Genomic DNA, 112,073 nt, shown 5'->3' with positions numbered 1-112,073 from the left:
CGTACATGCACTACGGCGTCGTGGACTCGGCCAACGAGTTGGTCCACTACGTCGACGTCCCACTTCCCGGTCCGCGCTTGCCGCACGACATGGCCTTCACGGAGAACTACGCGATCCTCAACGACTGCCCCTTGTTCTGGGATCCGGTTCTGCTGGAGAAGGGCGCGCACGTCGCGAATTTCCATCCCGATATCCCGCTGCGTCTCGGAGTCGTCCCACGCCGCGGAAATACCTCTGACATCAAGTGGTTCGAAGCCGATCCGACCTATGTCCTGCACTTCGTGAACGCCTACGAAGAGGGCGACGAGATTGTTCTGGACGGTTTCTACCAGGGTGATCCGGAACCGTCGGACAACGGTATGGGCAATCAGTGGGAGCGCGCCTTCCGTTTCCTCGCTCTCGATCGTATGCAGACCCGGCTTCACCGCTGGCGTTTGAACCTGGTCACCGGAGCCACGCGTGAAGAGCAACTCAGTGACTCGATCACCGAATTCGGCATGATGAACGGGAATTTCGCGGGCGAGAAGTACCGATACGCCTATGCGGCTTCGGGTAAACCGTCGTGGTTCCTGTTCGACGGCTTGGTCAAACACGATCTGCTGACGGGCAACGAGGAACGATTCTCCTTCGGTGACGGTGTGTACGGCAGCGAGACTTCGATGGCGCCGCGCGTGGGTGGTACCGCCGAAGACGACGGCTATCTCATCACGTTGACCACTGACATGAACGAGGATGCGTCCTTCTGCTTGATCTTCGACGCTGCCCGCGTCGGAGACGGACCGTTGTGTAAACTTCGCCTTCCCGAACGAATTTCGAGTGGTACGCACTCGACGTGGGCTCCGGGTGCCGAGCTCCGACGCTGGCAGAGTGCCGACACCGCCGCCGAAGCGGTCGGACTGTGACGGGCACGCACGACGCGGGCACGTGGGAGATCCTGCGACAGGTGGTGATCGGTGCACGAGACGTGGACAAGACCGGTCACCAATTGCGCGAAGCATTGAATCTGGCACCAGGATTCGCGGATCCACTGCTCGAAGACATCGGTTTGGCCGACGAGACCTTGGCCGTCGGGCCGCAGGCATTTCTCGAGATCGTCGCGCCGCTCGACGAGAAGGTCTCGCTGGCGAGATGGATCCGCAAGGGCGGAGGGGAGGGCGGCTATGCACTCTCGATCCAGGTTTCGAACATCGAGCCCTATCTGGAACGTGCAGCTGCGGCCGATGTTCGGACGGTGGCAGATCTCGAGGCCTACGGTCACCGGATCGTCCAACTTCATCCCGGTGATCTCGGACTGCTCGTAGAACTCGACGAGATTCCCGACGCCGACGAGTGGTTCTGGGATGAGACGGAGAAGGAGGTTTCCCTCGATCCCTGGGTCGACGACATCCTCGGCGTCGACGTGTCCTCGCCCGATCCGGCCAGGACGGCGACGCTGTGGGCCGAAGTGTTCGGAAAGAAACCGGTCTCGGCGCAACCACTCTCGATCAGGCTGGGATCACGCGTCGTGTCGTTCGTTCCGGGGGAGCGGTCGATGCTCACTGCAATCGATCTGGCGGCGTCGAGCGGCGCGTCTGCCGTCGAGCCCGGGCTGAGTGTCGGCGGCGTGGAGTTCCGGATTCACCCACGCTGAGCGTGCTTCACATCGAACGACAGAATTCGGGGCCGATCGCTCGAAGCGACCGGCCCCGAATTCGTGTCATGGACTCAAGCGAAGTCCTGTCGCAAACGAGTCTTGAGCAGCTTCCCGCTAGCGTTGCGTGGCAGCTCCTCGATGAACCGAACTGCACTGGGGCACTTGAAGTGAGCCAGTCGCTCGCGTGACCACTCGATGATCTCCGCTTCGGTTGCATCCGAATCAGCAGCTCGAACGACCACGGCAAGGGGAGTCTCACCCCACCGATCGGAGTGAACGCCGACTACCGCGACCTCGCGGATGCCGGGGTGCCCGGAGAGAACACTCTCCACCTCGGCCGGATAGACGTTCTCACCGCCGGAGACGATCATGTCCTTGAGGCGGTCGTGGAGGTAGAGATAGCCGTCCTCGTCGAACGATCCGCCGTCTCCGGTGCGAAGCCAGTCACCGTCCAACATGGTGGCCGCAGTGGCTGCTTCGTTACGCCAGTAACGCTTCATGACGTGAGCGCCGCCGATGACGACCTCGCCGCGGTTACCGACCGGGACGTCTTCCAGCGTCACGGGATCGACTATGCGGATGGGCACTCCGAACATCGGCTGCCCGACGGACTTCAACCGATGCGCGGTCGACTCGTCGGTCGCCCGATGATCTTCCGGGGTCAGCATGGTGACGCCGCCGGTCGACTCGGTGAGTCCGTATGCCTGCAGGAAACTACACCCGAAGACCTCGGTCGCGTCTTGCAACAGGGGCAGTGGCATCGGCGCGGCTCCGTAGACCAGGAACTGCAGGGCACTCCAATCTGCCTCGCGCACAGCCGGAAGGGAGGTCAGGACGCTGATCACCGCGGGAACGGCGACCGCATGCGTGACTTTGTACTCCTGCATCAGCGCGACGAGTTCGAGAGGTCCGGCGATGGTCTCGAGCAGTAGAGCGCCACCGCCGAGCGTGGTGACCAGGGCGAGACCCAGTCCGGCCACATGGAAGAACGGAACCGGGCACATAGCCACGGAGTCGGTGTCGAGATCGAGCAGGTGATACATGGTGGCGAGGGCGCGGCCGAGGTTGGCGCCGGTGAGTTCGATTCCCTTGGGGTGACCGGTGGTTCCCGACGAGTAGAAGATCAGCGCTGTGTCGTCGGGGCGGCGCGACGACCCCGGATCGTCGTCGCCGACACCGGAAAGCCAGTCGTTCCACGAGATCGAGTTTCCGGAACCGTCCACCGTGACGACGGTACGGACGCTACCGACCGCCGCGGCGACGTCGGAGAGGCCCTCATCGCCTGCTCCGAGTACGACGACGGTCGGCTCGCTGTTGCTCAGGATGTAGTCGACCTCGCCCGGTGCCAGCCGATTGTTGACGGCCGTCAGGATCGAGCCCATCTTCGAAGATCCGTACAGGACGGAGAGGAAAGACGGTGCATTGGCCCCGATGTACGCCACCCGGTCGCCGGGTCGAACACCATCGCGCAGAAGTGCATTCGCGACACGATTTGTTTCGATGTCGAGTTCACGGAAACTGGTACGCCCGTCATCGGAGATGACGGCGGTGCTCTCCGGACTGGCAATCGCCCGGCTGCGCAGCAAGTCTTCCAGATTCTGCACGGGGCGACCGTCGGGCAGGAGCGCGTTCACGGAAGGTTCACGGACAGCAGGTTCACGGGTGGCAGGTTCACGGGTGGCAGTCGAACCTACGGCCGTCGGCTGAGTTGTCATGCTGAATGCTCCAATCTGAAGGGGGCAAAGACAGGGGGTTCGAAAATGCCGACGGGAGCAGCGAGTACATGCTCGACGGCGCGTAGTGCCGGGCCTGCAGTGATGAACTGACCGGCTGTTGTGCGACTGTTCGGATCTTGTGGTTCGACCAGGTTGACGGTCATCACGATCTCGGGTTTGCCGAAGAGGTGGACTTCCCATTGGTCCCGTCCCGCGTATTCGTCGCGATCAGGTTCCATGGTCCAGATGATGGCGAGGGTGAGGAACTGCTTTCCGTCGACCATTGCGTGCCAGCGCCATTCGGTGGTTCCGACGGTTCCCGCGGCGATGCGTCCGGCGGCGACGTCGAGATCCGTACGTGCCGGAACGACCCTGTGATCGGACACGACCTCGTCGTAGGTGACGCCCAGGCGCTCGCACATGAACGCGATGGTCTCGAGGTACAGCGACGCATACAGCGAGGGCAACGGCCCGGTTCCGTCCAGTTCCTCCGGGGGCGAACCCATTCCCATGACGGTGAACGCGAAGTCGGGGTCAGGCATGCCGCGAGCGTCGAGCACCTCGTCGATCGTAATTCGGTCGAGTTCGATCGATGTTCCCGTCAGCGCCAACGCCAATCGCTCGCCGATGACACCTGGGCTCACGCCGACCCCGTAGAGCGTCGAATCGCCTTCCTTGCATGCTTGGGCGAACATGTGCTCGCGTTCGGTGCCGTGTGCGCGGGGGAAGTGCTGCCCGGCCGTCGTGATCACGTTGATCCCGGCGCGAAGCAGACGGCACAGATCGTCGTCGTGGCGTTCGTACGGAATCTGCAAACGCGGACTGTGGATGAGAACCTGTGGGCGCGAGCGGATGATCTCGTCCACGTCGCGTGTAGCGATCACCCCCGTCGGTGCTCGTCTGGCGATGTCACCGGCGTCTCGACCCGCCTTGGCGTCGCTGTACACGTACAGGCCGACCAACTCGAGGTCGGGACGATCGATGATTCCGCGTAGCGCTGTCTTGCCGATGGCACCGGTCGCCCACTGGGCAACACGAATCGGATCGCTCATGATCGAGTGGTCAGTTCGCCGGCGAAGAGGAGCTTGCCCAGACCGCGTTCGTACCGAATCGGGTCGCGTGCCAGACGCGCACGGGCATCGATTGCCATGAAATCTGTGTCGCACGTCCACTCACCGCGTTGCGTGGCGGCGAGTCCGGTCGCGGCGATGTCCAGAGGATTTTCCTTGTGGCCCTGAACATGTGACGCCATGCGGGTATCGACGCTGCCGACGATCAACGACGTGACGGTGATGCCGTGCGGTTCGAGTTCGGCGCGAGCGATGCCGCCGAGCGACAGAGCAGCCGCCTTGGCCGGTGAATAGCCACCCATGAAGGCGGTCGGAGCGATTGCGGCCACCGACAGGACGTTGACTATCGATCCTCCGCCGCGGGCGGCGAGTACCGGCGCGAAGGCGCGGATCATCGTCAGAGGCCCGAAGTAGTTGACCTCCATCTCGGCTCGCGCAGCCGCTTGGTCGTCGGCCTCGATCAACCGATTCCCGGTGAACAGTCCGGCATTGTTGACGACCACTGTGGTGTCACCGCACGCCCTGGCCGCTGCATCGACGAGTCCTGGATCGGTCACGTCGAGTTCGACGATGTGTGCTCCGGTGGATCGCAGCTCGGCGGGCGCCTCGTCGGGATTTCTCACCCCTGCATAAATTTTGGCGGCACCCATCGACTTCGCCTGTTGGACGAAGGCCAAGCCGAGCCCTCGATTGGCGCCGGTGACGAGGACAGTCGCGCCCTCTATCGGCGTTCCGCGAAACCTTGTCATGAGTGCTCCTGTGTCTGCCGTGTGTAGATGAGGTCGTCGGGAAATTTCTTGCTCTTCTTCAAAGACGTTTCAGGCGCGAGCATCCCGAAGATCCAGCCTTCGGCTGTGGCCATGTCGTGGTTCCAGTCCCACCGCAGTGCGCGGTGGCGGATTCCCCACCTGCCGTCCTCGTAGCCGAAGCGGTCGATCAGGCGCGCCGCGGTGAGTGTGTCGGCTATGCCGTCCGAGTGCTTGATTCGCGCGAAGGCAAGCACGTAGGACTCGACGTGTGCTGTGGCCCCGTCGAGTTCGATCAGGACGTTGGTCATTGCGTGGGTCGTCAGTGACCGTGGGTGAGTGATGGCCCCGGCGATGTGGTCGATGTAGTCGTCGGCGGTGCCGGTGAAGACACCCCCGTGGTCTTCGGTTGCGCCGGGTAGATAACACCGCCTGGCGTCCTCGACGTCTCCGCGATCGGCAGCTCGGAGGAAACGAGCCAGAACCTCGTAGATTTCCTGCTTGGCGACGAGAGCGTCGACCCGGCTGTAGTCCCTGACGTCTGGGCCCCCGCCGCTGTCGACTGCGTGAATGTTGTTGGACCTCACGATGATGTCCCTTCTCGGCTCCGGATCGGGGGCCGCACGTTGACGGAGTGCCTCTGTTTACTGTAGTAATCTCTATCACACTGTTAATTGAAGTGTCACGAGGAGGTGAAACCAATGCTTGGAAACACACCACCCGCACAACCTGCGAATGACCCGGTCGTACTCACGCTCTCCGATGTATCGATCGAATTCGGCGGAGTCACGGCTCTCGACGACGTCGGCTTCGACGTCCACGCCGGCCAGATCTGCGGACTCATCGGGCCGAACGGCGCTGGTAAGACCACGCTGTTCAACTGCATCACAAGGATTTACGAACCGAGTCGCGGTGTCATCACCTGGCAAGGAACCGACCTCTTGGGATTGCGGCCCTATGCATTGGCATCTGCAGGGATCGCTCGGACCTTCCAGAATCTCGCACTGTTCAGCGGCATGAGCGTCTTCGACAACACCATGGTCGGCGGATCGTCTCGGGGCCGCTTCGGACTGGCGAGCGGGCTTCTCGGCTGGCCTCCAGCGCGCGCCCGAGTCCGAGAACTGCGAGAGAAGGCCTGGTACCTGCTCGAACGCCTCGAACTCGTCGACGTCGCGAACGCGCCGGCAGCAGGCCTTCCGTTCGGAACACTCAAGCGCGTCGAACTGGCACGAGCATTGATGTCCGAGCCTTCGCTGCTTCTGCTCGACGAGCCCGCCGGCGGGCTCACACACAGCGAAGTCAAGGAGTTGGGAGAACTGATCGTCTCGCTCCGCGACGACTTCGGCTTCGGAGCGCTTCTGGTCGAACACCACATGGGATTGGTGCTGGGTATCTCCGATCACGTTGTCGCACTGAACTTCGGCCACAAGATCGCTGAAGGTACTCCGGCGGAGATCCAGCAGAACGACGCCGTGATCAATGCTTATCTGGGGCGAGCGGCATGAGCCTGCTGAGCGTCGATGATCTGCATGCCGGTTACGGGCGAGGCAATGTACTGCACGGGGTGTCGCTCGACGTGGAACCCGGCGGGGTCGCTGTTGTTCTCGGCGCGAACGGTGCCGGCAAGACCACCATGATGCGCGCGCTTGCCGGATTGATTCCGCACCAGGGAACGATCACCTTCAACGGTTCGCCGCTCGGATCCAAACCTGAACGCGCCGTGGCCGCCGGCGTCAGCCTTGTCCCACAGGGCCGTGGAACTCTCGGTCAACTGTCGGTACGTGACAACCTGCTCGTCGGCGCTGCGCTTCGCAACGACAAGGCGGAGATCGAGGCCGACATCGAGCGGTGGTGTGAGACATTTCCGGTGCTCGCGAGGAGGTCCACACAGTTGGCAGGTTCGCTGTCAGGCGGTGAACAGCAGATGCTCGCGGTCGCGCGGGCATTGATGAGCCGTCCCACCCTTCTTTTGTGCGACGAACCGAGCCTGGGTCTGGCGCCCATCGTCATCGCCGAATTGTTCGACACGCTCGGTGCGATCAACCGGAGCGACGGAACTGCACTGCTGATCGTGGAACAGAATGCCGATCTCGCGATGAAACTCGCGTCGAAGGTCTTCCTGCTCGACGTAGGCACCATCGTCGCTGCCGGCACGCCCGAGGAATTTCGTTCGGACGACGTCGTGCGCAGCGCCTATCTCGGGTACCAGGAGTAAACGGTGACACTCTTTCTCGAACGACTCATCTCCGGATTGACCAACGGCTCGATCTACGCAATTCTCGCGCTGGCACTCGTGGTGGTGTTCCGTGCCACCGGCACGATCAACTTCGCTCAGGGCGAGTTGGCCCTGTTCACAACCTTCGTGGCGTGGTGGCTCACAACGATGTCCTGGCCGATCTGGGCCGCGATCGGAGCGGCTCTCGCTCTCGGCTTCCTGCTCGGGGCGTTGATGGAGCGTCTGCTCATCCGGCCGGTTCAACGTAGAAGTGACATGGCAGTGCTGATAGTGGCACTGGGATTGTTCACCGGGCTCAACTCGTTGGCCGGAATGCTGTGGGGGAGCGAAACGAAGATCATGCCGAGCCCGTTTCCCAACGGTCCCACCGACTACATCTCGGTGGGCGGCGCGCGCGTGTACGGCGACGCACTGGGCGTACTGGTTGCGCTCGTTGTCCTACTTGTGTTGATGTCCTTGCTCTTTCGCAAGACGAGAGTCGGTCTGCACATGCGTGCCGTCGCGGACAATGCCGAATCTGCCACTCTCGCCGGAGTTCCGACCAGCCGGATACTCGCAATCGGCTGGGGTGTTGCGGCAGCGATCGGCGCACTGGCCGGTGTCCTGGTCACTCCGCTCTCGCCGCAACAACTCGGCCTCACGACCATGTTCCCGATCTTCATCGCAGCATCTGCGGCAGCGCTGTTCGGCGGTCTGGACAGTCTTGTCGGCGCAGTTGTGGGTGGGTTGACGATCGGTGTTCTGGAATCGATGCTCAGCGGCTACATTTCGGTCATCGGCGGTTCGCTGCAGCAGACATCCGCGCTACTGATCATCGTGGTGATCCTCTTCGTCAGACCCAATGGACTGTTCGGTACCAAGAAACTGGAGCGGGTATGACGACGCTTGCCGAGAGAAATGAACCCGCGGTCGCCGAAAAGGCAGTCAGGCAGCCGCGTGTGGTAGTTGCCGGATCGACGTCGTACCGGATACTCCAACTGGTTCTGCTGGTGGCTGCCGTCTGTGCCCTGCTCCTCGTGTCGCAGAGCGCGCCGTTTCGCGTAGGGCAGTTCACGAGTGTCTTCATCATCGCGATTGCCATCGCCGGACTGAATATCGTCAGCGGGTACACCGGACTTCTGTCGATCGGCCATTCTGCCTTCTTCGGCCTCGGCGCGTACACGACCGGCGTTCTGATCGTCGATCGCGGATACTCGCCGTTGACCACAATCCCGATGGCAGTCGTATTGTGTTTCGTACTAGGACTTCTCGTCGGGCTTCCCTCCTTGCGGATCAAAGGGCTGTATCTGGCTCTCGTTACCCTCGCCGTCGCTGTGGCGTTTCCCGAAGTGATCCGCAAGACCGGGGATCTCACCGGTGGCGCGGCCGGCATGGTCGTTCGTGCGAATCTTCTGGTCCCGCCGAAATGGACGGGTTTGACCCGCGCGGACACCTATCTCTGGATCTTCTGGGTTTCGGTAGTGACGCTGGCAGTGGTCATGCTCCTGATCCGCAATCTCGTCAAGAGTCGATTCGGTCTGGCAATGGTTGCGGTGCGCGACAACGAGATTGCGGCGAGTGCAAACGGCATCAACGTCGCGCGGGTCAAGATTCTCGCTTTCGGACTTTCCGGCGCGATCACCGGTCTGGCAGGTTCGCTGTTCACGATGTACATCGGCGCGCTCTCACCCGAGTCCTTTTCGTTGATGAAGTCGATCGAGTTCATCACCGGACTGGTGTTGGGCGGAATCGCAACGCAATTCGGCCCGATCGTCGGGGCGACGGCAGTGGTGTTCCTGCCGTACTACACCGGAAGCGTCACCGACGGCCCCGTGTCGGGAGTGGTGTTCGGCGCGGTGCTGATCGCGATCGTGTTCTTGATGCCGGACGGAATCGTCGGCCGGATCAACAGTGTTCTCCGACGGTTTGTCCTCGTGGTTCCCGCAGATCATCCCAAGTATCGCGAAGGTGAACCCCGCACCTGAGCGCCGTCTCCCTCGCCCACTCTCGTTTCTCTCAACTCACAGCAAGGAACTGGACGATATGAAAAGGCAGACCACGATTCCCGCAGTCATCGCCGCTGCGGCACTACTCCTTTCGGCCTGCGGAGGTAACTCCGACGCAGAGAGCAACACGTCGACCTCGGCCGGAGCAGTATCGGTCGACGACTGCAGCGATCCCAGTGGTGCCGCGGCGCCGATCACCGACAAACTCACGGTGGGGTGGAGTGGTCCGACGTCCGGCCCGCTCGCCGACGCGGTCGGCAACGTGATCGAAGGAATGCGAGCACGGTTCGAGGTCGAGAACGCGGCCGGCGGCGTCGGCGGCGTCAAGCTCGACGTCGTGGTCAAGGACGATGCCTTCTCCCCGGAGCGCGCCAAAGCCAATGTCGGAGAGTTCATTCAGAAGGACAAGGTCGACGTTCTGGGCACGTTCGGAGCAGGCCAGTTGAACGCCATCGCGGACGACCAGACCACTGCCTGTGTTCCACTGCTCTTCGCGCAGGCAGGCATGCCCGAGTTCCGGGTGATCGAAGACTTTCCGTGGACCACGGAGTATCTACCGGATCCGGGCGTCGAGATGGAGGTAGTGGTCGAAAGCCTGAAGAAGAAGTATCCGAGCGGCGCCAAGGTTGCCTTGGCCACGAACCAGACCGAGTCCGGACAAGGGATCGCCAACGGCTTCAAGTCCGCGATCGAAGGAACGAACTTCGAGATCGCAGCCGAAGAGGCGCTGACCGACCCCAAGACGGCGGCATCGACCCTCAAAGCCAGTGGCGCCGAGGTATTGGTGCTGGCCGGTGTCACCACCGATTGCCTCGCGATCACCCAGGCGATCGGACGTGTCGGATGGAAGCCCGACACCGTGATTCAACCGTCGAACTGCGTCGACGGTGCGACGCTGTATGCGCCCGCAGGTGATGCTGCCGACGGGCAGCAGGTGATGGTGTGGCTCAAGGATCCCAACAACGCCCTCTACAAGGATGACGCGGCGGTACGTGACTACCTGGCCGGTGCGGCTGCTCACGGTGCCGATTCCCCGACCAACAGCTACACCGTGAACGGCTGGGCCATCGGTGACCTGTTGGTGGACAACTTCACTCGGGCCTCTGAGTCATCCGACGGACTCTCACGCGCCAGCATCATGAGTGCCGCACGAACGCAGGACTACCACCCGCCGATGTTCATCGACGGAATCAAATTCACGATGACCGCGGACCATGCATTGGGAATCCTGGCATTCCAGCCGTTCGAGTGGAACGCCGCTACCCAGGCGTTCGAGAAGCAAGGCGACGTGATCGACATTTCCGGCCGTTACGAGAACTGAAACGAGTACGCGAATGAACAAGGCACACAGGGGATTGCACCCTCGCGTCAAGGTGGACGAATACACCTCGAAGGGGTGGTGGTCCGACGAGACGATCGATCAGGTGTTCCGGGCGCAGGTGCGGGTACGCGGTGACGAACTTGCCGTGGTTGATCCGGCGAACCGGAGCGAGTTGTCCGGCGGAGATCCGCGACGCCTCAGTTGGAACCAACTGGAGAGCGAAGTCATCGCGCTCGCTGCCGGCTTCTCCGAGGTGGGTTTGGGCCGGGGAGATGTTCTGGGCGTGCAGATGCCCAATACCGTCGAATTGGTCGAGGTCTACCTTGCAGCGTGGTCTCTGGGGATCGTGGTCTCGCCATTGCCCATGCAGTACCGCGAACGTGAAGTGGAAGGAATGGCAAACCAGGCGGCGTTTGCAGCATTTGTCACCGTACCCAGTTTTGGTGACAGACTCCCTGCTACGGAGATCGCTGCAATCAGATCCCGGATTCCCTCTCTGAGATCGGTGTTCGCCTACGCTCCCGCATCCGAGCTTCCGGCCCAGTTGCCGGCCGGTGTCGTGGGGCTGAGTCCTCGGGCGGCCACCGAAACACAGCGCAGTGAATTGGATGTCCGAATCACCGAAGATCCCAACGACCCCAACGATGCGATGACGATCTGTTGGACCTCCGGGACCGAAAGCGAACCGAAGGGGGTCCCACGTTCGCACTACGAGTGGCTGGCCATCTGCTGGGCCACGATCGACGCTCCCGACATCGGTGTCGGCGACGTCTTGCTGAACCCGTTCCCGATGGTCAACATGGCCGGAATCAACGGAATGTTCCTGCCGTGGCTCCGCACGGGATGTGTACTGGTACAGCACCACCCGTTCGATCTTCGAGTTTTCCTCGGGCAGATCGAGGCCGAGCGCGTGACGTACACGGTAGCGCCGCCTGCGCTGTTGTGGATGCTGCTCGCCGACGAGTCGATGCTCGCGGCGGTCGACCTGTCGAGCTTGACTCGGATCGGTTCGGGTTCGGTGCCACTGCAACCTCCGATGGTCCGGGGATGGCAGGAGCGATACGGAATCGGAGTCATCAACTTCTTCGGATCCAACGAAGGCATCAGTCTGCTCTCCTCGCCTGCGGACATGCCGGATCCGGACGACCGCGCACGGTACTTCCCCCGCTTCGGTGTCGAGAACTTTCGCTGGAGCACCAGAATCTCCGACTGGATGGACGTGCGCTTGGTCGACGTGGTCACCGGCGAGGACATCACCGAAGTCGGGCACCCGGGTGAGTTGCGAATCAGCGGACCGACGGTCTTTGCCGGCTATCTCGGCGATCGGCCGTCTCCGTTCGACGAACGCGGATTCCTCTGCACCGGAGACATCTTCGAGATTGCCGGTGATCACGGGCAGTTTCTCCGCTACCTGGACCGGGGGAAGGACCTCGTGATCCGCGGCGGAATGAACATCGCCCCAGCCGAACTGGAGGGATTGATCGCCGAGCATCCGGCCGTTGCGGATGTGGCCGTCATCGGCGACCCCGACGAAGTACTCGGTGAGCGCGTCGCAGCAGTGGTCACGCTGCGGCCCGAGACGGAACTCGAGCTGGACGCTCTGGTCGCGTTCCTGAAGGACAAGCGCATTGCGTCGTACAAACTTCCCGAGCGGCTGGAGATTCGGAAAGAACTGCCGCGCAATTCGACCGGAAAGATCCTCAAGCGTGAGCTTCGACAGAAGAGTGTGGCATGAGTGTGATGAACGACAGTGACAAGCTTGCGTTGGCGCGTGAGATGTTCCAGGCGTGGGACGTCATGGACTGGACACGCGTCGTCGACTTGTTCGCCGAGGACGGTGTGCTCCACAGCGTCATGCAGGAACCTCTTGTCGGCAAGGAGGCCGTTGCGGGCCGAATTGCGTTACTGGCAAGCAAGTGTGAACGGATCACACTGAAGATCGAGTCTCTCGGCGTGATCGACGGAAGGGTATTTGTGCAGCGAGTGGACGACTTCCACTTCGACGGTACCCATGGCGTCGTTCCTGTTGTCGGAATCCTCAGCATGGCAGACGGACGGATCACCGAGTGGCTCGAGTACTACGACCGTCCGACACTGTTGGAGGGAATGGGTCTTGTCTCCGACTTCGAGTAGAGGTTTGCCGACCATCGACATCTCCCTGGGGTTGTGGCAGGACCGTCCGCCGCAGGAGGTGACCGCTACTGCACGCCTCGCCGACAGACTCGGGTTCGGCCGAGTGTGGGTGGGGGAGATGGCGACGTACGACGCCTTTGCTCTGGCGACGTCAGTCGGCACCGGATTCGAGCACTCCGAACTAGTGGTCGGCCCGCTCGCGGTGACGGTTCGTGATCCGGCGATGATCGCGATCGGGGCGGCGTCGGTATCCGACCTGACCGGGCGTGACGTATCGATCGCGTTGGGTACTTCCAGCACTGTCGTGGTCGAGAAATGGCATGGGCGAAGCAGATCCGGGGCGGCACGTGCACTTGCGGAGTCCGCCCGCGGTGTGCGAGCGCTGATGAACGGTGAGCGGGGCGAAGTCGCCGGAACGGTGATGCGGACCAGCGGATATCGGCTGCGACTTCAGCCGCCAGGTGGGCGGCTGATCGTTGCGGCATTCGGAGACAAGGCTCTTCGGGCCGCCGTGGAGTTGGGTGACGAACTGGTGCTCAATCTGGTCAGCCCGGAGCAAGCGGGGCGCCTGATCACACGGTGCAAGGAAATCGCTGCCGAGTTGGAAACCGGCATGCCTTTCGTGTCGGTGTGGGCACCGGCTGCCGTCGCCGAGAATGGACCGTCACAGGTGTCGATCGATCAACTTCGACGCGGGCTCGTACCGTATCTGGCTGCTCCGGGGTACTCGGACATGTTCGTCCGCGCGGGCTTCGCTGATGTGATCGAGGCAGCCAGGGCCGGGGCCGCGCCGCGCGAGCTCTTGAGCCAGGTCTCGGACGCGATGGTGGCAACGGTGGGAATCGTCGGGACTCCGGCCGATGCCCGCGAGCAACTCGAGGCGTACCGAGCGGCGGGAGTGGACTCCGTCGTGGCCGTGCCTTCATCCACTGATTCGGATCCTGCCGGCAAAGTGACCATGGAACTTCTTGCGGAGATGGCATGACGGACCCCCGACGAACTTACTCTCAGGTAAGTTCGTCGGGGGTATGTCTAACCGAAGGAGTAGCCGTGAGTGATCGCGTTCGTGTCGAGGTAGTGCAGTCGGTGGCGTACGTGACGCTCAGCCGACCGGAGAAACTCAACGGTCTCGATCTGGACATGCTCGACGCCCTGGTGGACGCCGCTCGAACTATCGAAGCTGATCGTTCGATCCGGGGCGTGATTCTTCAAGGCGCGGGTGACGCGTTCTCGGCCGGGTTGGACTTCGCCTCTGCGGGTAAGCAACCGAGGCGCATGGCGAAGGCCTTCGCGAAATTTCCCGGTCAGAAGACCAACCTCTTTCAACGCGCGTGCTGGGTGTGGCGCGAATTGCCCGTGCCGGTCATCGCGGTCGTTCACGGGCACTGCTTCGGTGGGGGACTGCAATTGGCGCTCGCCGCAGACTTTCGATTCACCACCCCCGATTGCACGTTCTCGGTGATGGAGGCGAAGTGGGGATTGATCCCCGACATGACCGGAACGGTCACGATGCGCGAACTCGCGGCAATGGACGTCGTGAAACGCCTCGCCATGACTGCTGAACTGTTCGACGGAAATCAGGCTCTCGAGTGGGGGTTCGTGAGCGGAGTCAGCGACAATCCGATCAAGCCGGCGCAGGAACTGCTGTCGCAGATCGCGGTTCGCTCGCCGGACGCCGTCGCAGCGACGAAGACGTTGCTGCACAAGACCTGGAACCGCTCGCCTCGCGGCGCGTTCTGGATCGAATCGCGGATCCAACTGGCGCTGATGCGAGGCAAGAACCACAAGATCGTGCGCACAGCGAATGCTGCGAAGAAGTTGCCGGAGTTCGCCTTTCGAAAGTTCGGCTGACAAACTCCGGCATCGCGACGCCGTTGGGCGTCCACATTCAGGTCGATTACACCATCAGGTCTCGTCCTGATCGATCCTTGATGAGCATCGTGGCGACGAACGAGACCGCGGCCAGCAGGGCGAGGTATATCGAGATGGCAAGGGTGCCACCGGTCTTGCCGAGGAGCCACTGTGCGACGGTGGGAGCAAAGGCGCCGCCGAAGATGGTGCCTACCGCGTAGGAGATCGACGCACCGCTGTAACGGATCGAAGCCGGGAACAGTTCGGCGAACAACGCGGGTTGAGGTCCGTACGACAGCCCGAGTCCGACCGAGAACAGGATCATCGCCACGTAGATCCAGCCGAGATTCCCGGTGTCGATGAGGAGGAAGAACGGCACCGCGAAGAGGACCATTGCGAGGTTGCCCACGTTCATCACCGTGGTGCGGCCGCGTCGATCCGACCAGTAGGCGCCGATCATGGTGAAAACGCCCCACGTGACGGCACTTGCGAGCGTGGCAATCAGTAGTTCGGTCTTACCCAGGCCATAGGTCTTGGTTGCGTACGCGACGATGAATCCGCCGATCACCATGTAGCCGTTGCCGTTTGTGCCGATGAAGGACAGCGCCGCGAGTACGACCTGCTTCGGGTGTTTCTTGAACAGAGTTCGGATAGGCGTGTTGCTCTCGGTGCGGCGTTCCTTGAGTTCGGCGAATACGGGTGACTCGCTGACCTTGCTTCGAATGTAGAAGCCGACGCCGATCAACACGACGCTGAGCAGGAACGGCACTCGCCATCCCCAGGTGGTGAACTGTTCGTCCGTGAGGGTGAACGTGCACAGTGCCAAAACGCCGGTGGCGAGCAACATTCCGAGCGGTACTCCCATCTGTACGAACGCTCCGAAGAATCCTCGACGCTTGGTGGGTGCGTGTTCGACGGCAAGAAGAGCGGCCCCGCCCCATTCGCCGCCCGTCGAGAATCCTTGGACGACGCGAAGCAGGATCAACAGGATCGGTGCCCAGATTCCGATCGAGGCATACGTCGGCAGCACGCCGATGAGAACCGTCGCGGCACCCATCATCGCCAACGTCGCGACCAGGACACGTTTGCGGCCGAGCCTGTCGCCGAGATAGCCGGCCACGATGGCACCGAGAGGACGGAAGACAAAGCTGATGCCGACCGTGACGTAGGAGACGATCTGGCCGGCCGAGCCCATCGGCTTGAAGAACAGGTCGGCAAAGATCAGGGCTGCAGCTTGGGCGTAGATGAAGAAGTCGTACCACTCGACGGTGGTGCCGACCATCGACGCCATCGCGGCGCGGTCGTATTCCTTCGCGGCGGGCTTGGTGCCAGTTCTGGTTGTGGTCATCGAGCTACTTTCTGCCAGTCACGTGGTTCACCGACACGGTGAAACTGCGAAGTCGGAACAGGGGAGAAACGCTGTTCGATCTGCGACGTTGCCGGTGTGCTCGGTGCATGCTTTTGGCTGACTCGGAGCGTTCCTGCGCGATCTCATCGTCGATATCGGCAACCGAATGATCGGTAGGTAATGAATTATGCAGAAGTGTGAGCGTCAACACAAGCGATGCCGGAAAAGTCTGATTGTTTGATGCGGAGCGTGCGAGAAGTCAGCGACTCACGTGTGGAGTGACGCCGCGATCCGCAGATCGATTTCCCTGGCGCTGAGCAGATGGTCGAGGACGAGAACCGCACAACCGAGGATGCCGGATTGTGCGCCGTGGCTGACCGAAGCGATCTGAAGCTTTCGGGTGGCAAGCGCCGTTGCGTTGCCGTAGACGGACTCCCGAAGCCCGGCGAGGAAGAGTTCGTCCGCCTCGGCCATGTCGCCGCCGATGATCAGGACCTCGGGATTGAGGAGATTGACCGCGCCGGAAATGACGTCGCCGATCAGTCGGCCGCTGCTTCTGATGAGCCGGCGGGCTTCGCTGTCGCCGTCCAGGGCGAGGCGGACGACATCACGCACGTGACCGACGCTTCGGCCCTGATCTCGGAGGGCATGCACGAGAGCCCAACCGCTGGCGACAGTTTCGACGCAGCCGACGTCGCCGCAGCGACACTTCATGCCCCGCGCTGCAGCGGTTTTGGTATGCCCGATCTCGCCGGACGCTCCGAGTGAACCGCGTTGGAGGACTCCGCCCATGACGATTCCTGCGCCGAGGCCGGTTGACGCCTTGATCATCAGGAGGTTGGGCGCACTCTCGCGTCGCTCGCTCAATTCGGCCAGAGCCATCACGTTGGCATCGTTGTCCGCGAACAGCGGAGCCGTGGTCACCGATGCCAGATAGGGGGCAAGCGCGACTCCGTCCCATCCCGCCATCATCGGAGAGTCGAGGCTTGCTCCCGCGGCGACGTCGACCGTTCCGGGAATGCTCAGTCCGATTCCGATGACCTCGGTAGACGCGCGGTGGACCTGGGCCAGTAGTGACGAAAGATGCTCGGCAATTTCGGGCATCAGTTCGTCGGGGCCGACCCCGACCGACTTGTCGATGTCTTCTGCCGCGAGGATCGTGCCCGCCAGGTCGGTGACGGCAAGTTGTGCCCGCGATCGACCGATTGCCACGACGAGAACCACGCCGGACGAGTTCGCGAAGGTGAGAGTGGACGGCGGCCGGCCGCCCGTCGACGGGCCCTCGTCGTCATCGGCGATCAAACCAAGCGATTGAAGTGCTGCAACCCTGGCCGATACCGCCGTCCTGGACAGGCCGGTGAGCTTCCCGATCTCGCTGCGCGTGGTCGCGGAACCGCTGCGTATCAGCGTGAATACCTCTCCCGCGGTAGCCGGAGTCGTGGACGGTCGGGTCATTGTCCTATTCAAGCATTCCTCGTCGGTAACTTCAGCGTGCGAAAGTTCGCATACTTTGTCCACAAAAAGACGTAAGTAGGTCTTGTGAAAAAGCAGAAGTAGGCATAGTCTGTGTCTTGACTCACTGCCACGGGCGTCCGAGGAGACGAGTCGCAGTTTCTGTGAAGCAGGGCGCACAAACAGGGGAGAACCTGATGAGCCGCACGGATACACAAGAGATCGTCGAGTTCGCACGTAAGTGGCAGCAGTTCGACGGTGGACCTGACGAAGAGATCTTTGTAACCTTCGGCCTCGCCCCGGACGAGTATTTCCGCAGGCTGCAGGCAATTCTCGACGACGGCGTCGTAGCGCTGACTCCGCCGGTCACCGGCGAACTCGCAACAGTCTGTGCACATCGACTCGGCCAATCGGTCAGGCGTCGATAAGTCCGACCCGGCGTCAGCCCAGAGTCACCCGAATCCGTGTCACCCGAGTAAGGAATTGAGGTCGCCATCATGCACAAGCACCTTCCGATGCCGTACCCGACCGCCGAAGTGTGGGACTGGCAGCTGCAGGGAGCGTGCCGCGGGCACGATTCCGCGGTGTACTTCCATCCGGACGGCGAGCGTGGACACGCCCGCGAGAACCGTGAACGCAACGCCAAGAAGGTCTGCGCGACGTGCCCTGTACTCCAGCAGTGCCGCGAACACGCACTCTCCGTCCACGAGCCGTACGGCATCTGGGGTGGAATGACGGAGACCGAGCGCGCAGAATATGTGCGATCGCTGCGTAAGCGCAGCAACCGGATGCCCGCGGTCGCCAACGCGAGCTGACGGTCCTTCGGAAAGGACGCCAGTGTGACCCTCGTAGCCGGTATCGATTCGTCTACCCAGTCGTGCAAAGTCATTGTCCGTGATGCCGATTCGGGAGAGCTGGTACGAGAAGGGCGGGCGGCGCACCCCGTCGGTACCGAGATAGATCCGGCATGCTGGCTCGAGGCGATGGACAGTGCAATCGCCGCGGCGGGTGGGCTCGGCGACGTCGCAGCCGTATCGGTCGGAGCTCAACAGCACGGCATGGTGTGTCTGGACAGTGGCGGCGAGGTTGTCAGACCGGCGTTGCTGTGGAACGACACTCGGTCGGCGAAGGCTGCGACCGATCTGGTCGAAGAGTTCGGCGGACCCAAGGCGTGGGCCGACGCAGTTGGTGTAGTTCCGGTCGCCGCGGTCACGGCAAGCAAGCTTCGATGGCTGGCAGATCACGAACCCGGCAATGCCGATCGCACTGCCGCGGTGTGTCTTCCGCATGACTGGTTGTCCTGGAAGTTGGGTGGGTCCGGCTCGATCGAGGAGCTTGTTACCGACGCGGGCGACGCCAGTGGAACCGGCTATTATGCTGCCTCGACGCGCGAATATCGTAAAGATTTGCTGGCGTTGGCATTTCGCGGTCGAACCCCGCATGTTCCCCGAGTTGCATCGCCGAACGAAAAGATCGGAAGTACACGTTCCGGAGGTATTGTCGGGCCTGGCACCGGTGACAATGCCGCAGCCGCACTGGGTTTGGGAGCAGTTCCCGGTGACGTGATCATCTCGATCGGAACATCCGGCGTCGTCTCGGCTGTATCGGCCACCCCCACGCACGATCCCGGCGGGAACGTGGCAGGATTCGCGGACGCAACCGGCCTGCACTTGCCGCTGGTGTGCACTCTCAACGGCGCGCGCATTCTTGATGCGACGGCGTCCATTCTCGGTGTCGATCACGCCGAACTGTCGCGGTTGGCGTCGACGGCGCCCCTCGGAAACGACGGGCTGGTCATGATTCCGTACTTCGAGGGTGAACGGACGCCCAACCGCCCTGACGCCACGGGGGCCATGCACGGATTCCGGCTGCAGAACTCGACGCCTGCGCACTTTGCACGAGCCGCAATCGAAGGGCTCCTGTGCGGCTTGGCCGACGGCGTCGACGACCTGGTTCGTCAAGGCGTCGAGGTGAAGCGAGTTCTCCTCGTGGGAGGCGGAGCGAAGTCGCGCGCTCTCTGTGAGATCGCGCCGGCAATTCTCGGAGTGCCGGTCGTGATCCCTGCTCCGGGTGAGTACGTCGCCGAAGGGGCATGCAGGCAAGCAGCATGGGCACTGTCCGGGGACACGCAGCCGCCGGTGTGGCCGAAACCGGAAGAGCGACGATTCGACGCCGAACCAGCTCCCCACGTGCGCGAGCGCTACGCGTCGTTGCGCGAACTCACCGAAGGTGTCTGAGCGCTCCCTACAGAAGCCCGAACTTCCGCACTGCGTCGAGTAGCGCGTGCGGGCGTTCGGTCGTCGGCAGGGGATCGACGAGTGCGAACTGGCAACCGACGTCACGGGCAGCGCCGTCGGCGATGTCGCTGTCACCGACCATCAGAGTCTGCGCCGCATCCACATCGAGTTGTGCGAGGGCGTACTCGAAGATCGCCGGTTCAGGCTTGACTGCACCCACCTCGAACGAGAGAACGAACTCGTCGACCCAGACGTCCCAGCCGCGGTCGGCGAACGCCGGACGGATGTCGAAGGCGATGTTGCTCAAGACGGCAGTGCGTATGCCCTTCTCCGACAGTGACTTCAGGACCTCGCCGGTATCCGGGTACGGCGACCACTGATCCGGATCGACCAGCAGGGCGTAGAAAGCTTCGGCCCGAACCGGATCGGGCACCCCGGACTTACTCAACACGTCGAGGTAAGCCTGACGATGCAACTTCGGATCCCGGTCGCGGTTCTCCCACGCGTAGATCTCCGCTTCGTCCATCTCCACGGTTCTGCCCACCGGCGCGGTCATCCGACGCATCAGCTCGGCTTGAGCGTGCACGTCGAGCGGATCGCCTTGGTGATCGACGAGGTGCTCGGTCCAATCGTCGCTCTCCTCCAAACGGAAGAGGGTTCCGGAGAAATCGAACAGCGTCGCGGCGATATGTCCGTCTTGATGGGCCGTGCTGTCAGTGTTCACCTCGACAGGTTATCGGCGTCCGCTTTCCGATGCGTGATGTGAGCCAGTGCACGCGTACTTTGAGAGAGCACATTTTCCGAGGTTCCCCCGACGGGCACGATTTCGATGCCCCGGATGAACCGAACGACGAGGGGGATCCTCCGTGTCCGACCACGCGAATACACCAGACCTGACGAAGCCGTCCGGCGAAGACCCCCACCTCTCACGTCAGCTGTCCAACCGGCATATCCAGCTGATCGCCATCGGTGGTGCCATCGGCACCGGACTGTTCATGGGATCGGGCAAGACGATCTCGCTCGCCGGGCCTTCCGTGATCTTCGTGTACATGATCATCGGATTCATGCTCTTCTTCGTCATGCGGGCGATGGGGGAGCTGCTGCTCTCGAACATGGCGTACAAGTCGTTCTCCGACTTCGCCGCGGATCTGCTGGGCCCCTGGGCGGGATTCTTCACCGGCTGGACCTACTGGTTCTGCTGGATCGTCACCGGCATCGCGGACGTCATCGCGATTTCCGGGTACTTCAAGTACTGGTGGCCAGGGCTCGCGGCGTGGATTCCTGCTTTGCTGACGATCGCGGCGCTGTTGCTCCTCAATCTCCCGACCGTTCGCGCTTTCGGTGAAACCGAGTTCTGGTTCGCGCTGATCAAGATCATCGCCATCGTCAGCCTGATCGTCGTCGGCATCGTCATGGTCGTCTCCGGGTTCACGGCGCCGAACGGTGCCACCTCGGGTATCGACAACCTCTGGAACGACGGCGGGATGTTCCCGACCGGATTCATGGGCTTCGTCGCCGGCTTCCAGATCGCCGTGTTCGCCTTCGTGGGTATCGAGCTCGTCGGTACGACGGCAGCCGAGGCCAAGGACCCGGAGAAGAATCTGCCGAAGGCCATCAACTCCATCCCCATTCGTGTCCTGCTGTTCTACGTCGTTGCACTGACCGTGATCATCGCGGTGACTCCGTGGCGTGAAATCAGCGCAGACAAGAGTCCGTTCGTCGCCATGTTCACACTCGCCGGCCTCGGCATCGCTGCATCTGTCATCAACTTCGTCGTGCTGACCTCCGCGGCATCTTCGGCCAACTCGGGTATCTACTCCACCTCGCGCATGGTGTTCGGCCTTGCGCAGGAGGGCGACGCACCGAGGGCCCTCGGCAAGCTGAACTCACGCAAGGTCCCCGCGAACGCCCTGATGTTCTCGTGCATCTTCCTGCTGGCGTCGTTGATCCTGCTGTTCTCGGGCGATTCCGTGATCGAGGCCTTCACCGTCGTCACGACCATTTCGGCGCTGCTGTTCATGTTCGTATGGACGATCATCCTGGCGAGCTACATGGTGTACCGGAAGCGTCGTCCGCACCTGCACGAGGCGTCGAAGTTCAAGATGCCCGGCGGCATCGTGATGTGCTGGGTCGTGCTCGCGTTCTTCGTCTTCATTCTCTGGGCACTGACAACCAAGGACGACACCCTGCAGGCACTTCTCGTCACGCCGATCTGGTTCGTGGTTCTGGGCATCGCGTGGGCGATCATCCGGCGTCGACCCGCTCACCGGGCACGATACGACGCATTCAAGTCAGAACTGGACGCCAGCCGACAGAACGGCGACAAATAGTTTTGGTCAAGATCGGGTAACGGTGGCGGCCGCCTTGATCAAACTGTTACATTCTTCGGCAGACAGAGGAGCGGGCTTCATCAGAAGGACGCTGCACGCCGACGACTGACGGAGTACACACTGTGGGAAACCACCACCGCACGGGCAATGACGATGTTGTCTTCGAGATCGATCCCGAGGCAGCAAGCGGCCGCCACCGCACCCCGTCGGCTGGCCCTGGTGCCGGTGTCAAGGCAGGTGTCGTAGCTGCGGCTACCGGTGCACTCCTCGTCGGTGCAGGCCAGATGGGCGCAGGAACCGCTGCTGCGGCGCCGGCAACACAGACCATCGCCGGAATCGAAATCCCGCAGGGTCTGCTCCCCGAGGGCGTTGTCGTTCCGGCTGAATTGGCGGCACTTCCGGCTCTCGACATCCCCGAGCTTCCCGATTTTGCTGCCGACCTCAACACGCAGGCACAGCAGTTCCTCGCTGGGATCAACCCCGGCACCTCAGCTCGTACCGTGCAGCCGGTGTCCGGAACGCTGACCTCAACCTTCGGTTCGCGCTGGGGAGCACACCACGGCGGCCTCGACATCGCGGCTCCGATCGGTACGCCGATTCTGGCTGCAGCCGACGGCCAGGTCATCGACGCCGGCCCGGCGTCAGGTTTCGGCCTCTGGGTCCGCGTCCAGCACGACGACGGCACGGTCACCACGTACGGCCACGTCAACGACTACCAGGTCAACGTCGGCCAGCGCGTCAACGCCGGCCAGCAGATCGCCACCGTGGGTAACCGTGGCCAGTCCACCGGCCCGCACCTGCACTTCGAGGTTGCCGAGAACGGCGCAAAGGTCGATCCCGCAGCGTGGCTGCAGGCTCGCGGCGTAGCTGTCACCTGGGTCGACAACTCGTAGAAGAAACTTTCGGAGAACTGCGGTGGCGTCGGGAAATTCTTCCCGGTGCCACCGCAGTTCTCGTTTGTCGGTGACACCGGACGGATAGCCTTCAGTGACGTTGATCGTCGAAGGGGGAATGCGCAATGGGTGCAGAGGTCACGGCGCGAGAATTCACCAGAGCCGACCGTAGGCTCTTTCGTAAGAAGGTGCGCTCGTGCGTCGACGCCATGAAGCAGATGCTCGACGGTGGTGACTTCCGAGACGCCGTCGACAAGCCCGCTCCGCTGTTGGGCATGGAGATCGAGTTCAACCTCGTGACCGGCGACATGACGCCCGCGATGTCCAACCGTGAAGTGCTCGAATCCATCGACGACTCTGCGGTTTTCCAAACCGAGCTCGGACAGTTCAACGTCGAGATGAACGTCGAGCCCGGCCCACTCACCGGTGATGCAACTTTCGAATTGGAGAAGAAACTGCGGGCGTCCCTCGACGTCGCAGACGCGCGAATCCACGCGCACGACGCCGAGATGGTGATGATCGGGATGCTGCCGACACTGCAGCTCGAGCATCTCGATCGAGAGTGGATCACCGCCAACCCGCGCTACGAATTGCTCAACGAGCAAATTTTTGCCGCGCGAGGAGAGGACATCGAACTCGACGTCGAAGGTGTCGCGCTACCCGGCGGCGACGTGGAAACCCTTCGGGCCGACACCAATTCGGTGGTGCCGGAGGCGGCATGTACGTCCATGCAGTTGCACCTGCGCGTCGCGCCGGAAGAATTCGCAGCGCACTGGAATGCCGCGCAGTGTCTGGCCGGAGTACAGGTGGCGCTTGCGGCCAACTCTCCTTTCCTGGCAGGCAAGGCGCTTTGGCACGAATCACGCATTCCGATCTTCGAACAGGCAACGGACACCCGAACTTTCGAGCTCAAGAACCAAGGTGTGCGACCGCGAGTGTGGTTCGGTGAGCGGTGGATCCATTCGGTTCTCGACCTGTTCGAGGAGAATTCACGGTACTTCCCGGCGCTGCTCCCTGATGTCTCGGACACCGATCCGCTGGAAGTGCTCGCGGCGGGCGGGGTTCCGGAGTTGAGCGAGCTTCAGATGCACAACGGCACGGTCTATCGCTGGAATCGGCCCGTCTACGACTGCTCGGATGGCAAGCCGCACTTGCGTATCGAGAATCGGGTGCTGCCGGCCGGGCCGACCGTCGTCGACATCATGGCCAATGCGGCCTTCTACTACGGAACCGTTCGCGCATTGGTGAACGCGGAGCGGCCACTGTGGTCGCACATGTCGTTCCATGCGGCAGAAGAGAACCTGCACATCGGCGCCAAGTACGGACTCGACGCCACCCTGTACTGGCCGGAGATCGGTTGGGTCGGTGCCGACGAGTTGGTCCTGCGAAGGCTGCTGCCGTTGGCGGACGAGGGTTTGGCCGACTTCGGATTGTCCGCCGCGGCCCGCGATCGGTACCTCGGCGTGATCGAAGGGCGGTGCATGAATCGGCAGACCGGTGCCGCCTGGCAACGCGAGCAAGTGGCGCACGCGGAGGCCTCGGGCGCGGACCGCTCGACTGCGCTCACCGGAATGCTCCGCGGTTACGTGGAGAACATGCGGACGGGAGATCCTGTTCACACCTGGTCCTGATTGCTCTGCTAATTCTCCTATCCGTCAACAGTTTCGGGGACCTAAGTCCCCGAAATGAAGAGGGGGCGACCCCAAAAAAGCCGGACAAGTGGGATGGTTAGAGTGAAAGTGGCTCGGTTACTTCTTCAGGAAGGTGGGCACATGAGTTCACGCGAACATAACAGTGTTGTTGTCGGAGTCGAGGGTTCGGACACTGCGTCCACAGCGCTCCGCGAGGCCGCGAAAATCGCCGCCCAGCGCGAATTGCGACTCGACATCATCCACGCTCTCGACTTCGCGCCTTACGGTTTCGGCGGACCGTACGTCGACGCGGGTGGGGTGTACGAATGGGTCGAAGAGGCCGGAAAAGCGATCTTGGCAGAGGCGGAACAATTCGCCCGTGAGATCGATCCGAAACTCGAAGTTCACACCGAAATCGCCATCGGCAGCGCAACTCAGTGGCTGATCGAGAGTTCGGCACAGGCCAGGCGGGTCGTTGTCGGAGCGTCGGCGTCAGGCAAGGCGGCGACAGCAGTCCTCGGCAATACCGCGGTCGGTGTGGCCAGTCACGGCAAGTGTCCGGTCATCGTCGTTCGGGACCGCGATGGTGCGGTGCCCTCGGAAGGACCCGTAGTGGTCGGCGTCGACGGCAGCGCGTTGAGCGCCCAGGCCGTCGGTGCGGCTTTCGAGGAAGCGTCGTTCCGCGGAGTCGAGTTGGTGGCGTTGCACGTGTGGAGTGACCTTGGCAGTGCGGCATTCGAAGACCCGAGGGCCGCTGCGCTTGCCCCGCAGTCTCTCGAAGAGGAAGAGCACGCGGTACTCAGCGAGAGCTTGGCTGGATGGTCCGAGCAATACCCGGACGTGAAGGTCCGGCGCGAGGTATACCTCGACAACCCACGCGGACGGCTGTTGGACTGGTCGGCAAAAGCGCAGCTCGTCGTAGTCGGAAGCCGTGGTCGCGGTGGATTCCGCGGCATGTTGCTCGGCTCGACCAGCAACACCCTGATCGCTTCGGCCAAGTGCCCCGTCATGGTGGTTCGCCCCGAAGAATCCTGACCCTCGACAGGCTCTCCCACTGCCCCGTTCATTTCGGTCATCGAATATGAACGGGGTAGTCACATGAATGCGGACTCAGGTTCCGTAGTGTTCGATGTGAGTAAGTGTTCGATGGGAGTACCACTGCTCGTGTGCGCATCGCACACGGCAGCAATCGTCAGGATTGGGGTTACAACGTGCGTATCGGTATGGGTTTGAACTACAGCGGCGGGTTCGCCGAAACCGTCGAAGAGGTCGGTGACCTGGAGAAGGCGGGCCTCGACATCGCCTTCGTCCCGGAGGCGTATTCCTTCGACGCCGTCAGCCAGCTCGGTTACCTGGCGGCCAAGACGTCGACCATCGAACTCGCTTCCGGAATCTTTCAGATCTACACCCGTACCCCTTCGTTGACCGCCATGACGGCGGCGGGCCTGGACTTCGTCTCCAACGGTCGCTTCGTGATGGGACTGGGCGCTTCCGGACCGCAGGTGATCGAGGGGTTCCACGGCGTCAAGTACGACGCTCCGCTGGGACGCACACGTGAGGTCGTCGAGATCTGCCGTCAGGTATGGCGCCGCGAGAAGGTCGAGTACCAGGGCAAGTACTACCAGGTTCCCCTCCCCGCCGAGAAGGGCACCGGACTCGGAAAGCCGCTCAAGCTGATCAATCATCCTGTGCGTGAGCGCATCCCGATCCTGATCGCTTCGCTCGGACCCAAGAACGTCGAGCTGACGGCGGAAATCGCCGAAGGCTGGGAACCTATCTTCTTCCATCCGGAGAAGGCAGCAAGCGTGTGGGGTGAGCCGATCGCCAAGGGCAAGGCCAAGCGCGATCCGAGCCTCGGTGAGCTTCAGGTGTACGCGTCGCCGGCACTGGCCATCGGTGACGACGTCGACCACATGCTCGACTGGGTACGCCCGAGCCTTGCGCTCTACATCGGTGGCATGGGCGCCAAGGGCAAGAACTTCTACAACGATCTCGCGGTGCGCTACGGCTACGAAGAGGCCGCCGAGAAGATCCAGGATCTCTACCTCGCGGGCAAGAAGGACGAAGCCGCAGCAGCAGTGCCGGACGAACTGGTTCGCGCAGTGTCGTTGATCGGTCCCGAGAGCTACGTCAAGGAACGCGTCGCAGCCTTCGCCGAAGCCGGTGTCACGACGCTCAACGTCACGCCGTTGGCGGCCGACCGCAACGGCCGAGTGCAGCTGATCGAGAAGTTCCGCAAGATTTGTGACTGACCCTGCTGTGCGCCTTTATTAACCGCCGGCGGTTAATAAAGGCGCACAGCAGAGCGAGTGGTTCAGGATCTCCTGCGTACGAAACCCGATTTTGGGCGCTTGTTGACAGGACTTTTTTCACTTCTGACCGGTCGGGTTCTTCACCTAACGTGGATCGAGTAGCCAGGGTTTGCGTGCGAATCCGGCACCGGTGGCCTCGTTGACGCCCGAAAGGGATGTTGGCGGGGCCGTTGCCGCAGTCCACCCGAACACCCAATGTCCGATTCGGGACTCGCGTCGGCTGATGAATCCTTTTTGCCGTCATTGGGCAATAGTGTGAGGGCGAAGAGATTCTGTGGTCGATTGTGGAGGGACGAACATGAGTGCAACCAAACCCGTCGTCGTAGCGGTAGACGGTTCGGAATCGGCGTCGTCGGCTGTCGTCTGGGCGGCGAGGACCGCGGTGGCGCTCGGTCGACCACTCCACATCGCGACGGTGGTGCACATCCCAGCCTTCTACTACTCCGAGCCTTACCTCGCCGAGAGCTTCAAGGACGAACTGCGGCGCACTGCCACCGCTCGTCTGGACAGCGCACAGATTCTCGCGCGGCAAAGCATCGACGACGACCTCGAGATCGTCACCGAACTACTCGACGGCAGCGTCTCCGATCGCCTGATCGAATTGTCCAAGGGCGCGTACATCATTGCGCTCGGCCCTCGCGGGCACGGCGAATTCACCGGATTGGTCGTCGGTTCTGCGACGGTCTCGGTTGTCTCGCACGGCGAATCTCCGGTTGCAGTTGTCCGAGGACGGACGCTCGACGGTCGACCGCCGACCGAGGGCCCCGTCGTCGTCGGTGTCGATGGATCCGAAAGCAGCATCGAGGCAGTCGAGCACGCTTTCGAGCAGGCCTCCGCGCGGGGCGCCACCTTGATTGCCGTCAACGTGTGGAGCGACGTGAGTGTGCAGCCCTCGTTGGGCGCCACCCCCGACGACCCCCTGTGGAGCAGCATCCAGACGGGTGAGGAAGTTGTCCTCGCCGAGCAATTGGCCGGATTCACCGAGCGTTACCCGGACGTCGTCGTCGAAAGAGTCGTCGCGCGTGACCGTCCGGTCCGAGTCCTGAGCGAATACGCGGAGACGGCGCAGTTGATAGTCGTCGGCAGTCGCGGGCGCGGCGGATTCGCAGGAATGCTCCTCGGATCGACCAGTCGGGCGCTCCTGCACACCGCGGATTGCCCGGTTCTCATCGTCCGGCACGTCAACAAGTGAAGAGAATGCATTCCATGAGTTCTGAGTCCACCGTCTCCGGTACCGTTCGACGTGAGATGTCTTTTGGAGGGGTTCGATGACAACGCGGATATTCCTGGTCGACGATCACGAGATCGTCAGACGCGGATTGTTCGACCTACTCGGTGGGGTCGAGGACTTCGTGGTGGTGGGCGAGGCGGCGTCCGTGGGGGAAGCGCTGGCCGCCGTACCGCAGAGCAACGCCGACGTCGCTGTTCTGGACGTACGCCTGCCTGACGGCAACGGCGTCGAACTGTGCCGAGAACTCCGCTCGATGCTTCCCGACCTCCGCTGCCTGATGCTCACGTCGTACGCCGACGACGAGGCGTTGCTCGACGCGATCATGGCGGGCGCCTCGGGATTCGTCCTCAAGCAGATTCTCGGAACCGATCTGGTCGCTGCAGTCCGCACAGTCGGGCGCGGCGGTTCACTGCTCGACAGTCGTGCAACCGAGGCGCTGATGCAGCGGATCCGCAGCGACCGCACAGCTGATCCGTTGGCCGAACTTTCCGATCAGGAGCGAGCAGTCTTCGACCTCATCGGAGAGGGGCTCACCAACCGGGAGATCGGCGCGCGATTGTTCCTCGCGGAGAAGACGGTCAAGAACTACGTGACGCGTCTGCTCTCGAAGCTGGGCATGCAGCGTCGTACTCAGGCTGCGGTGCTGGCGACCGAAATCCGTAGCGGCAGTCGCTAGGATCTAACGACCGGATTTCGGTCGATTCGAGTTGGTGCGACCGAGCGGTACTCGCCAGAGCAGGCGTGCACCGCTCGGATCGTGATTGACGATCGTGCACGTACCGCCGCAATGTTCGGCGCGGCGCTCCAGATTGTGCAGTCCACTCTTGTGGAAGTCGGAGGGGAGTCCGACGCCGTCGTCCTCGATCGTGATCGCAAATTCGACGTCCGCGGTGACAGCGATGGTGATGTGGCGTGCGTGTGCATGCCGAAGGACGTTGCTCAACCCCTCACGCAGCACGGCTTCGGCGTGCTGGTGGATCCCGGGATTCACCAGAGTGTCGATGGCGCCGGAGAATTGGACGCTCGGGGTCACAGCGGACTGTGCGGTGGCGTCGCCGATGACATCGAGGAGGCGTCGGCGCAGGCTCGACGAATCGGTGGCCGTCGGAGTCTGCAGATCGAAGATGGTTGTCCGAATCTCGCGGACTGTCTTGTCGAGCTGTTCGAGAGATCGTTTGACAATCGCGCGCGCCGACTCCGGGAGGGTCTCGTCCGGAAGCGTGCTCTGCAGGCTCATTCCGCTCGCGAACAGTCGCTGGATGACGTTGTCGTGCAGGTCTCGTGCGATGCGGTCGCGGTCGGCGAGAACGGACAACAGGCGTTGCGCCTTTTGTTTCTCGTCGAACTCGATTGCAACGGAGCCGAGTTCGGCCATCGACTCGATCCGGGTCAGTTCGTCGTGATCCCAGTGTGTGTTGGTGGAATTCGACGCCACGATGACCGCGCCGACTACACCCGAGGCGACGCACATCGGTGCCACGACCGCACTCCCAGCCGACGGCACCAGTTCGGTGAGTGCGCCTAAAGTGGTGAGTACCTGTAGCTTTCGAGTGCTCCGCACCACGTCGAACGGATAAGTGGTCGCCGGGATTCTGACTCCACGTGACGTGGTCCGGGCGCTGGCCGCGGCGTGAACCTGTGCGTAACCGTTCTCGCAGATCACCACGATCACGTCGTCGACGCCGGTCAGGTCCCGAACGCGACTGGCAAGAAGTTGCAGGCCGTCCTCGAGCGAGTCACCGGCCAGCAACCGCGAGCGGATGGCAGATGTTGCGGTGAGCCATCTTTCACGAGTTCGTGACTGCTCGAACAGTCGGGCGTTTTCCACAGCGATACCGGCTGCGATGGCGAGGGCTTCGAGAATGACCTCGTCTTCCTGGGTGAACTCGGCCTGTCCCCGTTTCTCGGTCAGGTAGATGCTTCCGAACACCTTTCCCCGCATCATGATCGGCGCTCCGAGGAAGCTCTCCATCGGTGGATGATTTGCGGGGAATCCCACCGATTCGGGATGGTCGCCGAGATGGGCCACACGCAAAGTCTGCGGGTGATTCATCAGAACACCCAGCACGCCATGACCTTCGGGGAAATGTCCCATGGTCGCGCGTTGGGACCCGGAGATTCCCTCGTACACGAATTCCGAGAGCCCGCCCCCCGGCGCCGCGACCCCCAGGGCGCCGTAGCGGCAATCCAGAACCGTTGTCGCAGAGGTGATGATCCGTTGAAGCGTCAGGTCGAGGTCCAGGCCGGAGCCGACCACCAGGACCGCCTCGAGCAGGCGGTGGAGTGTCGGTATGTCGGCATTGGAATCGCCCAGGCGGTCGAGCAACTCGCCGAACGTACGTGCCGGACTGTGACCCGAAGCTTCGACCATGGTCGAAGCATATCGCCTCACCGAACGTCAGCTCTCCTGGCGGCGACCTTCCCACCACGACGACCAGTGATGCTTGATCTCGTCGAACTCGTCATCGCTCAGGTCGTAGGTGGTCAGCAGGATGGACATGCCTCCGTCGGGCCGCTGCGCCGTCACCGACTGGGTGGCGACAGACAGCAGGCCAGGGCCGAGATCCTCGACTGTCAACCCGAATTGGTGGTCGGTGACGTAGTCGACTACGCCTTCGAAATAGTCGCCGGGAGCGATTGTCACCGCGTACCGACTTCCCGCTTCCAATTCGATTTCGGTGAACCCGAGGACGCTTGCCACGTTCTCACCGGGGAGCAGAAGGCCGTCGAGATAAATGGTTTTACGCTCGGCCAGTCCGTGGTGCTCCACTGCGAATCTGAGCAGCTGGAGGAATGTCGTCCAGCCCTCGGTGATGTCGTCGTACCAGTCGTCGTCGGCAGATTTGGCCGGCCGATCGATGCGGACGACCGTCTTGCCGTCCTGTTCGCGAAGTGAGAAACGGTCGCCGTTTCCGAGTTTCAGCGTCAACGCTTCGGGGTCGGCCTCAGCGGTGGAGTAGATCTGGGTGATTTCGTCGTCGAGTCCGTCGTACTCCCAGCCGAACCAACGTCGAATCAGCGACGGGTCGCGCAGCGCGGGCCAGAGTACGGACGGGGCTGCGACGACGGACACTTCGATCACGGTTTCGCTCACGCGGAAGACGCTACCGATTTCAGCCCTTCATGGCGACGGTCAGTAGAAATGCAACGTCTTCGAGCGCTTCGACGCTGTGCCGGTCGGCCGGGACGGTCAGGAAATCACCCGTGGATCCTTTCCACTGGTCGCTCCCACACACAAGATTCAGCTTCCCGCTCAGGACCAACAATGTGGCTTCGCCCGGACTGTCGTGTTCGGCGAGGCTCTTGCCGGCGCTCAGCGCGATCACCGTCTGTCGCAGGCTGCGCTGGTGGCCACCGTAGACGGTTTGTGAACTGCGACCGCTGGTCGCCGAGCCCGCCAGTTTCAACTGTTGGCGAGCGAGAGCGGTCAGTGACTTCTTGTCCATCGAAGACCTCTCGGAAGCGGTGAATGTCCTTCTTGGAGTATGACCGACTCACTCGCGAGGTGCCTCGTTATCGGCGGAAGTCGGTCAGCGCGTGTACTCCAACCAGCGGAAGCGCAGGCCGCTCTTCTCCGAGGTCTGCCAGGGCTCGTCGGATTTCAGGTTCCATTCGGGGCCGATCTCGGGAGCAAAAGCATCACCGGCGACGTCGAGGTCGATCTCGGTCACCAGTAGATGCGTTGCGAATGGCAGTGCAGCCGAATAAATTTGCCCGCCACCGACGACGAAGACGTCACCGTCCGGCAACGCCAGGGCGTCGTCCAGCCTGTGGACTACCTCGGCGCCTTCGGCGTGCCATTGCGGATCGCGTGTGACGACGATGTTCCGACGCCCGCTGAACGGACGGAACTTCGATGGAATGGAGTCCCAGGTGCGCCGCCCCATGATTACCGGATGGCCCATGGTGACGCGTTTGAAGTAAGCCATGTCCTCGGACACGCGCCACGGGATCGAGTTGTCGGCGCCGATGACGCCGCCGTGGGCCTGCGCCCAGATGAGGGTGACTGTGCGATCGGTCATCGTCAGACCGCTACCGGGGCTTTGATCGCGGGGTGGTGCTGATAGTCGACGATCTCCACGTCCTCGAAGGTGTAGTCGAAGATGGAGTCGCGCTTGTTCAGCTTCAGGGTCGGCAACGGCAGCGGTTCGCGGCCGAGCTGCTCGGTCACCTGGTCGACGTGATTGTCGTAGATGTGGCAGTCGCCGCCGGTCCAGACGAACTCGCCGACGTCGAGTTTGGCCTGCTGGGCCATCATGTGGGTGAGCAGCGCGTAGCTGGCGATGTTGAACGGAACGCCGAGGAACATGTCGGCGCTGCGCTGGTACAGCTGGCAGGAGAGCTTGCCGTCGGCGACGTAGAACTGGAAGAAAGCGTGGCACGGCGCCAGGGCCATCTGCGGAATGTCGGCGACGTTCCACGCCGAAACGATGATCCGCCGCGAATCGGGGTTGGAGCGCAGAGTCTCGACGGTCTGCGTGATCTGGTCGATGTGCTCGCCCGAAGGGGTGGGCCAGCTACGCCACTGGACGCCGTAGACGGGGCCGAGTTCACCGTTCTCGTCGGCCCACTCGTCCCAGATGGAGACGCCGTGCTCGTGCAGCCACGCCACGTTGGAGTCGCCGCGCAGGAACCACAGGAGTTCGTTGACTATCGACTTGAGGTGGACCTTCTTGGTGGTGACGAGCGGAAAGCCGTCGGCAAGATCGAAACGCATCTGGTGACCGAAGATGCTGCGGGTGCCGGTTCCGGTTCGATCGGATTTGGCGGTACCCGTCTCCATGACGAGCCGGAGGAGGTCTTCGTAAGCAGTGGAGACAGTCACGGGAATCAGTCTAGGGCCTGCCCTGCTGTGCGCCTTTATTAACCTCCGGCGGTTAATAAAGGCGCACGGCAATATAGCCTCGGCACATGCGCGAACTCTTGGTGATCGGTATCGGTGCTGGTGATCCCGACCAGGTGACGGTTCAGGCGATCAAGGCCATGAACAGGGCCGATACCTTCTTCATCATCGGAAAGGGTGACGAGAAGCAGGCCCTGGTCGACTTGCGCACCGGCATTCTCGACGAGCACGTTCACCTCGACTACAAGGTGGTCGAGATCACGGACCCGCCGCGGGACCGAACCCCCACCGATTACGAGGGAGTCGTCGAGGACTGGCACGAGCGTCGGGCCGCGAAATTCGAAGCGGAATTCGCGGCCGAACCTGGCGTCGGCGCGATTCTCGTCTGGGGTGACCCTTCCCTCTACGACAGCACTCTGCGGATCGTCGAGCGCGTGCTCGCTCGCGGGAGAGTTTCGTTCGACTACTCCGTCATCCCGGGAATCACCAGCGTGCAGTCGCTGGCTGCACAACACCGAATCGTCCTCAACCGAATCGGCGAACCCATCCACATCACGACCGGCCGCAAACTGGCCGAGGGATTGCCCGACGGCGTGGACAATGCCGTCGTGATGCTCGACGCGCATTGCACCTTCACTCAGGTAAGCGAAAACGACGCCGAGATCTGGTGGGGCGCGTACCTCGGGACCCCGGACGAGGAGTTGATTTCCGGCAAACTGCGTGACGTCGAAGATCGGATCGTCGCTCGCCGGGCGGAGTTGCGTGAGAAGCACGGTTGGATCATGGATACGTACCTCGTTCGGCGCTGACAACCGACCCTGAATTTGCCGCCTCGATCCTGCACTCTTGATCCCGAGCGACGGTCTGCGCACCTATGATCTGCGCATGACATCGTTCGGGCAGGACCGACTGCAGTCGATTCTGCCCGCGCCGCGTGGCCGTGAAAAATCAGCTGTGAAGTCGGCTTTCGACCTTCTGGTTCAGTGGTATCGGCGTCCTGATCAATTCGACAGTTTCAATCGATACCTCGCCACGAAGGGCCTGGAGCTAGCTGTCCGATTGCTGGTCATCGGCTCGCTGACGACGGTCATCATTGCGATGACTCTGCTGCGCTTCAGCGACGCGGGCGTGCACAACCACGTCACCAGCGTCGTCAACGCCGTTATCATCGCCGTCACGATTGCGGTGATCGTGCTCTTCTGCCTTCTGCCCGAAATCACGCGTCGGTGGTCGTACTTCTTTGTCGCCTACTGCGAGGTCGGCGTATTCGTCGGTGTGTTCTTGAACAACGACCCTTTCATCGGGTTGATCCAGTGTGTGCTCTTCGTACTGATCGGTGGTTACATCGCGTACTTTCACAACGCGAGACTCCAGGCGGTTCACATCGCGCTGTCCATCGTGGTTCTGGCAGTGGTCGGCCGAAAGGTTGCGGTCTACGCGGATCCTGCGTTGGCCACCGCACTGTGTCTGATCATCGCCACCGGGATCGTGGTCATCCCGTTCGCCTGCCAGTTCGTCCTCTCACTTCTCGGCTCCGACGCGGACAGTTCGGATGTGGATCCGTTGACAGGGCTTCTGAATCGGCGCGGGCTGCAGCGAGCTGTTGTCGAAATGGGGGCGACGGGGCATGCGTCGAGCAAGTCGTCGTATGTCGTCGCGATTGTCGATGTCGATTCGTTCAAGAGCGTCAACGACTCACAGGGGCACGAAGAAGGCGATCTCGTACTTCGCCAGATTGCTGATCGACTGCGGTGGTGCGGCGGCGAGAAGGCGCTCTTCGCCAGATTCGGTGGGGACGAGTTCGTGTTGGTAGACACGATAGACGTCGGCGCAGCGCCTGCGTTCGAAGACAATCTGCGAAGGCACTTGCGAATCGACGATCGTGATCCGGTAGTGACCACCAGCGTCGGAGTCGCGATCACCTCTGCCGAATGGTCGTCGATTATTTCCGACGAGGAGTTGACGGAACTGTTTCGAGTAGCCGATGCCTCGATGTACCGCGCGAAGGCCGCCGGCGGCGATCAGGTTGTGATGTGGGACGGCAAACAGTGAAAATTGTCTGATTGCGGGGAGTTGACTGGATTACCCTGACCCTATGGAATCTGCCGAGAGTGTTGAGCGTTCGGACGCCGTGGCGTCTCGACGACCGCTCTCGGGTCCCGCGTTCCGGCTGATCTCTTCTCAACTTGTCGATTGGTATCGGCGTCCGGACCAATTCGACACCTTCAATCGCTATCTCGCGGACAAAGGGTTGACCGTCGCCTCGCGGTTTCTCGTCGTCTGCTCGTTGGTACTGGTCACCGTGATCATGTTCCTCACTCGCTTCAGTCCACAGGGACCGACCACTGCGCACGCGCGCTCCGCGAACGCAGTCATCATGGTCATAACCGTGATGATGGCCGTCGCCCTCTCGACGAGGCGAAATCTCTCCCGTTCCTGGTCTTACGCCTTTGTGCTCTACTCGGAAGTGGGAATAGCGGCCGCAATGCTGCTGTACTCCAATCCACTTGCAGCACTGGCACACGCCGTGATGTTCTCGGTGATCGGCGGATACATCGCGTTCTTCCACAATGCTCGAATACAGAGCCTTCACATGTTGTGGGTATTCGTCGTGGTCATCGGCATCGTGACACGTACGGCCGTGGTCGAAAACGATGTGGATGTTCCGGTTCTGGTCGCGTTGGTAGTACTGGTCGGCGCGGCAATCTACGTGATTCCCTTTGCCTGTCAGTTCATTTTCTCCATCCTCGGCACCGACGCGTTGAACTCGCAATTGGACCCACTGACGGGACTGCTCAACAGGAGGGGACTGGCCGACGAAGTACGACTGTTGCTGGAGCGGTCGTACACGCACTCGGCGCTCTTGGTAGTCGCCGCCGTCGACATCAATCGATTCAAGGCCATCAACGACGAGTACGGACATACCGTCGGTGACGCCGTGATCGAAAAAGTCGGATCGAGACTGGTCGAATGCGCCGGCCCGGCGGCCTTGATCGCACGGATAGGCGGCGACGAGTTCGTCATCGTCGATTCGGTCGATCAACGCTCGTTCCATCGACTCGAACATGAGCTACTCCGTTCGACGATCACCTCGCCCGATCATCCCGAGGTGGCGATGAGCGTCGGAATCGCGAAGATCGCAGGGCCTTTCGAATCAGCGGATGATGCGCTGGTCACCTACCCGACTCTGCTGCGGCGAGCGGATCGGGCGATGTACTCCGCGAAGGCACGCGGTGGGCATTCGGTGGTGCTGCAGACGGAAACGGACTGAGCGCGCTGTGAGTGTCCGTGGTCGGCGTTAGTCTGTTGCCATGCCTGAACTACCCGAGGTGGAAGCGCTGGCAGGGTTCCTTCGTCAGCACGCGGTCGGCGCAGTGGTGGGACGCGTCGACATCGCTGCATTGAGTGTGCTCAAGACCTTCGATCCGCCGATCACCGCTCTGCAGGGGCGTGACGTCACGGGCGCCGCCCGCTTCGGGAAGCATCTGGCTCTGGATTGCGACGGGTTGTGGTTGGTCACGCATCTCTCCCGTGCCGGCTGGATGCGCTGGCTGGACAATCCATCGGCGACGCCGCCGAAGCCGGGGAAGGGGCCGTTGGCGCTGCGCGTTCATTTCTTCACACCCGAAGGGTTGACGCCGGCATTCGATCTCACCGAAGCCGGCACCAAGAAACGCCTCGCCGTCTGGGTCGTGAACGATCCGCAGGAGGTTCCGGGCATCGCCCGGTTGGGGCCGGACGCGATGGCCGTGACCGAAGCCGAGTTCGCACAGATTCTGGGCGGAACGTCGGCGCGGATCAAGAACTCGATAGTCGAGCAGTCGTTGATCGCCGGTATCGGGAACGCCTACTCGGACGAGATCCTCCACACCGCGAAACTCTCGCCTTTCGCGACCTCGTCGCGGCTGACGCCGGATCAGATTTCGACGTTGTATGCCGTGATGCGATCTACGCTGGCCGACGCGATCGAGCGTTCGGAAGGTCAGGACGCGGCCCGGCTCAAAGGTGAGAAACGCTCGGGGATGCGAGTGCATGCTCGTACCGGACTTCCGTGCCCGGTGTGCGGTGACGTCGTACGCGAAGTGTCGTTCGCGGAGCGCTCTTTTCAATACTGCGCGACGTGCCAGACCGGCGGTAAACCGTTGGCGGACAGGCGAATGTCGAAACTGCTCAAGTAGCGAACTGCGCTGCGAGTAGTTCGACGAACTCGCGGGCGAGCGCCGACGAATGGGTGGGTTCGGTGATTGCGTGGACGATCCGATGCGGCGCATCGGTGATCGGAATACAGACCAATTCGGGGTGCAGGGCGCTCATGGACTGGGGGAGCAAACCTACGCCCAGGCCGTTGGCGGTCAGTGAACAGATCAGGTCTACCGAGTTGGCTTCAAGTGTTTTTCCCCGAGGGACCTGTGATTCGGCGAAGGCTTGGTCGGTTTGGACACGGGCCTCGCTGCCGGAGGCGAAGTCCACGAGAGTGTGATCGCGTAGGTCTTCGAGCCTGATCGACGAAGCCTGGGCGAAGGGATGGTCAGGAGCAACGAACGCTGCGGTGGGTTCACTCCACAGCGGTGCGGCGGCAAAGCTCTTGGGTAGGCGACCTGCGGCCAATCCGACAATGCCGACGTCGATTGCACCGGACCGGACTCCCTCGATAACTACTTCACTGCCGTACGGTCGCGCGGTGATGTTGATTGCAGGGTGGCGCCGTGTCAGATCTGCCAGGGCGCGTCCGACGTCGACGCGCCCCGCCGAGGTGATGGTGCCGACCGTCAACCGCACTTGCTCGTTGCTCCGTGCCGAGACATCACTGACGAGTCTCGACACGGCGCCGAGTACCTCGCGGGAGCGGGCGACAAAAACCTCGCCTGCAGCAGTCAGGCCGACGTTTCGGCTGTTCCGGTTGAACAATTCGACTCCCAGTTCCTTTTCGAGGTCTCTGATCTGGGCACTCAAGGCGGACTGGGAAACGTGCAACCGCGACGCTGCTCGGCTGAAGTGTCTGTCTTCCGCGACTGCCAGGGCGTAGCGGATGTGACGTAGTTCCATTGCACCAATCTATCGTTTCTGGAGATAGATCATGCATATCTATCTATTGGACGCGCGTCGGTGTAGGCGGTCATGCTTGACGACATGATTTCAAGCGACGCGCGTCCGAGGCTCGGACTACCGATAGTGCTGCTGATGGCTGCGGCGACGGGCCTGTGCGCGGGCGGTAACTATTTCAACCAGCCACTCCTCGATTCCATCGCAGATCACCTGAATGTGTCGGCCTCCGCAGCGGCCGCGACGGTGACCATCGCGCAGGTCGCGTATGCACTCGGATTGATACTTCTGGTTCCGGTGGGCGACATGGTGGACCGACGCAAGCTGACGGTAGGGCTCATGCTGCTGGCGGCGACCGGTCAAGCGGTCAGCGGATTTGCGCCCAACTTTGCCACGCTGGCAGTGGGAATCGCTGTCGCTGGAGTCTTTTCGGTCGCCGCCCAGGTGCTCATTCCGTTTGCCGCCTCACTGGCCGAACCTGAGAGGTCCGGTCAGGTGGTCGGCACGATCATGAGCGGACTGCTGATCGGAATCCTGCTGGCGCGCAGCGTTGCCGGCGTCCTCTCCGGACTGGGAGGTTGGTCGACGGTATACAAGGTTGCGGCGGTGCTGATGGTGGTGATGGCCGTGGCATTGTGGCGATCTCTGCCTTCCGATTCCGCAGATCGCCCGAAGGCAAGCTACCGCGCAACGCTCGCTTCGGTAGGGAAGTTGGCTGCGACCTTGCCGCGCCTGAGAACCCGATCGGCCATGGGCGGACTGGCTTTTGCTGCTGTCAGCACCGTCTTCACGACGATGGCCTTTCTTCTGTCCGGCGAATTCGGCTACAGCGACACTCAAATCGGCTTGGTCGGACTACTCGGTGTGGCGGGAGCTTTGATGGCGACGGTGGCGGGCAGACTGGCCGATCGGGGATTGGGTCAGCTGGCGACCGGCGGCGCCATCGCGATTCTCTTGGTGTCGTGGCTTCCCTTTGTCGCCGGTGCCACCCACGTGGTGTGGTTTCTCGTTGCCATCGTCCTTGCCGACCTCGCGCTGCAGGGAGTGCACGTCAGCAACCAGAACGTGATCTACGCCCTTGTCCCCGAAGCACGTTCGCGTGTGAATTCCGTGTACATGACCACCTACTTCGTCGGTGCTGCCGTGGGCTCGGCGGTGGGGTCAGTGGTGTGGAAGTCGTACGGCTGGAACGGAGTATGCATCGCCGGGTTGGTCTTCTCCGTTGCAACGGCGATGGTGTGGGTGCATGATCGCCGACTGGAGACGGCTGAACTGCGAATCCCGGAATCCCCTGTTGCAGTGGGGTAAGCACCCACACCTTCTCGGCTCCAGCACCTTTCAGATTTCGGCACCGTCCACCAGGATCTTGCCGACGCGTTCGGGATAGAACGACACGTGGTCGTCGATCCCGGACGCTTCGGCGGTAGTGAACGGATAGAACCACGCCAGATCCTCGATCGGAGCGAGTTCGGTTGTGCCGGTGAACGACAGATACGACGCAGTGCCCTTGTAGGGGCAGGCCGTGGTGGTCGGGGACGGCGCAAAGTACTCGCTGTGAACGTCGATTCTCGGAATGTAGTACCGCGTGGGCAGTCCGGTTTCGAAGAGCAGTCTGGGTCGTCTCGTCTCGGCGACCAGTACGTCGCCGACAAAAACCTGGACGTGGCGGGACGAGGGGAGTGCGTCGATACGTACGTATGGATCGCGGGCGTGGACAAAGACCTGTTGATCCTCCTCGTACCAGGCGTCCATGCGATCCCAATAGAATGCGACGTACTCACTCAGATCCAGGGAACCGTCGAACTGTTCAGGGTAGGTCCAGACGGCGTCCTCGGCCCGGCGATCCCCGATCTCGATCGTCCAGTAGGTGGCGTCACCTTTCCATGGGCAATGGGTGGTCGTCGACGTCGGGACGAGGAATTCGGTACGAACGTCCGCGAGGGGGATGTAGTACATCGGCAGGCGGCCGCGTTCGAAAAGGTATACCGAACGAGTGGTGTCTGCGACGGCGTGACCAGCGAAGAAGGCTCGAATTCGGCGGGGGTTCGGCTCCAGTGCGATCCGCCCGTTGGAAGCTGTGATCTGTGTGTCTTCTGCGTGAGTCAGTGCTGTGGACATTCGCGAATGCTCCTGAGATCGGCAGGGTGGTCCTTCCCATCCTGCGCCCGGCAGCAGTTATTTGACAGGTTGGAGTCGAAATACGCGGATCTGGCGCCCGAATGCTCGATCGGCGTAGGTTTCGTACGGCGGCCACGTGGTGGTCGCGAGCTCCCACAGCTTCTTACGCGTGGCGCCCTCCGCCAGACTCGCACCGACCGGTATTTCGACGCCCTTCACTGTCACGATTGCGGTGGGGTTTGCCATCAAATTGAGTGTCCATGCTGGATGCGTATCCTGCCCCCAGTTCGAACCGACGACGACAAACGCATCGCCGTCGGGTGCGTACAGGAGTGGCGTGGTTCGAGAACGGCCGGTCTTACGGCCCGTCGTGGTGAGCAGTAGCTGAGTCACGGTGTTCTCTCCGACCAGCGAGAGCTTGCCTCCCGACACTCTCTGCACTGCTCGATCGAGCGGAACCAGATCCTTGCCGAGATCCGAGAACCATTGTGTATGGCCGACATTGCGCATCAATGACCGGTAGATATTGCGCATCGGACCCCTCGCATTCTCGGCACTGTTTCGAGGCTGGTGCACCTCGACTCGAAAGAGTCTGCCACGTCTGGTCACAGATACCTGAGTCCCAAGGTCCCGAAAGGAATGAAGCGGTCAGCCGAATTCGGTTTTCGTGGAGTAGAATTGGGGCATACCGCCGAAACCGTTCGTTTGTGCGCGTTGGACGGTCGTTGGAAGGTCAACCCTCCGAGGTCAAGACATCAGGCTCGAGCCACTCGACGCCGAGCAGTTCGGACAGCGACCGCAGACCGGATCGATCACCACCTTTCAGACCTGTGACCGAATTGAGATTGCGCAACATGACCGTGGCGACGTCCTCTTCCTTGGTGCCCACGCCGAAGGGTATGACCCACGGGCACGTCTGGTAGTCGCGATGCGACCGACCGAACGTCTGTTCTGCCGCGATCCCTGAGTATCGCGGTTGATGAAAGATTCCCGTCCGTGGCAACGGGGACGCGTGAGTGCCGTCCGGGAGTGCTTCGTTGGCATGGAGCGAGATCGAGGTCGTGACATTGAAGACGATGACCGGTGCGTCCCCGCGTTGAAACCGCAGACGTTGACCCTCCTTGTCCGGCACCGCACCGAACAGTTTTGCCACCGAGATCCCGGCGTCTTCGATCATCTCGACCAGTGGATCACCTGCCGTGGAGACGAATTCGACGGCCACCAACACCTGCTTGCCTGCCTTGACCTGCGCCTGCGCCCACTGGGCCGTCGACTCGGCGCGGATCATGCCCGCTTTCTGTCGGTAGCGCAGAACCAGCGCACGGCCGCGCGCGATGTTGCGACTCTTGCGGGCCAATCCCATTTCGTAGGCGTACTCGGCCCACTCCGTCTCGTACTCGGCGCGCTGGGCATGGGTGAGGTCGATCGGCATACCGTCGAGCGGAACGGGTCCCCACGGAGTCGGTCGATGAATCATCAAGGGCGGTTTGCTGTTCGACATCCACCCACGCACGGTCTCGAGCGCGCGAGATTGCAGCGCAGGTGATTCCTTCGCCTCTGCGCTCCACGTCCACTTCCCGTAGGACTTGTCCAGCGGAAGGCCGGACTCGACCAGCCTGGCGCCCAGGTCGGACCAGTACTCCGAAGGTTCTGAATGCAGCTGCGCGAAAAGCGGTGCCAGGTAACGCTGATCGGCCGGCGTGTGTCCCGGTGTTGCTGTCACGGACAGGACGAACGGCGCTTGCTCGTGAGCATTCGAAAAGCGCGCGACCTTCTCGAATGCGGCCGTGCGCTGTGTGTCGTTGCTGTACAGCTGGGCCTCGTCGGCAATCACCACACCGAACGTGTACTTGGGGCGGCCGTTTCGCGCGATCAGCTTCTTCAATTGGTCAGGCGACATGATCAACCAGCGGAATCCACCGTCGCCCACCGAGGCGATGGAATAGCGCCAATGCGGAATGGTGATCTGTGCGGGTCGATCGACGAGGACGAGGATGTTGGTTTCGCCGCGCTCCTCGGCAATCGTCTTGGCAGACATCACTGCGATCAGCGTCTTACCCAGGCCTGCATTGTCTGCCAACAGAAATCCGCGTTTGCCGGCGCGAGCGGCATCGACGACGGCTGCAGCCCCCGAAACCTGCTCGGGCCGAGGAATTTTGGGTGCAGCAACGGGACGTTCACCGGTGCTGTCATTGATGTCGTCCTCTACCCACTGCTGATAAGAGAAGGGGAGTGCCTTGAATGGAGCGAGTTCTACGGGCAACTCCGTACCGACCCACGCGTAGCTCTTCCATTTCTTGACGAATTGCGCACCAGGCGCCGGCGTCCGAAAGGGAACGTCGAGGAGCCAGACTCTCTCACCAGGGCCGGCAGTCGGCACATCCGGGATCGTCGCGCGTGAGCTCTTCTTTGCGACAGTCTTCTTCGGGGCGGTCTTTCTGGTCGTGTTCCTCTTGGGTGCAGCCTTCTTCGGTGCAGCCTTCTTTGCGGCAGCCTTGCGTGCCGTGGTTGCTTTGCGTGGTGGCATCAGGCGGTTTCTGCTGTGAGGAATTCACGCAGCGTGAGCGCAGGCCGGCCGACAAGGTCCTCCACGGTGCCCGTGATCAGCGCCAATTCACCCTGCGCGATTGCGGTGTACGTCGACACCCATGCGTCGAGTTCCCAAGCGGGTGCGTTGTACGACGCCCGCGATTCGTAAGCTTCCTCGAGCGTTTCCTCGACGTACGTGGTTCGCTTGCCGGTGACTTCGGTGATGATGCTCGCGGCCTCGGAGAGCGTCAGTGCCTCCCGTCCGGTCAGGTTGTACGTCTGTCCGACATGAGAATCCAGATCCTGCAGAACCGACACAGCGACGGCAGCAATGTCGGAGCGCGCTACCGCGCCGACGAGACCGTCCCCTGCGGGTCCGCGGATCACACCGTCTTCACCGGCGAGAGCGGGTAGGAAATCGAGGTAGAAGCTGTCGCGCAAGAAGGTGAATGCGAGCCCGGAAGCGCGGATATGTTCTTCGGTGACCCAGTGATCGCGAGCGAGCGTGAACGTCGCGTCCGGAGCAGCGCCGAGGAAAGACGTGTACACGATGTGCCTGACCCCGGCCTCCGCTGCGGCGTCGATGAAGGTGCGGTGCTGATCCAGGCGATCTGCGCTTTCGGCCGCCGAGACCATGAAGAGGGTGTCGATTCCGGCCAGAGCCGCGAGAGCGCGCTCCTGATCCCCGTACGTGGTCTCGGCCGAATCGGCACCGGGGAGCTGCGGTAATCGGTTGACCGACCGTGCGATCAGCCGCTGTGGGACACCGGCGTCGGCCAACGACCGGGCCACCAGTCCGCCGATATGACCGGTCGCGCCGGTGACGGCGATCCTCGCAGACCGTGAATCTACGGACATGGTGCCCCTCCTTCGGTCGGTGTGCATCCCATCTTGCCGGAACCCACTCCCACGTCAGGTCACGACGCGACGATTACACCGCGAGCCACCGACAGAGCGTCGGACAAAGCTGTCCTGGTGTTGTCGTCGAGGGACAGCAGGGGCCGGCGGGGAAGGCCGGCGTCGATGCCGAGAGATTCCAACCCGGCTTTGACCGTCGACGGCAGTCCGCGACTGACGAGGACCTTCAGTAGCGGCTCGATCTGTTCGAACACAGCGGCGGCACCCGACCGATCACCGGATTCGAGTAGACGCCAGAAGTGCACCACCTGTTCGGGGGCCAGACACGGGGCTGCCGTGCACCATCCGCTTGCACCGGCAGAGAAAGATTGCAGTGCAAGAGGATTGCTGCCGTTGAAGAAGGGGATCGTGCCACCGCTCAGTTCGTTGATGCGGTTCATCCGGGTGATGTCGCCGGTGGATTCCTTGATCATCGTGACGCCGTCGACGGTGGAGACGAGATCGACGAGAAATTCCGGCGACATGTCGATCCCGGTGGTGGCCGGATTGTTGTAGATCATCGTGGGAATGTCGACGGAATCGGCCACCGCGGTGACGTGTTCACGAATCTCCTGCTCACCCAGATGCCAGTACGACGTGGGGAGGATCATCATTGCGTCGGCTCCGGCGTCTGCCGCGATCGATGCTCGGCGGAGTGCTCCCGCCGTCGTCAGATCCGACACTCCGACGACGGTGGGGACTCGGCGGTCGACGTAGTCGACAGTCTCCCGAGCGACCGTCTCCCACTCTGCATCGTCGAGATAGGCGCTCTCGCCGGTACTGCCGAGTGGGGCTATCGCGTCGACACCACTGCTGATCATGCTGTCGAGGAGCGTGTGTAGCGGCTTGGGGTCGAATGCTCCGGTGTCCCGGTCGAACGGGGTGATGGGATAGGCGACGATTCCCTTGATGGTGCTGCTCATGAGGCTCTCAGTTCTGTTGGTGGGAAACAAAAGTCAGTTGGTCAGTGTGTCGGGATGATTGCGGAGAGCGCGACGGGCGTAGTAAGCGAAGTTCGCCTCGCTGCGCCGAGGAGTCAGTGTCCAATCGTGTGCCTCCTTCGCCAGGCGAGGCGGTAGCGGCTTGATGTCTCCGGCAGCCATCGCCAGCAACTGCAGTCTGGCCGCTCGCTCGATCAGATGCCCGAGAGAGCATGCCTCTTCGACCGTGTTGCCGACGACGAGTTGGCCGTGGTGGGCGAGCAGAATTGCCCGCTTGTCGCCGAGTGCAGCCGAAATGATCTCGCCCTCCTCGTTTCCCACGGGAACCCCGGGCCAGTCGGCGAGAAATGCGCAGTCGTCGTAGAGCGGCGCGATGTCCATTTGGGAGACGACGAGGGGAATCTCGAGCATCGACAGCGCCGTCGCATGTAGTGGGTGTGTGTGGACGATGCAGTTGACGTCGGGTCGTGCGCGGTAGATCCAACTGTGGAACCTGTTGGCGGGGTTCGGCATGCCCTCCCCGTCGAGGACTTCGAGATCCTCGTTGACGAGCAGGAGGTTGTCCTCGGTGATCTCGTCGAACCCGAGGCCGAGTCGCTGTGTGACAAACGTTCCTGGCTGCCCACCGCGGGCGGAGATCTGTCCGGCAAGGCCGGAGTCGTGGCCGGCGTCCGACAGTGCCCGGCAGGTCAGTGCGATCTTCTGTCGAAGAGTCCAACTACCTGTCGTTACTTCGGTGAGCATCTTCGTCTCGGCGGTGGCCATGAGTTCCTGCTTGCTCGCATGCATCGTGTCGGTCATGGGGTGTGCCTTTCTCGGGACCCGGAATTCAATGACATTCAGTCACCTATAAGACACAAAGTGTCATATAGGACGGAAATGTGCAACCCTCGATTCCTGAATCGCTGATCGCCGCAGGTCAATGTATTGTTAGGGTGATGACACAAAGTCGCGTGAGGGGAACCGAATGGCAGCGTTTTTGCGAACACATCGGCGTCGCGCCGGTCTGACGCTCGAGGGCCTGGCCGAGCAGACCGGTCTGACGAAGAGCTATCTCTCCAAGGTCGAGCGGGGTATCAGTACCCCGTCGATCGCGGTGGCACTCAAGATTGCGCGTGTGCTCGATGCCGATGTGGGGCAACTGTTCTCGGACAGTATGGAGGGAAATGCCATGACGATCGTGCGCGCGAAGGACCGCGTGATCGACCCGGCCAACTCCGTGCAGTCTTCCGTCTACGATCCGATCGCGCCCTCACTGGTCGGAAAGGCCATGCAGCCGTTCGTGGTTCATCCGGCCTCGGTGATGGGTCCCAAGTTCATGGACCACACGGGAGAGGAGTTCGTGTTCGTGCATTCCGGATCCGTAGAATTCGAAATCCCCGGGCAGACGATGCACCTCGACGCCGGCGACAGCTTGTACTTCGACGCGAATACGCCGCACCGGATGCGGTCGGTGTCGGCGGATCGTGCGGTGGTGCTGGTTGTCGTCTACGACAAGCCTTCGGCTGGATCACCCAGCGGTGACTCGCTGGAAACGCACTGCGGGGTGGGCAGATGACGCTGGGGATCGACACGACACTGACGCTTCTCGCTGCCGGTCTGATCTTCCTTCTCTCCCTGTGCCTGGGAATCTGGAAATACCGACAGATGGCCACTTCGGACAATCACCTCGCCCATCCGTATGTCGACATCGCACACCGCGCTGCCCTGATGTACTCGTTTGCGACGCTGCTGATCGCGGTGTTCGTCGAACTCAGTGCGTGGCCGACGTGGATCAACCTGACCAGTGCCGCAGTGGTCGTGTTCTTCTTTCTCGCAGCGATATTCAGCTACATCGCTCACGGTGCGATGAAGGACACCGACAATCAGTTCGAGTCCGCCGGTCCGCCCCTGCACCTCGGGATGTTTCTGCTGATTCTCGGCGAGGTGGGCGGATTTGCCGTCCTACTCGCAGGTTTCGTGAAAGGCCAGTTCTTCTGATCGGGCTTCAGCGCCTGTGCTCGTAGCCGATCCAAGCCCGTCGACGCTCACCCATCGGGTCGTTCTCCACTCGGGACGTCTCGTCGAAGATCATTGTTTGCCGCTCCGGTACGGAGTAGGCGGGCCAATCCCGGTCCGGCACTCCGTGGCGGGCGAAATGGATCCAGTGGCGCTGCATGGTGGAGGTCACCGCAGTCAGTCCGCGGCGCCCACCGACCGCGGTCAAGGCCGCGGTGAGTGCATCCGAACGCCCGAAGACCGCAAGCAATTCGGTGGCGTGGGTAGCGCCCATGCCGACGAGTCTGAGCAGGCGAGGCGCAAAATCGTAGCGGTAACTGTAGGTAGGAGCTACCTGGCAATGACCCTGTGCGCAGAGTATCGCGGGCTCCCAGAACGTGATGTCGCCGCCGAGATCTGCGGCAGCAAACCGGTGCGGATACGTGGGATACGCCGCGAGCGCACGTGCTTTCACTTCAGGGGTGCTGTGGGAGAACATCTTCTCGATCCGAACCGGGTCGGTAGGCAAGATGTCGAGAACGCGCGGGAAGATTCTTCCCTCGTGGAGATTCGAACCGACGAGCAGCGGAACGGGGTGGGCGCGTCCGGCGGCGAACACGTCGAGCGGGTGTTCGGGAAGGACGTCGTCACCCACCACGGGGGCAAATGCCCGCGTTCCGGGTTCTTCGTCCGCGCCGCGGCGCGCAAGTTCTTCGCCGGCAGCGACCAGGTCCTTCACCGAAGCGGAGCGCAGCCACGATCCCGGATCGGTATCCGGAGCCTGTGCGATCTCGAGGAACTCGCGTGCCCAACGGTGCGCTCGCTCTTTTCCGTATGCCGAAGCAGCCGGCGGACTTTGAGCGATGGCCCGGGCGAACAGCCCTCGTGCCGCCGGCGTTGCCATCAGAGTGGTGACCGCGTTGGCGCCGGACGATTCACCGAAGACGGTGACGGCGTTCGGGTCGCCGCCGAAAGCGGCGATGTTGCGTTGGACCCACGTCATCGCGGCGATCTGATCGCGCAATCCGAGGTTCGTCTCGAATGATCTTTCCGCAGTGGAATATTCACTGAAATCGAGGTAGCCCAACGCGCCGAGGCGATATTGGATCGAGACGTAGACGATGTCGCCACGTTCGACCAGGCTCGTTCCGCGGTACATGGGCGTCGAGGGATTCCCGCCGTTGTACGCGCCGCCGTGAATGAAAACCATGACCGGTCGCAACGAATCCGACGGTACCTGCGGGGCCACGACATTGACGAAGAGTGAGTTCTCGTCGAAATTGCTCTTGCGCTGCGGAGACGGAGAGCCGAATGCTTCCGCCGGGCGGACACCATTCCAAGCCTCGACCGGCTGCGGTGCGCGAAATCTCCGAGGACCGGTCGGGGCCGCCGCGTAGGGGATTGCTCGCCAGGTGCGCAGTCCTCGATCGAGGCGCCCGCGTACGACCCCGGAATCGAGAGTGATCTCGAGGGGGCTCGTCACGGTAGGGAGATGTCGGTGCCGTGGCTACGGTAACCGCTGTATCCCGCCCAGGCCAAGCGTTGTTCACGTCTGGGATCGTTCTCGACGCGGACGATCTCGTCGAAGATCATGGTCCGACGCTCCTGCCCCTCGTAGCGCGGCCACGATCCGCGCGGCGAGCCGTGCTCGGCGAAGTGAAGCCAGTGTCCCTGAACAGATTCGGTGACTGCGCGCAGTCCGCGTCGACCGCCGGGAAGGGTGAGGCCGCGCCCGACAAGGGTGTCACCGATGCCGAAGACTGCAAACATCTCGAATCCGTGTGTGGCGTCGAGGCCGAGCCAGCGCATCATCGTCGGCGCGAAGTCGAATCGGTAGGCGTACGTCGGCGCCGATTGTGCGTGCGCTTGCATCAACTCCACGGACGGGTGCCAGAACGTGACGTCTCCGCCGACGTCGATCGCGGACTGCTCGTCCGGGTAGCCGGGATAGGTTGCGAGGATGCGCTTCCCGGCCTCGGGATCGGTGAGGGCAAACATGGTGTCGATGCGCGACGGGTTGGTCGGAAGTGCGTCGAGCACCTTCGGGAACAGCGTCCCCTCCCGTCTGTTGGTGCCGATGATCATCGGCACCTGGTGTGCCGATCCTTCTTTGAATGCGTCCAAGGGGGAGCGGGGGAGGAAGTCGCCGTCGACGACCGGTCCGAAGGGATGTAGTCCAGGTGTGTTCGCGAGTACCTCGGCGCCCAGTCTGCTTCCGGCTCTGCCCAATTCGACGGCTGTCGCCGAGGTCAGGGCCTTCGCGGGTGGTAGGCCGGAATTGAGGATCTCGACGAAACGCGCGCCCCAGGCATGCGATCGCTGCGTGCTCGAGACCAGATCCGGAGCCGAACTCTCGGCGATAGCGCCGGCGAAGAGTCCCTTGGCGGCCGGAGTCGCCATCAGGGTGGTGACGGCGGTGGCTCCGGCGGATTCACCGAAAATCGTGACTTTTTCAGGATCCCCACCGAAGGCGGCGATGTTGCGTTGCACCCACTGCAGGGCCGCGACCTGATCGCGCAGTCCGAGGTTGGAGTCGAATACGCGCTCGGATGTGGAGAACGGGGTGAAATCGAGGTAGCCCAGAGCGCCGAGCCGGTAGTTGATCGAGACGTAGACGACGTCGCCGCGTTCGACGAGGGACACGCCCGAGTACAAGCCGGTGGCCGAGGTCCCGATGGTGTTTGCCCCACCGTGGATGAAAACCATGACGGGACGCGGAGTATTGCCGGTGTTCGCGGGGGCGAGCACGTTGAGCGTCAGGCAGTCCTCGCTGCTCGGCTGGTACTTCCCGGGCGCGAGCAACAGCCCCTTCTTGTGTTGGACAGACGCGTCGCCGAACCTGATCGCGTCGCGTTCTCCGGTCCACGGCGTGACCGGCTGTGGTCGCGTCAGACGCAGTGTTCCGACCGGCGGCCGGGCGTAGGGAATTCCGCGCCAGGCACGAAGTTTTCCCACCCGGCGGCCGCGCAGGGTGCCGTCGGCCGTGGTCACAAGTATGTCGGACGCCATGTCGCGACTATACGTACTTCGGGAGCGCGTCAGCGGCGAGCCTCCAGCAATCGAAGCCAGACTTCACTGACCGTCGGATACGAGGGCACCGCATGCCAGAGAGTTTCCAGTGGTACGGCGCCGACGACCGCGATTGTCGCCGCATGCACCAGCTCGGATACTTCGGGCCCGGCGAAGGTAGCGCCGAGGATCACGTCGGTGGCCTTGTCGATCACCAACTTCGCGCGCCCCGAGTAGTCGTCGCGCAGCAGCGAAGATCCCGCGACTGCGAGTTCGATCTCCACGACTTCGACGTCGTAGCCGTCGTCGCGAGCTTTCTTCTCGGTGCGTCCCACCCAGGCGATTTCGGGTGAGGTGAACACCACCTGGGGGACCTGTCCATTGTCCGCCGACGCCGTGTACCGAGGTCCCCTGAGTCCGCGGCTCTCGGCCCGCGCGGCGATGACGTCTCCGCAGACTCTCGCCTGATACTTGCCCATGTGGGTGAGGGGAGAACGACCGTTGATGTCGCCGACGGCGTAGAGCCACTCACCTTGGGCACAGAGGTGATCGTCAGTGGTGACGTACTTGCCGTCCTCGAGGCCGATGACGGACAAGCCGAGATCGGCAGATGTCGGCCCGCGGCCCGCCGCGACGATGACCTCGTCGACTTCGATCACGCCGGACGATGTCTCGATGCTGACGGGTCCACCGTGGATGTGACCTTCGCCGGTGTCCTTGGCATCGGGGCGTGAGACCGAGTTGACGGCAGTGCTCAGTCGAACGTCCACACCGCGGGCACCGAGTGCTTCGGCCACCATCGTTCCGGCAAACGGTTCTGCTGATTTCAACAGAGCATCGCCCCTCACGAGCAACGTCACGTGAGCGCCGAACGACGACAACCACGTTGCGCACTCAGTTGCGACCACTCCGCCGCCGATGACCGCCACTCGCGACGGAACCTCGTGCAGGTTGGTGGCGTCGCGCGAGGTCCACGGGAGTGCCTCGCGCAATCCCGGTGTCTTCGGGACGGTGGCGGTCGTTCCCGTGGCGAGTACGACGGCACGGCGGGCACGGAGCTTACGGGTCCCGTCGACGGTCACTGCTCGCTCGCCGTCGATGACCCCGTGGCCTTTGATCACGGTGATGCCCGCGGAGGTTGCCCAGTCGACCTGGGACGAGTCGTCGTGGTTGTGGGTGAACGAGTCGCGCCGTTTCAGAACGGCATCGACGTCCAGCGGTCCGGCCGGGATCCCGGGCAAGGCGTCGGCCGCCTCGAGGACCTGCCCCGGGCGCAGTAGTGCCTTGCTGGGCATACAGGCCCAATACGAGCATTCACCGCCGACCAGTTCGTGTTCCACGATTGCGGCGGTGCGATTACTTCCGGCGATGGCGTATGCGGCGGCGTTCTCGCCGGCGGGTCCACCGCCGATCACGATGACATCGAATTCGTCGGTCATTGCTCCACGGTATGTCGGATCGGTCCGAGTTCGCTCGGTTACCGCCGGGTACGAGAACTCGATGATGGTTACAGTTGCACCCATGACGCGGCAGAAGATTTTGATCACCGGTGCCAGTTCGGGTCTGGGTGAGGAGATGGCCAGGAGATTCGCCGCGGCCGGTCGCGACCTCGCGTTGTGTGCCCGGCGGACGGATCGTCTCGACACGCTGCGTGGGGAGCTGGTGGCGCAGTACCCGTCGATCAGCGTCGCAGTGCGCGAACTCGATGTGACCGAACACGATTCCGTCGTCCGGGTTTTCGGTGAGCTGCGCGACGAGTTGGGTGGCCTGGACCGGGTGATCGTGAACGCCGGGCTCGGCAAGGGCGCCAAGATCGGAACCGGAAAAGCGCACGCGAATCTTGCAACAGCGCAGACGAATTTTGTCGGCGCGCTGTCGCAGTGTGAAGCTGCGCTCGAGATCTTCCGCGCGCAGGACTCCGGACACCTGGTTCTCGTGTCCTCGATAAGCGCGGATCGGGGGCTACCCGGGCCAAAAGCGGCCTATTCGGCGAGCAAGGCGGGAGTAGCGGCGCTGGGTGAGGCGCTCAGTATCGAGTTGGCGCGCACACCTATTCGGGTCACCACGCTGCTGCCGGGCTTCATCAAGACCGACATGTCCGCCGGCGCCGGCGACGACGCTGCGCTCATGGCCAGTCTGGACGAAGGCGTCAGTGCCATGGTCGACGCTATCGAGAAGGAAACCACCCGAGCGGCGCTACCCGGCCTCAAGTGGCAAGGGATAGATGCGGCCCTACGATTCCTGCCCAACTCCGTGACAGCGAGGTTTGTCTGATGAGCATCCACATCTCGAACGGTAAGCCCCGGGTAGTGATCGTCGGTGGCGGCTTCGGTGGACTGTATGCAGCGAGACGACTCAAGAAGGCTGACGTCGAGGTGGTTCTGATCGACCGAGGGACCAGCCACGTCTTCCAGCCCCTGCTCTACCAGTGCGCCACGGGTCTGCTCTCCGAAGGGCAGATCGCAAGTCCGCTGCGACATCTGCTCGAGGACAACAAGAACACGAACGTCGTTCTGGGCGAGGCCAAGTCGGTGGACGCCGACGCCGGGATACTGACTGCCAGTCGCTTCGACGGGTCGACCTTCGAATTGCCGTACGACTACCTGATCGTGGCGGCTGGAATGCGCCAGTCCTACCACGGCCAGGACGAGTTCATCAAATGGGCGCCCGGCATGAAAACCCTCGACGACGCTTTGGCGATCAGGCGCAGTCTCATTGCTGCGTTCGAGATGGCCGAATCGCTCCCGACTGCGGAAGAACGTCGACCGTGGCTGACCTTCGCCGTGGCGGGCGGCGGACCCACCGGCGTCGAATTAGCCGGGCAGATCCGCGAATTGGCAATGCACGCGCTGACCAACGAGTTCCGGTCCATAGACCCGGACGAGGCAAGGGTACTGCTCTTCCACGGCGACGATCGGGTGCTCCCTTCGTTCAGTCGCAAGCTCTCGGCCGCGGCCAAACGTACTCTCGACGGGATCGGCGTCGAGACTCACCTCGGCGTGCACGTCACCGACGTGTGCGAGACCAGCATCGAGACGACGGACAAGAAGACAAAAGAGAAGCGGCAGTACGAGACCCGCACGATTCTGTGGACCGCGGGCGTCGAAGCAGTGCCGTTCGCCGAGGCACTGGCCACGGCGCTGGGTGTGAAGCAGGTCGGCGGTGGCCGCATCGAGGTGGAAGCCGATCTGACCGTTCCCGGCCACCCGAACGTCTACGTGGTGGGCGACCTCATGTCGCGGGACAAACTTGCCGGGGTGGCCGAGGTTGCGATGCAGGGTGGTCGGCACGCCGGTGCCCGGATCGCTGCAACCGTAGAAAACGGAGTGCCCAGCCGAAAACCGTTCAAGTACCGCGATCTTGGAACCGCGGCCTACATTTCGCGACGCCACGCGTTGCTTCAGGCAGGGCCGGTCCAGTTGTCCGGGTTCATCGGATGGGTGTCCTGGGGAATCATCCACATCGCGTTCCTCGCCGGTTTCCGCAACCGCGCCAGCACGGTGCTGAACTGGGGCGCAACCCTGGCGTCGAAAACGCGGCGGGAACGGGCAATCACGTACGGCGACCCCGAAACCGCTCGGCAGCCGTACAACTGAGGGTTACTCGGTCTTGAACACGGGGTTTCCGGCGGCGTCGATCATCCACCACAGGCTGCCGACGCTCTGTCCGAGCATGTCGCCGGGAACCTTGTCGTCGAGGTACCGATAAACAGGCTTGCCGTTGACGGTGATCTGGAAAGATCCTTCAGGCCCGTCGACAGTGTCGATGACGGCGTCGATTCCTTCGACGATCGGCGAATCCGTGACCGAGGTGACCGCCGGCCAGTAACGCAGGCACGCTTCGTCGCACGACCCGGCTTGTGAGTTCTCCTCGTCCGGGTTGTAGACGTAGACGGTCATGCCTTCGCCGTCGACGGCGATCGTCCCGAGTGGGGAGTCGGCGGTCTTCAGCAGGGGTGCATCAGCGGCGGCGGGTGGCGACAGCGACGTCGCAATGGCAGTGACGTTGTCTGCGCTGTCCCCGGAATCGAGGGCGTCGGGCGAGCAACCGGTGAGGATCAGGGCGCTACTCGCAACCGTCGCGAACAACCACTGTCTGCGCATGACGTCTCCGTTCTGGGCGGGAGTGCTCGGGACAAGCAATCGGGGATACCCGTTGCGGACGAGCTGAAAACGCCGGGCGTCCGGATTCCTCGACAATAGCTCTGTTACAGAGCTATTGTGAGGTTGTGGATGGAAGCGGAGCAAATCTTGCGGATGACGTCCTGGAGACGCTCGGACAATTGCGCCGGGGCACGAGGAAGGCGTCGGGGCGGCCGTTTGCGGAACGACCGCTCGCCGGCGCCCAGATCGAACTCGTCAGGCTGCTACGACGCAACCCGGGTCTGTCGGTGGCCGAGGCTGCCGGGCGATTGGGTGTCGCGGCAAACACGGTGTCCACCTTGGTGCGGCAGCTCGTCGACGAGGGAGTGATCGAACGCGTTGCCGACGAGGCCGACCGCCGCGTCGCGCGATTGGTGCTCGCGGACGAGGCGCGCGCCCGCGTCGAGGTGTGGCGTGATCGCCGGAGTGTGATTGTCGGTCAGGCATTGTCGACTCTGACCGCAGAGGACAGGGCAAGTATCGAGGCTGCTCTACCGGCCCTGTCTCGATTGGCGAGCGCTCTGGCAGCAGCCGGATCGGAAGGCGGGGGGCAGTGAGATGCTGACACAGTGGTGGAAGAGCCGAGCGGCAGGTTCACCCGACCCCGGCGCACACGCGGTCGAGATCGACTCGGTCACATACAAGTTCGGCGACCACCGCGCGGTGGACAACCTGAGTCTGGTCATCAATGCGGGGGAGTGTTTCGGCCTGCTCGGTCCCAACGGCGCAGGAAAGACTACGACGATCAGGTTGCTCAACACGTTACTTCCTCTGCAAGACGGTGACATTCGGATTCTCGGTCGCTCAGTTCGCAGCGAAGCGATGACCATTCGGCGCTACCTCGGGTACGTGCCACAACAGCTCTCGATCGAAAGCGCATTGACCGCACGCGAGAACGTGACCTGGTTCGCGCGACTGTACGACGTTCCGCGGTCCGAACGACGCGAGCGCGTCGACCAGGCGCTCGAGATGGTGGATCTGCTCGATTCAGGTGAGCGTCTCGCGTCGAGCTTCTCCGGCGGTATGGTGCGACGTCTCGAACTTGCGCAGGCACTGGTGAACCGACCGTCGCTGCTGGTGCTCGACGAACCGACGGTGGGGTTGGATCCCATTGCCCGCGAATCCGTCTGGAAGCGAGTGGCGGAGATGCAGAAGCGATACGGCATGACCGTCCTGCTCACGACGCACTACATGGAAGAAGCCGAGGAGTTGTGTGATCGTGTTGCGTTGATGCATCACGGTGAACTTCGTGCAGTGGGCGAGCCGAGCGCGTTGGCCGCCGAACTGGGGCCGGAGGCCACTCTCGAAGACGTGTTCCGTCACTACACCGGCGACGACCTCACCGGCGGCAAGTCAGGAGGTCTCCACGATGTCCGCAGTGCCCGTCGCACAGCGCGCCGCTTGGGCTGATCCCACTACCAACAGTCTTGCTCGATTGCTCTCGAGAATTTACACATTCTGCCTCGTGGAAGTTCAGAAGTTGCGGCACGACCGATCTGAATTGGTCACGCGCGCAATCCAGCCGATCCTCTGGTTGGTGATCTTCGGTCAGACGTTCAGTCATATCCGAGCGATCCCGACTGGCGACGTACCGTATCTCGACTTTCTCGCGCCGGGCATCATTGCGCAGTCCGCGCTTTTTGTTGCGATCTTCTACGGAATCCAGATCATCTGGGAGCGTGACGCGGGAGTCCTCACCAAACTCATGGTGACGCCGACGCCACGAGCCGCGCTGGTCACCGGAAAGGCATTTGCAGCCGGTATCCGTGCGGTCGCCCAGGCCGTGGTCGTAGTCGTTGTAGCGGCGCTGCTGGGCGTGAGCATGACGTGGAACCCGATCAAGCTGCTCGGCGTCGTGGCTGTCGTTGTCCTCGGCTCGGCGTTCTTCGCCTGTCTGTCGGTTGCGATCGCGGGGATCGTGCTCAAACGAGATCGATTGATGGGCATCGGCCAGGCGATCACCATGCCGTTGTTCTTCGCGTCCAACGCTCTGTACCCGGTCGAACTCATGCCGACGTGGGTTCAGTGGCTCAGTCGCATCAATCCGCTGAGTTACGAGGTGTCAGCGCTGCGCGGTCTGCTGATCGGAATGCCGACCGACTACCTCGTCGACTTCGGCGTGCTGATCGGGGCCGCGCTGCTCGGAATCATCACCGCTTCGGCACTATTGGGCCGCTTGACTCGCTGATCTGACTCGCTGAACTTCGCTCCGGACTAGTCGCGAGTGAACGGTGGGGTGTAGGTGCTGCAATCCGGAGGGACGGCCGGGAGTCCTTCGGACGAGCGAAGTTTCTCCGCAATCGATGAGAGCAAGTCCTGCGATTCAGGGGAGAGATCGACCGCTTTTATGGCCAGAGAACGTAATTCGCTGTCGTGGAACTCCTCGACAACCGAACGGTCTTCTTCCGGAATCAGTTCGGGATCTTGGCGAGGTGTCGGGCCGAAGAAGTACTCTGCTGCTACGCCGAAGTAATCGGCCAATGCCAAAACGACTTGCTCCGATGGATTCGTGCGCACACCGCTCCGGAGTTGCGAGAGGTACGGTGTCGAAATCTTGCATCCACGTTGCGAAAGGGCTTCCACAACTTGTGCGTTGGTGAGTCTCGGTGCTGTGGCCGGGTACAAGGCGTTCAAACGGTCCTTGAATGAATCGGTCACAATTCCTCCCTCGAGCGTGACCCAGCGTCACAGCTACTTCGCAGTTTTCACATAGTAGACGACACGGTTATTCTGGACTCTGGTCGAAAGTCCTTTCACCTGCGGATATTTGGCGCAGAAAGATTCCAAAGACTTTGTAAAGTATGTGATTTTCGCCGCGTACTGACCGTTCGTTTTGCCAAGGTGTACGGCGGTAGCGTATAAGCCGAACGGTGGTGGTTACGCCATTGTGCTGCAGGTTCTTTCAGCCGGTCCTATCCATTTTGTGTCGATGCATTCCTGCTCGGTCTGTAACGTGCGAAGCGCTGCCGCCGGGCACCGGGCGTCGTCGTGCCGGCGGTTGGCGCGCCGCGTGTCCGGGACTTCTTCTCGGTGCTCTGCTCGACGCTCGCGCGCAGTGGTGGGCCCGTATTTTGCTGCACTCGAGAGTGAGCGCTCAGGTGTGTCCACCTGCGAAAGTGACGCGCATTGAAAGCGGCCGATTGGTATGTCATCGACGTTGGAACACAGTGCTTCTCGTCGGTCCCCACTTTTTCATGCGGTGACATAAGGTTCATGCGGTGACATCAGCGCCGCCCGGGCGTGTTGCTGCGGCGGACCGGGCTCGAAGCGCAGCCGGCCCGGCCGGACATGTCGAGCGTCGACTCTGCGTCTTTCGGATCGGAATTGCCCGCTGCGCCAGTAGTAGTCGACGTCGTCGCAGTCAGGTGCATGTCAGAACCATGTGGAGGATTACACGTCTTGCACACGGAGGGCGACAGTCCGGGCGGCAATTCTGTCGCACAGATCTACCATCCAGTCCCCGCCGCGCGCTGCTCAACCTGCGGCATGTGTGCCTCGGCCTCGGAAGCGCTTTATGGCACGGGGGTTGCTGACCGGCGCATACTGGTTACAACACAGTGTGTTCGAAGGGCAGGACTGACATGGTCAGTGTCGAGAAGTGGGCGATGTGGGATTCCGCCGTGGAGGTGGACGTCACCGAGGGCGCTGCGCTGCCTACTGCGCACGCGTTGATCGCAGCTGCCATCGACGAAACCGAAGCGGTCTGCGACCTTCGCCGGGGAGACGCCGAGATTCACGCCGTCAACCTCGCTCAGGGAACTCCGGTCAAAGTGACACGACGTATGTCGGCTCTGCTGCGGTCGGCGCTGTGGGCTGCCCGTATGACCGGCGGTGCAGTCAATCCGCTCGCCGACAACTACTCCGAGGACGAATCCATTCCTCCGGTGCACCCGACCCCGACGTTCGAGGACGTACAGCTCGACGGAGACGTGGTGTACGCGCCCTGGGGTGCGTCGTTCGACATCACCGGAGTTGCCAAGGCCGACACCGTCGATCGCGCCGCGCAGATCGTCGCCGCCGAATTACAATGCGGCGTTGCTGTGCGGATCGGCGACGTGATCGCCACGGCCGGCCATGCACCAGCTGGTGGCTGGCAGATTCCGGTGCCGGACAGCGAAGAAGTCGAACTGATCAACGGAACCGCAATGGCGACGGCGCGGGCGCTGGAGCTGCCCTCCTGGGAGCCGAACCAGGAGCGGCCCTCCACGGAATGGGCACAGGTCTCGGTGATTGCTGACGACGCGGTGTGGGCGTACGCCGCGAGCGAGGCTGCGTTGATCCGGGGGATAAGCGCCATCAAATGGGTTGAACAGCAAGAGCTTCGCGCTCGGCTCGTCGACCGATCCGGACGCGTGTACACAACGGAAAGTTGGTTCGGCCCGGCGGCCGCGTGAGTCAGGCCCGTCCGCGCTCTCTGCGGTACCACTGCACCAGAGCATCTGTGGATGTGTCGCCGAGGTCGCCGGGTGCTGCTTCGGAAGAGAGCGCAGGCCCCAGTTCCATGGCTTGTGTCTTGCCGAGTTCGACGCCCCACTGATCGAACGGATTGACACCCCACACAGCACCTTCGACAAATACCTGGTGCTCGTAAAGTGCGATCAGCTGACCGACGACCGAGGGGGTCAGCTCCTTCGCCAAGATAGTGCTCGACGGCCGGTTGCCTGGCATCACCTTGTGTGGCACCAGCTCCGGAGCAGTGCCCTCTGACGCGATTTCTTCGGCAGTCTTGCCGAACGCGAGAACCTTTGTCTGAGCGAAGAAGTTACTCATGAGCAGATCGTGCATTGATCCCGTGCCGTCCGCAGTAGGCAGATCGTCGGTGGATTCCGCGAACCCGATGAAATCGGCAGGCACCAGCCAGGTGCCCTGATGCAGGAGTTGGTAGAAGGCGTGTTGGCCGTTGGTTCCGGGCTCGCCCCAGAAGATCTCACCGGTGGACGTGGTCACCGGTGAGCCGTCGGCGCGAACCGATTTGCCGTTGGATTCCATGGTCAGCTGCTGCAGGTAGGCGGGAAAGCGCAGCAAGTCGTTGGAGTAGGGCAGCACTGCGCGGGACTGTGCGCCGAAGAAGTTGGAATACCAGAGCCCGATGAGGCCGAGGAGGACCGGCGCGTTCTGCTCGAGCGGTTGGTTTCGGAAGTGCGTGTCGATCTGGTGGAAACCGTCGAGGAACTCCGCAAAGCGAACGGGTCCGACGGCACACATGACCGACAAGCCGATCGCCGAGTCGACGGAGTAGCGCCCGCCGACCCAATCCCAGAACCCGAACATGTTCGCGGTGTCGATGCCGAACTCCGCCACACGGTCACCGTGGGTGGAGACTGCGACGAAATGCTTGGCTACGGCCGAGACGTCTTCGCTGCCCAGACCGGCGAACAGCCAACGCTTTGCCGCTGTCGCGTTGGTGAGGGTCTCGAGGGTGGAGAACGTCTTGGATGCGACGATGAAGAGCGTCGTCTCCGGATCGAGGTCGTCGAGCTGTCCGACCAGATCGACAGGGTCGATGTTGGAGACGAACCGGACGCTGATTCCGGCGTCGGCGTAATGCCGTAGTGCGCGGTAGACCATCACCGGCCCGAGGTCGGAACCGCCGATGCCGATGTTGACGATGGTGCGGATGCGCTTGCCGGTAGCTCCGGTCCACTCGCCGCTGCGCACACGATCGGCAAAAGCGCCCATCGCGTCCAGAACTTCGTGAACGTCGGCGACGACGTCTTGACCGTCGACGGTCAGCGCAGAATCCTTGGGCAGACGCAGTGCTGTGTGCAGTACGGCGCGGTCTTCGGAAGTGTTGATGTGATCGCCCGCGAACATCGCGTCGCGTCGTGCCTCGACGCCGGCCTCGCGGGCCAGGTCGACGAGCAGCGCGAGAGTCTCGCGGCTGACGCGATGCTTGCTGTAGTCGATGTGAAGATCACCGGCGTCGATCGTCAGCTCTCGCCCGCGGGCTGGATCGTCCTGGAAGAGTTCTCGCAGGTGAACGCCTTCGATGTCGGCGTAATGAGCGCGCAGTTTCTGCCAGGCTGAGGTTCCGGTGATGTCAGTGCTCACGATCATCGACTTTAGTGGCACAAGCTGGAAACTTCCGCGTGAGTCTCGCTCGCGGGCAGACGGACGCGGCTCCGACGAGCATCATGGAACCCATGGACACATTCGAATTCATTCGATCAGTTCCCACCCAGTTGTTCGTCGGCGGTCGGTTCGTGCCCGCGGAGAACAACGCGACCTTCCCGGTGGCGGATCCGGCGACCGGGAAATCGTTGACCGATGTCGCCGATGCGAGCCCCGCGGACGCGCTGCGCGCTCTCGACGAAGCCGTCGCCGTCTCGTCGAAGTGGGCGAGCACACCTGCGCGCGAGCGTGGTGAAATCCTGCGAGCCGTCTTCGAGAAGATCACCGAGCGAGCCGAGGACGTGGCGCTGCTGATGACCCTCGAAATGGGCAAGGCACTCGCCGAAAGTCGCGCCGAGGTGAAGTACGGGGCGGAGTTCTTCCGGTGGTTCAGCGAGGAGGCCGTTCGCATCGGCGGGCGCTACACGCCGGCCCCGGCGGGCAACGGCCGGATCCTTGTCACCAAGGCGCCGGTCGGACCGTGTCTGGCCATCACTCCCTGGAATTTCCCGTTGGCGATGGGTACCCGCAAGATCGGCCCGGCGTTGGCCGCCGGCTGCACGATCATCGTCAAGCCCGCCTCGGAGACCCCGTTGACGATGTTGTTGCTTGCTCAGCTCATGGCCGAAGCCGGGTTGCCCGACGGAGTCCTCTCGGTGTTGCCGACATCGAAATCCGGTGAAGTGACCGGCCCTCTCATCGACGACCCTCGACTGCGCAAGCTCACCTTCACCGGGTCCACCGGCGTCGGCAAGATGCTGGTGGAGAAGTCCGCGAAGCGATTGCTCCGCACGTCGATGGAATTGGGTGGCAACGCACCCTTCGTGGTGTTCGACGACGCGGACGTCGACAAGGCAGTCGAGGGCGCGGTACTGGCGAAGCTTCGCAACGGAGGCGAAGCATGCACCGCCGCCAACCGGTTCCACGTCGCCAACGCCGTGCGTGAAGAGTTCACGACCAAGCTGACCGAGAAGATGGCGACTTTCACGATGGGACCCGGTACCGACCCGGAGACGAAGCTCGGCCCGCTGATCAACCAGAACCAGCTCGACACGGTCGCGGAGTTGGTTGCAGATGCGGTGGATGCCGGGGCGAAGGTGCGACTGGGCGGCGAAGCGCCGGGTGGTGAAGGGTACTTCTATCCAGCCACGGTGTTGGCAGACGTTCCGGCCAGCGCGCGGATTCTGAAAGAAGAGGTGTTCGGACCCGTCGCCGCGATCACCGGCTTCGACACCGAAGCCGAGGGAATCGCAGCCGCCAACGACACCGAGTTCGGACTGGCCGCGTACATCTTCACGAGGGATCTCGACCGTGCGCTTCGGGTTTCCGACGCACTGGAATCAGGAATGATCGGCGTCAACCGCGGAGTGATCTCGGACGCGGCAGCGCCGTTCGGTGGCGTGAAGGAATCCGGATTCGGCCGCGAGGGCGGGACCGAGGGGATCGAGGAATACCTGAACACGAAGTACATCGCGCTCGAGAGCTGATACACACGCGAACGGCCACATCGGGACTGCCAGAGGCATCCGATGTGGCCGTTCGCAAGTGATCTGGGTGTGCGCTAGTGGCCCAGGCGTCCGCGGCCCAGGCGCAGGAGCAGCATCGCGAGAGTGTGGCCTTCCTGGCCCAGCTCGTTGAATCGTTCGAGGACCTTCATCTCGCGGCTGTGCACCAGACGCGGACCACCCGATGCCATCCGGGTACGGCCGATGATCTGGGAGACCTCGGAGCGGCGTTTGATGGCCGCGAGGATCTCGGCGTCGAGACGGTCGATTTCTTTCCGTAGTTCGTCGATCTCCGCCTCACTCTGGGGGATCTCGACGTCTGTCGGAGCAGTTTTTACAGTATCGACAGTATTTCCATGGGGGGCTGCAGCCTGGGTGCTCATTGCTATTCGTCTCCTCTTCCTACTGCGTGGATCGTGGTCTCGGCTCGGGTCGTTACCGATCCAGGCACACTGACGAAAATGCCCCGGATCCGATTCGGACCAGGGGCGGGTGAGCTGTTCAGATCACGTGCACCGAGGTCCGGGGCACGTAAAGTAACGCCACAGCGGGCCGACGGGGTCGGCCGTGTTGTCGCGAACGGAAATGCTGAACATAGCGTCCAGTTTGCCATGCTCGACACAGGTAATCCAAGTGCCTCTACCAGCAGGTGGACGCACTGACGACCGTGTCGGTGGACGCCGGTAGCGTGGACAGGCGATGAACACGTACCCAGCACTCGGTGAGCACGACGGACATTCCCAGCACGACGGGGGCGGCGCGCGGGGACACGACGCGGGTTCGGACGCCCTCCTCGAGGGTCTCAACCCGCAACAGCGCGAGGCCGTGGTCCATGCCGGTTCGCCGTTGCTGATAGTCGCGGGCGCCGGCTCGGGCAAGACTGCAGTGCTGACGCGTCGTATCGCCTATCTGCTGGCCGAACGGGGTGTCACCCCCGGTCAGATCCTGGCCATCACGTTCACCAACAAGGCTGCGGCCGAGATGCGCGAGCGTGTGGCAGCTCTTGTCGGACCGCGTGCCAACGCCATGTGGGTATCGACGTTCCACTCCAGTTGCGTGCGGATCCTGCGAGCACAGGCGGCGCTCCTGCCCGGTTTGAACTCGAATTTCTCGATCTACGATTCCGACGATTCGCGTCGACTGCTGACGATGATCTCGAAGGACCTCGAGCTCGACACCAAACGATTCTCCGCGCGCCTTCTCGCTACTCACATCTCCAACCTGAAGAACGAACTCGTCGGACCGGAAGAGGCGGTTGTCGCAGCCGATCAGGATCCGGCCGAACTTCCGCGACTGATCGCCAAGGTCTACGGCCACTACCAACAGCGGCTGCGTGCGGCGAACGCACTCGACTTCGACGATCTCATCGGTGAGACCGTCGCGCTTCTTCAGGCGTTTCCACAGATAGCCGAGTACTACCGCCGCCGCTTCCGTCACGTGCTCGTCGACGAGTACCAGGACACCAACCACGCGCAGTACATGCTTGTGCGTGAACTGGTCGGCGGTGCCGGCGAGTCCGACCACGCCGTTGCCCCGGCCGAACTGTGCGTCGTCGGTGACGCCGATCAGTCGATCTACGCATTCCGCGGAGCCACTATCCGCAACATCGAAGAGTTCGAACGCGACTACCCGGATGCTCGGACCATCCTTCTCGAACAGAACTACCGTTCGACGCAGAACATTCTGTCTGCGGCCAACTCCGTGATTTCCAAGAACACCGGCCGACGAGAAAAGCGTCTGTGGACCGATTCGGGTGAAGGCGAACTGATCGTCGGCTACGTTGCAGACAACGAGCACGACGAAGCATCGTTTGTCGCCTCGGAGATCGATCGGCTGGTGGACCAGGGCGAGACCAAGTTCGCCGACATCGCGGTGTTCTACCGGACCAACAACTCCTCGCGCGCGCTCGAGGAGATCTTCATTCGACTCGGAGTGCCGTACAAGGTGGTCGGCGGCGTTCGCTTCTACGAGCGCAAGGAAGTTCGGGACATCGTCGCGTATCTGCGCGTCCTCGCCAACGAGGACGACACCGTGAGCCTGCGACGCATTCTCAACACGCCCCGACGCGGTATCGGTGATCGAGCCGAAGCCTGCGTCGCCGTGCACTCCGAGCATCGCAACATCAGCTTCGCCGCCGCTCTCCGTGACGGCGCGGAAGGCAAAGTGGCGCTGCTCAATACGCGGTCACAGAAGGCCATCGCGTCGTTCCTCGAGATGATGGACGGGCTGCGGGCCCTGCTACCGACAGCGGCCGCCGACGAGGACGAACCGTTCGAGCTCGGTGACATCGGTGAGGTTGCCGAGGCGGTGCTCGAGCGCACCGGCTACCGCGCCGAGCTTGCGGCGAGCAGCGATCCGCAGGATGGCGCGCGACTCGACAACTTGAACGAACTCGTCAGCGTGGCAAGGGAATTCAGTTCCGACGCGCGAAACGCGGCCGGGCTGATCGATCCGGACGACGAGGAAACCGCAGCAATGCGTGAAGGTGAACCCGATCCGGGTTCGCTTGCCGCCTTCCTCGAACGGGTATCGCTTGTCGCCGACGCCGATCAACTGCCGGACTCCGACGACGGCGTCGTGACCATGATGACGCTTCACACCGCCAAGGGCCTCGAGTTCCCGGTCGTCTTCGTCACCGGTTGGGAGGACGGGCAGTTCCCGCACATGCGCGCCCTCGGCGATCCGGCGGAGCTGTCCGAAGAGCGTCGACTTGCTTACGTCGGCATCACCCGTGCCAGGCAGCGCCTGTACCTGACGCGCGCGATCATGCGTTCGGCGTGGGGGCAACCGATCCAGAACCCGGCGTCGCGGTTCATCCAGGAGATCCCGGAGGACCTGATCAACTGGCGCCGTGAGGATCCGGGCACCGGTGGCGGATTCGGAAGCGGCAGGCCGGGTTACGGCAGCGGAAGCCGCTACGGCAGCCAGGGCGGCCAGGGATACGGCGGCGGGCAGAACTACGGGGGAGGGTCCGGCAAGGCCGCGTCGACTCCCAGTTTCGGTGCCGCGCGTGGCCGCAACAACGTTCTGGTCCTCGCCACGGGTGACCGCGTCAGTCACGACAAGTACGGTCTGGGCACCGTGTTGGAAACCAAGGGCACTGGCCCCACCGCGACGGTCACCATCGACTTCGGTAGCGCGGGCAAGGTGCGGTTGATGCTCATCGGCGGTGTGCCGATGGTCAAGCTGTAGAAGACAGGCAAAAACTTCCGGCCCGTACCTGGAAAGGTGCGGGCCGGAAGTTTTTCATCAGAAGCGTTGGGCTTGCGATCAGTCCTGCTCGACGCCGAGGCTGATGCCGCGTGAGGCGAGCCAGGGGAGGGGATCGATCTTGTTCTCGCCGGCGAGATGAACCTCGAAGTGAAGGTGAGGGCCGGTGGAGAAGCCGCGGTTGCCGACAGTGGCGATCTGGTCTCCGGCCATGACCTGCTGACCGACCGTGACGGTGGACGTGTCGATGTGGCCGTAGACGGTGATCGTTCCGTCTGCGTGCTGTAGGCGTACCCACATGCCGAACCCGGAAGCCGGACCTGAATCGATGACCTTGCCGTCGGCGACGGCGACGATGGGCGTCCCGATCGGGGCGGCGATGTCGACGCCGGCGTGCAGGGTGCCCCAGCGGGTGCCGAAGTTGGACGTGAACGTGCCCACTGCCGGCAGGACGAACAGCGGGCGACGGGCAGCGGCTTCGCGTGCTGCGCGCTCGTCACTGAAACGCTGGCCCTTGGCAAGCAGGTTGCTGAACTGGGAGAGGTCGGTCGGCGCTGCGACGTTGAGGACCTGCGGAGCGTCGGCCTCGGTGGTGGCTGCCGTGGAGGTGGCCGGAGCGAACTGAGCGGCCTGCGGTTCTGCGGTGGTACCGATCGCGGAGGACTCGTTGGCGAGTGCAACTTCCGAGTGGTCGGCGGCAGAAGAGGAACCGTCGTTGACAACTGCCTGGCCCGCGGCGACAACCGCGCCGGCTGCAACTGCCAGAACGGCGGCGCGGCCCTTGAGAGCGGAGGGAGGGGTGGGGAGTCGGTGAGCACCGCTGCGGCGAACCGGAGATTCGACATCGACTGTCGGTGCGGAGGTGGCGTAAGTGGGGGTGCTGATCACGTCGGACTCGACGAACTCGTGAGAGTCGGAATCTGACGACGTGGAGGATGAATTTCGAGTGAACATATCGGTAGAGATCTCAGAACTTTTGGTCTCGGTGTAACGCCTGGCCGAGTGCGTTGGATAAGTGGTCGTGACCTCGTCTGGAGCTGAGTTCGAGAACCTACTAGCGGTGAACTGGCTGCGGTGATGCATATGCCGGTTCTCTCCTCGAGTTCGTGATCAGCCCGTGACTTAGACCGACTGACGGTAACGAAATGATTGCGATGGGCGCAAGCCGTAGCGGAAACCTGTCCGATTATGTGACGTGCCTCACAGCTTGACCTGGGAATATGTCGATCCGGGCAAAACGGACGAATCATCTCGTTTCGTGATCACGCGTGTCACAACCGGATCACCGGTCCATTCAGGCACTACCGTCGATCGAGTGTCCACAACACCTGGAACTACGTCGCAGGCGCGTTTCGACGACCCCGGAGTGAAGTCCGGGGCGCCACTCGCGGCGGTAATCGGACTGCTCGGTGCCGTCGGAGTGGCAGCCAGTCCCGTCGTCGGAGTCGGGAGTGCCCGCGGGGTCGACACGACGGGGGCTCTTGCTTCCGCCGCTCTCTTCGCTGCCGTCTGCACGATCGTCGTGCCGCTGGTTGCGGTGCTCACCTCGGGGCGCAGGCCCGCCTTCGCAGGCGGACTCCTGGCAGGTATCGGCGCGGTGTCCCTCGGCGCGGCGATCCTCGACGTTCAATTGTTCGTCGACGCAATCGATGCAAACCGCTTGGACCTTTTCCGTCCGATTTCGGCGGGTTCGATCGATGCGGGTCCGGGCGCTTATCTCGCGCTCGCGGGCCACGGACTTCTTGTGGTGTCCGGTGTCCTCGGCTTGATGGTCGTCCATCGTGAATCAGAGCGGGACGGATACGGCGGCGCTCGCGCCGCGGAATTCGACGGGCGATCGGTTGGCGGGCGGATCGGTGGGTGGCCGACAGCGCTGCTGATTCTGGCCGCGGTGGTGTTCGTGCTCTCCCTGTTCGGTCCTTCCTTCAGTTCGCAGGATCCGATCTTTCTGGTCAAACCGCTCGTCGACTCGGCGGCGGCCACCGCCGTCGGTACGGGATTGGTCGGCGTCGCGGTACTCGTTGCGGTCGCGGCGGCATTGACGTCCATCTCGCTACCGGTGGGCTGCGGCGCCCTGATCGGTGTCGGTCTCGGCGCACTCGCAGTCAGTGGAACCAGGGTGATGGCTGGGTTCGCGGCCGGCGATCGGATCGGCGCCGGTTCGGGATCGGTGGTCGGGGCACTGGCCGCCGTGGTCATCGCCGTGATCGGCGTTTCAGCTCCCTACCTCGCTTCCAGGCGTGAAAAAGATGCGATTCCCGCTGAAAGTGTGGTTCGCGCACCCGCGAAGACGACAAAGGGTGCGCTGAAAGCGGCGATGGTGGCTCAGTCCCGCGCGGCGCAAGCGCGGGTGAACAGACTTCACCGCGTTGCCGGTATCGGCGCAGTTGTCACCGCAGCAGTGGCAGCCCTGGGCGTGGCACTTCCGGTCCTGTCGTTGCCGGAGAACATCCCCGAACCGTCCATGCTCTCGTCTCGAGTTGTCCTGCTCGCGGCTGCTGTACTGCTGGTCGCCGGTCTGGGCTTGTTCGCCCCGGGCCGCGCCGCGGTGGTGCGGCCGGCCGTCGGCGTGTTGTGGACCACGGTCGTGATGGGAGTCGCCGCTGTCATGCAGTCGGCTGTCATCGCCACGGACGTACCGGGCGTCGGGTTGGGGGCCGGTGCCTTCGTGCTCTGCGGCGCGGCTTTCCTCGCTGCGGCGACGGGACTGCTCGTCTGGCTGGCGGGAAGCGCCGAGCGTGAGGATGTCGACACGTCGGTAGGTGGCGGTTCGCGAGGGCTGGTGCTTATCGTCGGTGGGATCGGCGCCGTCGCTGTCCTGATCGGAACCGCGCTTCCCCTCTATCAGGGCGACGCCTATACGGCGGCCTCAGTTCTGGAGTGGCCGTGGGGAATTGACGTCTGGGGTCAACTGCTCGTCGGCGTCACCGTCGTGATCGCCGCTGTGATCGCAGCGTCCGCGCGGCCGTCGCGGGGCGCGGCATTGCTGATCGGATCTGCCGTGGCAGCTCTGGTGTACGTCGGTGAGTGGCCGCTCACGTCATCGCGCATATCGGACGCAACCGTGGGGGTGGGTGCGATCACAGCGGCCACGGGCATAGTGTTGCTTCTCGTTGCAGCGTTCTCGAGCGCAAGAATCAGTGAGACTGATGCTTGACAAATTCGGTGTGGCCACCTTGCCGAATCGGTGAGGCGTGCCTCATCGGGCAATTGCGCGTGACTTGGGCCACATAGCATCAATGCGGGCGCAAACCGAACGCGGCAACTGGTTAAAGTCCAGAACAGACCCGCTCCTACCCCTCGAGCGGGTGACAACGCAGACGAGACGGTGAGCAGATGGATCTCTTCGAATACCAGGCGAAGGAACTCTTCGCCAAGCACGGAGTGCCGACTTCGGCTGGACGTGTTACAGACACAGTCGCCGGCGCACGCGAGATTGCCGAAGAAATCGGTAAGCCCGTGATGGTGAAGGCACAGGTCAAGGTAGGCGGCCGCGGCAAGGCCGGTGGCGTCAAGTACTCGCCCGACGTGGATGCCGCAGTGGCAAACGCCGAGGCAATCCTGGGCCTGGACATCAAGGGCCATGTCGTCAAGAAGCTGCTGGTCGCAGAGGCAAGTGACATTGCCGAGGAGTACTACATCTCCTTCCTGCTCGACCGCACCAACCGCACCTACCTGGCCATGTGCTCGGTAGAGGGTGGCGTCGAGATCGAGGTCACCGCCGAGGAGAACCCCGACGCTCTCGCCAAGATCCCCGTCGACGCAGTCAAGGGCGTCGACCTCGCGTTCGCGCGCAGCATCGCCGAGGCAGGAAAGCTGCCCGCAGAGGTGCTCGACGCAGCGGCCGTGACGATCCAGAAGCTGTGGGAGGTCTTCATCGGCGAAGACGCACTCCTCGTCGAGGTCAACCCCCTCGTTCGTACGCCTGACGATCAGATCCTCGCCCTCGACGGCAAGGTCACCCTCGACGAGAACGCAGCGTTCCGTCAGCCCGGCCACGAGGCATTCGAGGATCGCGACGCTACCGATCCCCTCGAGCTCAAGGCCAAGGAAAACGACCTCAACTACGTCAAGCTCGACGGTGAGGTCGGAATCATCGGCAACGGCGCAGGCCTGGTCATGTCCACGCTGGACGTCGTCGCATACGCCGGCGAGAACCACGGTGGCGTCAAGCCCGCCAACTTCCTCGACATCGGCGGCGGAGCTTCCGCTGCAGTCATGGCTGCCGGCCTGGATGTCATCCTCAACGATGCACAGGTCAAGAGCGTGTTCGTCAACGTCTTCGGCGGCATCACCGCGTGTGACGCAGTTGCCAACGGCATCGTCGGCGCACTGAAGACCCTGGGTGACGAGGCCAACAAGCCGCTCGTCGTTCGCCTGGACGGAAACAACGTCGAAGAGGGTCGTCGCATCCTCGCCGAGGCCAACCACCCGCTGGTCACGGTCGTCGCAACCATGGACGAGGCCGCCGACAAGGCCGCCGAACTCGCTCACGCAGCGAAGTAAGGGACTCACAGAACAATGGCAATCTTCCTCACCAAGGATTCAAAGGTCATCGTCCAGGGCATCACCGGCGGCGAGGGCACCAAGCACACCGCTCTGATGCTCAAGGCCGGCACCCAGGTCGTCGGCGGCGTCAACGCTCGCAAGGCCGGCACCACGGTCTCGCACGTTGCAGCTGACGGTTCCCCTGTCGAGCTCCCCGTCTTCGCGACGGTCGAAGAGGCAATCAAGGAGACCGGCGCAGACGTCTCCATCGCATTCGTTCCCCCGGCCTTCTCGAAGGACGCCATCGTCGAGGCCATCGACGCGGAGATCCCGCTCCTCGTGGTCATCACCGAGGGCATCCCGGTTCAGGACTCCGCTTACGCTTGGGCGTACAACGAGTCCAAGGGCAAGAAGACCCGCATCATCGGACCGAACTGCCCCGGCATCATCACCCCGGGTGAGGCCCTCGTCGGCATCACGCCCGCCAACATTGCAGGCACCGGCCCCATCGGCCTGGTCTCCAAGTCGGGCACCCTGACCTACCAGATGATGTACGAACTCCGTGACTTCGGCTTCTCCACCGCCATCGGCATCGGCGGCGACCCGGTCATCGGAACCACCCACATCGACGCCATCGAGGCGTTCGAGAAGGATCCCGAGACCAAGGTCATCGTGATGATCGGTGAAATCGGTGGCGACGCCGAAGAGCGTGCAGCCGATTACATCAAGGCCAACGTCACCAAGCCGGTCGTCGGCTACGTGGCAGGCTTCACCGCTCCCGAAGGCAAGACCATGGGCCACGCCGGCGCCATCGTCTCCGGTTCCTCGGGAACGGCTCAGGCCAAGCAGGAAGCTCTCGAAGCTGCAGGCGTGAAGGTCGGCAAGACGCCGTCCGCTACCGCTGCTCTCGCTCGCGAGATTCTTCAGTCCCTGTAAGGGGCTTCGCCCCCGTGCGTGGTTAGGGAGTCTCCGGACTCCTTAACCACGCACAGTGGTATCGACCCACATCGACCCGGCAGGTTCCAACTGCCCGGCACCGGATGTGATGGATGCGACGATCGAGTCGAGATCGTCGGCGTCACCGGCGGCGAGTGTCATCACCGCCTTCGATCCATACGTAGTTCCGAGCACCGAGACGCCCCGCGCTCTCAGCTCCGCTTCCACCCGACCGGCCTCTGAGTGCCGGATCGCCAAAGTGCGCAGGACCTTTCTCTCCCTGGCCACAAGCTCGGCCGAATCGAGAGCCACCGAGACCGCTCCCGAATACGCGCGGACCAATCCACCGGCGCCGAGCTTGATTCCGCCGAAATAGCGCGTGACGACAACAATCACATCGACCAGATCTCGAGACTTGAGAACCTGAAGCATCGGCACCCCGGCAGTGCCGCCCGGTTCACCGTCGTCGTGTGCACGTTCGACGCGTGAGTTCGCCTCGTATCCGATCACGAAAGCCGAACAATGATGGCGCGCATCGGGATACAGCGATTTCTGCTCCGCGACGAACTCCGTGGCGGCTTCGGCGTCGTCTACTCGGTGAAGCGCGGCGATGAATCGTGAGTGCTTCACCTCGGTTTCGACGACGTGGTCGGCGCCGGGCGCGAGGGTGAAGGGCATCTGCCCATTGTCTCCTGTCGGTGTTAGCGTGCGAAGTCGAGACACATACGCTGGTAACCATCGAAGACCGTCTACGAGGAGAAGTCATGACGTTCACGCCGCAAGGGCCCAGCTTCGGGCCACCGAATCAGCCGGCAGCGGGCGGTGGAACCAAGAATCTCGGATTCATCCTGCTCATCGCCGTCGCGGCACTCGGCCTGATCAATTTCCTGCTCGGTTTTGCGCCCTTCACGTCGATCAGTGGAAGCAGCAGCGGCATCGGTAGCGGCCTGGATACCAGTTCGAGTTTCTTCGAATCGAGCATCTACGGCCTCGGATTCGTTTTCGCCGGCGGTGTGGTCGCAGGCGTCTCGCTGCTCCCGAAGCAGTCGTATGCAGGCATTGCCGCAGCGCTCACCCTCACGGGTTTCTTCGCTTTGGTGTTCGCCGCGTTCTCCGTCGGTACCAGCGACTACGTCGACATCAGCCTCGGTTGGGGCCTGATCATCGTGCTGATCCTCTCGTTCGTGCAGACCGTCGTCGCAGTCGCCGCGTTGTTGTTCGAGATCGGAATCCTGAAGGCGCCCGCGCCCCGACCGGTAGCTCAGCAGTACGGTCAGCAGCAGCCTTACGGCCAGGCGCCGGGGCAGGCGCCCGGTCAGCCACAGGGATACGGACAGGCTCAGTACGGCCAGCCTCAGCAGGCTCAGCAGCCGGGCCAGTACCAGCAGAATCCGCAGTACGGGCAGGCGCAGCAGCAGGGATACGGGGGAGCGCACGCCGCCCCCGTCGACCCGACCGCTTCGCAGCCGCCTTACGGCCAGACTGCGTCTCCCTACGGGCAGAACCCGGTGCAAAATCCCGGACAGACCGACTCGTCGGCCGCGACGACGTCGTCTTACTATCCGCTGACCTCTCAGCCCGGTGGCCAGCCGAACCCGAGTTACTCGTCGGATCAGTTCACCGCTCCACGCGGTTACGGCCAGCCGTACAACCAGCAGCAGACTGGCTCGACCGAGCAGCCGACGGGCTTCGAGCCGCCCACTTTCGAAGCGCCGACGCCGTCTGCGGAACCTGACCAGGGCAGCAGCGATTCCGCGGCCGAGACCAAGGTCTTCGGCTCGCAGAACCCCGACGAGCGTCAGCAGTAGTACTTCTTCGTTTCACGAACATGAATGTGGCCTCCGACCCGCTGCGGGTGGAGGCCACATTCCGTGAGCCCGACGGCGCGCCTGAGTGCGCGGCGCACTGTCGAGTGAAACCCTCGAGGGGATGAGTTCTTTGATTGATGGCACCCGGTCCCGTCCCACGTCCTCACGACCCGGACGTGGTCGTACTGGCAGCGGCCGCGTCGGCGGCGGTCGCCCGGGACCGAACCCGGACCTGGCGCGCAAGCTGCTGACCGTCGCCTTCCGACCGTCGGGCCTGACGATGCTGCTGATCGCGGCTGTCGTCGTGGTCACTTTGGTATCGGCGAGCAGCGACCTGACCGGAACCTTCGGCGCCATTGCCACCACCTGGTTGGTCATCCACCAGGTGCCGGCGACTATCAGCGGCGTCCAACTCGGTGTACTGCCATTGCTTCCGACGGCCGTCATGATGTGGGTGGTTGCACGCCGATGCGCGTCGACTGCGGTGCACACCGACTCCCGTGACGACACCCTCCGCCTGGTGGGGGCGGCAGTAGCCGGGCCGTTGACTATCACGGCAATCGCTCTCGCCGTTGTCGCCGACGCCTCCGCGGCAATTCCGCTGTCGAGCCCCAACACGTTGGCCGCTTTCGGCTGGGTCGCCGGGATTCACCTGATCGCCGCGTCCGTCGGTGTTGCTGCTGCGCACTGGGATCGCGTCGTCGCCGAGATTCCGCCGTGGGCATCTGCCGCTGTTCGTCCGGCCGCGGCCGCGTCGGCAGCGCTGCTGGCTGCGGGCGCCGTGGCCGTCGTGGTGTCACTACTCGTGTCGTGGTCGACGGTCGGTGACCTACTCGCACGAGGCAACGGGTTTGTCGGCGTGCTGGGATTGACGGTGTTGTCGCTGCTCTATCTGCCGAACCTCGTGGTCGGTGCAGCCGCGGTGATGACGGGATCGACGGCCGATTTCGGCAACGTCTCCATCAGCGTGTTCGGCAACATCGGTGGAGATCTGCCACCGTTGCCCCTTCTCGGAGCGGTTCCGGAAGGCGTCGCCGGCGGAATCTGGCCGGTGCTGTTGATCGTTCCGGCTGCGGTGGGTGTGATGCTCGGCCGTGATTGCGCTCGACGCATCGCCGGGCAGGACAGTGTGCTCGCGGTGCTGACGGCAGCTGCCGGTGCCGGCGTCGTCATGGCTCTGCTTGCCCTTGCTGCGGGGGGAGACCTCGGGCAGTTCGGCACCGTCGAGGTCCTGTGGTGGGGCTTCGGTCTTCTGACTTTTGCGTGGCTGGGATTGTTCGGAACCGTCTCGGCGCTGTTCGCGATGTGGTTCTCACACCGCGGACACATGAAGGACGAGGTTGCGCCGCCGACGGCTGAACCGGCTCGAGAATCCGAGCCCGAACTTGCGATCACGGCCGCGGCCACAACGGATGGCGAGGACGACGAAAACGCCGACGAAGTGCTCGCCCAGGAATCTGCGGTGGTAGTGACCAAGGTCGTCGAAGCCGAAATTGTCGAAGAATCAGGCGAACCCGTGCAGGTAGTGACAGAGGAAACCGTCGAGATCGAAGTAGTCGACGCGGAGGTTGTCGCGGCACCCGAGGCGGACCCCACAGCCGGGGCCGAGCCGGAGACCGACCTGCCCTCGAAGCCGCAGGAGTCCAGCGACTAGGCTGTCATGCGGCCGATACTCCGGCCGCATCATCTTCCAGTTCTCAGGAGTAGTGCGCTGACTGCCTCGGCCGACAATCCGCAGCCGACAATGCCCGACAGGGTCCAATTTCGCGACTCTGTCGCGCGGGTAGTCGTACTCGCTTCCGGCGCGGGAACCCTGCTGACTTCGCTGATCGACGCTTCGCATGCCGAGGGATACCCCGCCGAGATCGTTGCCGTCGGTGTAGATCGTGACTGCCTCGCCGCCGAGCACGCTGCGGATTCGAAGATCCCGTCCTTCAAGGTCTCGATCAAGACCTACGAAAATCGTGCCGCCTGGGACGAGGCGCTGACAGCAGCAGTGGCCGAGTACGAACCCGATCTCGTGGTCAGTGCAGGCTTCATGAAAATCCTCGGCCCCAGCTTTCTCGAGCGTTTCGGCGGCCGAATCATCAACACTCATCCCGCGTTGCTGCCTGCCTTTCCCGGCGCGCACGCGGTTCCCGACGCTCTGGCGTACGGCGTGAAGGTCACCGGTTCCACGGTGCATCTCGTCGACGGCGGAGTTGATACCGGGCCGATCTTGGCGCAGGAAGCTGTGCCGGTGCATGACGACGACACCGAGTCTTCGTTGCATGAACGCATCAAAATTGTGGAGCGACGGTTGTTGGCGGACGTCATCGCCGCTGTTGCTACGCGCGGAGTGGTTTCCGATGGACGAAAGGCCGTGATCCCCAGTGAGTGAACGCAAGGCTGTGCGCCGTGCACTTGTCAGCGTCTACGACAAGAGTGGTCTGATCGAGCTGGCCACGGGCCTGCACGAGGCCGGTGTCGAGTTGGTCTCGACCGGTTCGACCGCGTCGAAGATCGCCGACGCCGGAATCCCCGTGACCCCGGTCGAGGCTCTGACCGGATTCCCGGAATGCCTCGAAGGCCGTGTGAAGACGCTGCATCCGCGCGTCCACGCCGGCGTTCTCGCCGATACCCGCAAGCCGGATCACCTCGCTCAGCTCGAGGAACTCGGCATCGCGACCTTCGAATTGGTCGTCGTGAACCTGTACCCCTTCACCGAGACGGTTGCCTCGGGCGCTAGCCCGGACGAGTGCGTCGAGCAGATCGACATCGGCGGCCCGTCGATGGTGCGTGCTGCAGCCAAGAACCATCCGTCGGTTGCCGTCGTGGTCGATCCGGCTCGGTACGCCGACGTCCTGACTGCCGTTGCCGGTGGCGGATTCACCTTGCGTGAGCGCACTGTGCTTGCAGCGCAGGCTTTCCAGCACACTGCGTCGTACGACGTCGCGGTTGCGAGCTGGATGACGAGCACGATCGCCGCTGACGAGGACGGTTCGCTGTTCCCGGCCTGGGTCGGTGCGACCTGGAACCGCAGCGCTGTTCTTCGCTACGGCGAGAACCCGCACCAGGACGCTGCGCTGTACGAAAACCCGGCTGCGCCTGCAGGTTTGGCTCAGGCGGAGCAGTTGCACGGCAAGGAGATGTCGTACAACAACTACACGGACTCCGACGCAGCGTGGCGCGCAGCGTACGACTTCACTGATCCGGCCGTCGCAATCATCAAGCACGCCAACCCGTGTGGCATCGCCATCGGCACCGACATCGCCGACGCCCACCGCAAGGCGCATGCTTGCGATCCGGTCAGTGCTTTCGGTGGTGTCATCGCAGCCAACCGTGAGGTCACCGTCGAACTGGCAGAGCAGATCGCCGATATCTTCACCGAGGTTGTCATCGCGCCCTCGTACGAAGACGGGGCCGTCGAGGTTCTGCAGCGTAAGAAGAACATTCGTGTTCTGAAGGCTGCCGCTCCGACCGCTACCGGAATCGAACTGCGTCCGATCTCCGGCGGTACGTTGCTCCAGCAGCGCGACGTTCTGGACGCTGACGGCGACAACCCGGCCAACTGGACTCTCGCCAACGGTGAGGCTGCCGATGCCGAGACTCTCGCAGACCTCGAATTTGCTTGGCGCGCCAGCCGTTCGGTGAAGTCAAACGCGATCCTGCTGGCCTCCGGCGGCGCGTCCGTCGGCGTCGGTATGGGCCAGGTCAACCGCGTCGATGCAGCGCATCTTGCTGTTCAGCGAGCCGGTGACCGCGTCGTAGGTTCGGTTGCAGCTTCGGACGCGTTCTTCCCGTTCCCTGACGGTCTGCAGGTGCTGCTCAACGCCGGCGTCAAGGCTGTTGTGCAGCCGGGTGGTTCGGTTCGCGACAACGAAGTGATTGCCGCAGCCAAGGAAGCCGGTGTCACTCTCTATCTGACCGGTGCGCGCCACTTCGCGCACTGACTCCTGCGTCGGTAGCGGGCCTCGACTCCTCAACGGGAGTTTCGGGGCCCGTTCTGCATTCAGGCCGCCCGGGTCTTTCAGGCGGCGCTGCTGTGGGTGCCCTGGAGTTCGCGGGGTGAGCCGGTGATGACGACGCGTGAGGCTCCGCGACTGCGGATCTCGCTGATCAATGCGCCGAGGGTAGCTTCGTGGGCCGCATCGGAGTGTGAAAGATCCAGGGTGACGGCGTATCCGGTGAGGTCACCGGGCAGATCGACATACGGCGGCGCGATGGACAGTTGGTTGACTCGAAGTTTCATGTGGTGCTCCTGCGTGTGAAAGGTAAAAGAAAAGGCACCCGAGGCGTTTGCCCTGGGTGCCCGAGAACGAATCCGGTGGAACTGGGGATCATTCTCGGGGTACACCGCGCTTGTTGCCCATGTGCTTGGCCGACATTGCGGCCGAAAAAATGTGCTTGTCTACGGTGCAGCTGCGCCACGAAGGTACGGATACGACGTGCGGGTGTAGCGACATGATGTCCGTTCCTTTCTGTGTGGCGTTGCTGGTTAATGGATGACCGTACAGCACGGATCGAGGGTTCGCACCAATAAAAAGCGCCGCGAACGTAAACTCCGGGTGACTTCTGTCCCCAGGTTCGCTGGATTGAAAGAGTCTTCATTGCAGGTCAGGCGTAGAAAGCAGAATTCCCTCCGCGATGGTTCGCGGAGGGAACTTTCTACCTGAAAAAGAGGACGTTCGGTCTGTACGTGATCAGGAGAACGAACGGACCCACGCTGTGAAGGGCTCCGAGAACTCTGCCGAGTACGGAAGCGGCGCGACGTAGTCGGCACCGGTGGACTGTTCGTCGCCGATGTCCTTGAGTACGAAGTTGGCGTTGCGCATCCGCACGGAAGTCAGCGCTGTATGTGAGAGCGCGGCGTCGAGTGCCGCGACATCGGCGGGAATGACTTGGATGTCCTTGTCCGAGCAGCTCGTGAGAACGGGCATGCCCGCCGGTAGCGCCGCCACGAGCGCAACCGGGTCCAATGCGTCTTCCTCGGCGAGTGCCTTGGCATTGGCGTGTACGAGTCCCGCATTCTGCAGCGGCTCGGGCAGGTCATCCGGAACAGTGCCCTCGGATCGCAGCGACTCGACGGCATCGGCGAGCGCGACGCGCAGTTCGTCAGCCAGTTCGACCGGTAACTGACCGGCGCCGACGACCGCATCGAGCTGGCGGTGAATCTGCGTCGTGAGTAGATCGAGAAGTCTGACGCTCAGTGGCTCGAGCAGTGCGAGGGCACTGACTCTGGCGCCCTCCTTCGCGGTGGCGAGGGCCAGTGCGACTACGGCGCCGTCGCTGTGTCCGACCACGAACAAGCGCTCGGGATCGACACCGGGTTGCCCGGCGAGGTAGTCCAGTCCGTCGGAGGCGGCGTCGACAAAAGTGTTGAAGCCGAGATCGGCGATGTCCTCGATGTCGTAGTCACCGAGGGCGGTTTCGCCACTGCCGAGCTTGTCGTAACGCAGGCTTGAAATCCCTTGTTTTTCAAGAAGATCCGCGATGAACCGCAGAGTTCCGATGTCGCCTTCGAGGAGGGCGCTGTCGCCGTTGCGATCGGTGGGGCCGCTGCCGGCCAGAATCAGCGCGGCCGGGGCAGGGGCGTCGGGTGAGGCGGCCAGGCGAAGACTCCCGTACAGGGTGACGTCGCCGGATTGGAACGAGATCTCGGTGTCGGACATGACGACTTGTCTACCAGGTCGGTGCGGTCAGGCGGTGCGCAGACTCCGGACACGACGCCAGCCACGCCAGCTGAACCACAAGAGCGCGGCGAGCAGGGGAATGATCAGGAGCGGCAAGATCATCGCGATCAAGGAGGTGAAGAAAGTCAGCACATCCTCGATGACGGAAACGACGGGATTTGCCAGCCCACCGGTAGTGGCCGTACTGACCGCGCGAGTGCCGGTCTGCGCGGCGCTGAACGTCAACGCCGTCGGCGCTCCGACGATGATGCCCGCCAACGCGGCCATCGCAGGGTCGAGATGGCTGAAGGCCGCCCAGGCCGCGATCACTCCGGCGATCGGTCCGGTGACGTTCCCGATCACCGAGAGTGCGTTGTCCACGAACGGAATGAGGTCGGCACCCAGTTCGACCACCGCGGCGATTGCCAATGCGACCAGCGCGCCGGTCGATCCGATCCACCGCATCGACTCGCCGACGGTGATCCCGAACAGTTCGAAGTGGACGGCAGCGCTGAGCATCAGCAGCGGCAGGAAGGTTCGCATTCCGGACGCTGCGGCGAGTCCGAGGCCGAGCATGGCCGGCAACACCCAGGTATCCATGGGTGGAGTTTAGGTCTACTGTGCGCCTTTATTAACCGCCGGCGGTTAATAAAGGCGCACAGCAAAGTCTCGGAAAGGACCTTTCATGGCGACAAACCCGCAGCCGATGTTCTTCCTCAACCTGCCCGTCAAGGACCTCGGCAAGGCCACCACCTTCTACGAGGGCCTCGGATACTCCAAGAACACGCAGTTCTCCGACGAGAATGCGTCGTCGATGGTTATCAGTGACACCATCGTCGTGATGCTGTTGGCCGAGCCCTTCTTCAAGACCTTCACCACCAAGGGCATCGCCGACACCTCGACGTCGACGGAAGCGCTGCTCGGTCTCTCGGCCGAGACCCGTGAGGCCGTCGACGCCCTCGTCGACAAGGCGCTCGAGACCGGCGGTTCCGAAGGAAACGCGACGCAGGATCACGGCTTCATGTACAGCCGCAGCTTCCAGGATCCCGACGGCCACATCTGGGAAATCATCTGGATGAATCCCGAGAACATCGAAGGCTGAGCGACCGAACTTCCTCGGCGAGAGGCGAAACCCCGCAAACACTCGTAGCGTGGAGTGGTGACTGTCGCAAAAACCCTCGGAGAGCTACGCGCCTCCGGACACGTACAGCGAAGTGTCAAGGAAGAACTACGAGAGAATCTTCTCGCCGCGTTGCGGGACGGCCGTGACCCCTGGCCCGGGATAGTCGGGTTCGAGGACACGGTCGCCCCGCAACTCGAGCGGGCGCTGATCGCCGGCCACGACGTGGTTCTGCTCGGCGAACGAGGTCAGGGAAAGACGAGGCTGCTTCGCACTCTCGGGCTCCTGCTCGACGAGTGGACGCCCGTCATCGAAGGCTCGGAACTGGGGGAGCACCCGTACGAGCCGATCACCCCGGCTTCGATACGTCGAGCCAAGGAACTGGGCGACGACCTCCCGATCGCCTGGCGCCACCGCAGCGAGCGGTACTCCGAGAAGTTGGCGACGCCGGATACCTCGGTCGCCGACCTGATCGGCGACGTCGATCCGGTCAAGGTTGCCGAAGGCCGGAGCCTCGGCGATCCGGAGACCATTCACTTCGGCCTCGTGCCTCGCGCGCATCGCGGAATCGTGGCCATCAACGAGCTCCCCGACCTCGCCGAACGCATCCAGGTCTCTTTGCTCAACGTGATGGAAGAGCGGGACATCCAGGTCCGCGGGTACGCGCTTCGCCTTCCGTTGGACGTTCTTCTGGTCGCGAGCGCCAACCCCGAGGACTACACCAACCGCGGGCGCATCATCACACCACTCAAGGACCGCTTCGGCGCCGAGATCCGCACTCACTACCCCGTCGAGCTGGCGGGCGAGATCGCGGTGATCGAGCAGGAGGCGCATCTGGCCGCGGAGGTGCCCGACTACCTTCTCGAAATTCTTGCCAGATTCACTCGCCTGCTCCGCGAATCCACCTCGGTGGACCAGCGATCGGGTGTGTCGGCACGCTTTGCCGTCGCCGGCGCCGAAACGGTCAGTGCAGCGGCGGTACGACGCGCGGCGGTGCTCGGCGAGGCCGATCCTGTTGCACGGCCCGTCGATCTCGAGTCCGTGGTCGAGGTTCTTCGCGGCAAGGTCGAGTTCGAATCCGGTGAAGAGGGACGAGAACTGGAGGTGCTCGAGCACCTGCTGCGTCGCGCGACGGCCGATACGGTTCGGGCACGTCTCGGCGGGATCGACCTGGGGATGCTGGTTGCTGCGGTGGAGATGGGCAACACGATCGTCACCGGTGAATCTGTCACGGCCAAGGCATTTCTCGACGAGCTTCCGGACCTCGAGGTCCTGGACGAAGTAGCCGAACGTCTCGGTGCGCAATCCGACGGCGAGCGTGCCGCCGGTGCCGAACTTGCCCTCGAAGGGCTTTACCTCGCGCGCCGGATCTCCAAAGATCAAGGCCCGGGCGGCCGCTCGGTGTATTCGTAAGGGGCAGTGATGATCCACAATCCGCGGTACGGGCCTTACGACGGTGGTCCCGATCCGCTCGCGCCTCCCGTGGATCTGCGCGAGGCCCTGGCAGCAATCGGCGACGACGTGTTGTCGGGCACGTCGCCGCGCCATGCCCTCCGAGAGCTCCTGCGCCGAGGCAACCGGGACATGCGCGGGCTCGACGACCTTGCCGCCCAGGCGAACCGGCGTCGACGCGAGTTGCTGCGCCGCAACAATCTCGACGGAACTCTCGACGAGGTTCGCAAGCTTCTCGACAAGGCGGTGCTCGAAGAGCGCAAAGAATTGGCACGTGCTCTCGACGACGACGCACGATTCAACGAAATGCGGATCGAGGAGTTACCGCCGTCGACAGCTCAGGCCGTGCAAGATCTGGCCGACTACAACTGGCGCAGCGAACAGGCTCGCGCGGATTACGAGAAGATTCGTGATCTGCTCGGACGTGAGGTCCTCGATCAACGCTTCTCGGGAATGAAGCAGGCCCTCGAGGGCGCTACCGACGAGGATCGTGAGCAGATACGCCAGATGCTGGCTGATCTGAATCAACTGCTCGATGCGCACTCTCGGGGTGTCGACACTCCGGAGCAGTTTGCGGAGTTCATGGACAAGCACGGGCAGTATTTCCCGGACAACCCGCGCAACGTCGACGAACTTCTGGATTCGTTGGCGCAGCGCGCGGCGGCCGCACAACGATTGCGTAACTCGCTCTCGCAGGAGCAGCGTGACGAGTTGGATGCGTTGGCGCAGCAGGCGTTCGGCGATCCGAGCCTGATGAGTGAGCTGAGTCAACTCGACCAGTTCCTTCAGGCGGCTCGGCCGGGTGAGGACTGGGAAGGTTCGCAACAGTTCCGCGGCGACAACGGAATGGGGTTGGGTGAGGGGACCGGTGCCCTGCAGGACATCGCCGAGCTGGAATCGCTGGCAGATCAACTGTCGCAGCAATACGCGGGCGCAGCGCTCGACGACATCGACCCCGAGCTACTCGCGCGGCAACTCGGCGACGAAGCCGCCGCTGATGCTCGCACCCTGGCCGATCTCGAAAAGGCTTTACAGGAACAGGGTTTCTTCGATCGCGCACCGGACGGTCAATGGCGCTTGTCGCCCAAAGCCATGCGACAGCTCGGACAGACCGCTCTGCGTGACGTCGCCGGGCAACTGTCGTCGCGAACCGGTCAACGCGATACGCGTCGGGCAGGTGCGATGGGCGAACCGACCGGAGCGTCCCGCGAATGGGAATTCGGGGACACGGAACCGTGGGACGTCACGAGAACCATCACCAACGCCGTCCTGCGTGACCCGGGCCGAATGCCGGTGCGGCTGAGCGTCGTCGATGTCGAGGTGGCCGAAACCGAACAGCGCAGTCAGGCTGCGGTTGCTCTCCTGGTGGACACGTCGTTCTCGATGGTGATGGAAGATCGCTGGGTGCCGATGAAGCGCACCGCTCTGGCACTCAATCATCTGGTGAGTACGCGATTTCGCAGCGACGAACTCCAGTTGATCGCCTTCGGACGCCACGCGCACGTGCTGAGCCCGTCGGAGCTCGCTGGTTTGGACGGCGCGTGGGACCAGGGAACCAACCTGCACCACGCACTGTTGTTGGCGGCCAGGCATCTTCGACGCCACTCCAACGCACAGCCGGTGGTACTGATCGTCACCGACGGTGAGCCGACGGCTCATCTCGAAGCGGACGGAGAAGCCAGGTTCGACTACCCGCCGAGTGCACGAACCCTCGGTTTGACGGTTCGAGCACTCGACGCGGTGGCCAGGCTTGGCGCCAAGGTCACGTTCTTCCGCCTCGGTGAGGATCCAGGTCTGGCCAGGGTGGTCGACCGGATGGCGCACCGTGTGGGTGGACGCGTCATCGCGCCGGACCTGGACGGCCTCGGCGCCGCGGTCGTGAGTGACTACATGCGAGGTCGCCGCTAATTCTGCCGCCGTCAGTCTTGTTCAGCGGGCTGGTGCTGGGTGATGCAGTGGATGCCGCCGCCACGTTCGAACAGCGGTCTGGCGTCGACGGTGACGACGGTGCGCCCGGGGTAGGCGGCCGCAAGGATCCGGGCCGCTTCGGCGTCGGCCGGATCGTCGAAGCTGCAGGCAATCACTCCGCGATTGACCACGAGATGGTTGATGTAGCTGTAGTCGACGAATCCCTCGTCGTCGCGCAGGATTTCGGGAGCGGGTACCCGAATGACCTTCCACGGCCGGCCGCCGACGTCCGTCGAGCTTTCGAACAACTCGATGATCGTCTTGCTGACGGCGTAGTCGGGGTGCACCGGATTGCGTTGGTCATGGACGAGTACCACTCCGGGGGAAGAGATGGCAGCGACGATGTCGACGTGTCCGCGCGTTCCGTAGGTCTCCTGATCGCGGGTCAACCCGCGGGGAAGCCAGATCACGTGCTTGGCGCCGATGGTGCGGGCGAGTTCGGCCTCGATGTCGGCCTTCGTCAGGTCGGGGTTTCGTCCCGGATCGAGTTGGACGGTTTCGGTGACCAAGACGGTGCCGAGACCGTCGACTTGAATACCGCCGCCCTCGTTGACGATTGGTGAGTCGATCAACTGGGCACCGGATTGTTCGACGACAAATGCGCCGATCTTCGAGTCCTTGTCCCACTGCGCCCAATCCTGTGCACCCCAGCCGTTGAACACCCAGTTGACTCCGCCGAGACGGCCTTCGTCGGACAGGACGAACGTCGGCCCGATGTCGCGCATCCACGCGTCGTCGAGAGGTGCCTCGACGATGTCGACCTTCTCGGACAGGTACTTTCGTGCTTCTTCGACTTCGGCGGGATCGACGACGACGGTGACCGGCTCGAATTCGGCGACGGCGTGGGCGACGGCCGCCCACGTCGAGCGCGCTTCGTGCTGTTCTCCCGCGGTGTCCCCGAGAGAGTATCCGGCGCTCGGGTACGCCATCCAGGTACGTTCGTGCGGCTCACTTTCCGCGGGCATGCGCCAGGTCATCGGTTGGCTCCTGCAGTGTTCACCGGTGCGGTCAGGGCCGAGTAGGTGTCGGGTCGGCGAGTGGCCAGGAACGGGAACAGCGCAAGCCAGTCTTCACGGTGCTGCAGGTCGAGATCTGCGACCAAGACGGCTGATTCGTCGCGCGGAGCCTGAACGAGGATGCGTCCGTACGGGTCCGAGATGAACGACGAACCGTAGAAGGTGATGAGACCTTCACTGCCGTGGCGATTGGGGACAACCATGAAAGTGCCGTTGGCGATACCGTTTCCGACGATCACTTGCTGCCACAGCGGTTGGGTGTCGAAATTCGGGTGATCGGGTTCCGAGCCGATCGCCGTCGGGTACACCAGGACCTGGGCACCGGCGAGGGAGTATGCACGTGCGACCTCGGGGAACCACTCGTCCCAGCATGTCGGGAGTCCGAACTTGGCGCCGAGTGCCTCGTGAACGGGGTATGCGTCCTCGGACGGACCGCCGCGAAAGTACGTGTCCTCGTAGTACCCGGCCGTCACCGGAATGTGGAGCTTGCGGGTACGACCGAGAAGTTCACCCCCGGGCGAGACCAGGATCGCGGTGTTGAAGCCCAGGCCGTCCTCGGCGTCGCTGCGCTCGTACAACGACGCGTGAACGAGAACCTGGTTCTCCGCAGCGGCTTTGGTGGCGAAGGCGAAAGTGGGTCCGGTGAGCAGGTCTTCCGCCGCGCGTCCGGGATTGTCGCCGGCCTGGGTGGAGGCGGGGTAGCGGCTGAGCGTCAGCTCCGGAAGAAAGACCACGGAAGCGCCCAGCTTCGCTGCGGACGCAATGCCTTCGCTCAATTCAGCGTGGAGGTCGTCTTGGTCCTCGTGCCAGCGATGTTGGACGAGACCTACACGCAGAGGGGTGGACGTGGACGGCGAAGTCGCGGCCGGTGACTCGGGTGGGGTGAGGGCGGTGATCGTCAGCATGGGGTTTCCTCGGTGCTCGGGTATTCGACGTTCAACGTAAAACGAATGTGATTCGTTAAGTATGGTGGGTGAGCGCTGATTGATCAAGGACTTTCGAGGAATTGTTTTTTGCAGCGCCCCGAACGGTGTGGATCACTACAGGAGGACATATGCCGCGGCCATCGCAACGACTGCTCTCACCGGCGATCATCACCGAGGCAGCGATCGAGTCGGTGGACGAATCCGGCGACTTCACCATGCCGGGACTCGCCGCAAGACTGAAGGTTCGACCGTCCTCGCTCTACAACCACGTTTCCGGACGAGCCGAGATCGTCGAACTGATGAGGGCGCAGTTGATGGCAGGAATCGACGTCGAGTCGGCCTCGGGGACCTGGAGTGAGACCGTCGCGGCGCTGGCAGCCGAGTACCGGCGAAGCTACGCCGCGCATCCTCGTCTGATTCCGCTCTTCACGGCCCAGACGGTGCAGGCCGGTGTGGCGTTCACCCTCTACAACGCATTGGCGCAGGCATTTGCCGATGGTGGCTTCGACCCGACCGAAACACTGCACGCGATCACGACCGTCGACAGTTTTGTTCTCGGTTCGGCCCTGGACCTGGCGGCGCCGGACGTCCAGTGGGCGTCGGGACCCGAAGCCAACGACGCGATGAAGGCGGCGTTGGCAACGTCCGGGAAAAATCCCGAACGTGCCGACGCCGCCTTCGAATTCGGCTTGCGCGTGTTGATGGCGGGCCTGATCGCGCAGGCCCCCGAAGCTAGTGACTCCTAGGACACGCTGAGGTCGTTCTCGTCGCGCAGAGCCTCCGTGTCGAGATTGAGGGTCTTGCCCTCGAAGAACTCGGGATTGCGCACTCGCATGACCATCATCAGGACCGCGCCGAGGATGAGGATTCCGAACCCGAGGAAGAAGACCAGGCCGATTCCGCCGATGGATGCTCCGCTGGCATTGTCCGGATTCATACTCTCCTGGACCGAAATGACGAACACCGCAAGCAGCATGAGGCCACCGATGAGTGGGAACGCGAGCCGAAAGACGAAGTTTCGTACGCTCTCTAAAAGCGTCTTGCGGAAGTACCACACGCACGCGAATGCGGTGATGCCGTAATACCAGCAGATCATGATGCCGAGTGCGGCGATCGTATCGAGCAGAGCACTTTCGGACAGGAACGTGACGACGCTGTAGAACACTGCGGTTACCGCGCCGGCCACGACGGTCGCGTACGACGGCACCAGGAACCGAGGCGACACCTCGGCGAGCTTCTTGGGGAAAGCTCCGTATGCACCCATGGCGAGCATGGTTCGTGCCGCGGGCAGGAACGTGGTCTGCAGGCTGGCGACTGAAGAGACGAAGACCGCGAGGAACAGAAGCATTCCGCCCCAGTTGCCCAGGACCGGGTCGGCCAGAGCGCCGAAGACGTTCTCGGAGTTGTCGGGATTGCCGAGACCGAGGCCTTCCTCGCCGACGCCGGCGTACATCATCGCGGCAACGGCGACCAGCAGGTAGGTCAGGAGAATGGTTGCGACACAGAGCAAACCGGCGCGGCCCGGGGTCTTCTTGGGGTTCTTCGACTCCTCGCCCAGCGTGAGACAGGTATCCCAGCCCCAGAACGCGAAGATCGATCCGGTGAGTCCGATGACAAACGCACCGATGGCGAGTCCGCTGAACGGGTTGAACCAACTCAGGTCGAAGGACAATCCGGCCGGGGCGTCGCCGGCGCCGACGTGAACCAGTGCAACGACGGCGAAGACGACCAGCAGCACCATCTGGAAGCCGACGAGCGCGAACTGTACGCGCTCGCTGGTAGTGATTCCCCGACTGGCAATCCAGGTGGCCAACGCGATGAACACCAGTGTGGTGCCGACGTTGACGAATTTATTGCCCGGCAGATCGGCGATGGAGGGATTGTCGGCCACCCGCGCGATGAACAGATAGAAGAAGTCGACGGCAATCGCAGCGAGGTTCGAGAGCACGATGATGGTGGCGATCACCATGCCCCAGCCGCACATCCAGCCGACGTACGGTCCGAATGCCTTGGTGGACCACGTGAATGACGCTCCGCAGTCAGGAGTGTCGGAGTTCAGTTCGCGGTACGCGTACGCGGTGAGGAACATCGGGATGAAGCCGGCGATGAAGATGGCGGGCATCTTGAGACCGACCGCAGCGACGATCAATCCGATGCTGGCCGTCAGGGTGTAACCCGGTGCCACGGAGGAGATTCCGAGCACCGCGCCGGAGATCATGCCGATCTTGCCGGTGGCGAGGCCTTTGGAACTCAGTTCGGTGCTGGTCATGACAGTGCCTCCGGCTGGGTGAATTCGTGCTTGGGCACTACGACCATGGGTACGGGCAGTACGCGCAGCATCTTGGCGGCGGTTGAGCCCAGGAACAGTTTGCGGGGCTGTGCGAGTCGACTTGAACCGACCATCACGAGGTCGCCGTCCTGCCAGTCCAGTTGACGCACTGCCGATTCCACGGTAGATCCGTCGGCAATGATGACCTCGATGGGGAACTCCGCGGGGAGCGCGGCTCTTGCGACGTCGAGTGTGTCCTGAGCGTGATTTCGTGCACGCTCCCTGGCCGACTCGGCGGTGTCGCGATGATCTCGCAGATCGTTCTGGGGGTCGAGCGCTACCAGTGAGACCAGTCGCAACGGAACCTGCATCAGTTCGCTGGCGCGCACGGCGGTGTTCAAGACGATGTCGGCGCCGACACGGGTGCCGAGTGCACAGGTGACCTCTCGTATCGCAGTGGCCGCCGAGTGCCGCGTTCCGCGAGGCGCCAGTGCTACCGGGACATGGGCGGAGTGAAGCAGTTCGGTCGAGACCGAACCTATCGCGTGACGGCCGAGCAAACCGTCGCCGGAAGCTCCCACCACGATCGCGAGCGCATTCAGTCGGTCCACTTCGTCGAGCAGGCCCTGAGCGAACGACTCGTGGAAGCTCAGGTGTACTTCCACCTGGATGTCCTCGGGCACCGACGCTTTCGCCTCGGCGAGCCAGTCGTGTGCACGCGCGGCGAGGATGTCGTCGTAGCCGGCTTCCGAGGGAACCTTGGCCGGCAGTGTCCGATCCGGTGGGAGGACCATGCAGATGTCGAGTTGCGCGCCGAGACTGCGCGCGAGCTGGGCCCCGAGGACCAGCCCGTCTTTACCGCTGGGTGTGGCGAGGTATCCGACGATAAGGCGCATGGTGGCTCTTTTCCGGATTGGAGGAATCTGCTGTGCGCCTTTATTAACCGCGGGGGGTTGATAAAGGCGCACAGCAGGAGGGGCGGCGACTCAGTCGTGCGAACTCATGACGTGCTTGAGACGGGTGTAGTCCTCGACTCCGTAGGCCGAGAGATCCTTGCCGTAACCGGAATACTTGAAGCCGCCGTGCGGCATTTCGGCGACGAGCGGGATGTGGCAGTTGATCCACACCGCACCGAAGTCGAGAGCAGCGGAGACGCGTTGCGTGACACCGTGATCCTTGGTCCAGATGCTCGAGGCCAGGCCGAACCGAACGTCGTTGGCAAGCGTGATCGCCTCCTTCTCGTCGGAGAAGCTCTGGACTGTGAGGATAGGACCGAAAGTCTCTTCCTGCACGATGTCGTCCGATTGCGCGACGCCGGTGATGACGGTCGGCTCGAAGAAGAATCCGGTTTCGCCCGAACGCTTTCCGCCGGTAACGATCTTGGCCGACGCCGGCAGGTTCGCGATCTTGTCGCTCACGGCGTTGAAGTGATTGATGTTGTTGAGCGGGCCGTAGAAGGCATCAGGATCGGAAGGCGCTCCGGGGCGCAGCTTCTCGGCGTTCCGGACGAGGGCTTCGACGAGCTGATCGTGGATGGACTCGTGAACGATCACGCGAGTGGCCGCGGTGCAATCCTGGCCGCCGTTGAAGAACGCTGCCTCGGCGATGCCGGTGGCGGTCTTCTCGATGTCGACGTCGCCGAAGACGATCGCCGGCGCTTTGCCGCCCAGTTCGAGGTGCGCGCGCTTGAGTTGCTGTGCTGCGGACACGGCGACAGCGATGCCCGCCCGCACCGAACCGGTGATCGAGACGAGACCGAGGGCCGGGTTCTCCACCAACGTCGCTCCGGTTCCGCCGTTGCCGAGCACGACGTTGAACACGCCGTCCGGCAGGATGCCCTTCGAGAGCTTCGCCAGGACCAGCGTGCTGCCCGGTGTGGTGTCGCTGGGCTTGAGGACGATCGTGTTGCCGGCCGCGAGGGCGGGCCCGATCTTCCACAGCGCCATCATGAACGGGTAGTTCCAGGGCGTGACCTGACCGACGACGCCGATCGGCTCACGACGGACGTAGGAGGTGAAACCCTCCATGTACTCTCCGGCCGCCTTGCCCTCGAGAAGTCGTGCGGCTCCGGCGAAGAACCGCATCTGATCGGCTCCGACCTTGACCTCTTCGTCGGCGATCATCTGGTGGGCCTGGCCGGTGTTGGCGCTTTCGGCTGCGACGATTTCGTCGCTGTGCGCTTCGATGGCGTCGGCGAGCTTGAGGAGTGCAGCCTGCCGCACGCTCGGCGTCGTCTTGCCCCAGGTCTCGAATGCTCTCTGTGCGGCTTCGACGGCGGCGTCGACGTCTTCCTTCGTGGAGACCGGCGTACGCCCGACCACACTCTCGTCCACGGGGTTGATCAGGTCGAGTGTTTCCGTCGCGGCTGAGGCGACGAATTCACCGTTGATGTAGTTCTCGAGTACGACGATCGACATCGGTACCGGTTCCTCTCGAGGTCGAACGAGTTCCGGCCGAGGTGATCAGCACGGAACTCGCACTTTGTGGGGCGTGTGTGAGCAAGTGTGCGCTGACTCACAAGTAAAGGCAGCTGCCAAAAAGGTGAAATCTTTGATCGCCGACGCGCCGAGTTGTACAGTCCAGCCCATGACGATCGCTGTGCGGTGGATGTTGGCGCAGCCGGACCTCGCGCTGGAACTCAAAGGCGGCGCCCAGGGCGTCGGTCGCGAAATCACATTTGCGCACGCCACGGAGTTGCTCGACCCTTTCCGGTGGTTGACCGGCGGCGAATTCATCCTCACCACCGGCATCCGATTGCCGTCCACTCAGCAAAAGCGCGGCCGCTATCTCCGAATGCTCGACGCGGCAGGTGTGGCGGCGGTGGGATTCGGAACCGGGCTCTCGTACCCCGAGGTCCCGGCCGATCTGGTGGCCGTCGCCGACGAGATCGGACTCCCGCTGATCGAGGTGCCGCTGCCGACGCCGTTTGCTGCCGTCGTCAAGCGTGTGATGAGCCGGTTGGCAGAGCAGGAATACGAAGCGGTCCTCCGGGCGTCGCGGGCGCAACCGCGGATGACGCGTGCCGTCATTTCCGGCGGAACTGCCGCAACCGTGCGTGAACTGGCGATCGCAACCTCGGCGACGGTGCTTCTTCTCGACGTCGCCGGACGAGTTCTCGAGAGCTCACCTCAACTGCCGACGGACGACGTGATCGACGAACTGCGAGCAACTCTCGGGGGCGGTGCCTCCAGTAGCGTGGCGCTCGCAAGGTCTGGAGCGTCGATCGCGGTGCAGCAGATCAGCGTCGGGCGAACGCCGTACGGATACCTGGCGGTGATCAGTGCTTCGGCGCTCAGCTACGTCGATCAGATACTGCTCGGTCACGCGAACTCGTTGTTGGCATTGGACTTCGAGAAACCCGCGCGCCTGCGTGCTACTCAGGATCAGTTGAATTCGCACGCCCTCGGGCTGCTGCTCACCGAGGATCGCGACCCGGCGCCGGCGTGGCAACAGATCAGGCAGGCCGCCGACGGCGAGGGAATGATCCGAGGATTGACAGTTCTTGCCGACACGTCCGACGTAGCGGGACGCGTCGGAGCCGAGATTGCCGAGTTCATGAACAAGGCAGGGCGGCAGTTGTTCTCGCGAATCAACGACACTCGCGTCACAGTGCTGCTGCGTGGAACCGACGACGTCCAGTTCGCCCGAGAGCTACTGGGCGGGGTATCGAGGTCGGATCTTCGCGCGCTTCGAGTCGGCTTGAGCGCGCGACGGGTGGTCGCTGCGCTGGCGGTCGCCGTCGAGCAGTCCCAGCTGTGTGCGTCTGCGGCGGAAATCGGTGGCGAGCCTTTGGAATTCGCGGCGCTGACCGGAAGTGTGCTGCTGTCTTTCGATTCGACGCGTGAAGTGCTCAACACGTTGGCGGAAACGATGATCACACCGATCGAGGACTACGACCGTGACAACGGCACCGAACTGCTGGCGTCGTTGCGGGCATTTCTCGAGGCCAACGGACACTGGGAAGCGGCCGCCATCACGATGGGCGTTCACCGGCACACACTGCGGAGCCGAATGGCGAAGGTGGAGAGCCTGATCGACTGTCGGCTGGAAGTGGCCAGGGTTCGGGCCGAACTACTGCTCTCGATCATTGCCCGGCAATCGTGACTGCCGGGCAATGATCGAGACTTGGCAAAGCGGCCGTCAGGCCTTGCTGCGAGCGATGATGTCGGCTGCGGTTCGCTGACCCATCCGAACGGCACCGTCGACGTGCTGGTACCCCTCGGCCGCAATGTCGGAGCACGAGAAGTGAATCGGGCCGACGGGCGTGCGGGAATCCGCGCCGTAGCGGTGCAGGCCTCCGAGGTCGAAGCTCGCTGCGTACGCACCGCGGGTCCATTCCTCCGAGCCCCAGTCGGATTCGTAGTACACAACCGGCTCTTCGGCCTTCGGGCCGAGATAGCGGGCAAGTGAGGCCAGAATCGTGGCCTTACGCTCCTCGACGGAAAGCTCGAACATCGCGTCGGCCTTCTCGTCGGAGACGAACGCGACCAGGGTGCCGCGATCGTCCTCGTGGTTGGTGTTGTCGTACACCTCCTGCACTACCTCGGACGCGCCGAAGCCGGTGCCGGAGAGGCCGTCTTCGCGCCAGAAAGGCGTCTCGTACACCGCGTGAACCTTGATGACGAGGCCGAGGGACTGGTGCTGGTGCATCTGGTGCTGACGACGCGGCAGCGGGGGATCGTACGAGATTCGGGAGTAGAGGTTGGGCGGTACGGCCAGGATCACTCGGCTTGCCTCGACGCGAACATCGCCGTCCGCCAACACCGTTGCACCGGATTCGTTCCACTTCACCGTTCGCACGGGTGCGTTGAGGAAGAGGTCGTCGCCGAGGGCCTCTGCCATGCGGATCGATACCTGCTGCATTCCGCCGATCACTCGCTTGTCGAGGATGAAGTCCTCGTCGACGAGGTGGGAGAACGAGCCTGCGGAAGCGGCCATGAGTACGGCCTGCAGGGCAGAGAACGAGTGGGCGGGCTTGGTGAGCATGCCACCGGCAATGAAAAGACCGATGTTGTCACGTGCCTCGGCGTCGTCGGACTGATTGATCAGCCACTGCTTGAAGGAGACTGTGTCGAGATCGCGGGCGAGGGGATGTGCCCACGGTTCCTCGGCGCCGATCTGTGCTGCGAGATCGTCCATCTCGTCGATGAGACGGTCCATCTCCTTCTTCGTGGTGTCGTTCGTGGGGAAGGAATCGCCCGTGTACTGCGTCCGCTCGCCTGCCGACGAGATGTAGACGGACTCGCCCTCGCGGTAGCGCTCGAAAGTTTTCAGGCCGAGTTCGTCGAGCAAGGCGAGCAGGGCGGTCTGGTCGGGGGAGACCCACTGGCCGCCGATTTCCAGAACTGCTCCGTCGATGGTGTCGGTCCACGTGCGGCCGCCGACGCGGTCGCGCGCTTCGATCACAGCGACGGTCAAACCGGCCTTGCGCAGCGCGGTTGCAGCTGCCAGGCCAGAGGGGCCGGCGCCGACGATTGCAACGTCTCTCTGGAGAGTAGGCACTTGCGAGCTCCTTCATGTTGAGCACCGCTCGAGTCGAAAGCTGCCGACGAGCGAGTGAACGGGTGTCGGTTTTCAGTCTGTCCCGAGGAGACGCACACCACACCTGACGAAACGGAGTGTTCGATCGTCGAACTTGTGCCGTTTAGGCGCGGCTAGCCGTTGACGACGTGACGATCGCCGAGCGGTCGGCTCAGCGGGACATCCAAGCTGCCGAACACGGCAACCAGAATGCACATCTTGTCCGCGGCCTCGGGCAGTGCCCCGGTTCGGAGCGTGACGATCACCGTCGTATCTGTCTCTTCGACGGTTGCGTACGCGCCGTAGCACTCCGGAGTGCCGGTCACGAAGTGGACGGCCACCGTGTGATCGTCGACCTCGGACCACGATTCGAACATCGTGGCCGTCGCACCCACGATGTCGGTGCGGCTGTCGAACTCCGTGCCCATCTCGCTGTCGTCGACCTCGTCGGGAACGGGGGTTCCGAGCGACCAGTCGGCGGGACTTGCTTCGTTGGCCGCCATCGGATTCGGTGCGGCAACCGGCCCCGTGGTCTGGGCCCCGACGGAGCATCCGGCCACAGCAAGGCAGGCCAGAACGGCGAGGGTTAGTACACGCATGAATCCACCGTAACCCTGCTCAAGCGAGTAGCGCTGTGACCAGCGCAATTGCCGGAATTGACGCCAAAGTGGTGACAAAGGCACTGTCTCGGGCGAGGACCATTCCGCGCCGATAGCGGCTTGCGTAGATGAAGACGTTCTGCGCCGTCGGCAACGTCGAGACGACCACGATGGCGAACAACTGATGACCGTCGATGCCGAGGAGGAAATGCGCCATCAGATAGGCCAGCACAGGTTGGACCACGATCTTGAGCGTCGACGCCAGCGCGACGTCGCGGCGTGGACTCGAGCCTTTCTCCAGCACCCGCACGCCGTAGAGCGAGAGCCCGAATGCCAACAGCGCACCGGGTACGGACGTCGCGCCGATCAATTCGAAAGGCTGCATCAGCGGCCGGGGCGGTACCCAACCGATCAACGCGACGATCAACCCCGCAGCGCCCGCGAGCACGATCGGATTCTTGAACGGGGCGGTGACGGTGTCGATCAACGAGAGCTTCTCGGCATCCGCGCCGCGAAGGGCCGTCAGATCGAGGATCGTCAAGGCGATCGGGGAGTACACGACGATCTGGAAGAGCAGGAGCGGCGCGACGAACGTGGCATCGCCGAGCACGAACACCGCGATCGGGATTCCGAGGTTGGCTGAATTCACGTACGAAGCCGACAGCGCGCCGATGGTCAGTTCGGGTAGCGGCCGGTTGAGCCAGATCTTTGCGACGACGACGTACAGAGCGCCGACGGCAAAGGCAGTAGCCGACGCAACGGCGAGCGTCGGCGAGAAGATCACCGAAAGATCGGACGACGCGAGGGTGGTGAACAGCAGGGCAGGCGTCGCGACGAAGAAGACGAGTCGACCGAGAACGAACTGTCCTTGGCTACCGAGGGTGCCGAGACGGCCGAGGAGATACCCAACCCCGATGACAACAAAAATTACGGTGAAACCCGCAACAACTCCCGACACGCTGCGGGCACCTCTCGACTGGAATGAACGACTTCGGGAAAATCTTAGTCAGGGCAACAAAAAGGCCGCGCAGTCGAGTGACTGCGCGACCTCTTCGGTACTTCTACGTGTGACTACCGAGCACGTATGACTACCGGGCGGCGGTGAAGGGGAGCAACGCCATTTCGCGTGCGTTCTTCACTGCAACGGCGACCTGACGCTGCTGCTGCGGGGTCAGGCCCGTGACGCGACGGCTGCGGATCTTGCCGCGGTCCGAGATGAACGTGCGAAGCAAGTTGATGTCCTTGTAATCGACATGCGTGATCTTCGCTGCGAACAACGGGTTCTTCTTGGGCTTACGACCCTCTACGGGGCGTGGCTTCTTCGACGGTGAACGCTTGACTGCCATCCGACTTCCTTACCAGCTCGACTTGTGTACGCCAGGCAGTTCCCCACGGTGCGCCATTTCTCGCACGCGAATCCGGGAGAGCCCGAACTTCCGCAGGTGGCCGCGCGGACGTCCATCCGCAGCGTCTCGATTGCGCAATCGTACCGGACTGGCGTCGCGTGGTAGACGTTGCAGGGTCGCTTGGGCCTTCGCGCGCTCCTCTGCCGAGCTTTTCGGGGAGCGGATCGTCTCCTTGAGAGCGGACCGCTGCTCCGCGTACCGCTCGACGACGACCCGTCGCTGGTTGTTCTTCGCGATCTTCGACTTCTTGGCCATGCCTACTTCTCTTCTCGGAAATCGACGTGCTTTCGCAGCACCGGGTCGTACTTCTTCAGTACGAGTCGATCGGGGTCGTTACGACGGTTCTTGCGGGTCACGTACGTGTACCCGGTGCCCGCGGTGGACTTGAGTTTCACGATCGGGCGGATCTCGTTGCGTGCCATCTGCTCAGACCTTCTCGCCGCGCGCGCGGATCCGGGCGACGACGGATTCGATGCCGTCGCGGTCGATCGTCTTGATGCCCTTGGTCGAGAGCGTGAGTGTGATGCGACGCCCCTCGCTGGGCAGGAGGTAGGTCTTGCGCTGGATGTTCGGGTTCCAGCGACGGTTCGAACGCTTGTGAGAGTGCGAGACGGATTTTCCGAACCCCGGCACACGTCCGGTCACTTGGCAGTGAGCCGACATGGGTGTTCCTTTCAACTTGCAGATGACAATCATTTTCGACAATGCGATGAGATCAATGTACCGTTCAACCTCGGTAATGACAATCATTCCCAGAAAGGCCCGCTGTGAACACGATCTTGGACGGCAGGACTCCGCTGGTCCTGGTCGCCGGCATGAGCGAATCCACCCCACACACCGCACGAGCGTTGCTGCGAACCGGAACTGTTCTGGTCCACCACGACCTGAGCCACGTCCGTGAAGGGGTGGTCCGGCGGACGGTCACCTCGATGACCGGGAGTGCCGGGTCTGCCGGCACTGTGTCCGAGCGCGAGACGATCCTCGAGCTCGCGCACGGCTGCGTCTCCTGCACCCTGCGCGAAGACTTGCTGCCGCTCCTGCGCCGGCTTCACTCGCACAGTTCGGTGCAGCGGATCGTGTTGCTGTTGGACCGGCAACTCGAGCCCGAGGCGCTGTGCTGGGCGATCGAGCACGTCGTCGTAACCGGCGTCGTCGGCCAACTGGACGGACCGGCGCAGCGGGACGTCCGCGTCGACGCCGTCGTGACGTGCATCGACGCGGCGACCTGGCTGGCAGACGCCACCGGCGACGAAGCTCTCGACGACGACCGCACCCTGGCTCAGGTCGTCGTCGGGCAGGTCGACTTCGCCGACGCGCTCGTCCTACGCGGGTCCGATGCGCTCGACGGCTGGCAGCGGTCCCGCTTGAATGCGGTTCTCGCGCGCATCGCTCCACGGGTACCCGTCTTCGACGAGGGAGACGACATCGAGGCACTGCTCCTCGAGGTGCCTGCGGATGCGCGACGCGGTGAACTGGCCGACGCTCACTCACCGCTGTTGCGTCGCCAGCCGCCGCTCGACGACGACGGCGGAGTGATGCTCGTCGAGTTCACCGCGAACCGGCCGTTCCACCCCGGACGTCTGCACGAGGCGATCGACGTCCTGCTCGAAGGCGTCGTGTACTCCCGCGGACGAGTCTGGGTGGCGACGCAACCGGGTGAAGCGCTCTGGCTCGAATCGGCGGGCGGTGGCCTGCGAGTTGCCAGCGCGGACACCTGGCTTGCCGCGATGACGCCGGAGGAACGAGACCGCGTTCCAGCTGAACGCCGTGCACTCGCGGCCCTGAAATGGGACGAGCGTTTCGGTGATCGCGACACCTCGATGGTCGTTCTGACCTGCGGTGCGAACCCGCTCGAGATCGACCGAACACTGCAGCACGCCTTGGTCACCGACGACGAATTGGCGGACGAAGCGTCGTGGGCAACGTGGGAAGACCCGTTCGGCGAGTTTCATGAAGACCCGTGTGACGAATCCGAATCACCTTATGCCGAAACCGAATCAACGCGAGAGGGAAACGAATGAAGAAGCAGATGCACCCCGACTACCACCCGGTGGTCTTCCAGGACGCCAGCACCGGCAAGAGCTTCCTGACCCGATCGACCGTGACGAGTGAGCGCACCGTCGAATGGGAAGATGGTGGCACGTACCCGCTGCTGGTCGTCGACGTCACGAGCGACTCTCACCCGTTCTGGACCGGAGCGCAACGTGTGATGGACACCGCCGGACGCGTCGAGAAGTTCGAGCGGCGCTACGGAAAGCGCAAGGCACTCTGATGGCCGTTCCCAAGCGGAAGATGTCCCGTTCCAACACGCGCAGCCGTCGTGCCCAGTGGAAGGCGACGGCGCCCGATCTGGTCGAGGTCACAGCCTTCGGCCAGACCCACCGAGTCCCTCGGCGACTGGTCAAAGCAGTTCGACTCGGGGTGATCGACCCGAGCCGCATGTGACCGTGCGATCCTTGGCCGGTGCTGCTGAGGATCCTCGAACTGGTGGGCATCGTGGCGTTCGCGGCCTCGGGTGCCCTGGTGGGCGTCACCAAGCGACTCGACATCTTCGGGGTGTGCTCGGTGGGTGTGTTCACCGGCATCGGCGGCGGTATCGTCCGCGACGTTCTCCTCGGCGTCCATCCGCCCAGCTCTCTGAGCAGTTGGCCGTACTTCGGAACGGCCGCCGCCACCTCACTCGCCGTGTTCTACCTCCACGAGCCGCTCAATCGACTGCGTCGTGAAATCCTGGCGCTCGACGCACTGGGGATGGGCTTGTTCGCGAGCACCGGCGCCGTCATCGCGCTGGACAACAACGCCAGTTCGCTGGCGGCGACCTTGATCGGTGCGACCGCGGCGATCGGCGGCGGCGTGATCCGCGACGTTCTCGTCAACGAGGTGCCACTGCTCCTGCACAAGGACCTGTACGCGGTTCCCGCACTGCTCGGCGCTGCGTTGGTGGTCACAGTCTCGCAAGCCGGACTGTCCACCAACGCCGCGCTGGTGTGCGGCACAGCGTTCGCCGCGGTGTTCAGACTGCTTGCGTTATGGCGTCATTGGAGCCTGCCCGGGCCGAGGCGAACCCGGGACTGACCGCGACACGCCGGAGGCCGGAATCGGACCCTCTCAGCCGCATCTCAGCACTTCAGTCCAAACTGTCGGTATGCGTATTTTGGTGGTCGACGACGACCGGGCGGTTCGCGAGTCGCTTCGGCGGTCGCTCAGCTTCAACGGCTACACGGTCGAGCTCGCGGTCGACGGGCTCGACGCACTCGAGAAGATCCTCGCCAACCGGCCCGACGCCGTCGTGCTCGACGTCATGATGCCGCGACTCGACGGACTCGAAGTGTGCCGTCGTCTTCGCAGTGCCGGCGACGACCTGCCCATCCTCGTGCTCACCGCCCGCGATTCGGTCAGCGAGCGAGTGGCCGGTCTCGATGCCGGAGCGGACGACTACCTGCCCAAGCCCTTCGCTTTGGAAGAGTTGCTTGCCAGGTTGCGTGCACTACTTCGCCGCACCGCGCCCGATCTGGACGCCGATTCCGAAATGATGGCGTTCGAGGACCTCACCCTCGACCCGGTCACCCGTGAGGTCAAGCGCGGCGAACGATCGATCAGCCTGACGCGCACCGAGTTCTCCCTCCTCGAAATGCTCATGGCCAACCCACGCCGCGTGCTGACCCGTGGACGCATTCTCGAAGAAGTGTGGGGATACGACTTCCCGACGTCCGGCAATGCCCTCGAGGTGTATGTCGGCTACCTGCGTCGCAAGACGGAAGCCGACGGCGAACCGAGGTTGATCCACACCGTCCGCGGAGTCGGATACGTCCTGCGGGAGACGCCTCCGTGATCACCGCTCCGTTCGGCAAGAACGCCGAACCGAAGAAATCCTCCACCACCCAAGCGTCCGTCGAAATGCGCCCGCCGATGCCACTGACCCGTTCGGTGTCATTACGTTGGCGTGTGACGCTGCTCGCCGCGTCGGTGGTGGCCATTGCCGTCGCAGTCATGGCGATCGCTGCCTACGCGGTGGTTTCGCGTGCGCTCTACGCGGACGTCGATCACCAGTTGCGTACCAGGGCAGCGGTGCTGATCGACAGCAATGTCGTGCGATTCGATCCTCGCTACATCTCCGGTGCGACGCTGTACACCACCGACATCAGTGTGGCCCTGATCTTTTCGGACCTGAGCACGTACCAGCCGCCCGGTTCCGACGTGCCGATCGGTGAAGCCGAAGACGCCGTAGCGCGTGGTGAATCGGATTCCTCGCTGCGAACCGTCGACGGTCAGCGAGTGCTGGCTCAACGAACCCATGACGGAAGCACTTTGGTGATCGGTCAGCGGCTCGCGCCGACCGTTGCGGTACTGGACCGTCTGGCCTGGGTGCTCTTCGTGGTCGGCGGGTGTGGCGTCATACTTGCGGCAGTGGCGGGTACTACCGTGGGCCGCACCGGTTTACGACCCATTGCCAGGCTGACTGCTGCCACCGAACGAGTCGCTCGGACCGACGATCTGACGCAGATCCCCGTAACCGGCAGCGACGAATTGGCGCGCCTGACAGAGAGTTTCAACACGATGCTGCGGGCGCTCGCCGAGTCCCGTGAGCGTCAGTCGCGCCTCGTCGCGGACGCCGGACACGAGTTGCGGACGCCGTTGACTTCGTTGCGCACCAACATGGAATTGCTGATCGCGTCCAGTCGCCCCGGTGCGCCGCAGATTCCCGACGAGGACATGGCAGAACTCCGTGCCGACGTCGTCGCGCAGATCGAGGAACTGTCGACTCTGGTCGGCGACCTCGTCGACCTGGCCCGTGAAGACGCACCCGAAACCGTGTACGAGCGCGTCGACGTCAGCGACGTCGTCGAGCGTGCGCTCGAACGAGCGCGGCGCAGGCGCAACGAAATCGAGTTCGAGGCGGTCACCACTCCGTGGTACGTCTACGGAGATCAAGCGGGCCTGTCGCGTGCCGTGCTGAACGTCCTCGACAACGCTGCGAAGTGGAGTCCGAAGGGCGAACAGGTACGCGTCGAAATGCGACCGGTGGGTCAAGGATTGTTGGAATTGACCGTAAGTGATGCGGGACCTGGCATTCCGGAGGAGGATCGGGAGTTGGTGTTCGATCGTTTCTACCGGTCGACTGCGGCACGTTCGATGCCGGGATCGGGTCTGGGACTTGCGATTGTGCGTCAGGTCGTCGTCAAGCACGGCGGCACCATCGCGATCGACGAATCCGATCGTGGGGGAGCGCTTGTTCGTATCGTGCTTCCCGGTGAACCGGGGCCGAGTGCCGAGTAGCGTGTTCTGTAGACCCGTTGGTCCCGCGCTTCGGTGACTGACGTCACGGCTTAATGCGTTCGGCCCGAAAGTCTTTCGGGCCGAGCCGACAACACCGGTTTTTCACGTCGAACTCTGGGTAAAGTGACAGGCACGTCTCAGCGCCTTCTCAGCAGCGCAAGGCAGCATTGTCGGCAGAACAGTTGTGACTGCCCGTCCGGTGGTCACCGTAGACGAAAGCGAGCCGATGACCGAGGACCGTAACGTCGGGCCGACCCGGCCCGAGCAGCCCAACAGCGAACCCACCACCCAGGCGCAGCCGACAGCACCTCAAGCACAGCCGACGGCACCTCAGGCACAGCCCCCCGTGCCGCCGCAGCAGCCTCAGGGGCAGGCGCCTCAGCAGCCGTACCAGCCGACCGAGTCGTTCGCCCGACCCGCCGAAGCCTTCGGGCAGGCACAGCAGCAGCCCACGCAGGCTTTCGGCCACCCGCACGGTGCCCATGAGGCCGCGTACCAGCAGAGCGCCCCGTACGGCGCACCCAACCCTGGTGGCCCCGGCGGCCCGAACGGCCCGGGCGGCGGCCACAATCAGATCCCCGCACCGCTGCAGGGGCCGAACTCCGGTTCGACCACCACCAAGCCGAAGTCGGGACGCATGGCGCTGGTTGCCGGCGCTCTCGCCCTGGTCCTGGTCAGTGGTGGTGTCGGTGGCGTGGTCGGCGCCGTCGTCGCGGACCGCAACGGTGGAACCGCGACGGTCACCAACTCTCTGAACGCTCCGAAGCCCACTGCGACCAACACGTCCAACGCTCCCGCCGGCTCGGTTCAGGCCGTTGCCTCGAAGGTCGTGCCCAGCGTCGTGCAGATCGAGGTAGCCACCGCGCAGGGACAGGGCGGTGAGGGCTCCGGTGTCATCCTGTCCTCCGACGGTCTGATCCTGACCAACAACCACGTTGCCGGCGCACAGGGAGCGCAACTTCGCGTTGCGTTCTCCGACGGAACCAAGGCCTCGGCCACTCTGGTCGGTGCCGACCCCGTCTCCGACATCGCCGTCATCAAGGTCGACGGTCGCAACGACCTCACGCCCATCGATCTCGGCAACTCCGGCGACGTCCAGGTCGGACAGCAGGTGGTTGCCGTCGGGTCCCCACTCGGCCTGGCCGGCACGGTCACCGAAGGCATCATCTCCGCACTCGATCGCCCGGTCTCCACGAGCGGCGAGTCCGGCAACCAGAACACCGTCATCGACGCTCTGCAGACCGACGCAGCGATCAACCCCGGCAACTCCGGTGGCGCCCTCGTCAACATGGACGGCCAGCTGATCGGCATCAACACGGCGATCGCCTCGCTCGGAGCGTCGTCGGGTACCCAAGGCGGTTCGATCGGACTTGGTTTCGCCATCCCGATCGATCAGGCACGCCGCGTCGCCGACGAACTGATCAAGACCGGCAAGGCGACTCAGGCCATGATCGGCGTGACCGTGCCGTCGCAGGACAACGCCGACGGCGCAACCGTCATGGATGTCACTGCTGACGGGCCGGCCGCCAAGGCCGGTATCCCGAAGGGTGCAGTCATCACCAAGGTCGACGATCGTGTTGTCGCAGATGGTGATTCGCTGATCGCGGCAGTGCGTTCACATGCTCCCGGCGACAAGGTCTCGATCACGTACAGCGACGGCGGGCAGACCAAGACCGTCGACGTCACGTTGGGAACCGCGGCAGCGCAGGGCGGTCGATGATGTTCGGCGATCAGCAGACGATCGACCCGATCTTCGGCCAGATCGCAACGGCGTCGGGATCGGACACTACGGTAGGAGTCATGGAACTCGAAGCCACATCGGCCGGCCGCGCTCTGGTCGTCATCGTCGACGATCGCACAGCCCACGGCGACAACACCGACTCCATCGGTCCACTGGTCACGGAACTGCTGAACGAAGCGGGTTTTCTCGTCGATGCGACAGTCGCCGTCGCCGCCGACGAAGTGGAGATCCGCAACGCTCTCAACACCGCAGTCATCGGTGGCGTCGACCTCGTCATCTCGGTCGGCGGTACCGGGGTATCCCCGCGTGACGTCACTCCTGACGTGACCGCTGAGGTTCTCGATCGCGAGATCCCGGGAATTGCCGAAGCACTTCGTGCTTCCGGTCTTTCGGCCGGATCGCTCGAAGCAGGCTTGTCCCGCGGCCTCGTCGGAGTTTCGGGAAGCACCGTGGTCGCCAATCTGGCGTCGACCAGGCCGGCAATTCGCGACGGCATGGCAACCCTGACGGCTTTGGCGAGTCACGTGATCGCCGAGCTCTCCAGCCTCGAGGGCTGAGACAGCTTGTCGGAGCAACGCGATACCCCGAAGAAGCCGTCAGTCGACAAGAAGCGCCTGGCGCGCATCTTCGGGGACGTCTTTCCCGAGACGACGTCGGACGAGCGGGGTCCCGAGGGATCCTCGCGGTCCTCGGACGACGACTGGCTGCGCAGTCAGCGGCCCCCGCACCACGGGGGTTGAGAAGTAAATCAGGCCCCCGGACAATTGTCCGAGGGCCTGATTTGATCTGTGGGCACTGCCTATTCGAGAGTCTTGGCGTGCGCTCCCGTGTCGGCGCCACCGGCATTGGCCGAGAGGATGTCGCGGATCTGGATGAGCAGATCGGTTTCGCTGGCTTCCTTGTCCTCGGGCTCGGAGACGAACTTCTTCTTCGCCGCATTCGCAGGGACGATCAGCACGAAGTAGACGACCGCTGCGATGATGATGAAGTTGATGATCGCGGTGACGACCGCACCGAAGTTCAGGAACGTCTCAGCGGAGTCACCCGTCAGCTGAATGCCCCACCCGTATTCGTTGGCTCCGCCAATCGAAGCGACAAGTGGGTTGATGATATTGCTGGTGAAGGCAGTCACGATGGCGGTGAAGGCCGCGCCGATGACCACTGCGACGGCCAGGTCGAGCACGTTTCCGCGAAGCAGGAAGTCCTTGAATCCCTTGAGCATGTCGGTGTCCCCTCGAGTCTCCGATGGCAAGTGCCAGATGGTCCGTTGATACCGAACCGACTGGAAAAATCCTAGAGGAGCTTCGGACGCTTTGTGCGGTCAGCGGAATGTCACGGTGATCGCATTGGACAGAGATGCCGCGGCTACGACGTTGGCTGCTGGTGTCGGCAGGGCCAGCAAAATCACCTGTTCCTGCTGGTTACGTGTACTTTCCGACGTGGTGACCAACGCGACTACCGCTCCTGCCGCAAGAATTTGTGGGGCCTTGTCTGCAACTGATTCGTTGGGTGTGTCGGGGTGGGGTGTGTCTGGGCGGGATGTGTCAGGGCCGACGGTCAGGACGTCGACGACGTCCCCGCTGCGCAACATGTCCGCGACGGCCGCATCGGCCAATCGGACGGGGACGATGCGGGCGTCGTCGGTTCCTACCGACAACCCGGCCAGCCGTGGGCTGAGAACGCGCACGTCGGTGACGGTTTCTCCGGAGCGAATCGGGCCGGCAACGGTTCTCCCGACTACCAGGTCGGTATCGGAGACAACTCCTTCGGGAAGTTGTTTCGAGTCGATCTCTCGCATCTCGACATCCGAATCCGCAATCACCTGCCCCGGAGTGAGATCGCGGCTCGAGACAACTACGGCGACGGTGTCGGTCGCGGGATCGCCTCGAAAGAAGAGAACAACGCCGAGTGTGGCCAGGACAACGGCTGCGATCTTACGGACTGTCGCCGTGCGGAATCGTGTGCCGCGTGTCAGTTCGACGACGCGATCGAAGGTGCTCGGGCTGAGATCGAGTTGGGCGCGCAGTGGATCGGAGCGCCTCGGCGAGCGAGAACGTGCTGACGGCATTCATGCACGTTAGGGCCGGAAGCGGTGCTTCCGGCCCTAACCATGTGAAACTGTGGACAACCCGGAGGTTGTGGAAATCAGCTCGCGGCAGCCTTTGCGGGCGCCGGCGTGCTGGTCGACGAACTCGATGTCGAAGAGGAGTCCGACTTGGACTCGGACTTCGCAGCGGGTGCCGAATCACTCTTGGCGGGCTCGCTCGCAGTCCCGGAGCCGCCGCGGCTGTCGGTGCGGTAGAAGCCGCTGCCCTTGAACACGATGCCAACAGAGTTGAACAGCTTGCGGAGCTTGCCTGAGCAAGCTGGGCAGACCGTCAGCGAATCTTCGCTGAAGGACTGGACGATGTCGAAACGGTTGTCACATTCCGTACATGCGTATGAGTAGGTGGGCACCGGGCTTCCTCCGCACTGTGATGTTCGAGCAGCCGCGTATTTACACCGCAGCCTTTAGCACTCTACAAGTGACAGTGCCAACAGCGCTAATCAGGGATCTATTCCCGCAGATCAATCGCCTTTGAGTTGCGTGAGGCCGCCGCGCGGCGTCAATGCCCAGCCCATGGGAATGTCGTGGTCGTCGGCAGGCAAGGCCTCGACGAGTTCGGAGTCTCTGACAATTGCCACGAGCCGAGTCTGTGGTCCGACCGACCCTAGCGTCCGGTCGTAGAAGCCTGCGCCACGGCCGAGGCGTGTTCCGCGAAGATCCACCGCGAGAGCAGGGATCAGCATGCATTCCACGTCGGACAGGGTTTCCGGTGGTAGGACGGGTCCGACAGGCTCCCGAATGCCGTACTTCGCGGGACGCAAACCGTCCGCGCCGCTGTACTCGACCCAGGACAACGGTCCCGGCTCCCCGGTGATCGGAAGTAGTACACGCTGAGCGATCTCGGCAACGGCGTCGAGCAAATCGGTGGATCCTGGTTCGGTGCGGGTGGGGACGTACGCACAGACGACCGAGCCGTCGACAATCACTGAACGTATGTGCGTGATCAACGCCGCAGTTTCCGTGTTTCGAGTGTGCTCGGAGACTGCATCACGTGCTGCGAGTGTGATTTGTCGCCATTGTGCTTTTGTCTGAGGTGTCACCCCGCAACGATATTCGTCGTGCTGACCGAGCGGTAACAAGCGGCGGCTAAGGTGTTGGCATGACAGACGTTGTCGCTAGCAGCACGAGGGCCTTCCGTACGGCCGTGGTTCCCGCAGCCGGACTTGGTACGCGTTTCCTGCCTGCCACCAAGACGGTTCCGAAAGAATTGCTGCCGGTCGTGGACACACCGGGTATCGAACTGGTGGCAGGTGAAGCTGCGGACTCGGGAGCCGAGCGGCTCGTCATCGTGACGTCCCCGGGCAAAGACGGCGTGGTTGCCCACTTCGTCGAGGATCTCGTGCTCGAAAGCAAGCTGGAAGCAAGCGGAAAACTCGCTGCCCTGGCGAAGGTGCGCAAAGCGCCGGGTTTGCTCGAAGTCGACTCCGTGATTCAGGAGCAGCCCCTCGGCCTCGGGCATGCAGTCGGTTGCGTCGAGTCGGTTCTCGACGACGACGAAGACGCCATCGCGGTCCTTCTGCCCGATGATCTCGTACTACCGCGTGGCGTCCTGGAGATCATGGCGCGAGTTCGGGCCAAGCGCGGCGGGTCCGTTCTCTGTGCAATCGACGTCCCGAAAGACGCAGTCAGCGCTTACGGCGTCTTCGACGTCGAGATCGTTCCCGACGCGGTCAATCCCGACGTCCTCAAGGTCGTCGGCATGGTCGAGAAGCCGGCTGTGGAAGACGCGCCGTCGACCTTTGCCGCTGCAGGTCGCTATCTGCTCGATCGTGCGATCTTCGACGCACTTCGTCGCATCGAGCCGGGAGCCGGCGGTGAGTTGCAACTCACCGACGCCATCGCTCTCCTGATTTCCGAGGGCCATCCGGTTCACGTGGTGGTGCACCGCGGAACGCGTCATGACCTGGGCAACCCCGGCGGGTACCTCCGCGCTTCGGTGGACCTGGCACTCGACAGTGACGATTACGGCCCGTCCTTGCGTAAGTGGCTCGCGGATCGGCTCGACCGCTGAGCGTGTCGCCACGGTGGTTGATCGCCCGATAACGCAGTATCAATGTGCTTGTCCCTTTTCGGCGGCAAGGCATCATGAGCTGACGGATATCACCGAATTTCCAGACACAGGAGGACGCGGACCAGATGCGGTCGGTTGAGGAGCAGCAGACCAGGGTTACCGCTGCTGCAGTGGCACCCCGTCCGGTTCGGGTCGCCATCTCGGAGGCGCAGGGACTGCTGTGTGCCGAGGAAGTGGTGACCGAACGCCCATTGCCGGGATTCGATCAAGCTGCCATCGACGGTTACGCGGTTCGCAGTGTCGATGTCGCCGGCGCCGGAGCCGACCTCCGAGGCGAGGACGGCGAGCCTACCGACCTCAGCTTGCCGGTGGTCGGTGAGGTGACGGCGGGCTCACGCCAACCGATCCGCTTGCAACCTCGCCAGGCCGTCCGAGTCGACACCGGCGCGCCTTTGCCCACGCTGGCCGACGCAGTTCTTCCGCTCGAGAACACCGACGGTGGTCGCGCTCGCGTTCGGATCTTCGAGCCGGTGCGTTCGGGCGATTACGTTCGCCGTGCAGGCGACGACGTCCAGCCGGGCGACGTGGCCGTTCGGGCAGGCACCATCATCGGAGCCGCACAGGTCGGGTTGCTCGCCGCGGTCGGCCGCGACAAAGTACTCGTCCATCCCCGTCCGCGCCTCTCCGTCATCAGCGTCGGTGGAGAACTCGTCGACGTGGATCGCACGCCGGGGCCTGGTCAGGTTTACGACGTCAATTCGTATGCCCTCGCCGCCGCAGCGCGCGATGCCGGCGCCGACGTCAACCGTGTGGGAATCGCAGGCAACGACTCTCGTCGTCTTCGCGAAGTAGTCGAGGGACAGCTGATTCGCTCGGAAATCGTTGTCATCGCCGGTGCCGTGGGCGGCGGAGCGTCCGACGAGGTTCGTGAGGCGCTTGCCGACCTGGGGACACTCGAGGTGGAGCGCGTTGCCATGCATCCGGGATCGGTGCAAGGCTTCGGAAAGCTGGGAAGGGACGAGGTTCCGACCTTTCTCCTACCGTCCAACCCGGTCAGCGCACTGGTGGTATTCGAAGTCATGGTTCGCCCGCTGATCAGAATCGCGCTCGGACGCCGCCAGCCGATGCGGCGAGTAGTGAAGGCGCGGACAGTGGGAACGATCACGTCGATTGCCGATCGCAAGGGTTTTCTGCGTGGTCAGCTGATGCGTGACGAAGCGACAGGGGAGTACCTGGTGCAGGCCCTCGGGGGCGCGCCCGGTGCGTCCTCACATCTCCTCGCGACCTTGGCGGAAGCCAATTGCTTGGTTCTGGTCGATCGAGACGTCACCGAAGTGCACATCGGTGAAGAAGTCGACGTAGCTTTTCTCGCCCAACGTGGGTAACGCCGACCCGAGTGGGGTGTGATGTCAGTCCATCCAGGATGGCCGGAAGATCTCGGCCCGCTGCGAGTGCCCGCGGGAGTGGTGACCGTCCGCCCCGTGAAGCTCCGTGACGCTGCTGTGTGGAGTCGTCTCCGCATTCGCGATCGCGAGCACCTCGAGCCGTGGGAGCCCACCGGAGAATCGCCCTGGGATGCTCGCCACCACATCACCGTCTGGCCGTCCCTGTGCGGGAACCTTCGCTCCGAAGCGCGCAAGGGCAGGATCCTTCCCCTGGTGATCGAACTCGACGGGAAGTACTGCGGGCAGGTCACCATCGGAAATGTGGTGCGCGGCGCTCTGCGGTCCGCCTGGGTGGGCTATTGGGTCGCCTCGCACGTGACCGGTGGGGGCGTAGCCACAGCTGCCGTTGCACTCACACTCGATCACGCATTCTCGAAGGTCGGTCTGCATCGAGTGGAGGCCACTGTTCGGCCGGAGAACGCGTCGAGTCGCGCAGTCCTACGAAACGTTGGGTTCCGGGAGGAAGGTCTTCTCAAGCGCTACCTCGATGTCGACGGCCAATGGCGTGATCATCTTCTGGTCGGAATGACCATCGAGGAAGTACCCACCACCGTCGTCGACAGATTGGTGCGGTCCGGACGTGCTTCGTGGGTGTGACGAAGACGGCGCCAGAAGCGTGAGAAACGCGAGCTAAACAGCAGTTACCGCTGAGTAGTCCTACTTTCGGGCGGGAAAATGTGGTTTTTGATTCAACCAGAACTCGAGACTTTTGGGACTGAACCGGAAGTTCAGTTCGGTACGCGTGTGACACATGAGTATGGTGGGGTTCGGCGCGTCGGCAACGATGCGAGGGCGTCGGCCGTTAACCTTGACTCGTCAACGGCTGGCATAGGTGCTGGTAGGTGATCGGGAGGAGGCCGCGGCATGCCTAGCTCATTCGTGTGGATCGGGCTGGTGGCCGTGTGGCTGTTCGTCCTGGTGCCGATGCTTGTCAACAAGCGCCCCAGGATCCGGCAGACGAGTGACGCGGCACTCGCGACTCGAGTACTCCACCGCGGCGACAGCAACCCGGTTCAGCGCGGGCCGGCAGCAGGACATCGAAGCGATCCGAACTGGCAACCAGAACCAGTGCGCAGCAGCTACGACGCGGAGGACCAGATGGACACTCACGCAGAAGACGACTACGCCGGCGGTCGTGCACCGGTCGGAGAATTTGTTCCGGTTCGGCGCGGCCGAGGCGGATTCGACCCCGAAGCGGATGCCATCGCCCGGGAGGCGCGGTATGCATTCCGTCAGCGGACATTGCTGGGACTTGCGTTCGTCGCGATTCTCTCGGGCGCTCTCGCATTGATCATCTCGCCGATGGTGTGGTGGTTGTTTGCGCTGACCGTGTGCGGCCTCGGCGGGTACATGGCGTACTTGCGTCGGCAGGTTCGGATCGAGCAAGAGATTCGCCGCCGTCGTACCGAACGCCTCAACCGATCGCGACTCGGAGTCGAATCGCACACCGACGAAGAGCTTCGCCTGATTCCGGCGCGACTGCGTCGGCCAGGAGCGGTTGTCCTCGAGGTCGACGACGAAGATCCGGTGTTCGATCACCTGGATCACTACGAAGAAGAGATCAGGCACACCGAGATGCGTCGCGCGTCCGGTCAGTGATCTTCTGGGCCGATCTCGTCGGGCCGAAAGTTCGTGTCGGGTGATTCCAACGGGAGTATTCGTTCCTGTTAGAGTTGCCGAGCACCGCTGAGGCGGTGGCACGGGGCTGTGGCGCAGTTGGTAGCGCGCTTCGTTCGCATCGAAGAGGTCAGGGGTTCGATTCCCCTCAGCTCCACCAAGAAGTACCAGCGAAAAGGGTCTTTCAACGAAAGTTGAACGACCCTTTCCTGCATTTTCAGGGCCTGCCCGAATTGCGAAGATTCGATCTGAGTGTGCGCCGTTTCATACGATTGCGACCGCTGATCCGGACCGTTGAGCTTCCAAGTGAGGGATGATCCTTGGGCGGATACATGTTTGCCGGAAATGTAACGAGGGTGTGTCCGGTGCGATAGGCACGGTGAGTCTGCCGCAGTTTTCCGCAGGTCGGACGTATGTGTCGGGGAGGAATGTCGATGAGCCAGCCACGACGGCTAGCGATGATGCTTGTTGCTGTGATGTGCCTGATGGGTATCGGCGTCCTTGCCGTATCGGTCTTCCCCGCCATCGTCGCCGCCCAACCTGGCGGCAACAGCGGTGGTGGCAACAACGGCAATGGAAACGGCAATTACGGCAACAACGGCGGCAATAACAACGGCAACGGTGGCGGTCACAACGGCAACGGCGGCAATAACAACGGCAACGGTGGCGGCAACAACGGCAACGGTGGCGGCAACAACGGCAACGGCAACTATGGCTGGCATTGTCACCGTCACAACTGCGGCACGACCGTAATTCCGACACCGACCACGACGACTGAGCCGACGACGACTGAGCCGACGACGACTGAGCCGACGACCACGACTGAGCCGACGACGACTGAGCCGACGACGACTGAGCCGACCACGACGACTGAGCCGACGACGACTGAGCCGACCACGACGACTGAGCCGACGACCACGACTGAGCCGACGACGACTGAGCCGACGACGACTGAGCCGACCACGACGACTGAGCCGACGACGACTGAGCCGACCACGACGACTGAGCCGACGACCACGACTGAGCCGACCACGACTGAGCCCACGACGACTGAGCCGACCACGACTGAGCCCACGACGACTGAGCCCACGACGACTGAGCCCACGACCACGACTGAGCCCACGACCAACCCTTCGGCGTCGCAACGTCCGAGCAGCAGCGCTTCCCCCGCGACCAACGCAACTTCTGCGACCAACGCAACTTCTGCGACCAACGCAACTTCGCAGACCGAGAGTCCTTCGAGCCAAGCACCCTCCGAGACACAGTCTCCTTCCGAATCGCAGCCGAGTTCCGAGCAGTCGTCCGCGGTAGCGGCTCCGCCGGCTGGACCGTCTGATCCGCAGGGACCGTCAGCGGGCGGCGGAGCGCCTGCACCCTCTGCCGGTGGACCGGCAAACGCTGCGCCGGGCGCAGTCGCAGCACCATCTGCACCCGAGGTTCTGGCCGCACCCGCACCCGTAGCTCCGCAGGTACCGTCGAATGTTCCGAACGTCGCGGCTCCGACTGACAACCCGCAGGCGTTTCCGACGGCGTTCACTCAAGGGCTTCCGCCGATTCTCAACGCCGCCGCCGTCGCCGGCGGTGTAGGCGGAATGGCAGTGGTAGCGGCCGGTGCGGGAGCACTGACTTTCCGCGGAGCATCGCTGCAGAAGGCACGATTGGCTGCCGCGCGTGCCGAATTCCTGGCACCCGGATCACAGGGAGGTGCGTGAGTCGTGCCGGACAGACGTTCACATCGCCGCGTTCTGGCCGCGGTGGATGCCGTATGCGACGCAGCAGCGTCGTCGGAGGCAGTGTCACTGCTGACGGTGGTGCAGACAGTCGCCCGCGAGCGTGGGCGCCCGATCGAGATCGATCTGGAAACCCCTCTCGCCACCGGAGTGTGCGGTCAGCGCCGGGCCTACGACGACCACGACGTCATCGTTTTGGCTCCCGGACTACCAAATGTCGAGCGGACTCTGGCACATGAGTTGGGGCACATAGTGTTTCGCCACGAGGGTGCCGAGATCGCCGAGGCGACGCTCGAGGTCAGTGACGATTTGATCGCCTACATGTTGAGTCAACGTTCTCTGCGGCGCAACGAACCCGTGCCGATGGACGACATCGCGGAGTGGGAAGCCGAGACGTTCGCGTCGATGTTGATCATGCGTCTGCGAACGATGAGTGGCCGTGGGACACCGCTGTCGGTGTTGCGGTACGACGAGGCGATCGGATGATCTTTTGGGCTGTGGCCCTTCTCGTCTGGGTTGCAGCCGGCGCGAGACTGGGTCGAGTTGTCGCGCGCACCGCGACGCCGTTGCGGATGTCGATGGTCTTTGCAGGCTTCTCGGTCGCATTGTCGTCGACGGTCATGGTGCCGGCGGTATGGGACATCGTCGATCGCATTGCGCCGGAGCAGCATGCCGCCGCGATGATCGTCATCGTCTTGTGGACAGCGTTGTCTGCGGCCAGTGCAGTCGGCGCCGTGTCTGCGTGGCCGGTGATGTCACGTCCGGCTATGCGCGGCCTCGCCACCGTGCTGTACTCGGTGGGGCTCCTGGTGGCGATCGCGGTTCTCTTCGGCTACCCGGCGCCGGCTCTGATCTTTATCATCGTCGCTCTGTCTCTTGTCATTTCGACGGGGCTACGGCACGTTGCGTGGGCGCCGTTGGGGCGCGGAATCGCGTTGATCGTGACCGGTTCGTCGATCCTGCTCGTCGTGGTCGTCGTGATGCTTGTCGAATCGATCGGTGGCACCGGCGCACTCGAATCGGATATCTGGACGGGCGCAGGGGTGTGGTTCATCGCTGCCTCGAGTGTTCTGATTGCGCTGGGCATCACGTGGGTGCTTCTCGAGACCTGGTTACGTGCGCGACGAGATCTGTACCGGCTGCGGCGGATGCACGCGCTTCTCGTCAAGCGATTCCCCGAGGTAGTCGACGCGGACAGCGCCGGGAGTACGTCTGTGCTGCGGGCATCGGACATGATCGCGCAGATCATGGATGCGATGTACATCCAGTCCGGCGCCGGGATGTTCGACGTCGGTGGTCAGGAACCGCCGCGGGCCGTCACTGCACACGCGGGGATTTTGGCGGGGTGGATCGCCGATCCCTTGGCCTCGGATGTGTTGGACACCAGGTGGATTGCGCCTCCTGAGAAGATGTCGGCGCGCCGATGGGTGTTGTTGTTGGCGAAAGAACTCGATGAAACGACAAAAGTAGGTCGACGTTCGTAGTCGACCTACTCCATGTCATTGCAGTGCTCGAGATCGAGTCAGTGCTTCAGCACGTTCACATCAGCGTGACGCGTCAGGCGGAACCTCTGGCAAACCTTCACTCGCGCGGAGCTTTTCAGCCATCGTGGTGAGTAGATTCTGCGATTCTTCCGAGAGGTCGAATGCACGGCTCGAGAGGCGGCGAAGCCCGTAGCCTTGGAGCTGTGAGAGCAGTTCGAGATCGTGATCGATCTTGGCTGCGTAGATGTCGTTGAAGAAGTAGTCGGGCTTCACCTTGAAGAACCGGGCGAAGGCTGCGACTGTCTCGTCTGAGGGGTTGGTGCGCTGTCCCGAGCGGAGCTGCGAGATGTACGGCTTGGAGATCTGATGGCCGTCTTCGATGAGCGCTGCCGCAACCTCGGCGTTGGTATGGGGTTTGCGCCCCGGAGGATGAACACTGTCGAACAGTTTGTTCAATCGTTCTGCAAAGTCAGCCATTGTGAACCGCCCCGTAATCCTCTCTAGCTAGCAATTGTCCGTTCAGTGAATCCTACGGTATCACGCGGATAACCGATCGGTAGCTCACCGTAGTCTGTTTAGTGGACTAGTTGTCAAATGTGTCCGAGATTCGATTCGTCCGGCCAATGAGTGCTCAGCTATGTCTCAGCGCACATTGAGTTTCCGCCACACGGAAATGTGCAGCTACGACTGCGCTATTCGAACCTTCCAGTACTTGGCCAATCTGCCCAATATCAAACCTTTTACCCGTTTTGGCGATATTAGCTATGCGTTAGCCTGGTTTTTCACAACTATTTCGATTGAAAAACTGCAGTTCAAGCGATGTTTGAAGGTTTGGGGTCGCGATCAGGGTGGCTGGTTGCGATGTCATGCGGATCACCTCGGGGTTGAACCTTGAACGGTTTGCCGGATTGCGATCTGTGCTAGCTAAACCCTCCGAGTGGGTGCAGAATTGTGACATGAAACACACGATGAGCGATGATGAATTGCGCCGCGCAATCCGTGAAATTCAGGATCGAGCCCACGACGCACGCAAGCGTGGGGACGATGTAGCGG

At 63.0% G+C, this 112,073-nt stretch carries 115 protein-coding genes and 1 tRNA gene (2 of these 116 cut by a window edge); 65 read left to right on the top strand and 51 right to left on the bottom strand.

Annotation, left to right across the window (positions count from 1 at the left end; all coding sequences use genetic code 11):
- Together AOT96_RS02680 and AOT96_RS02675 are read left to right on the top strand one after the other, a co-directional pair.
- On the top strand, nt 1-902 hold the 3' portion of the coding sequence (locus tag AOT96_RS02680; RefSeq protein WP_065351261.1) for a carotenoid oxygenase family protein. The gene continues 616 nt to the left of window position 1, outside the view; 902 of the gene's 1,518 nt are visible here — the last part of the coding sequence; its start codon lies off the left edge, out of view; it ends in the stop codon at nt 900-902.
- The gene (locus tag AOT96_RS02675) at nt 899-1,630 is read left to right on the top strand and encodes a hypothetical protein (protein ID WP_021345221.1); all 732 of its coding nucleotides are present in this window, start codon (nt 899-901) and stop codon (nt 1,628-1,630) included. Before AOT96_RS02680 ends, AOT96_RS02675 begins: the two co-directional genes overlap by 4 nt.
- Before the next feature lie 74 nt (nt 1,631-1,704).
- Here the strand turns inward: AOT96_RS02675 and AOT96_RS02670 are convergent, their stop codons facing one another.
- Genes AOT96_RS02670 through AOT96_RS02655 form a run of 4 tightly spaced genes read right to left on the bottom strand, consistent with a single transcriptional unit; the run spans nt 1,705 to nt 5,751 of the window.
- Nucleotides 1,705-3,348 (bottom strand): long-chain-fatty-acid--CoA ligase, encoded by a 1,644-nt coding sequence (locus AOT96_RS02670; RefSeq protein WP_083197578.1) that lies wholly within the window; start codon nt 3,346-3,348, stop codon nt 1,705-1,707.
- Entirely contained in the window at nt 3,345-4,400 is a 1,056-nt protein-coding gene (locus AOT96_RS02665) for an NAD(P)H-dependent amine dehydrogenase family protein (RefSeq protein WP_058037864.1), read from the bottom strand. The genes AOT96_RS02670 and AOT96_RS02665 overlap by 4 nt, the downstream gene beginning before the upstream one ends.
- The gene (locus AOT96_RS02660; RefSeq protein WP_042451076.1) at nt 4,397-5,167 is read right to left on the bottom strand and encodes an SDR family oxidoreductase; all 771 of its coding nucleotides are present in this window, start codon (nt 5,165-5,167) and stop codon (nt 4,397-4,399) included. Before AOT96_RS02660 ends, AOT96_RS02665 begins: the two co-directional genes overlap by 4 nt.
- Nucleotides 5,164-5,751: a nuclear transport factor 2 family protein gene (locus AOT96_RS02655; RefSeq protein ID WP_042451074.1), complete on the bottom strand. Its 588-nt coding sequence runs from the start codon at nt 5,749-5,751 to the stop codon at nt 5,164-5,166. The genes AOT96_RS02660 and AOT96_RS02655 overlap by 4 nt, the downstream gene beginning before the upstream one ends.
- Before the next feature lie 114 nt (nt 5,752-5,865).
- On the opposite strand from AOT96_RS02655, the gene AOT96_RS02650 reads away from it, so the two are divergent.
- From AOT96_RS02650 to AOT96_RS02610, 9 genes are all read left to right on the top strand, one after another.
- A complete protein-coding gene (locus AOT96_RS02650; RefSeq protein ID WP_003940309.1) occupies nt 5,866-6,669 on the top strand; it encodes an ABC transporter ATP-binding protein in 804 nt (267 codons plus the stop codon).
- Nucleotides 6,666-7,379: an ABC transporter ATP-binding protein gene (locus AOT96_RS02645; RefSeq protein ID WP_003939931.1), complete on the top strand. Its 714-nt coding sequence runs from the start codon at nt 6,666-6,668 to the stop codon at nt 7,377-7,379. The genes AOT96_RS02650 and AOT96_RS02645 overlap by 4 nt, the downstream gene beginning before the upstream one ends.
- 3 nt (nt 7,380-7,382) lie before the next feature.
- The gene (locus AOT96_RS02640; RefSeq protein ID WP_003940241.1) at nt 7,383-8,279 is read left to right on the top strand and encodes a branched-chain amino acid ABC transporter permease; all 897 of its coding nucleotides are present in this window, start codon (nt 7,383-7,385) and stop codon (nt 8,277-8,279) included.
- Entirely contained in the window at nt 8,276-9,364 is a 1,089-nt protein-coding gene (locus tag AOT96_RS02635) for a branched-chain amino acid ABC transporter permease (protein ID WP_030534909.1), read from the top strand. Before AOT96_RS02640 ends, AOT96_RS02635 begins: the two co-directional genes overlap by 4 nt.
- Before the next feature lie 58 nt (nt 9,365-9,422).
- A complete protein-coding gene (locus tag AOT96_RS02630; RefSeq protein ID WP_065351260.1) occupies nt 9,423-10,706 on the top strand; it encodes an ABC transporter substrate-binding protein in 1,284 nt (427 codons plus the stop codon).
- 13 nt (nt 10,707-10,719) lie between these two features.
- Nucleotides 10,720-12,441: a class I adenylate-forming enzyme family protein gene (locus AOT96_RS02625; protein WP_030534908.1), complete on the top strand. Its 1,722-nt coding sequence runs from the start codon at nt 10,720-10,722 to the stop codon at nt 12,439-12,441.
- Nucleotides 12,438-12,839 (top strand): nuclear transport factor 2 family protein, encoded by a 402-nt coding sequence (locus AOT96_RS02620; protein ID WP_021345212.1) that lies wholly within the window; start codon nt 12,438-12,440, stop codon nt 12,837-12,839. Before AOT96_RS02625 ends, AOT96_RS02620 begins: the two co-directional genes overlap by 4 nt.
- Nucleotides 12,820-13,824 carry an LLM class F420-dependent oxidoreductase gene (locus tag AOT96_RS02615; RefSeq protein WP_231917386.1) on the top strand — a complete coding sequence of 335 codons (1,005 nt, stop codon included), beginning with the start codon at nt 12,820-12,822 and terminating at the stop codon, nt 13,822-13,824. Before AOT96_RS02620 ends, AOT96_RS02615 begins: the two co-directional genes overlap by 20 nt.
- A 65-nt stretch (nt 13,825-13,889) precedes the next feature.
- A complete protein-coding gene (locus AOT96_RS02610) occupies nt 13,890-14,690 on the top strand; it encodes a crotonase/enoyl-CoA hydratase family protein (protein WP_042451070.1) in 801 nt (266 codons plus the stop codon).
- 46 nt (nt 14,691-14,736) lie between these two features.
- Here the strand turns inward: AOT96_RS02610 and AOT96_RS02605 are convergent, their stop codons facing one another.
- On the bottom strand, nt 14,737-16,038 hold the full coding sequence (locus tag AOT96_RS02605; protein ID WP_007727683.1) for an MFS transporter: 1,302 nt from the start codon (nt 16,036-16,038) through the stop codon (nt 14,737-14,739).
- Between the two features lie 267 nt (nt 16,039-16,305).
- Nucleotides 16,306-17,493, bottom strand: a complete 1,188-nt coding sequence (locus AOT96_RS02600) for an ROK family transcriptional regulator (RefSeq protein WP_003946405.1) — start codon at nt 17,491-17,493, stop codon at nt 16,306-16,308.
- 194 nt (nt 17,494-17,687) lie between these two features.
- Here AOT96_RS02600 and AOT96_RS02595 point away from each other — a divergent pair, with 194 nt between their 5' ends.
- From AOT96_RS02595 to xylB, 3 genes are all read left to right on the top strand, one after another.
- Nucleotides 17,688-17,918: a DUF3263 domain-containing protein gene (locus AOT96_RS02595; protein WP_030534904.1), complete on the top strand. Its 231-nt coding sequence runs from the start codon at nt 17,688-17,690 to the stop codon at nt 17,916-17,918.
- Nucleotides 17,919-17,987: 69 nt separating this feature from the next.
- On the top strand, nt 17,988-18,305 hold the full coding sequence (locus AOT96_RS02590; RefSeq protein ID WP_003946343.1) for a WhiB family transcriptional regulator: 318 nt from the start codon (nt 17,988-17,990) through the stop codon (nt 18,303-18,305).
- Nucleotides 18,306-18,329: 24 nt separating this feature from the next.
- A complete protein-coding gene (xylB, locus tag AOT96_RS02585) occupies nt 18,330-19,727 on the top strand; it encodes a xylulokinase (RefSeq protein ID WP_047272588.1) in 1,398 nt (465 codons plus the stop codon).
- Nucleotides 19,728-19,734: 7 nt separating this feature from the next.
- On the opposite strand, the gene AOT96_RS02580 is transcribed toward xylB, so the two are convergent.
- Nucleotides 19,735-20,451, bottom strand: a complete 717-nt coding sequence (locus tag AOT96_RS02580) for an HAD family hydrolase (protein ID WP_047272587.1) — start codon at nt 20,449-20,451, stop codon at nt 19,735-19,737.
- Between the two features lie 142 nt (nt 20,452-20,593).
- Between AOT96_RS02580 and cycA the strand changes: the two genes are divergently transcribed.
- From cycA to AOT96_RS02545, 7 genes are all read left to right on the top strand, one after another.
- Entirely contained in the window at nt 20,594-22,057 is a 1,464-nt protein-coding gene (gene cycA, locus AOT96_RS02575) for a D-serine/D-alanine/glycine transporter (protein WP_003946351.1), read from the top strand.
- Nucleotides 22,058-22,179: 122 nt separating this feature from the next.
- The gene (locus tag AOT96_RS02570; protein WP_003946431.1) at nt 22,180-22,950 is read left to right on the top strand and encodes a M23 family metallopeptidase; all 771 of its coding nucleotides are present in this window, start codon (nt 22,180-22,182) and stop codon (nt 22,948-22,950) included.
- A gap of 125 nt (nt 22,951-23,075) precedes the next feature.
- A complete protein-coding gene (locus AOT96_RS02565; protein ID WP_065351259.1) occupies nt 23,076-24,581 on the top strand; it encodes a glutamate-cysteine ligase family protein in 1,506 nt (501 codons plus the stop codon).
- 141 nt (nt 24,582-24,722) lie between these two features.
- The gene (locus AOT96_RS02560; protein WP_007727672.1) at nt 24,723-25,616 is read left to right on the top strand and encodes a universal stress protein; all 894 of its coding nucleotides are present in this window, start codon (nt 24,723-24,725) and stop codon (nt 25,614-25,616) included.
- 176 nt (nt 25,617-25,792) lie between these two features.
- Nucleotides 25,793-26,833 carry an LLM class F420-dependent oxidoreductase gene (locus AOT96_RS02555; RefSeq protein WP_007727670.1) on the top strand — a complete coding sequence of 347 codons (1,041 nt, stop codon included), beginning with the start codon at nt 25,793-25,795 and terminating at the stop codon, nt 26,831-26,833.
- Between the two features lie 358 nt (nt 26,834-27,191).
- Nucleotides 27,192-28,085: a universal stress protein gene (locus tag AOT96_RS02550; RefSeq protein WP_003946389.1), complete on the top strand. Its 894-nt coding sequence runs from the start codon at nt 27,192-27,194 to the stop codon at nt 28,083-28,085.
- A gap of 76 nt (nt 28,086-28,161) precedes the next feature.
- Complete coding sequence (locus tag AOT96_RS02545) at nt 28,162-28,800, top strand: response regulator (RefSeq protein WP_003946380.1); 639 nt, start codon at nt 28,162-28,164, stop codon at nt 28,798-28,800.
- Nucleotides 28,801-28,803: 3 nt separating this feature from the next.
- Here the strand turns inward: AOT96_RS02545 and AOT96_RS02540 are convergent, their stop codons facing one another.
- From AOT96_RS02540 to AOT96_RS02520, 5 genes are all read right to left on the bottom strand, one after another.
- A complete protein-coding gene (locus AOT96_RS02540) occupies nt 28,804-30,495 on the bottom strand; it encodes a sensor histidine kinase (RefSeq protein WP_042921348.1) in 1,692 nt (563 codons plus the stop codon).
- 27 nt (nt 30,496-30,522) lie between these two features.
- Nucleotides 30,523-31,218: a hypothetical protein gene (locus tag AOT96_RS02535; RefSeq protein WP_065351258.1), complete on the bottom strand. Its 696-nt coding sequence runs from the start codon at nt 31,216-31,218 to the stop codon at nt 30,523-30,525.
- A 19-nt stretch (nt 31,219-31,237) separates the two neighbouring features.
- On the bottom strand, nt 31,238-31,570 hold the full coding sequence (locus AOT96_RS02530; protein ID WP_003946336.1) for a cupin domain-containing protein: 333 nt from the start codon (nt 31,568-31,570) through the stop codon (nt 31,238-31,240).
- An 84-nt stretch (nt 31,571-31,654) separates the two neighbouring features.
- Complete coding sequence (locus AOT96_RS02525; RefSeq protein WP_065351257.1) at nt 31,655-32,146, bottom strand: dihydrofolate reductase; 492 nt, start codon at nt 32,144-32,146, stop codon at nt 31,655-31,657.
- Nucleotides 32,147-32,148: 2 nt separating this feature from the next.
- Nucleotides 32,149-32,949, bottom strand: a complete 801-nt coding sequence (locus AOT96_RS02520; protein WP_065351256.1) for a thymidylate synthase — start codon at nt 32,947-32,949, stop codon at nt 32,149-32,151.
- Between the two features lie 86 nt (nt 32,950-33,035).
- Here AOT96_RS02520 and cobF point away from each other — a divergent pair, with 86 nt between their 5' ends.
- The 4 genes from cobF to AOT96_RS02500 all read left to right on the top strand — a co-directional run bounded on the left by cobF (nt 33,036) and on the right by AOT96_RS02500 (nt 37,145).
- Complete coding sequence (gene cobF, locus AOT96_RS02515; protein WP_003946376.1) at nt 33,036-33,776, top strand: precorrin-6A synthase (deacetylating); 741 nt, start codon at nt 33,036-33,038, stop codon at nt 33,774-33,776.
- Nucleotides 33,777-33,852: 76 nt separating this feature from the next.
- Entirely contained in the window at nt 33,853-35,019 is a 1,167-nt protein-coding gene (locus AOT96_RS02510; protein ID WP_223304416.1) for a GGDEF domain-containing protein, read from the top strand.
- Between the two features lie 43 nt (nt 35,020-35,062).
- The gene (locus AOT96_RS02505) at nt 35,063-36,238 is read left to right on the top strand and encodes a GGDEF domain-containing protein (protein ID WP_054827286.1); all 1,176 of its coding nucleotides are present in this window, start codon (nt 35,063-35,065) and stop codon (nt 36,236-36,238) included.
- A gap of 40 nt (nt 36,239-36,278) precedes the next feature.
- Nucleotides 36,279-37,145 carry an Fpg/Nei family DNA glycosylase gene (locus tag AOT96_RS02500; protein WP_007727653.1) on the top strand — a complete coding sequence of 289 codons (867 nt, stop codon included), beginning with the start codon at nt 36,279-36,281 and terminating at the stop codon, nt 37,143-37,145.
- Here AOT96_RS02500 and AOT96_RS02495 read toward each other — a convergent pair.
- The gene (locus AOT96_RS02495; RefSeq protein WP_007727651.1) at nt 37,138-38,013 is read right to left on the bottom strand and encodes a LysR family transcriptional regulator; all 876 of its coding nucleotides are present in this window, start codon (nt 38,011-38,013) and stop codon (nt 37,138-37,140) included. The two genes, AOT96_RS02500 and AOT96_RS02495, sit on opposite strands and share 8 nt — an antisense overlap.
- Nucleotides 38,014-38,085: 72 nt before the next feature.
- On the opposite strand from AOT96_RS02495, the gene AOT96_RS02490 reads away from it, so the two are divergent.
- Nucleotides 38,086-39,318, top strand: coding sequence for an MFS transporter (locus AOT96_RS02490; RefSeq protein ID WP_042921334.1), 1,233 nt, complete (start codon nt 38,086-38,088; stop codon nt 39,316-39,318).
- A gap of 30 nt (nt 39,319-39,348) precedes the next feature.
- Here AOT96_RS02490 and AOT96_RS02485 read toward each other — a convergent pair whose 3' ends face one another.
- The 6 genes from AOT96_RS02485 to AOT96_RS02460 form a co-directional block, all read right to left on the bottom strand.
- Nucleotides 39,349-40,128, bottom strand: coding sequence for a DUF427 domain-containing protein (locus AOT96_RS02485; protein WP_042449057.1), 780 nt, complete (start codon nt 40,126-40,128; stop codon nt 39,349-39,351).
- Nucleotides 40,129-40,185: 57 nt separating this feature from the next.
- Nucleotides 40,186-40,662 carry a nitroreductase/quinone reductase family protein gene (locus tag AOT96_RS02480; RefSeq protein ID WP_003946395.1) on the bottom strand — a complete coding sequence of 159 codons (477 nt, stop codon included), beginning with the start codon at nt 40,660-40,662 and terminating at the stop codon, nt 40,186-40,188.
- Between the two features lie 199 nt (nt 40,663-40,861).
- A complete protein-coding gene (locus tag AOT96_RS02475) occupies nt 40,862-42,655 on the bottom strand; it encodes a DEAD/DEAH box helicase family protein (RefSeq protein ID WP_065351254.1) in 1,794 nt (597 codons plus the stop codon).
- Nucleotides 42,655-43,515 (bottom strand): SDR family oxidoreductase, encoded by an 861-nt coding sequence (locus tag AOT96_RS02470; protein ID WP_003946390.1) that lies wholly within the window; start codon nt 43,513-43,515, stop codon nt 42,655-42,657. The genes AOT96_RS02475 and AOT96_RS02470 overlap by 1 nt, the downstream gene beginning before the upstream one ends.
- A 59-nt stretch (nt 43,516-43,574) precedes the next feature.
- Nucleotides 43,575-44,477 (bottom strand): dihydrodipicolinate synthase family protein, encoded by a 903-nt coding sequence (locus AOT96_RS02465; RefSeq protein ID WP_007727643.1) that lies wholly within the window; start codon nt 44,475-44,477, stop codon nt 43,575-43,577.
- 33 nt (nt 44,478-44,510) lie between these two features.
- Nucleotides 44,511-45,296, bottom strand: a complete 786-nt coding sequence (locus AOT96_RS02460; protein ID WP_030534888.1) for an aldolase — start codon at nt 45,294-45,296, stop codon at nt 44,511-44,513.
- 166 nt (nt 45,297-45,462) lie between these two features.
- Between AOT96_RS02460 and AOT96_RS02455 the strand changes: the two genes are divergently transcribed.
- Both AOT96_RS02455 and AOT96_RS02450 read left to right on the top strand, forming a co-directional pair.
- The gene (locus tag AOT96_RS02455) at nt 45,463-46,053 is read left to right on the top strand and encodes a helix-turn-helix domain-containing protein (protein WP_003946400.1); all 591 of its coding nucleotides are present in this window, start codon (nt 45,463-45,465) and stop codon (nt 46,051-46,053) included.
- Nucleotides 46,050-46,475, top strand: coding sequence for a hypothetical protein (locus AOT96_RS02450; protein ID WP_003946354.1), 426 nt, complete (start codon nt 46,050-46,052; stop codon nt 46,473-46,475). The genes AOT96_RS02455 and AOT96_RS02450 overlap by 4 nt, the downstream gene beginning before the upstream one ends.
- Before the next feature lie 7 nt (nt 46,476-46,482).
- Here AOT96_RS02450 and AOT96_RS02445 read toward each other — a convergent pair whose 3' ends face one another.
- Genes AOT96_RS02445 through AOT96_RS02435 form a run of 3 tightly spaced genes read right to left on the bottom strand, consistent with a single transcriptional unit; the run spans nt 46,483 to nt 50,920 of the window.
- On the bottom strand, nt 46,483-47,955 hold the full coding sequence (locus tag AOT96_RS02445; RefSeq protein ID WP_065351253.1) for a carboxylesterase/lipase family protein: 1,473 nt from the start codon (nt 47,953-47,955) through the stop codon (nt 46,483-46,485).
- On the bottom strand, nt 47,952-49,481 hold the full coding sequence (locus tag AOT96_RS02440) for a carboxylesterase/lipase family protein (protein ID WP_050655575.1): 1,530 nt from the start codon (nt 49,479-49,481) through the stop codon (nt 47,952-47,954). The genes AOT96_RS02445 and AOT96_RS02440 overlap by 4 nt, the downstream gene beginning before the upstream one ends.
- Before the next feature lie 29 nt (nt 49,482-49,510).
- Nucleotides 49,511-50,920, bottom strand: coding sequence for a dihydrolipoyl dehydrogenase family protein (locus AOT96_RS02435; RefSeq protein WP_030534884.1), 1,410 nt, complete (start codon nt 50,918-50,920; stop codon nt 49,511-49,513).
- A gap of 82 nt (nt 50,921-51,002) precedes the next feature.
- On the opposite strand from AOT96_RS02435, the gene AOT96_RS02430 reads away from it, so the two are divergent.
- Nucleotides 51,003-51,755, top strand: coding sequence for an SDR family oxidoreductase (locus tag AOT96_RS02430; protein WP_007727631.1), 753 nt, complete (start codon nt 51,003-51,005; stop codon nt 51,753-51,755).
- Nucleotides 51,755-53,077 carry an NAD(P)/FAD-dependent oxidoreductase gene (locus tag AOT96_RS02425; RefSeq protein WP_003946361.1) on the top strand — a complete coding sequence of 441 codons (1,323 nt, stop codon included), beginning with the start codon at nt 51,755-51,757 and terminating at the stop codon, nt 53,075-53,077. Before AOT96_RS02430 ends, AOT96_RS02425 begins: the two co-directional genes overlap by 1 nt.
- A gap of 3 nt (nt 53,078-53,080) precedes the next feature.
- Here AOT96_RS02425 and AOT96_RS02420 read toward each other — a convergent pair whose 3' ends face one another.
- Nucleotides 53,081-53,584: a COG4315 family predicted lipoprotein gene (locus tag AOT96_RS02420; RefSeq protein WP_019744765.1), complete on the bottom strand. Its 504-nt coding sequence runs from the start codon at nt 53,582-53,584 to the stop codon at nt 53,081-53,083.
- Nucleotides 53,585-53,709: 125 nt separating this feature from the next.
- On the opposite strand from AOT96_RS02420, the gene AOT96_RS02415 reads away from it, so the two are divergent.
- From AOT96_RS02415 to AOT96_RS02405, 3 genes are read left to right on the top strand one after another with little or no spacing between them, the layout of a single operon-like run.
- A complete protein-coding gene (locus AOT96_RS02415; RefSeq protein ID WP_007727626.1) occupies nt 53,710-54,180 on the top strand; it encodes a MarR family winged helix-turn-helix transcriptional regulator in 471 nt (156 codons plus the stop codon).
- Between the two features lies 1 nt (nt 54,181).
- Nucleotides 54,182-55,033, top strand: a complete 852-nt coding sequence (locus tag AOT96_RS02410; protein WP_065351252.1) for an ABC transporter ATP-binding protein — start codon at nt 54,182-54,184, stop codon at nt 55,031-55,033.
- Complete coding sequence (locus AOT96_RS02405) at nt 54,993-55,811, top strand: ABC transporter permease (protein WP_007727621.1); 819 nt, start codon at nt 54,993-54,995, stop codon at nt 55,809-55,811. Before AOT96_RS02410 ends, AOT96_RS02405 begins: the two co-directional genes overlap by 41 nt.
- A gap of 26 nt (nt 55,812-55,837) precedes the next feature.
- On the opposite strand, the gene AOT96_RS02400 is transcribed toward AOT96_RS02405, so the two are convergent.
- Together AOT96_RS02400 and AOT96_RS35195 are read right to left on the bottom strand one after the other, a co-directional pair.
- Nucleotides 55,838-56,281 carry a helix-turn-helix domain-containing protein gene (locus AOT96_RS02400; protein WP_003946341.1) on the bottom strand — a complete coding sequence of 148 codons (444 nt, stop codon included), beginning with the start codon at nt 56,279-56,281 and terminating at the stop codon, nt 55,838-55,840.
- A 566-nt stretch (nt 56,282-56,847) separates the two neighbouring features.
- Nucleotides 56,848-56,994, bottom strand: coding sequence for a hypothetical protein (locus AOT96_RS35195; RefSeq protein ID WP_156423122.1), 147 nt, complete (start codon nt 56,992-56,994; stop codon nt 56,848-56,850).
- A gap of 210 nt (nt 56,995-57,204) precedes the next feature.
- Here AOT96_RS35195 and AOT96_RS02395 point away from each other — a divergent pair, with 210 nt between their 5' ends.
- On the top strand, nt 57,205-58,017 hold the full coding sequence (locus AOT96_RS02395) for an FAD:protein FMN transferase (protein WP_007727618.1): 813 nt from the start codon (nt 57,205-57,207) through the stop codon (nt 58,015-58,017).
- Nucleotide 58,018: 1 nt separating this feature from the next.
- On the opposite strand, the gene pgi is transcribed toward AOT96_RS02395, so the two are convergent.
- A complete protein-coding gene (gene pgi, locus AOT96_RS02390; protein ID WP_007727615.1) occupies nt 58,019-59,674 on the bottom strand; it encodes a glucose-6-phosphate isomerase in 1,656 nt (551 codons plus the stop codon).
- 92 nt (nt 59,675-59,766) lie between these two features.
- Between pgi and AOT96_RS02385 the strand changes: the two genes are divergently transcribed.
- Nucleotides 59,767-61,221, top strand: a complete 1,455-nt coding sequence (locus tag AOT96_RS02385; protein ID WP_007727613.1) for an NAD-dependent succinate-semialdehyde dehydrogenase — start codon at nt 59,767-59,769, stop codon at nt 61,219-61,221.
- Between the two features lie 74 nt (nt 61,222-61,295).
- On the opposite strand, the gene AOT96_RS02380 is transcribed toward AOT96_RS02385, so the two are convergent.
- A complete protein-coding gene (locus AOT96_RS02380; protein WP_003946362.1) occupies nt 61,296-61,622 on the bottom strand; it encodes a chorismate mutase in 327 nt (108 codons plus the stop codon).
- A 316-nt stretch (nt 61,623-61,938) separates the two neighbouring features.
- Here AOT96_RS02380 and pcrA point away from each other — a divergent pair, with 316 nt between their 5' ends.
- Complete coding sequence (pcrA, locus tag AOT96_RS02375; RefSeq protein ID WP_003946394.1) at nt 61,939-64,431, top strand: DNA helicase PcrA; 2,493 nt, start codon at nt 61,939-61,941, stop codon at nt 64,429-64,431.
- A 78-nt stretch (nt 64,432-64,509) separates the two neighbouring features.
- Here pcrA and AOT96_RS02370 read toward each other — a convergent pair whose 3' ends face one another.
- Entirely contained in the window at nt 64,510-65,532 is a 1,023-nt protein-coding gene (locus AOT96_RS02370) for a M23 family metallopeptidase (protein WP_054828357.1), read from the bottom strand.
- Between the two features lie 232 nt (nt 65,533-65,764).
- On the opposite strand from AOT96_RS02370, the gene AOT96_RS02365 reads away from it, so the two are divergent.
- The 3 genes from AOT96_RS02365 (at nt 65,765) to sucD (ending at nt 69,873) form a co-directional block, all read left to right on the top strand.
- A complete protein-coding gene (locus AOT96_RS02365; RefSeq protein ID WP_231917385.1) occupies nt 65,765-67,606 on the top strand; it encodes a hypothetical protein in 1,842 nt (613 codons plus the stop codon).
- Between the two features lie 179 nt (nt 67,607-67,785).
- Nucleotides 67,786-68,955 carry an ADP-forming succinate--CoA ligase subunit beta gene (sucC, locus tag AOT96_RS02360; protein WP_003946426.1) on the top strand — a complete coding sequence of 390 codons (1,170 nt, stop codon included), beginning with the start codon at nt 67,786-67,788 and terminating at the stop codon, nt 68,953-68,955.
- 15 nt (nt 68,956-68,970) lie between these two features.
- Complete coding sequence (gene sucD / locus AOT96_RS02355; RefSeq protein WP_003946432.1) at nt 68,971-69,873, top strand: succinate--CoA ligase subunit alpha; 903 nt, start codon at nt 68,971-68,973, stop codon at nt 69,871-69,873.
- 42 nt (nt 69,874-69,915) lie between these two features.
- Here the strand turns inward: sucD and AOT96_RS02350 are convergent, their stop codons facing one another.
- Entirely contained in the window at nt 69,916-70,551 is a 636-nt protein-coding gene (locus AOT96_RS02350) for an IMPACT family protein (protein ID WP_003946418.1), read from the bottom strand.
- An 86-nt stretch (nt 70,552-70,637) separates the two neighbouring features.
- On the opposite strand from AOT96_RS02350, the gene AOT96_RS02345 reads away from it, so the two are divergent.
- The 4 genes from AOT96_RS02345 (at nt 70,638) to purH (ending at nt 75,613) form a co-directional block, all read left to right on the top strand.
- Nucleotides 70,638-71,681, top strand: coding sequence for a DUF5336 domain-containing protein (locus AOT96_RS02345; protein ID WP_064074026.1), 1,044 nt, complete (start codon nt 70,638-70,640; stop codon nt 71,679-71,681).
- 121 nt (nt 71,682-71,802) lie between these two features.
- Entirely contained in the window at nt 71,803-73,335 is a 1,533-nt protein-coding gene (locus tag AOT96_RS02340; RefSeq protein ID WP_064444234.1) for a cell division protein PerM, read from the top strand.
- Between the two features lie 6 nt (nt 73,336-73,341).
- Nucleotides 73,342-74,061 (top strand): phosphoribosylglycinamide formyltransferase, encoded by a 720-nt coding sequence (purN, locus tag AOT96_RS02335; protein WP_030534875.1) that lies wholly within the window; start codon nt 73,342-73,344, stop codon nt 74,059-74,061.
- Nucleotides 74,054-75,613: a bifunctional phosphoribosylaminoimidazolecarboxamide formyltransferase/IMP cyclohydrolase gene (gene purH, locus AOT96_RS02330; protein ID WP_003946407.1), complete on the top strand. Its 1,560-nt coding sequence runs from the start codon at nt 74,054-74,056 to the stop codon at nt 75,611-75,613. Before purN ends, purH begins: the two co-directional genes overlap by 8 nt.
- 77 nt (nt 75,614-75,690) lie before the next feature.
- Here the strand turns inward: purH and AOT96_RS02325 are convergent, their stop codons facing one another.
- From AOT96_RS02325 to AOT96_RS02315, 3 genes are all read right to left on the bottom strand, one after another.
- The gene (locus AOT96_RS02325; RefSeq protein WP_003946391.1) at nt 75,691-75,912 is read right to left on the bottom strand and encodes a hypothetical protein; all 222 of its coding nucleotides are present in this window, start codon (nt 75,910-75,912) and stop codon (nt 75,691-75,693) included.
- A gap of 451 nt (nt 75,913-76,363) precedes the next feature.
- Nucleotides 76,364-77,332 (bottom strand): alpha/beta hydrolase family protein, encoded by a 969-nt coding sequence (locus tag AOT96_RS02320; RefSeq protein ID WP_003946348.1) that lies wholly within the window; start codon nt 77,330-77,332, stop codon nt 76,364-76,366.
- 27 nt (nt 77,333-77,359) lie between these two features.
- Entirely contained in the window at nt 77,360-77,932 is a 573-nt protein-coding gene (locus tag AOT96_RS02315) for a DUF4126 domain-containing protein (protein WP_007727593.1), read from the bottom strand.
- Nucleotides 77,933-78,017: 85 nt separating this feature from the next.
- Here AOT96_RS02315 and AOT96_RS02310 point away from each other — a divergent pair, with 85 nt between their 5' ends.
- The 3 genes from AOT96_RS02310 to AOT96_RS02300 are packed head-to-tail and all read left to right on the top strand — an operon-like array spanning nt 78,018 to nt 81,812.
- Entirely contained in the window at nt 78,018-78,434 is a 417-nt protein-coding gene (locus AOT96_RS02310) for a VOC family protein (RefSeq protein WP_003946398.1), read from the top strand.
- Between the two features lie 54 nt (nt 78,435-78,488).
- A complete protein-coding gene (locus AOT96_RS02305) occupies nt 78,489-79,865 on the top strand; it encodes a sigma 54-interacting transcriptional regulator (protein WP_156778927.1) in 1,377 nt (458 codons plus the stop codon).
- A gap of 9 nt (nt 79,866-79,874) precedes the next feature.
- Complete coding sequence (locus AOT96_RS02300) at nt 79,875-81,812, top strand: VWA domain-containing protein (protein WP_041815135.1); 1,938 nt, start codon at nt 79,875-79,877, stop codon at nt 81,810-81,812.
- Nucleotides 81,813-81,823: 11 nt separating this feature from the next.
- Here AOT96_RS02300 and AOT96_RS02295 read toward each other — a convergent pair whose 3' ends face one another.
- Both AOT96_RS02295 and AOT96_RS02290 read right to left on the bottom strand, forming a co-directional pair.
- Nucleotides 81,824-82,849 carry an agmatine deiminase family protein gene (locus AOT96_RS02295; RefSeq protein ID WP_065351250.1) on the bottom strand — a complete coding sequence of 342 codons (1,026 nt, stop codon included), beginning with the start codon at nt 82,847-82,849 and terminating at the stop codon, nt 81,824-81,826.
- Nucleotides 82,846-83,793, bottom strand: a complete 948-nt coding sequence (locus tag AOT96_RS02290) for a nitrilase-related carbon-nitrogen hydrolase (RefSeq protein ID WP_065351249.1) — start codon at nt 83,791-83,793, stop codon at nt 82,846-82,848. The genes AOT96_RS02295 and AOT96_RS02290 overlap by 4 nt, the downstream gene beginning before the upstream one ends.
- A 149-nt stretch (nt 83,794-83,942) precedes the next feature.
- On the opposite strand from AOT96_RS02290, the gene AOT96_RS02285 reads away from it, so the two are divergent.
- The gene (locus AOT96_RS02285; RefSeq protein WP_047272565.1) at nt 83,943-84,560 is read left to right on the top strand and encodes a TetR/AcrR family transcriptional regulator C-terminal domain-containing protein; all 618 of its coding nucleotides are present in this window, start codon (nt 83,943-83,945) and stop codon (nt 84,558-84,560) included.
- Here AOT96_RS02285 and AOT96_RS02280 read toward each other — a convergent pair.
- The 3 genes from AOT96_RS02280 to AOT96_RS02270 form a co-directional block, all read right to left on the bottom strand.
- Nucleotides 84,557-86,083, bottom strand: coding sequence for an APC family permease (locus AOT96_RS02280; protein WP_047272564.1), 1,527 nt, complete (start codon nt 86,081-86,083; stop codon nt 84,557-84,559). The two genes, AOT96_RS02285 and AOT96_RS02280, sit on opposite strands and share 4 nt — an antisense overlap.
- Nucleotides 86,080-86,979: a universal stress protein gene (locus AOT96_RS02275; RefSeq protein WP_007727555.1), complete on the bottom strand. Its 900-nt coding sequence runs from the start codon at nt 86,977-86,979 to the stop codon at nt 86,080-86,082. The genes AOT96_RS02280 and AOT96_RS02275 overlap by 4 nt, the downstream gene beginning before the upstream one ends.
- A 90-nt stretch (nt 86,980-87,069) precedes the next feature.
- On the bottom strand, nt 87,070-88,500 hold the full coding sequence (locus AOT96_RS02270) for a gamma-aminobutyraldehyde dehydrogenase (protein ID WP_003946421.1): 1,431 nt from the start codon (nt 88,498-88,500) through the stop codon (nt 87,070-87,072).
- Nucleotides 88,501-88,669: 169 nt separating this feature from the next.
- Here AOT96_RS02270 and AOT96_RS02265 point away from each other — a divergent pair, with 169 nt between their 5' ends.
- Nucleotides 88,670-90,187: a PucR family transcriptional regulator gene (locus AOT96_RS02265; protein WP_065351248.1), complete on the top strand. Its 1,518-nt coding sequence runs from the start codon at nt 88,670-88,672 to the stop codon at nt 90,185-90,187.
- Between the two features lie 36 nt (nt 90,188-90,223).
- On the opposite strand, the gene AOT96_RS02260 is transcribed toward AOT96_RS02265, so the two are convergent.
- The 7 genes from AOT96_RS02260 to rpmB all read right to left on the bottom strand — a co-directional run bounded on the left by AOT96_RS02260 (nt 90,224) and on the right by rpmB (nt 94,271).
- Nucleotides 90,224-91,585, bottom strand: a complete 1,362-nt coding sequence (locus AOT96_RS02260; RefSeq protein ID WP_065351247.1) for a flavin monoamine oxidase family protein — start codon at nt 91,583-91,585, stop codon at nt 90,224-90,226.
- A gap of 152 nt (nt 91,586-91,737) precedes the next feature.
- Nucleotides 91,738-92,202: a hypothetical protein gene (locus AOT96_RS02255; protein ID WP_037132827.1), complete on the bottom strand. Its 465-nt coding sequence runs from the start codon at nt 92,200-92,202 to the stop codon at nt 91,738-91,740.
- 19 nt (nt 92,203-92,221) lie between these two features.
- Entirely contained in the window at nt 92,222-93,160 is a 939-nt protein-coding gene (locus tag AOT96_RS02250; protein ID WP_065351246.1) for an AEC family transporter, read from the bottom strand.
- A 130-nt stretch (nt 93,161-93,290) separates the two neighbouring features.
- Nucleotides 93,291-93,548, bottom strand: a complete 258-nt coding sequence (gene rpsR, locus AOT96_RS02245; protein ID WP_003946414.1) for a 30S ribosomal protein S18 — start codon at nt 93,546-93,548, stop codon at nt 93,291-93,293.
- Nucleotides 93,549-93,557: 9 nt separating this feature from the next.
- Nucleotides 93,558-93,863 carry a 30S ribosomal protein S14 gene (gene rpsN, locus AOT96_RS02240; protein ID WP_003946379.1) on the bottom strand — a complete coding sequence of 102 codons (306 nt, stop codon included), beginning with the start codon at nt 93,861-93,863 and terminating at the stop codon, nt 93,558-93,560.
- A 2-nt stretch (nt 93,864-93,865) separates the two neighbouring features.
- Nucleotides 93,866-94,030 carry a 50S ribosomal protein L33 gene (rpmG, locus tag AOT96_RS02235; protein ID WP_003946358.1) on the bottom strand — a complete coding sequence of 55 codons (165 nt, stop codon included), beginning with the start codon at nt 94,028-94,030 and terminating at the stop codon, nt 93,866-93,868.
- Nucleotides 94,031-94,034: 4 nt separating this feature from the next.
- A complete protein-coding gene (gene rpmB / locus AOT96_RS02230; RefSeq protein WP_003946346.1) occupies nt 94,035-94,271 on the bottom strand; it encodes a 50S ribosomal protein L28 in 237 nt (78 codons plus the stop codon).
- Nucleotides 94,272-94,375: 104 nt separating this feature from the next.
- Between rpmB and mrf the strand changes: the two genes are divergently transcribed.
- From mrf to AOT96_RS35640, 9 genes are all read left to right on the top strand, one after another.
- Complete coding sequence (gene mrf / locus AOT96_RS02225) at nt 94,376-95,629, top strand: ribosome hibernation factor-recruiting GTPase MRF (RefSeq protein ID WP_003946410.1); 1,254 nt, start codon at nt 94,376-94,378, stop codon at nt 95,627-95,629.
- Nucleotides 95,626-95,880 (top strand): type B 50S ribosomal protein L31, encoded by a 255-nt coding sequence (locus tag AOT96_RS02220; RefSeq protein ID WP_003946367.1) that lies wholly within the window; start codon nt 95,626-95,628, stop codon nt 95,878-95,880. The genes mrf and AOT96_RS02220 overlap by 4 nt, the downstream gene beginning before the upstream one ends.
- A complete protein-coding gene (gene rpmF, locus AOT96_RS02215; RefSeq protein WP_065351245.1) occupies nt 95,880-96,053 on the top strand; it encodes a 50S ribosomal protein L32 in 174 nt (57 codons plus the stop codon). The genes AOT96_RS02220 and rpmF overlap by 1 nt, the downstream gene beginning before the upstream one ends.
- 18 nt (nt 96,054-96,071) lie before the next feature.
- Nucleotides 96,072-96,683 (top strand): trimeric intracellular cation channel family protein, encoded by a 612-nt coding sequence (locus tag AOT96_RS02210; protein WP_003946409.1) that lies wholly within the window; start codon nt 96,072-96,074, stop codon nt 96,681-96,683.
- Between the two features lie 70 nt (nt 96,684-96,753).
- Entirely contained in the window at nt 96,754-97,440 is a 687-nt protein-coding gene (locus tag AOT96_RS02205) for a response regulator transcription factor (protein ID WP_003946387.1), read from the top strand.
- A 65-nt stretch (nt 97,441-97,505) separates the two neighbouring features.
- On the top strand, nt 97,506-98,885 hold the full coding sequence (locus tag AOT96_RS02200; RefSeq protein WP_020908630.1) for a HAMP domain-containing sensor histidine kinase: 1,380 nt from the start codon (nt 97,506-97,508) through the stop codon (nt 98,883-98,885).
- A gap of 226 nt (nt 98,886-99,111) precedes the next feature.
- Nucleotides 99,112-100,605 carry a S1C family serine protease gene (locus AOT96_RS02195; protein WP_228401224.1) on the top strand — a complete coding sequence of 498 codons (1,494 nt, stop codon included), beginning with the start codon at nt 99,112-99,114 and terminating at the stop codon, nt 100,603-100,605.
- Nucleotides 100,606-100,685: 80 nt separating this feature from the next.
- Nucleotides 100,686-101,183 carry a MogA/MoaB family molybdenum cofactor biosynthesis protein gene (locus AOT96_RS02190; RefSeq protein ID WP_176720912.1) on the top strand — a complete coding sequence of 166 codons (498 nt, stop codon included), beginning with the start codon at nt 100,686-100,688 and terminating at the stop codon, nt 101,181-101,183.
- Between the two features lie 6 nt (nt 101,184-101,189).
- A complete protein-coding gene (locus tag AOT96_RS35640; protein ID WP_165639126.1) occupies nt 101,190-101,366 on the top strand; it encodes a hypothetical protein in 177 nt (58 codons plus the stop codon).
- Nucleotides 101,367-101,425: 59 nt separating this feature from the next.
- Here AOT96_RS35640 and mscL read toward each other — a convergent pair whose 3' ends face one another.
- From mscL to AOT96_RS02170, 4 genes are all read right to left on the bottom strand, one after another.
- Complete coding sequence (mscL, locus tag AOT96_RS02185) at nt 101,426-101,848, bottom strand: large conductance mechanosensitive channel protein MscL (protein ID WP_030536328.1); 423 nt, start codon at nt 101,846-101,848, stop codon at nt 101,426-101,428.
- A gap of 99 nt (nt 101,849-101,947) precedes the next feature.
- Nucleotides 101,948-102,694 carry an SAF domain-containing protein gene (locus tag AOT96_RS02180; protein ID WP_047272494.1) on the bottom strand — a complete coding sequence of 249 codons (747 nt, stop codon included), beginning with the start codon at nt 102,692-102,694 and terminating at the stop codon, nt 101,948-101,950.
- A gap of 77 nt (nt 102,695-102,771) precedes the next feature.
- Nucleotides 102,772-103,083, bottom strand: coding sequence for an FmdB family zinc ribbon protein (locus AOT96_RS02175; RefSeq protein WP_003946378.1), 312 nt, complete (start codon nt 103,081-103,083; stop codon nt 102,772-102,774).
- Nucleotides 103,084-103,194: 111 nt separating this feature from the next.
- On the bottom strand, nt 103,195-103,773 hold the full coding sequence (locus tag AOT96_RS02170) for a 5-formyltetrahydrofolate cyclo-ligase (protein ID WP_065351244.1): 579 nt from the start codon (nt 103,771-103,773) through the stop codon (nt 103,195-103,197).
- A 59-nt stretch (nt 103,774-103,832) separates the two neighbouring features.
- On the opposite strand from AOT96_RS02170, the gene AOT96_RS02165 reads away from it, so the two are divergent.
- The 5 genes from AOT96_RS02165 to AOT96_RS02145 all read left to right on the top strand — a co-directional run bounded on the left by AOT96_RS02165 (nt 103,833) and on the right by AOT96_RS02145 (nt 107,966).
- Nucleotides 103,833-104,744, top strand: a complete 912-nt coding sequence (locus tag AOT96_RS02165) for a UTP--glucose-1-phosphate uridylyltransferase (RefSeq protein ID WP_003946415.1) — start codon at nt 103,833-103,835, stop codon at nt 104,742-104,744.
- Between the two features lie 125 nt (nt 104,745-104,869).
- Nucleotides 104,870-106,129 (top strand): molybdotransferase-like divisome protein Glp, encoded by a 1,260-nt coding sequence (gene glp, locus AOT96_RS02160; RefSeq protein WP_003946353.1) that lies wholly within the window; start codon nt 104,870-104,872, stop codon nt 106,127-106,129.
- Nucleotides 106,130-106,150: 21 nt separating this feature from the next.
- On the top strand, nt 106,151-106,786 hold the full coding sequence (locus tag AOT96_RS02155; RefSeq protein ID WP_007727523.1) for a GNAT family N-acetyltransferase: 636 nt from the start codon (nt 106,151-106,153) through the stop codon (nt 106,784-106,786).
- Between the two features lie 267 nt (nt 106,787-107,053).
- Entirely contained in the window at nt 107,054-107,788 is a 735-nt protein-coding gene (gene sepX, locus AOT96_RS02150) for a divisome protein SepX/GlpR (RefSeq protein WP_007727521.1), read from the top strand.
- 102 nt (nt 107,789-107,890) lie between these two features.
- A tRNA-Ala gene (locus AOT96_RS02145) sits at nt 107,891-107,966 on the top strand.
- A gap of 292 nt (nt 107,967-108,258) precedes the next feature.
- On the opposite strand, the gene AOT96_RS35190 is transcribed toward AOT96_RS02145, so the two are convergent.
- Together AOT96_RS35190 and AOT96_RS35185 are read right to left on the bottom strand one after the other, a co-directional pair.
- A complete protein-coding gene (locus tag AOT96_RS35190) occupies nt 108,259-108,534 on the bottom strand; it encodes a hypothetical protein (protein WP_156778926.1) in 276 nt (91 codons plus the stop codon).
- A 2-nt stretch (nt 108,535-108,536) separates the two neighbouring features.
- The gene (locus AOT96_RS35185) at nt 108,537-109,343 is read right to left on the bottom strand and encodes a hypothetical protein (RefSeq protein ID WP_065351242.1); all 807 of its coding nucleotides are present in this window, start codon (nt 109,341-109,343) and stop codon (nt 108,537-108,539) included.
- Between the two features lie 178 nt (nt 109,344-109,521).
- Here AOT96_RS35185 and AOT96_RS02130 point away from each other — a divergent pair, with 178 nt between their 5' ends.
- The gene (locus AOT96_RS02130) at nt 109,522-110,022 is read left to right on the top strand and encodes an ImmA/IrrE family metallo-endopeptidase (RefSeq protein WP_003946241.1); all 501 of its coding nucleotides are present in this window, start codon (nt 109,522-109,524) and stop codon (nt 110,020-110,022) included.
- Nucleotides 110,019-111,020 carry a hypothetical protein gene (locus tag AOT96_RS02125; protein ID WP_003946245.1) on the top strand — a complete coding sequence of 334 codons (1,002 nt, stop codon included), beginning with the start codon at nt 110,019-110,021 and terminating at the stop codon, nt 111,018-111,020. The genes AOT96_RS02130 and AOT96_RS02125 overlap by 4 nt, the downstream gene beginning before the upstream one ends.
- A 60-nt stretch (nt 111,021-111,080) precedes the next feature.
- Here AOT96_RS02125 and AOT96_RS02120 read toward each other — a convergent pair whose 3' ends face one another.
- The gene (locus AOT96_RS02120; protein WP_003946231.1) at nt 111,081-111,497 is read right to left on the bottom strand and encodes a helix-turn-helix domain-containing protein; all 417 of its coding nucleotides are present in this window, start codon (nt 111,495-111,497) and stop codon (nt 111,081-111,083) included.
- A 479-nt stretch (nt 111,498-111,976) separates the two neighbouring features.
- Between AOT96_RS02120 and AOT96_RS35635 the strand changes: the two genes are divergently transcribed.
- Nucleotides 111,977-112,073: the 5' portion of a hypothetical protein gene (locus AOT96_RS35635; RefSeq protein WP_003946253.1), read on the top strand. 59 nt of this gene lie beyond the right edge of the window; the window shows 97 of its 156 coding nt (coding positions 1-97); its start codon is at nt 111,977-111,979; its stop codon lies beyond the right edge, outside the window.

Source organism: Rhodococcus sp. 008, from assembly GCF_001682295.1.
GTDB classification, from domain to species: Bacteria; Actinomycetota; Actinomycetes; order Mycobacteriales; family Mycobacteriaceae; genus Rhodococcus_F; species Rhodococcus_F qingshengii.
Note: the sequence above shows the minus strand (reverse complement) of the source record. Positions and strands in the feature narration are given on the sequence as shown.

What these genes read in the sequence shown, in the direction of transcription:
- AOT96_RS02670 (WP_083197578.1), bottom strand. Translation starts at nt 3,348, where the DNA reads ATGACAACTCAGCCGACGGCCGTAGGTTCGACTGCCACCCGTGAACCT.
- AOT96_RS02665 (WP_058037864.1), bottom strand. Translation starts at nt 4,400, where the DNA reads ATGAGCGATCCGATTCGTGTTGCCCAGTGGGCGACCGGTGCCATCGGC.
- AOT96_RS02660 (WP_042451076.1), bottom strand. Translation starts at nt 5,167, where the DNA reads ATGACAAGGTTTCGCGGAACGCCGATAGAGGGCGCGACTGTCCTCGTC.
- AOT96_RS02650 (WP_003940309.1), top strand. Translation starts at nt 5,866, where the DNA reads ATGCTTGGAAACACACCACCCGCACAACCTGCGAATGACCCGGTCGTA.
- AOT96_RS02645 (WP_003939931.1), top strand. Translation starts at nt 6,666, where the DNA reads ATGAGCCTGCTGAGCGTCGATGATCTGCATGCCGGTTACGGGCGAGGC.
- AOT96_RS02635 (WP_030534909.1), top strand. Translation starts at nt 8,276, where the DNA reads ATGACGACGCTTGCCGAGAGAAATGAACCCGCGGTCGCCGAAAAGGCA.
- AOT96_RS02630 (WP_065351260.1), top strand. Translation starts at nt 9,423, where the DNA reads ATGAAAAGGCAGACCACGATTCCCGCAGTCATCGCCGCTGCGGCACTA.
- AOT96_RS02625 (WP_030534908.1), top strand. Translation starts at nt 10,720, where the DNA reads ATGAACAAGGCACACAGGGGATTGCACCCTCGCGTCAAGGTGGACGAA.
- AOT96_RS02620 (WP_021345212.1), top strand. Translation starts at nt 12,438, where the DNA reads ATGAGTGTGATGAACGACAGTGACAAGCTTGCGTTGGCGCGTGAGATG.
- AOT96_RS02605 (WP_007727683.1), bottom strand. Translation starts at nt 16,038, where the DNA reads ATGACCACAACCAGAACTGGCACCAAGCCCGCCGCGAAGGAATACGAC.
- AOT96_RS02600 (WP_003946405.1), bottom strand. Translation starts at nt 17,493, where the DNA reads ATGACCCGACCGTCCACGACTCCGGCTACCGCGGGAGAGGTATTCACG.
- AOT96_RS02595 (WP_030534904.1), top strand. Translation starts at nt 17,688, where the DNA reads ATGAGCCGCACGGATACACAAGAGATCGTCGAGTTCGCACGTAAGTGG.
- AOT96_RS02590 (WP_003946343.1), top strand. Translation starts at nt 17,988, where the DNA reads ATGCACAAGCACCTTCCGATGCCGTACCCGACCGCCGAAGTGTGGGAC.
- AOT96_RS02565 (WP_065351259.1), top strand. Translation starts at nt 23,076, where the DNA reads ATGGGTGCAGAGGTCACGGCGCGAGAATTCACCAGAGCCGACCGTAGG.
- AOT96_RS02560 (WP_007727672.1), top strand. Translation starts at nt 24,723, where the DNA reads ATGAGTTCACGCGAACATAACAGTGTTGTTGTCGGAGTCGAGGGTTCG.
- AOT96_RS02550 (WP_003946389.1), top strand. Translation starts at nt 27,192, where the DNA reads ATGAGTGCAACCAAACCCGTCGTCGTAGCGGTAGACGGTTCGGAATCG.
- AOT96_RS02545 (WP_003946380.1), top strand. Translation starts at nt 28,162, where the DNA reads ATGACAACGCGGATATTCCTGGTCGACGATCACGAGATCGTCAGACGC.
- AOT96_RS02540 (WP_042921348.1), bottom strand. Translation starts at nt 30,495, where the DNA reads ATGGTCGAAGCTTCGGGTCACAGTCCGGCACGTACGTTCGGCGAGTTG.
- AOT96_RS02530 (WP_003946336.1), bottom strand. Translation starts at nt 31,570, where the DNA reads ATGGACAAGAAGTCACTGACCGCTCTCGCTCGCCAACAGTTGAAACTG.
- AOT96_RS02525 (WP_065351257.1), bottom strand. Translation starts at nt 32,146, where the DNA reads ATGACCGATCGCACAGTCACCCTCATCTGGGCGCAGGCCCACGGCGGC.
- cobF (WP_003946376.1), top strand. Translation starts at nt 33,036, where the DNA reads ATGCGCGAACTCTTGGTGATCGGTATCGGTGCTGGTGATCCCGACCAG.
- AOT96_RS02510 (WP_223304416.1), top strand. Translation starts at nt 33,853, where the DNA reads ATGACATCGTTCGGGCAGGACCGACTGCAGTCGATTCTGCCCGCGCCG.
- AOT96_RS02505 (WP_054827286.1), top strand. Translation starts at nt 35,063, where the DNA reads ATGGAATCTGCCGAGAGTGTTGAGCGTTCGGACGCCGTGGCGTCTCGA.
- AOT96_RS02500 (WP_007727653.1), top strand. Translation starts at nt 36,279, where the DNA reads ATGCCTGAACTACCCGAGGTGGAAGCGCTGGCAGGGTTCCTTCGTCAG.
- AOT96_RS02495 (WP_007727651.1), bottom strand. Translation starts at nt 38,013, where the DNA reads ATGGAACTACGTCACATCCGCTACGCCCTGGCAGTCGCGGAAGACAGA.
- AOT96_RS02490 (WP_042921334.1), top strand. Translation starts at nt 38,086, where the DNA reads ATGCTTGACGACATGATTTCAAGCGACGCGCGTCCGAGGCTCGGACTA.
- AOT96_RS02485 (WP_042449057.1), bottom strand. Translation starts at nt 40,128, where the DNA reads ATGTCCACAGCACTGACTCACGCAGAAGACACACAGATCACAGCTTCC.
- AOT96_RS02480 (WP_003946395.1), bottom strand. Translation starts at nt 40,662, where the DNA reads ATGCGCAATATCTACCGGTCATTGATGCGCAATGTCGGCCATACACAA.
- AOT96_RS02475 (WP_065351254.1), bottom strand. Translation starts at nt 42,655, where the DNA reads ATGCCACCACGCAAAGCAACCACGGCACGCAAGGCTGCCGCAAAGAAG.
- AOT96_RS02470 (WP_003946390.1), bottom strand. Translation starts at nt 43,515, where the DNA reads ATGTCCGTAGATTCACGGTCTGCGAGGATCGCCGTCACCGGCGCGACC.
- AOT96_RS02465 (WP_007727643.1), bottom strand. Translation starts at nt 44,477, where the DNA reads ATGAGCAGCACCATCAAGGGAATCGTCGCCTATCCCATCACCCCGTTC.
- AOT96_RS02460 (WP_030534888.1), bottom strand. Translation starts at nt 45,296, where the DNA reads ATGACCGACACGATGCATGCGAGCAAGCAGGAACTCATGGCCACCGCC.
- AOT96_RS02455 (WP_003946400.1), top strand. Translation starts at nt 45,463, where the DNA reads ATGGCAGCGTTTTTGCGAACACATCGGCGTCGCGCCGGTCTGACGCTC.
- AOT96_RS02450 (WP_003946354.1), top strand. Translation starts at nt 46,050, where the DNA reads ATGACGCTGGGGATCGACACGACACTGACGCTTCTCGCTGCCGGTCTG.
- AOT96_RS02440 (WP_050655575.1), bottom strand. Translation starts at nt 49,481, where the DNA reads ATGGCGTCCGACATACTTGTGACCACGGCCGACGGCACCCTGCGCGGC.
- AOT96_RS02435 (WP_030534884.1), bottom strand. Translation starts at nt 50,920, where the DNA reads ATGACCGACGAATTCGATGTCATCGTGATCGGCGGTGGACCCGCCGGC.
- AOT96_RS02430 (WP_007727631.1), top strand. Translation starts at nt 51,003, where the DNA reads ATGACGCGGCAGAAGATTTTGATCACCGGTGCCAGTTCGGGTCTGGGT.
- AOT96_RS02425 (WP_003946361.1), top strand. Translation starts at nt 51,755, where the DNA reads ATGAGCATCCACATCTCGAACGGTAAGCCCCGGGTAGTGATCGTCGGT.
- AOT96_RS02420 (WP_019744765.1), bottom strand. Translation starts at nt 53,584, where the DNA reads ATGCGCAGACAGTGGTTGTTCGCGACGGTTGCGAGTAGCGCCCTGATC.
- AOT96_RS02410 (WP_065351252.1), top strand. Translation starts at nt 54,182, where the DNA reads ATGCTGACACAGTGGTGGAAGAGCCGAGCGGCAGGTTCACCCGACCCC.
- AOT96_RS02405 (WP_007727621.1), top strand. Translation starts at nt 54,993, where the DNA reads ATGTCCGCAGTGCCCGTCGCACAGCGCGCCGCTTGGGCTGATCCCACT.
- AOT96_RS35195 (WP_156423122.1), bottom strand. Translation starts at nt 56,994, where the DNA reads ATGCACCTGACTGCGACGACGTCGACTACTACTGGCGCAGCGGGCAAT.
- AOT96_RS02395 (WP_007727618.1), top strand. Translation starts at nt 57,205, where the DNA reads ATGGTCAGTGTCGAGAAGTGGGCGATGTGGGATTCCGCCGTGGAGGTG.
- AOT96_RS02385 (WP_007727613.1), top strand. Translation starts at nt 59,767, where the DNA reads ATGGACACATTCGAATTCATTCGATCAGTTCCCACCCAGTTGTTCGTC.
- AOT96_RS02380 (WP_003946362.1), bottom strand. Translation starts at nt 61,622, where the DNA reads ATGAGCACCCAGGCTGCAGCCCCCCATGGAAATACTGTCGATACTGTA.
- pcrA (WP_003946394.1), top strand. Translation starts at nt 61,939, where the DNA reads ATGAACACGTACCCAGCACTCGGTGAGCACGACGGACATTCCCAGCAC.
- AOT96_RS02370 (WP_054828357.1), bottom strand. Translation starts at nt 65,532, where the DNA reads ATGCATCACCGCAGCCAGTTCACCGCTAGTAGGTTCTCGAACTCAGCT.
- sucC (WP_003946426.1), top strand. Translation starts at nt 67,786, where the DNA reads ATGGATCTCTTCGAATACCAGGCGAAGGAACTCTTCGCCAAGCACGGA.
- sucD (WP_003946432.1), top strand. Translation starts at nt 68,971, where the DNA reads ATGGCAATCTTCCTCACCAAGGATTCAAAGGTCATCGTCCAGGGCATC.
- AOT96_RS02350 (WP_003946418.1), bottom strand. Translation starts at nt 70,551, where the DNA reads ATGCCCTTCACCCTCGCGCCCGGCGCCGACCACGTCGTCGAAACCGAG.
- AOT96_RS02345 (WP_064074026.1), top strand. Translation starts at nt 70,638, where the DNA reads ATGACGTTCACGCCGCAAGGGCCCAGCTTCGGGCCACCGAATCAGCCG.
- AOT96_RS02340 (WP_064444234.1), top strand. Translation starts at nt 71,803, where the DNA reads ATGAGTTCTTTGATTGATGGCACCCGGTCCCGTCCCACGTCCTCACGA.
- purN (WP_030534875.1), top strand. Translation starts at nt 73,342, where the DNA reads ATGCGGCCGATACTCCGGCCGCATCATCTTCCAGTTCTCAGGAGTAGT.
- AOT96_RS02325 (WP_003946391.1), bottom strand. Translation starts at nt 75,912, where the DNA reads ATGAAACTTCGAGTCAACCAACTGTCCATCGCGCCGCCGTATGTCGAT.
- AOT96_RS02320 (WP_003946348.1), bottom strand. Translation starts at nt 77,332, where the DNA reads ATGTCCGACACCGAGATCTCGTTCCAATCCGGCGACGTCACCCTGTAC.
- AOT96_RS02315 (WP_007727593.1), bottom strand. Translation starts at nt 77,932, where the DNA reads ATGGATACCTGGGTGTTGCCGGCCATGCTCGGCCTCGGACTCGCCGCA.
- AOT96_RS02310 (WP_003946398.1), top strand. Translation starts at nt 78,018, where the DNA reads ATGGCGACAAACCCGCAGCCGATGTTCTTCCTCAACCTGCCCGTCAAG.
- AOT96_RS02300 (WP_041815135.1), top strand. Translation starts at nt 79,875, where the DNA reads ATGATCCACAATCCGCGGTACGGGCCTTACGACGGTGGTCCCGATCCG.
- AOT96_RS02295 (WP_065351250.1), bottom strand. Translation starts at nt 82,849, where the DNA reads ATGACCTGGCGCATGCCCGCGGAAAGTGAGCCGCACGAACGTACCTGG.
- AOT96_RS02290 (WP_065351249.1), bottom strand. Translation starts at nt 83,793, where the DNA reads ATGCTGACGATCACCGCCCTCACCCCACCCGAGTCACCGGCCGCGACT.
- AOT96_RS02285 (WP_047272565.1), top strand. Translation starts at nt 83,943, where the DNA reads ATGCCGCGGCCATCGCAACGACTGCTCTCACCGGCGATCATCACCGAG.
- AOT96_RS02280 (WP_047272564.1), bottom strand. Translation starts at nt 86,083, where the DNA reads ATGACCAGCACCGAACTGAGTTCCAAAGGCCTCGCCACCGGCAAGATC.
- AOT96_RS02275 (WP_007727555.1), bottom strand. Translation starts at nt 86,979, where the DNA reads ATGCGCCTTATCGTCGGATACCTCGCCACACCCAGCGGTAAAGACGGG.
- AOT96_RS02270 (WP_003946421.1), bottom strand. Translation starts at nt 88,500, where the DNA reads ATGTCGATCGTCGTACTCGAGAACTACATCAACGGTGAATTCGTCGCC.
- AOT96_RS02265 (WP_065351248.1), top strand. Translation starts at nt 88,670, where the DNA reads ATGACGATCGCTGTGCGGTGGATGTTGGCGCAGCCGGACCTCGCGCTG.
- AOT96_RS02255 (WP_037132827.1), bottom strand. Translation starts at nt 92,202, where the DNA reads ATGCGTGTACTAACCCTCGCCGTTCTGGCCTGCCTTGCTGTGGCCGGA.
- rpsR (WP_003946414.1), bottom strand. Translation starts at nt 93,548, where the DNA reads ATGGCAGTCAAGCGTTCACCGTCGAAGAAGCCACGCCCCGTAGAGGGT.
- rpsN (WP_003946379.1), bottom strand. Translation starts at nt 93,863, where the DNA reads ATGGCCAAGAAGTCGAAGATCGCGAAGAACAACCAGCGACGGGTCGTC.
- rpmG (WP_003946358.1), bottom strand. Translation starts at nt 94,030, where the DNA reads ATGGCACGCAACGAGATCCGCCCGATCGTGAAACTCAAGTCCACCGCG.
- rpmB (WP_003946346.1), bottom strand. Translation starts at nt 94,271, where the DNA reads ATGTCGGCTCACTGCCAAGTGACCGGACGTGTGCCGGGGTTCGGAAAA.
- AOT96_RS02220 (WP_003946367.1), top strand. Translation starts at nt 95,626, where the DNA reads ATGAAGAAGCAGATGCACCCCGACTACCACCCGGTGGTCTTCCAGGAC.
- rpmF (WP_065351245.1), top strand. Translation starts at nt 95,880, where the DNA reads ATGGCCGTTCCCAAGCGGAAGATGTCCCGTTCCAACACGCGCAGCCGT.
- AOT96_RS02205 (WP_003946387.1), top strand. Translation starts at nt 96,754, where the DNA reads ATGCGTATTTTGGTGGTCGACGACGACCGGGCGGTTCGCGAGTCGCTT.
- AOT96_RS02200 (WP_020908630.1), top strand. Translation starts at nt 97,506, where the DNA reads ATGCGCCCGCCGATGCCACTGACCCGTTCGGTGTCATTACGTTGGCGT.
- AOT96_RS02195 (WP_228401224.1), top strand. Translation starts at nt 99,112, where the DNA reads ATGACCGAGGACCGTAACGTCGGGCCGACCCGGCCCGAGCAGCCCAAC.
- AOT96_RS02190 (WP_176720912.1), top strand. Translation starts at nt 100,686, where the DNA reads ATGGAACTCGAAGCCACATCGGCCGGCCGCGCTCTGGTCGTCATCGTC.
- mscL (WP_030536328.1), bottom strand. Translation starts at nt 101,848, where the DNA reads ATGCTCAAGGGATTCAAGGACTTCCTGCTTCGCGGAAACGTGCTCGAC.
- AOT96_RS02180 (WP_047272494.1), bottom strand. Translation starts at nt 102,694, where the DNA reads ATGCCGTCAGCACGTTCTCGCTCGCCGAGGCGCTCCGATCCACTGCGC.
- AOT96_RS02165 (WP_003946415.1), top strand. Translation starts at nt 103,833, where the DNA reads ATGACAGACGTTGTCGCTAGCAGCACGAGGGCCTTCCGTACGGCCGTG.
- glp (WP_003946353.1), top strand. Translation starts at nt 104,870, where the DNA reads ATGCGGTCGGTTGAGGAGCAGCAGACCAGGGTTACCGCTGCTGCAGTG.
- AOT96_RS02155 (WP_007727523.1), top strand. Translation starts at nt 106,151, where the DNA reads ATGTCAGTCCATCCAGGATGGCCGGAAGATCTCGGCCCGCTGCGAGTG.
- sepX (WP_007727521.1), top strand. Translation starts at nt 107,054, where the DNA reads ATGCCTAGCTCATTCGTGTGGATCGGGCTGGTGGCCGTGTGGCTGTTC.
- AOT96_RS02125 (WP_003946245.1), top strand. Translation starts at nt 110,019, where the DNA reads ATGATCTTTTGGGCTGTGGCCCTTCTCGTCTGGGTTGCAGCCGGCGCG.
- AOT96_RS02120 (WP_003946231.1), bottom strand. Translation starts at nt 111,497, where the DNA reads ATGGCTGACTTTGCAGAACGATTGAACAAACTGTTCGACAGTGTTCAT.